Genomic DNA, 113214 nt, shown 5'->3' on the forward strand with positions numbered 1-113214 from the left:
CGTCGGCATCGTGGATGGCGTGAAGGCGCCCTGGAAGGGATTGTCCTCGGATATATTCGACCACGTGGTGTACGTGCCCAAGGTGCCGGTGATCGCCAATTTCGGTATCTACGCGGTGCGCAGCGAGCCCGGCGCCTTTGCCGACCTGCTGCAGAACATCCAGCCGGAGCTGGCGGAGCTCGATACCCAGCGCGTGGTGATGGAGCCCAACGCCTTCCCGGAGATTCGCGAGCGCTTCCTGCGCGGCGACCGCGCCATGGCGGGCATGCTGATCACCGTGGTCGTGCTGTTGCTGCTGGTCAACATACTGGGTATCGTCGGGCTGGTGAGTTTCTGGGTGACGCAGCGCACCCGGCAGATCGGCACGCGCCGCGCCCTGGGCGCCACGCGCGGTAACATCCTGGCCTACTTCCTGGTGGAGAACGCCCTGATCAGCGCCATGGGCGTGGCGGTGGGTATCGTCGCGGCACTGGCGCTGAACAACTGGCTGGTGAGCGCCTTCGGGGTGGACCGCCTGCCCTGGGCGTTCCTGGTCGGCGGCGCCGCGGGTCTGCTGGTGCTGGGCATCGCGGCGGCCTGTGTGCCGGCGCTGCGCGCGGCGGCCATTCCGCCGGCAATCGCCACCCGCAGTGTGTAAGGCAGGTAAGCAGCGAGTATGCGCAAGACCATCCTGGTAATCGACGACAACGAGGCCGTGTGCACGGCGCTCGAGCTGTTGTTCGCGCTGCAGGGCTGGGCCTGTGTGGCGGCGCCGGACCCGGAGGCGGGACTCGCCGCCCTGGCCCGCAAGCCGGTGGACCTGGTCATCCAGGACATGAACTTTCGCGACGACACCACCTCCGGCGAGGAGGGCGTGGCCCTGTTCGGCGCCATCCGCGAACGCTTCCCGGACATCCCGGTGGTGCTGCTGACCGCCTGGACCAGCCTGGAGACCGCCGTGGAACTGGTGCGCGCCGGCGCCGCGGACTACCTGGGCAAGCCCTGGGAGGACGCCAAGCTGGTCACCACCGTGCGCAACCTGCTGGAGCTAGGCGACGCCAACCGCAAGCTGCGCGTACTGCACGACAAACAGCACGCGGCCCAGGCGGCGCTGGCGCAGGAATTCAACCTCGCCGGCATGGTCTTCGCCGACCCGGCTACAGAGCAGGTGGTGCGCCTGGCCTGCCAGGTGGCGCGCGCGGATGTACCGGTGCTGATCACCGGCCCCAACGGCGCCGGCAAGGAGCGCATCGCCGAACTGGTGCACGCCAACTCGCGGGTCGCCGACGGGCCGTTTGTTTCGGTGAACTGTGGCGCGCTGCCCCGCGACCTGATCGAGGCGGAACTGTTCGGCGCCGAGGCCGGCGCCTACACCGGCGCAGCCAAGGCGCGCGAGGGCCGCTTCGAGGCCGCCGACGGCGGTACCCTGTTCCTCGACGAGATCGGCAACCTCTCCCTGGAGGGGCAGATGAAACTGCTGCGCGTGCTGGAGACCGGGCAGTTCGAGCGCCTGGGTTCCAACCGTACGCGCAAGACCAATGTGCGGGTGGTCTCGGCCACCAACGCCGACCTGCCGGCGATGATCGCCGCCGGCGAGTTCCGCGAGGATATCTTCTACCGCCTCAACGTGATCGAACTGGCGCTGCCGCCGCTGGCCGCGCGCGGCGAGGACATCCTGCCCCTGGCGCGGCATTTCCTCGGCGCGGACAAACGCTTCAGCCCCGCCGCCGAGGAGGCACTGCGCACCCACGACTGGCCGGGGAACGTGCGCGAACTGCGCAACGCGGTGACCCGGGCCAAGCTGCTGTGCAGCGGCGCCGTGGTGGACGTCGCCGACCTCGGCCTGCCCGGCGCGAGCGCGGCGACGGTTACCCTGCGCAGCGCGCGCCGCGAGCCCAGCCGTGAGGAGATCGAGCGGGCCCTGCTCAGTGCCGAGGGGGTGGTGTCTGCCGCCGCACAGCAGCTGGGTCTTTCGCGCCAGGCGCTGTACCGGCGCATGGAGCGTTACGGCCTGCACTGAGCAGTGCCGCTGCCGCCTGTCATGCAAGCACTGTCATGAAAGTCCTGTAATGAAAGTCCTGTCGTGAAAAGAGCTGTCATCAGGGGAATCGTGCAGTGGCTGGGCCTGCTGACCTTCGGCGCCGTCGGCTTCGGCGCGCTGTGGTACCTGCTGGAACCGCCCTGGCAGTGGATCCTGTCGCTGGCCTGGCTGGTGCCGGTGGCGGTGCTGGCGCACTGGGCCGAGAGCTCGCCCTACCGGCGCCAGGTGCGCGCGCTGTCCAGCATGATCGCCGGCTGGCGCGACAGCGATTTCGCGCTCTCCATCCGCAGCTCCAATGTGCCCGAATTACAGGCGCTCACCGAGGAGCTGAACTCGGTCGGTGAACTGCTGCGCCGCGAGCGGCATCACCTGGTGCAGCGCGAACTGCTGTTGCAGACGGTGATCCAGGCCAGCCCGATGGCGGTGCTGTTGTGCGACCAGTCCGGCCGGGTGGTGCTCTCCAATGTCATGGCCAACCAGTGGTTCGGCCACGGCGGCCGCCTGGCCGGCCACGCACTGGAGCAGATCGCCGATCAACTGCCGGAATCCCTGCGCGAGGCCCTGCAGCAGGAGGGCGAGACCCTGTGCAGCTTCGGCCCGGAGGCGGCGCCGGAGAGCTACCACGTGTCGCGCACGCGCTTCGACCTCAACGGCCAGATCCACCACCTGGTGCTGGTGCGCGAGATGACCCGCGAACTGAGCCGTCGCGAGGCGGCGGTGTGGAAGAAGGTCATCCGCGTGATGAGCCACGAGATCAACAATTCCCTGGCGCCGATCAGTTCCCTGGCGCACTCCGGGCGGCAGTTCGCCGAGCAGGGGGATACCCAGCCCCTGGCCCGGGTGTTCGACACTATCGAGAACCGCGCGCGGCACCTGGACGATTTCATCGCCGGCTATGCGCGTTTCGCCAAGCTCTCGGCCCCGGCCATCCAGCGCGTGGAGGTCGAACCCTTCCTGGCATCGCTGTGCGCGCCGCTGGACTGCCGCTACGCACTGGAAAACCCCGCCAGCCACGGCAGTTTCGATCCGGCGCAGATCGAGCAGGTGCTGATCAACCTGGTGAAGAATGCGCTGGAGGCCGGTTCCAGCGCCGGCGAGGTCAGCGTGCACTGGGTGGAGGAGGGCGGCTGCCCGGCGCTGCAGGTGCGCGATCGCGGCCAGGGCATGACCGCCGAGTCGATGGAGAAGGCGCTGCTGCCGTTTTACTCCACCAAGCGCAGCGGGACCGGTCTCGGCCTGGCCCTGGCGCGGGAGATTCTCGAGGCGCACGACGGCAGCATTGCGCTGACCCCGCGCGAGGGCGGCGGCACCCAGGTGAGCCTGCGCTTTCCCGCGGTCGCCGCCGGGCAGGCCTGAACCCGACGCTGCCCCGCAGTCTCAGCCCCGCGCAAACACTCGCGCTTTACCCCCGGAGGCCGTGATTCGCGATACTGCTCAGGCGGGGTCGAAGATCTTGCCCGGGTTGAGCAGGCCCTGCGGGTCCAGCGTCTGCTTCAGCGAGCGCATCAGGGCGATTTCCCCCGCCGCGCGGCTCACCGGCAGCCAGGGCTTTTTCTCCAGGCCGATGCCGTGCTCGGCGGAAACCGAGCCGCGGAAGGCGGCCAGCGGGGCGTAGACCTGTTCCTCCGCCAGCGGCCGCAGGCGCTCCGCCGCCTCCACCGGCACCTGTATGGCCAGGTGCAGGTTGCCGTCACCGAGGTGGCCCCACACCCACAGCTTGTGTTCGCCGATGGCCGCGGGCAGGGCGGCGGCCAGGCCGTCGACGTAACCCTCCATCTCGGCGATGGGCAGGGAGATGTCGAACACCAGCGGGAAGCCGCCGTTGAAGACCTGCTCGACGTCGTCGCGCAGCGCCCAGAAATCCGCGCAGTCGGACTCGGAGCGGGCGATTGCCGCGTCCGCCAGCAGGCCGGCCTCGAAGGCGGACTCCAGGGCGCGCTCGAAACGCTGGGCATCCAACTCCGGGTCGGCGCCCTGGGACTCCAGCAGCACGTAGTAGGGATAGTCGCCGGCGATCGGCGGCCGGCCCTGGGCGGGCGCGGTGGTGACCAGCCGGTAGAAATCCCGCCACAGCCCCTCGAAGGCGGAGAGCGTGCCGCCCAGGTTGGCATCCATGTGCTTGAGCAGGGCGGCCACCGCGTCGAAGCTCTCCAGCCCGGCCAGCGCCATGTTGTGGCTGAGCGGCGCCTCCCACAGGCGCAGTACCAGGCGGGTGATCACGCCCAGGGTGCCCTCGGAACCGATGAACAGGTGCTTGAGGTCGTAGCCGGCGTTGTTCTTGATCAGGCAGTTCATATCGGAGAGCACAATGCCGTCGGGCAGCACCACCTCCAGGCCGAGCACCATGTTGCGCATCATGCCGTAGCGGATCACCCGGTTGCCGCCGGCATTGGTCGCCGCGTTGCCGCCGAGGGTCGCGCTGCCGCGGGCGCCGAGGTCCAGGGGGAACATCAGGCCGTGGGGCTCGACGGCTTCCTGCAGGGCCTGCAGGGGCACCCCGGCCTGCGCCGTGGCGCAGCGCTGCCGCGGGTCGATGACCTCGATCTCGCGCATGCGCTCCAGGGAGAGAATCACGTCGCCGGGTTCGGTGTCGGCGCCGTGCACCAGGCCGGTGAGGCCGCCCTGGGTGACCACCCGGGCGCCGTGGGCGTGGCACCAGCGCAACACGCTGGCCACTTCGGCGGTGGTGCGCGGCAGGGCCAGCGCCTCGCCGCGCAGCTTGTCCGGGCGCCAGATGCCGGCGGGGCGTTCGGCCAGTTCGGCGGCGTCGAGCACCGCTTTCTCCCCGATCAGTTCGCGCAGGGCGGTCACGGTATCCATGCTGTACGCTCCTTCGGCATCGGCCGCGTGCGGCGGTGGTTCGCACTCGGCGCTACGGTACACGGCGGCCCGTGAAAGGTCTATGCTGTCGGCGCGCGCGAGCGCGCCACCCGAGGAAAGGAGCGAGTGATGAATGGCGCACAAAGCCTGATCCAGACGCTGGTCGACAGCGGCGTCGATGTCTGTTTTACCAATCCGGGAACCTCCGAGATGCATTTTGTCGCGGCCCTCGACGAGGTGCCCGGCATGCGCTGCGTGCTGTGCCTGTTCGAGGGGGTGGTGAGCGGCGCGGCCCTCGGCTACGCGGCGATGCGCGGCAGCCCCGCGGCCACCCTGTTGCACCTCGGTCCCGGACTCGGCAACGCGGTGGCCAACCTGCACAACGCGAAGAAGGCGCACCTGCCGGTGGTGAACATCGTCGGCGACCACGCCACCTATCACCTTGAGTACGACGCGCCGCTGACCTCGGATATCGCCGGTATCGCAGCGCCGGTATCGCACTGGGTACACCGCTCTGCATCTTCCTCGGCGATCGCCGGGGACGCCGCTGAGGCGGTGCGTGAGGCGGGCAACAGCCGTATCGCCACGCTGATCCTCCCCGCGGACGTGTCCTGGGGCGACAACCCCGATGGCCCCGCGCAGCCGCTCAGTGCAAGCCTGCCGGTCGCGGCCCCCGCCGCGCGTATCGATGCGGCGGCGCGCCTGCTCGGCAACGGCAAACGCACGGTGATTCTCGCCGGCGGCCGCGAGTTATCGGCACAGCAGGGGGAACTGCTCGGGCGTATCGCCGCGGTCAGCGGCGCGCGGTTGATGAGCGAGACCTTCACCGCCCGGGTGCGCCGCGGCGCCGGCAGCGTGCGTATCGACAAGCTGCCCTACCTGGCGGAGTTTGCGATCGAGGAGCTCAAGTCGGTCGAACAGCTGATCCTGGTCGGCTGTCCCGCGCCGGTGTCGTTCTTCGCCTACCCGGGTGTGCCCAGCCTGCTGGCGCCAGACGGTTGCGAAGTATTCAGCCTGGCGGGACCGGAGGAGGACGTAGAGAGCACGCTGCAGGCGCTGGTAATGCAGCTCGGCGCTGCGGATGCGGAACCCGAGCGCTACCCGCTGCAGCGCGGCACGCCGCCCAGCGGTGCACTGGACGCCAACAGCGTGGCCCAGGCCCTGGCCTGCCACCTGCCCGAGGACGCCATCGTGGTGGACGAGGGCATCACCTCGGGCATGGCCTGCTATCCGGCCACCGCCACGGCACCGGCACACGACTGGCTGAGCGAGGCGGGCGGATCCATCGGCTACGGCCTGCCGGTGGCGGTGGGCGCGGCGATCGCCTGTCCGCAGCGCAAGGTGATCTGCCTGGAGGGCGATGGCAGCGCCATGTACACCGTACAGTCGCTATGGACCATGGCCCGCGAGCAGTTGGACATCGTCGTGGTGCTGTTCAACAACCGCAAGTACAGCATCCTCGAGCTCGAGTTTGCGCGCACCGGCGCCCGCGGTGGGCGGCCCGGCCCCAAGGCCGCCAGCGTGCTCGACCTCGGCGCGCCGGACCTGGATTTCACGGCACTGGCGCAGGGCATGGGCGTGCCGGCGAGTGTCGCGGAAACCGCGGAGGCGTTCAGCGAGCAGTTGCGCGATGCGCTGGCGGCGCCGGGGCCGCACCTGATCGACGCGCGCATTCCGGCACTGGAACTGGGTTGAGCCCGGGCAGGCCGGGCAACTACGGCGGCGCCTGAATCAGCCCAGCCGCGGGGCCACCCGCGGCAGGTCGAGGATAGTGCAGATGCCCGGCGCCGCGGCGCACACGGCGCTCACGGCGTTCACCGCACGGTGCGCGGTATAGCCCGCCATCTGTTCGGCGATGGGCTGGCCACTGCGCGGGAAGCCGATGCGCACGTCCAGCGGCGCATCCCCTTCGACCAGCACCCGCCACCCATCCTTCTCCAGTGCCCAGTCGCGGTCGATTTCGGTACTGCAGTACCAGTTGGCGCGAAAGCGCAGCACATCGCGGTTGCCCAGGCGCGCCGCTACGGTGATGCGCTGCGCCGCCACCGTGCCGGGTTCGATCGCTCCGCCCTGGGGCAGGTTCGTCCGCTTGCGCGCCACCGCGGTTTCGCCGCTGGCCACGACGCTCTCGATGGGGATGCCGAGCGCATCCGACACTGTGCCCAGCGACTGCTCGAAGCACTGCGCCATGTGCGCCAGCAGGTGGGGGTCGAATTCGGCAGTCGGTTCGCGCCCGTAGCCCATGACCTCGAGGATCATCTGGGTCGAGCAGGATTCGGGAATGTAGGCGTATTCGTCGATGGTAATGCAGTCGAGCCGGCGCGCCACCGTGGCCAGTGCCAGCGGCAGCGCCTCGGTGATGAACCCGGGGCTGACGCCGGTGGCATACAGGCTGGAACCCCCCGATTGGCAGGCCGCCTCGATGCGCTCGCGCAGTTCGCGGTTCATGCGCACCGGGTTGAAGAACTCGCCGCGGGTGGTGACCACGTTGATGCCGGCCTCGAGCATGCGGCACAGTGCGTCGGCGTCGTAACCCTCCGGCATATACAGCACGCAGTCCGGGCGCAGGGCGATGACCGACTCGAGGTCGCGTGTGGCCAGCACGCCGGTGGGCGCCATGCCGCACAACACGCCGGCGTCGCAGCCTTCCTTGGCTTCGCTGTGCGCGTGCAGGCCGACCAGTTGCAGTGCCGGGTGATCGATCACCGCGCGCAGGCTGCTGGCGCCGACATTGCCACTGGCCCACTGCACGACGCGCAGTTTTTCCAGGTGGTTGCCGAGACAGTCCAGCAGGTAGTCGAGGTTGCCGTTGGCCTTGGCCAGCGCCTTCTCCTCACTGAGTTCGCCCGCGTTGAAGCTGCACCGCCAGTCGACGCGGCAGCCACCCTTGCTGGTTTCCTGGACGTGAATCTCGCCGACAAAATCCTCCAGCGGCATTACCGGCACTGGCGGAATGCGGTAGCGCAGGCTCATGTGTTGCGCGTCTGCGAGCAGCAGTATCTCGTCCAGCGGCGGGGTGCCGATCACGTGGTAGCGCCGGCACAGGCCCTCGTCGGTCTGCTCGAGGTCGACGCCCACGGCGACCGCGATCCAGCGCACGTCGCCCCAGTTCGAGAGCGTTTCCCAGGCGCGCTGTGCGTCTACCGCATAATGTCGCGAGCCAATCACTTCCAGCATGGTGTACTCCTTATTATGGCCGGCCGCATGCGGACAGCGCCGGTTTGCCAATACCCGGCCCTGCCGCTAGCATGTGGCGGCTGTACCAGAATAACAGAAGCATTACCCGCCGGGGATGATCAGATGACCACTAGAGCAGAAGAACTCCAGCAACAGGCCATGGAGGCCGCAGCGCTCGCCGATTTCGGCGACGACAGCTACCGCGATGGACTGGAGCGCCTGGTGTGGGCCGTGGACAACGAGGCGGGCCTCACTGCGATGGGGCGCATGGGTCTGGATATGCAAATTGTTGCGTTGCTGTCCAATCGCCTGCAGGTGGAGGACTGGTATGCGCGCCACCCGGAAATCGACGAGCAGGAAATCGTCGCCCCGCTGATCGGCCTGGGCCTGCCGCGCACCGGTTCCACGGCGCTGTCGTTCCTGCTCGCCGAGGACCCGGCGGTACGCTGCATCCGCAACTGGGAGTCCAACCAGCCCTGTCCGCCGCCGGAGACCGCCACCGAGGCCACGGACCCGCGTATCGCCCAGGCCGAGGCCATGATGGCGCGGCGCGACGAGATGTTCCCGCGCATGAAGACCATGTTGCCGAGCACCGCCACCGGGCCCATGGAGTGCCAGCAGTTCATGGGCTTCGATTTCAAGTCACAGTTGTTCCAGGCCTTCGCGCACATACCGAGCTACGTGCAGTGGCTGAACCACGAGGCGGACCTGGTGCCCACCTACCGCTACGTGAAACGCGTGCTGAAACTGCTGCAGTGGCGCTGTCCGCCGACCCGCTGGCGCCTGAAGAACCCGTCGCACTCGCTGTTTATCGGGGCGCTGGATGAAGTGTTCCCGGATGCGCGCTTCTGGATGACCCACCGCGACGTGGCCAACGTGATTCCCTCGGTGGCGGATGTGTACCTGGAACTGACCCAGGCCGGCAGCGAGAACGTTGACCTGCACGCGATCGGCGCCATGACCGCGGATTTTTGTGAGTTGGGCATGCGCCGCATGATCGACTTCCGCGACGCCGGCAACGAATCGCGCTTTTTCGACATCCACTTCGCACCGTTCCAGGCCGACCCGTTTCCCACCATGGAGAAGCTCTACGCGTTTCTCGGCGAGGAGTTTACCGACGAAACCCGCGAGCGCATGGCCGCCTGGCGGCGGGACAACTCGCTGGGCCGGGCCGCGGTGGAGCGCACCCCGCCCGAGGCCTTCGGATTGGACCTGGACGCCCTGCGCCAGCGCTTTGGCTTCTACAACCAGCGTTTCGACGTGGCCTGAGCATCCGCCGACGCGGGCAGCCCGGCGCGGCTACTTGCCCTCGATGGCGCGCAGGAAGCCGACGCGGCCGGCGTCCGCCTCGCCGCGCAGTACCGTGGTATCGAGCTTGAAGCTGACCCCGGGAATGGTCTCGTTGACCTGCGGGTTGCCCACCCACCACACGATACGACACACCCGGTGGCGGATACGCCAGCCATCGGCGGTGCGCACCAGGGCGTCGTCGTACCAGCCGCTGCCGTCCCACAGGGGGTTGCCGTCGGTGGCCTTGCGCAGCAGGCGCCAGGTGCCGTAGGTGAAGGCGTGGGCGGTGTCGCCGTCGACCTCGACCATGTGGTTCATCATGCAGTGCTGGGTGCTGTCGAAGGGGTCGTGAAAGGCGCCGAAATCGCGCTTGAAGCTCTCCCGGTCATGCCAGTGGGCCGGCTCGCTGAAGTCCGCCTCTACATCCTCGGTGAAGATGCGGTCGAACAGCGACCAGCGCTGGGTGTCCACCGCGAAGCCGTACAGGTTGAGCAACTGGACGATGGCTTCGGTATCTGACTGCGGCATGCAGGTCTCCCCGGGGCTTCACACCCCTGTTGAATTATTCGTCGATTATTGTCGTTGGAGGATCAGGCCGACGCCCGCCGGATCGTCGTCCGGGCCGGTGCGCAACAGCGCCTTGAATACGATGTTGAAACCGCGCGCCTCGAAGGCGGCGCAGCTTCGGGCGATGCGCTCGGGTGTCTGCGCCGCGTCGCACATGGCCTGGAAACGCTCGCGGTAGGGACCCATCTCATCCTGCAGGCGCTGCAGCCAGGCGAGGATGGCGGCGCAGTCCTGGCGCTCCAGGCTGTCGTGCAGGCTGACCACGTCGTCGGCGATGCGGCTGATGGTGAGCGCTGCCGAGCAGCCCTTGATGCGTTCACAGAGCCCGTCGACCTGGGTCAGCACCAGGCTGAGGCCAGCGGCTTTGTGCTGGTAGTCGGCGGTCTCGCCGGTCTGCAGGGCGTGCTGGCCGGCGGCGAACACCGCCGCCGCGGTATCCAGGAAACCCAGTTCCTGGAACGCATTGAGCACGTGGCAACTGGCGTTGCTGTCGGCATGGATGGAACTGCCGGTGCAGTGCAGCGCGAGGCCGATGCAGCCGCCGGGGGCGACCAGCTCGGCGAGGCCGACGATGGCATCGTCCCCCGCGTATTCCACGCCGAACTGGCTGAGCACCGCGTCGAAGGCGCCGGGGGCCAGCGGCGGCCGCGCGGCATCCGCGGCGAACACAGTGGCGCCGGGCACGCGCTGGCGCAGGTGGTCCAGGGCCAGGTTGGAGTAATCCAGGGCGAAATAGTCCAGGGCGTCACCGAAGCGGTCGTACAGGCGGTAGGAGAGATCGCCACTGCCGGCGGCCACTTCCAGCACGCGCTGGCCCGGGGCGAGCAGGCCCTCGTCGAGGAACATCTGCCAGAACCCGCTCACCGCGGGGTGGTTGACGCCACCCTCGGCAAAGGCGTCCGCCGCGGCGCTGCCGCGCCAGTAATTGGCCCAACTCTCGGGTGATAAGGCTTGTGACATGGCTGCTGATCTGGTCAAGGCTGACCTCTGTTGGTTTGTCGATGGATGCTGCGGGCCGGGTTGTTGCCACCCGTCAGGGATGGCCACCTTACCACGGGCGGGGGAGTCGCAACGGCCATTTTTTCCCGTGCGCGCCGCATACGGCTCAGGGCCCACCGATCATCCGCCACATTTCGGGTTCGGCGTAGAGGTATTCCAGGTAGTGGCCGAAGGTCTCGCGGGCGTCGACGTAGACGAACTTGAGTCCCTCCATGTGCCCCTCGAAGGCGATCGGCCAGCCGTTGGCGGCGATGTCCGCCAGGGTGGCGTCCCAGTCGAAGGTACGCATGCACACGTGGTGCAGGCGCAGGGAATTGTCCGGCGGCAGGTAGGCGGAGTAGATGTCGAGTTCGCCGCCCACCGGTTCGATGAGTTCGAAGTTGAAGCCGCCGGACCAGCCCAGGGCGGCCTTGCTGATCGAGCGCCGCGGACCGTCCGGGGTGAGCATGTCCATGTCCACATCGAACTGGATGAAACTGTCGATACCGTAGCGCTGCTGGGCCAGCGCCATGGCCGCCTCGATGTCCCGGGTGACGTAGGCGTTCTGGTAGTGGTTGCGGAAAGTCATCGCGGCTCCGGGTGATTTATGAAATTTATTTTTGGAATTTCAGTATAGGGAAAACCGCCGCCGACTCAAGCGCGTAGGGGCGGCTTGCAGGGGGAGGGCGATTCGCTCACAATACGCGCCCTGCGCCCCCAGGGTGCAGTGCTGTGGTGGCCCAGGCGGTCCCCCCGCAACGCCAGGTAGCGAACCCCGCCAGGCCCGGAAGGGAGCAACGGTAGTTACTGATGCGTGTGCCGGGGTGTGGCTGTCTGGGCCATCTCCATTTTCCACCTCCGATCGCGGCCCGGGACCTGTTTGTCTCGCCGTGGGGGTGGTGTATCCTCTGGCTTTTGCCGGAAAACGACAGATAACGGGGCATGTCCTACCAGGTTCTCGCGCGCAAATGGCGGCCGAAAAGCTTCCGGGAGATGGTCGGCCAGGAGCATGTGCTGCGCGCGCTGATCAATGCCCTGGACCACGACCGGCTGCACCACGCCTACCTGTTCACCGGCACCCGCGGTGTCGGCAAGACCACCATCGCGCGCATCCTCGCCAAGTGCCTGAACTGTGAGCAGGGGGTCTCTTCCGAGCCCTGCGGCGAGTGCGGCTCCTGCCTGGAAATCGCCGAGGGGCGCAGCGTCGACCTGCTCGAAGTGGATGCCGCCTCGCGCACCAAGGTGGAAGACACCCGCGAACTGCTGGAGAACGTGCAGTACGCGCCGACCCGCTCGCGCTACAAGATCTACCTCATCGACGAGGTGCACATGCTCTCCACCAGCAGCTTCAACGCGCTGCTGAAAACGCTGGAAGAGCCGCCGCCCCATGTCAAGTTCCTGCTTGCCACCACCGACCCGCAGAAGCTGCCGGCCACGGTGCTCTCGCGCTGCCTGCAGTTCAACCTCAAGAACATGCCGCCGGAGCAGATCGTCGGCCATCTGGAGTCGATTCTCGGGCAGGAGATGATCAGCTTCGAGACGCCGGCGCTGTGGCTGCTCGGCCGGGCCGCCGCCGGCAGTATGCGCGACGCCCTGAGCCTCACCGACCAGGCCATCGCCTTCGGCTCCGGCAAGCTCACCGAGGCCGAGGTGCGCAGCATGCTGGGCAGCGTCGATCTCGGCTTCATCTACGAATTGCTCGAGGAGGTGGCCGGTGGCGACGCCGCCAGCGTGCTCGCGGTTGTTGCCCGCATGGGCGAGCACGGCGCCGACTTCGATAACAGCGCGGAGGAACTGATCTCCCTGCTGCACCGCATCGCCGTCGCCCAGGTGGTGCCTGACGCGGTCGACAACACCTGGGGCGACGCCGAGCGGGTCGCCGCGCTGGCCGCCGCGATCACCGCAGAAGACGCCCAGCTTTACTACCAGGTGGCGATCAACGGCAAGCGCGACATGGCGCTGGCGCCGGAGCCGCGGGTCGGTTTCGAGATGTCGCTGCTGCGCATGCTCGCCTTCCGCCCGGCACAGGAGACGGCGGCACCCGCGGGCGGCAGCCCCGGGGGCGCCGCAACCCGCGCCGGGGAGGTCGCGGCGGATGCAAAAAAGTCCCCTGAGGCGTCGCGGCTGAATCCGCGACCTGCGCCATCGCCTGCACAGGCGCTGGCCAAGCCAGCCCCGGCTGGGGAGAGGGTAGAGGCGAGGGTGCAGGAGCGGACCGAGGCGAGGGTCGAGGCACCGGCTGCCCAGCGGCGCGAGCCGCCGCCAGCGACTGCGCCGTCAGTGCCGCCCGGGCCCGCGGCGCCGGCACCCGGCGCGGCCAGTGAGCCGGCGCGCGAACAGCCCGCCGCCAGCGGTGCCGCCGCGGCCAAGGCCGATAGCGGCGACTGGATCACCCTGGTCGAGGCGCTGGGCCTGGTCGGGGTGGTGCAGAGCATCGCCCACAACATGGCGCTGGTCAGCGCCGAGCACGACCGCTTCCAGTTCGTGCTGGACGCGGAGAACGCGGCGCTGTTCAACCCCAGCCACGAGGACAAACTGCGCCTGGCCCTGCAGAACTACCTGGAGCGCGAGGTGTCGGTGTCCATCGAGGTGGGTGACCCGCCGGTGGAAACACCCGCCATGCGCCGCGCGCGGCTGAAGCAGGCGCGCCGCCAGCAGGCGGTGACGGAAATTGAAAACGACGAGCGCCTGCGGGCGCTGATGGCGCGCTTCGACGGCAAACTCGACGTCGGCTCGATCGCGCCGCGGGAACCCTGAGGAGGGAGACGCGCATGAAAATTACCGACCTGATGCAACAGGCGCAGAAACTGCAGGAAGACATGCAGAAGACCCAGGAGGCGCTGGCCAGCGCCGAGGTCACCGGCGAGGCCGGGGCCGGGCTGGTGACGGTGACCATGACCGGTCGCCACGACGTCAAGCGCGTGAACATCGACGCCAGCGTGCTGGGCGAGGACAAGGAAGTGCTGGAAGACCTGCTGGCGGCGGCGGTGAACGACGCGGTGCGCAAGGTCGAGGCGCACAACCGCGAGGCCATGTCGGAGATGACCGCGGGCCTGAACCTGCCCGGCGGCATGAAGTTCCCGTTCTGAGAATTCCGCTTCGATGAAATACAGTCCCGCCCTGCAGGGCCTGATCGAGGCCCTGCGCTGCCTGCCCGGGGTCGGCCCCAAGTCGGCCCAGCGCATGGCCCTGCACCTGCTGGAGCGCGACCGCGAGGGCGCGGTGGAGCTGTCGCAGCGGCTGCAGGTCGCGGTCGACCGCATCGGCCACTGCGTGCAGTGTCGCAACCTCACCGAACTGGAGGTGTGCGAGATCTGCGCCGACACGCGCCGCGATGCCGCGACCATCTGCGTGGTAGAGACCCCGGCGGATGTGCTGGCCGTCGAGCAAAGCGGCAGCTATCGCGGCCGCTACTTCGTGCTCATGGGCCACCTGTCGCCGATCGATGGCATCGGCCCGGAAGACCTCGGCCTGGACCGCTTCGAACGCCGCGTGGCCGAGGAGGGCGTCGCCGAGGTGATCCTGGCCACGAATCCCACGGTGGAGGGCGAGGCCACCGCCTACTACCTGTCCGACGCGCTGCGCAGTCGCGGCGTGAAGGTCTCACGCATTGCCCACGGCGTACCGTTGGGCGGTGAACTCGAATATGTCGATGGCTCGACGCTGGCCCACGCGTTCAGCGGCCGTCGCCCGCTGGAGTAAACAGGACGTGGATTGGCAGTTGCTGGAATCGGACCAGGCCCTGGCGCAGTTGCTGGAGGGCGCGAAGGGCTGCACCGCGGTGATGGTGGACACCGAGTTCATGCGCCGCAACACGTTTTACCCGCAGGTTGCCCTGGTGCAGCTGTGTTTCCACGGCGGCGAGGCCGCGGGCACGGCCTGGCTGGTCGACCCGCTGCGCATCGAAGACCCCGCGCCGCTGGCCGCGCTGTTCGCAGACCCGGCGGTGACCAAGGTGCTGCACTCGGCCAGTGAAGACCTCGAGGTCTTCCAGCAGTGGCTGGGCGTGCTGCCACAGCCCCTGTTCGACACGCAGAAGGCCGCCGCCCTGGCCGGCATGGACTTCGGCATGGGTTATCGCAACATTGTACTGGCCCTGTGCGAGGAAGACCTGCCCAAGGGCGAGACGCGCTCCGACTGGCTGCAGCGCCCGCTCACCGAATCCCAGTGCCACTACGCGGCCCAGGACGTGATCTGGCTGCTCGAGGTCTACCGCGAACTGGCCGTGCGCTGCCGCGAATCCGGGCGCTACGACTGGGTGCTGGCGGAGGGGGAGGAGGCCTGCGCCAATCTCGCCTCCGGCGCCGGCGGCTACTACCGCAAGCTGAAGAATGCCTGGAAGCTGCGCCCGCGCGAACTGGCCCGCCTGGCGGCGATCTGCGACTGGCGCGATGAGGTGGCGCGGCGCGAGGACCGCCCGCGCAGCTGGATCATCGACGACCCGACCTGTTTCCAGGCCGCGCGCCTGCGCCCGGAGACCAGCGACGACCTGCGTCGCAAGCTGGAAATGCATCCCTCGGCCCTGCGTCGCTACGGCCAGGGTTTGCTGCAGGTGCTCGACGATTGTGACGGTCTGCCGGACGACGCGCTGCCCGCGCCATTGCCCGCACCGCTGTCCGCCGCCCAGCGCGAGCAGTTGAAGCGGTTGAAGGCGCGCCTCGAGGCGATTGCCGGCGAGATGGGGGTGGCGCCACAGGCGCTGCTGGCCAACCGCGACCTGGAAATCCTGCTGCGCGGCGGCGAGGAACCCGCGGCCTGGTCCGGCTGGCGCCGCGACTGCGTGATCGAGCCCCTGCGCACATGGTTGCAGGGTGCTGGCGCATGAAACGCCTGGTGGAAATCTTCCGCAGCTCGCGCAAGGACGAGATGTACCTCTACGTGGACCGTGCGCGCGGTCTTGCCGACGTGCCGGAACCGCTGCTGCAGCAGTTCGGCGAGCCGACCAGCGTGATGTCGCTGATGCTCGAACCGGCGCGCAAGTTGGCGCGAGCCGACGCCGCAGAAGTGCTGGCGAAGATCGAGGCGCAGGGTTTCTACCTGCAGATGCCGCCCACCGCCGAGGAGCTGTTGCGCCGCGAGCGCGCCGGGGAGACCGGTGAGCGCGACTGAGTGGTGGCACGAACTGCCGCTGCAGGCGCTCGACGCCACGCAGTGGGAGGCGCTGTGCGATGGCTGCGCCCGCTGCTGCCTGCACAAGCTCGAGGACGCCGAGACCGGCGAGCTGCTCTTCACCCGTGTGCACTGTACTTTGCTGGACGCGGACACCTGCCGCTGCAGCGACTACCCACATCGCCAGCAGCGGGTGCCTGGTTGCGCCAGCCTGGCGCCGGACACGGTAGCCGGTTTCGACTGGCTGCCGGCGACCTGCGCCTATCGCCTGCGCGCCGAGGGTCTGCACCTGCCCGAGTGGCATCACCTGGTGTCGGGGTCGCGGGAGACGGTGCACGAGGCCGGTATCTCGGCACGCGGCTGGACGATTTCAGAGGACTATGTCCACCCGGACGGCTACGATGAACACATCGTGCACTGGGTGGAGCAGGAGTAGAGCGTGCTCAGCGAAGAATCCTATCATGTAGCACTCGCCGCCTATCTCGCCGCGGGTGTCCTGGCCATGCTGTTACTCGCCTGGTGGCTGGGCCGGCGCTGGCCCAACGGCTGGACCGCACTGCTGGTCCTGTTGTGTGGTGCGCTGCTGTTGACCCCGGCCTACCCGCGCGAGGGCGTGGAGACTTTCGCCCCCGCGCTGGTGGTCGCCGCCTTCCAGATGCTCACCAGCGGTGTCGAGTCGGCACAGCACGCCCTGCGACCGCTGGCCTTCGCCTGTGGCCTGGCCGTGGTGCTGGCGCTGATCCTGCGCTTTACCTTGCTGCGGCCGCGCCGCCCGGCACCGGCCCCGGCTGCCGGCGCGGAGGGCGGCGACTGAATGCGCCTGCGCCTGGCGCGGCTCGCGCTGGTCTGCCTGTGGTGTAGCCTGGGCCCCTGGCCCGCCGCCGTTTCGGCGCAGCCAGCGCGGGAGCTTTTGCTGCCGGAACCTTCGGTGCCCCAGCACTCGGGGTCCCAGCTTCCGGTGCCCCAGTCTTCCGTGCCACAGCAGTCTTCCGTGCCACAGCAGTCTTCCGTGCCCCAGCAGCCTTCCACGCCCCAGCCTGCAGCGCCAGAGCTGCGCGTGCTGGTCGACACGGGCAGTGGCGGTGGGGCAGGTGACATCGCAGACTTGCGCCGCGAGGCCCTGGACCTGCTGGCGAGCCTGCTGCCCGAGGGTGCCCGGGTCGGTGTCTGGTCGTATGGTGACCAGGTGGCGACGCTGATGCCGCCCGCCGTGGTCGACCGCGCCTGGCGCTCCCGATTGCGCGATCTTATCCCCGCTGTGCAGGCCACCGGGGCGCGCGCCGATCTGCCGGCCGCGCTGTCTGCAGCCCTGGACATTCCGGCGCAGGAAGGGAGCAGGCTTTCCCTGCTGCTTCTCAGCAGCACCCCGGTGGCGGTCGCCGACTCGCCGATGATCAACGCCGGGGCCACCCGCGACCTGCTCGCCGACACGCTGCCAGTGCTGGCCGGGTCCGCAATTGCGCTGCACAGCATCGCCCTGTCCCCGCAGGCGGACCGCGGCCTGCTCGAAGGCCTGGCCTGGGGTAGTGGCGGCCTCGCGCTGCGTGCACAGGCGCCTGAAGAAGTCCCCCTGGCACTGCTCGAGATTCTCGATCGCGCCCTGCCGCTGGCGCAACTGCCCCTGCGCGGCGATGTCTTTCACGTGGACCCGCACGTCGAGGCCTTCACCGCGTTGCTCATCGGCCCCGCCGGCGGGGCGGTGGAGCTGGTGGCGCCGGACGGCACCCGGTTCCTGCCGCAGACAACCACGGCCGAGGTCACCTGGGCGCGCCACGAGTCACTGCTGCTCGCCCGCGTGCCCGGGCCCCTGGCCGGGGACTGGCAGTTGCGCGCATCCGGGGCGCAGGCGCGGCGTATCTCGGTGGAATCCCCGTTGCGGCTGCAGGTGGATGCCTTGCCCGCCACGCTCGCCGCCGGCCAGCAAGGGGAACTGGCACTGCGGGTGGTGCGCCCGGATGCGGCGCCGGGTGACGACACTGAACTGCCCGACTATGCCATCGACCTGGCGCTCAGTGGGCCGCGGGGGTTCAGCGCCAGTGTGGATCTCTCCACCGCGGGTGCGCCGGACCCGGATGGACTGATACGCGTGGCTCTGCCCGTGTTGCCCGAACCCGGTCGCTACCGCCTGCTGCTGCGCCTGGCCGCGGCGGGGGCGGAGCGTGAACTGCCCCTGTCGCTGGAGGTCCGGCCCGCCAGCGACCCGACGCTGGTTACGCGCGCCCTGAGCGCACCGCCGGACAACCTGCGCCTGCCCATGCTCACCCTGGCGGGTGCGGCCGTACTGGCCCTGGGCGCACTGTGGCTGGTGCTGCGCCGGCGCCAGCGGGACAAACTGGACACCTGGCGCCGGCGCGCGCGCCGCCTGCAGGGGGAGAACAGCCGCAGCGCCTGAGCCGCGGCCCGGCCTCCACCGCTTGAATCGCCACCGGGCAGTTTTTAAACTGGGCAGCTTTGTCACTGCACAGTCCATCCAACTTTACTCACAGGTACTGGGAATGAAATTTGAAGGCACCGAGCGATACGTCGCCACCGATGACCTGCGCATGGCGGTCAACGCCGCGGTCGCACTGCAGCGGCCGCTGCTGATCAAGGGCGAGCCGGGCACCGGCAAGACCATGCTGGCCGAAGAGGTCGCCGCCGGGCTCGGCATGCCGCTGATCCAGTGGCACATCAAGTCCACCACCAAGGCGCAGCAGGGCCTATACGAGTACGACGCGGTGTCGCGCCTGCGCGATTCGCAGCTCGGCGATGAAAAAGTCCACGACATCGCCAACTACATCAAGAAGGGCAAGCTGTGGGAGGCGTTCACCGCCGAGGAACAGGTGGTGCTGCTGATCGACGAGATCGATAAGGCCGATATCGAGTTTCCCAACGACCTGCTGGTGGAACTCGACCGCATGGAATTCTTCGTTTACGAGACCGGCGAGACGGTGAAGGCGAAGCATCGGCCGGTCATCATCATCACCAGTAACAACGAGAAGGAACTGCCCGACGCCTTCCTGCGCCGCTGTTTCTTCCACTTCATCAACTTCCCGGACAAGGAGACGATGCGCGAGATCATCGCCGTGCACTACCCGGATATTTCCAAATCCCTGGTGGCCGAGGCGATGGAGGTATTCTTCGACCTGCGCGAGATTCCCGGGCTGAAGAAAAAGCCCTCGACCTCGGAACTGATCGACTGGCTGAAGCTGCTCATGGCGGACGAGATTCCCGACGAGATCCTCAAGGAGCGCGACCCGAGCAAGGCGATCCCGCCGCTGTATGGCGCGCTGATGAAAAACGAGCAGGACGTGCACCTGCTCGAGCGCCTGGCCTTCATGCACCGCCGCGAGATGCGCTGAGTCCGCCGCTGTGCTGGTCAATTTTTTCCACTGCCTGCGCGACGTCGGCATCCCGGTCACCACACGCGAACTGCTGGACCTGCTCGAGGGCCTGCAGCGCCACGTGGTATTCGGTTCGGTCGACGAGTTCTACTATTTCAGCCGCACCTGCATGGTCAAGGACGAGAAGTACTTCGACCGCTTCGACCGCGCCTTCGCCCTGCACTTCGAGGAACTGGAAGCGCTGGACGACATCATCGAGGCGCTGATCCCCGAGGAGTGGCTGCGCGCGGAGTTCCTCAAGCAGCTCAGCGAGGAGGAAAAAGCGAAGATCGAGACCCTGGGCGGCCTGGAAAAACTCATCGAGGAATTCAAGAAACGCCTCGAGGAGCAAAAGGGCCGTCACCAGGGCGGCAACAAGTGGGTGGGCACCGGCGGCACCTCGCCCTTCGGCCAGCAGGGCTATCACCCGGAGGGTATCCGGGTCGGCCCCAATGGCGGCAATAAAAAGGCGGTCAAGGTCTGGGACCGGCGCGAGTACAAGAACCTCGATGACAGCGTGGAACTCGGCACGCGTAATATCAAGGTCGCGCTGCGCCGCCTGCGCCGTTTCGCGCGTACCGGCGCGGCGGACGAACTCGACCTCGACGACACCATCCGTAGCACCGCGCGCAACGCCGGCCTGCTGGATATCAAGATGGTGCCGGAGCGCCACAATGCGGTGAAGGTACTGCTGTTCTTCGACGTGGGCGGCTCAATGGACCCGCATGTGAAGGTCTGCGAGGAACTGTTCTCCGCCGCGCGCACCGAGTTCAAGCACATGGAGTATTTCTACTTCCATAACTTCATTTACGAGAGCGTGTGGAAGAACAACATTCGCCGGCACAACGAGCGCACGCCGCTGCTCGACGTGATGCACAAGTACAGCCATGACTACAAGATCATCTTTATCGGCGACGCCTCGATGTCGCCCTACGAGATCCTGCAGCCGGGCGGTTCGGTGGAGCACTGGAACGAGGAGCCCGGCGCGGCCTGGATGCAGCGCCTGCGCGAGGTCTACGACAAGGTGGTGTGGATCAACCCGGTACCGCGGGAAGACTGGCACTACACCCATTCCGTGGGCGTGGTACGCGAATTGCTCGAGGAGCACATGTATCCCCTGACCCTGAAGGGCCTCGAGGATGCCATGGCCTACCTGACCAAGTAGCTTTCGCGCCGGCTGCGCCTGCGCTTACTGCCCACCCGCCGCGGTCTCCGCGTAGGCGATCAGCGCCGCGGTGACCGCCACGTTGAGCGACTCCACGCCGCGGCCCATGGGAATCGCCAGGCCGGCATCGGCCTGCGCCGCCACCTCCTTGCTCACCCCGCTGGTCTCATTGCCGAGCACGTAGATCGCGTGGGTCGCCGGCCGGTATCCGAACAGGTTGCGCCCGGCGTCGGCGCGCAGGGTGAGTACCTCGATCCCGGCCGCGCGGCACGCCGCCAGCGCCTCGGGCAGGTTCTGGCAGAACACCAGCGGAGCACGGTACAGCGTGCCGCTGCTGGCCTTGATCACCAGCGGGCCGAGGGCGGCGTTGCCGCGGCGCGACCAGAGCACGGCGTCGATTTCACCGGCGGCTGCGCTGCGCAGGATCATGCCCAGGTTCTGCGGGTTGGTGATGCCGTCCAGGGCCAGGATGCGCTGGCGCGGCAGCGAGGGCAGGGCGGCGAGGTAGTCGTCCAACTGGCGGAACGCGGGACACAGGATGTCCAGCGCCACGCCCTGGTCCTGCTTGCCGTTTTTCGAGATGCGCGCCAGTGCCTCGCGCGCATGATAGCTGACCGGCACGCCGCGGGCCTGCGCCGTGGACAGCAGTTGTTCGATGATGCCGCCGCTGCGGTTGCTCTGCGCCAGGTGCAGGCGGTGGCAGTCGAGGCTGTCATCGGACAGCGCCTCGAGCGCGGGTTTGCGACCGTAGACGGTCAGCACCCGCTCGAAAAAGGCTTTTTTATCGGCATAACTGCCGTCGGGCTGGTCGGCATGTCTGCCGTCGGACTTGTTCATCGCCTGGCTGGTACCGGTACAATACGCGCGAATTCGCGGCGCTATGGTAACGTCCGGGCGCGGCGCGACCAAACCCTTTTACGATGGGGACGAACAGCGACGATGGTGATTCTCTACGGCACCAGTGCCTGCCACCTGTGCGAGGAGGCCGAGGCCCTGTTGCTCGACCTGGGCGCAGCCTACCGCAAGGTGGATATCAGCGAAACGGATGAGTTGTTCCAGCGCTACGGCGTGCGCATTCCGGTGGTGCAGCGCGCTGACGGCGAAGAACTGGGCTGGCCGTTCGATGCCGTGCGCCTGGCCTGGTTTGTCGGGCGCTAGCGCACGGCCTGGGTGAGGGCTCAGTCGCCGACGCGCACCGCCAGCACGTCGCAGGTGGCGCCGTGCAGCACACCGTTGGCGGTGGAGCCCATGAGCAGGGCCAGACCGTAGCGGCCGTGGCTGCCGACGACGATCAGGTCGGCGCCAATCTGCTCGGCCATGGCGTGAATTTCCACCTCTGGGCGACCGAGGACGACGTGCTGGTGGGTCGCCGAGATGCCGTTCTGCTCGGCGAAGCGGGTCAGTTGTTGTGTGGCCTGGGTCTGGATTTCCTCCTGCAGGCCGGAAAAATCCATGGGAATGTCGACGCCGTAGGCGAAGCTCAGGGGCTCGATGACGTGGATCACGTCGAGTTGGGCGCTGCCGCCATCGGCGATGGCCTGTGCCTTTTTCGCCACGATTTGCGATTCGTCACTGAGATCGACGGCAACCAGGATTTTCTTGTAATTGGACATTCCTCGGCACTCCCCCTTTGTTGTTCATATGCGATGTTGCGTGTGCGGTGTCGCGTGTATTTGGCCGTGTATTTATAGCATAGTACAGCACCGCGGCAATCCCGCCCACAGCGACCCTTGACCTGGGTCAGGAACAAGTAGCTTGGCATACCTCTTCATCTTCGGCGCACTGGCGCTGGCAATCGCCCCCCTGGTGCATTTTATGCCCAGCAAGCGCCAGCGCCGCCTGGCCCGACTGCGCGAATATGCGGCGGTTCACGGACTTTTCGTCGAATTTCGCAATCTTCCCAGCCGTGGATTGGACAGCCGGCCGGATCAGGTGCTCTACTACGGCCGGCGCCTGAAGGCTTCGCGCGGCGCGCCGCGCAGCCGCCGCAGCTGGCAGCGCGGCGCCGCGGGCTGGGAGCCGCTGGGACACCGGGAAGGCCCCCCCGACGCGGCGACGCAGATGCCCGCGCAGGTACTGGCTATCGGTATCGACGAGGCCAGTTGCGGTGCCTACTGGCGCGAGGATGGCGAGGAGGCCGAGGTCGCCGCCATCGTCGCCGCAGTGGACGCCTGGCAGCGGGAAAAGGACTGAGATCGCCCTGCGGCGAACCCCGCCTGACCTGATTTGCCCTTGACCGGGGCCACATCGGGACTTATATATGCCAACCTTCGAGCCGGTACCCCGACACCGGTCGCCTGAGACCGGCGCATTTCAACCGGTCGCTCGAAGGAAGTAAGTCCGGACACAACGTTACAGCAGGATGCAATGGGTAAATCACTAGTCATCGTCGAGTCGCCCGCCAAGGCCAAGACCATCAACAAATATCTCGGCTCCGCCTTTGTCGTGAAGTCGAGCGTCGGCCATATCCGGGACCTGCCCACCGCAGGCAGTGGCAACAAGACCGTGGACGCCAAGGAGCGTGCCGCGCAGGCCGCCATCACCCGCAAGATGGCCCCGGAAGAAAAGGCCGAGCACAAACGCAAGAAGGCTCGCGAGCAGCTTATCCGGCGCATGGGCATAGACCCCGAGCACGGCTGGGCGGCCAACTACCAGATCCTGCCGGGCAAGGAAAAGGTCGTCGACGAACTGAAGAAGCTGGCGGAGAAGGCCGACGCGGTCTATCTCGCCACCGACCTTGACCGCGAGGGGGAGGCCATCGCCTGGCACCTGCGCGAGGCGATCGGCGGCGACGAGTCGCGCTTCCAGCGCGTGGTGTTCAACGAGATCACCAAGAAGGCCATCACCGAGGCTTTCGACAGCCCCTCGCACCTGGATCACGACCGCGTCAACGCCCAGCAGGCGCGCCGCTTCCTCGACCGCGTGGTGGGTTACATGGTGTCGCCGCTGCTGTGGTCGAAGATCGCCCGCGGCCTATCCGCTGGCCGCGTGCAGTCGGTGGCGGTACGCCTGATCGTCGAGCGCGAGCGCGAGATCCACGCCTTCGTGCCGGAGGAGTACTGGGAGGTGCATGCCGACCTGGTCACCGGCGCCCGCGAGGAGGTGCGCTTCCAGGTGCGCCGCCAGCGCGGCGAGAACTTCCGCCCGGGCAACGAGGCTCAGGCCAGCGCGGCCACTGCGGAACTGGAGAAGCTGCCTTACGCGGTGAGCGCGCGCGAGGACAAGCCGACCCGCTCCAAGCCCCCGGCGCCGTTCATCACCTCGACGCTGCAGCAGGCGGCCAGCACTCGCCTGGGGTTCTCGGTAAAAAAGACCATGACCCTGGCGCAACGCCTGTACGAGGCGGGCTACATCACGTACATGCGTACCGACTCCACCAACCTGAGCGAGGAGGCGGTCGCCGCCTGCCGCGAGTACATCAAGAAGAACTTCCCGGCCAAATACCTGCCTGAAGCGCCCAATCGCTACAGCTCGAAGGAGGGCGCCCAGGAGGCGCACGAGGCGATCCGTCCCTCGGACGTGAACGTGCCGCAGACCTCGCTGTCGGGCATGGAGCGCGACGCCGAGCGCCTCTACGAGCTGATCTGGCGCCAGTTTGTCGCCTGCCAGATGCCTGCCGCGGAATACACCTCGACCACGGTCACCGCCACCGCCGGTGACTACGAACTGCAGGCCAAGGGCCGCATCATCCGCTTCGACGGCTACACCCGGGTGCAGCCGCCAGCGGGGCGCAGCAAGAGCGAGGACACCGTGCTGCCGGATATCAATACCGGCGACGCCCTGAGCCTGAAAAAGCTCGACCCGGTGCAGCATTTCACCAAGCCCTCGCCGCGCTACGGCGAGGCCAGCCTGGTGCGCGAGCTGGAGAAGCGCGGTATCGGCCGCCCGTCGACCTATGCGTCGATCATCTCCACGATCCAGGACCGCGGCTACGTGCGCCTGGAAAACAAGCGTTTCTACGCGGAGAAAATGGGCGAGATCGTCACCGACCGCCTGCAGAAGAGCTTCACCGACCTGCTCGATTACGGCTTTACCGCCTCCATGGAGGAGCGCCTGGACGAGGTGGCCGAGGGCAAGCGTGACTGGCGCGACGTGCTGGACAGTTTCTACGTCGAGTTCAGCGGTTTATTGGAGAAGGCCGAGGAGCCGCAGCCCAACGGCATGCAGCCCAACGAGCCGACCATGACGGACATTCCCTGTGCCCAGTGCGGCCGGCCGATGCAGATTCGCACTGCCAGCACCGGCGTATTCCTGGGCTGCTCCGGCTACGCGCTGCCGCCCAAGGAGCGCTGCAAGCACACGGTCAACCTGACCTCCGGCGACGAAGCGATTCGCGAGGACGCCGACGACGAGGCGGAATCGCGCCAGCTGCTGGAACGCCATCGCTGCCACAAGTGCGGCACGGCGATGGATTCCTACCTGATCGACGAGACGCGCAAGCTGCACGTGTGCGGCAACAACCCGGATTGCGACGGCTTCGAGGTGGAGACCGGTAAATTCAAGATCAAGGGCTACGACGGCCCGGTGATCGAGTGCGACAAGTGCGGCGCCGAGATGCAGCTCAAGAACGGCCGCTTCGGCAAGTACTTCGGCTGCACTTCCGAGACCTGCAAGAACACCCGCAAGCTGCTGCGCAACGGCGAGGCGGCACCGCCCAAGATGGATCCGGTGCCCATGCCGGAGCTGGCCTGCGCCAAGGTCGAGGACCATTACGTGCTGCGCGATGGCGCCGCCGGCCTGTTCCTCGCCGCCAGCCAGTTCCCGCGCAACCGTGAGACCCGCGCGCCGTTCATCGACGAACTGCTGCCGCACAAGGCCGAGATCGACCCCAAGTACACGTTCCTGTTCTCCGCCCCGGTGGAGGACGACGACGGCAACCGCGTGCAGGTGCGCTACAGCCGCAAGACCAAGGAGCAGTACGTGATGACGGAAAAGGACGGCAAGGCCACGGGCTGGAAGGCGCACTACCGCAAGGGCCGCTGGGAGGTCGACCAGCCCGCGGCGAGCAAGAAGAAATAGGATGAGTAGCGCGCGGGCCCGCGCCAACCACCACCTGTACCTTGCGCGCACCCTGCTGCGCGGCTGGCAGCGCGAGGCGGACGAGGAGGCCGTGCCTGGCTCGATCCTCTCCCAGGCCTACCTGCCCGCCGTACGCGAGCACCTGGTGCTGGCCTACGGCTGGTTCCTGCTCGAGATCACCCGCCCGGAACCGATGCCGGCACAGCCGCCGCGCTGTGTCGCGCAACTGCCGGCACTGCCGCAGGGCAAGAGCCTGCCGGGGGAGGCACGCGAGTTCGAGCAGCTGGAGCAGGGCGGCTGGCTCGCGGAACTGCTGGACACCGACGCCGCAACCACCGCGTCCCGAACTCCCGGTAATCTCGCCAGCACGCCGGCGTTCACCACCGCACGCGATGCCGGCGCCTGGGCCGATGCCTTACAGAAGGTGTTCGATCGCATGGGCGACGCCCTGGACGAATACTGACCCGCGCCGATCTGCCCTATCTACACCCGTCCGGGACTGATAGAATGATTTTGCAGTCACAGATATTCGAGGTTTGTTGAGTGTCCGAAGCCTTGTTGGAGATTGTTGACCTGGGTGATGGCGAGATCGTTCTGCAGCGCGCAGATGATGAGTCCGAGCCCCTGGTAACCATCCGGTTTTCCGAGCCGGCACAACACTACACAATGGACAGCTGCCTGGAAATCGCCAAGGTGATGTTCCAGGCTGGACTGGAGGCCGCAGCACTGCTGGCCGAGGAAGAGGAAACCCAGGCCAGTTCGGCCGAGTTCTATTCCGAGGCGCCCCGCACCCTGCATTGAGGGTTTAGGGCCACAGCGTGACAAGCGGTAATTCTGGATGCCCTTCGCAGGGCGTCACGGGCGCGCAGCCGCCACTGTTTTTCCCGCCTTTTATTCAGAGAATCTTTATTAGCGACCTTTTCGGTTGGACAGGCCAGTAATGCAGCCAACGCTGCAATATGGCCTGCAGGGCAGATTCGGCTCGCGCCAGGTGTTGGTGCCTCAACCCGGTCCGCTGCTCCATGGCGTCCACTGCTCGCAGCCTGTACAGACGGGGTCTCGAGTGGCGTGGCTGCCTGCTGTGCCGCTTGTTATACCCCCCGTCGCAAAACCCCCACGCTGAGGCCTTCGATGGCGAAAGCCTGTTCCCTGAGGTCCACGCGGATCGGCTCGTAGTCGGTATTTTCCGGCAGCAGCTCGACGATGTGCTTGCGGTTGCCGCGGTGCAGGCGCTTTACCGTTACCTCGTCTTCGATGCGCGCCACGATTACGTCGCCATCATTGGCCACCGGCGTGCTGTGCACCGCGAGGAGATCGCCGTCGAAAATGCCGATGTCGATCATGCTGTCGCCGGTAACGCGCAGCAGGTAATCCGCCCGCGGCTTGAAGAATTCCGGCGGCAGGTCGCAGTATTCCTCGATGTTTTCCTCGGCCAGCACCGGGTTGCCCGCGGCCACGCGGCCGACAATGGGAATACCCGATACGCTCTCGGGCAGGCGGATGCCGCGCGAAGCGCCGGGAATGATCTCGATGGCGCCCTTGCGCGCCAGGGCCTTGAGGTGCTCCTCCGCCGCATTGGCGGACTTGAACCCCAGTTCACGGGCAATGTCCGCCCGCGTCGGCGGGTAGCCGGTCTGGTCGATGTGCTGCCGGATGAGGTCCAGTACCTGTTGCTGCCGCCCGGTGAGCTTTTCCATGCATCCCCCTGCTGGATATTTATACAGATGCTGTAAGTATATACAGGTAATGCGGGGCAGTACAACGCATCAGAAGTGGTCGCGCCGCAAAGTTTGCGCGGGTTTGGAGTAACCGGAAAGGAAAGAGTGTGTACGGGAACGCGAAGCCAGGAGGGGGAGCGGGCAAAATGCAAAGGCCAGCGGCGCAGCGGGCGCCGCGCCGATAGTCTAGAAGTCGTCGACCCCGTACATCGCGTCCGGCTCGACGAAGTTCAGCGGGTTGCTCCAGTCCTCCGGGTGCATGGGCAGGTCCGGGTCGAGCATGTCCTCGTCGTCCAGCTCGAAGGGTGAGCGCCAGTCTTCGGGGGCGGCGGCCCGCTCCGGCATGAGTTCGCGCCAGGCCTCGAGGTCCAGCTCGGACACCTCACCGTCGAGGTACTGGATTTCGATCGCCAGTGACGTCGGGTCCCAGTCGACCACTTCGAACAGGGCGTCGGTCTGGGTATCCTTGTACCATGCGCCGGTAACCGGGCGGAGCATTTTCATGGGGAACCTCGCTGCGGGTTTTTTGCGGGTCGAACCCCAACATAATCAGCGCGGCTGGCGCTGTCCATTATACGAAATCCGACTAAAACGCCGGCGTTAAATGCGTTTTCCATACGCTCAGTGACTTTGTGAAGCAAGTCAGGCAGTTGCGATGCTCGCCGGCGGTTGACTTGGGGCGCGACGCGCATTTATATATCCGCCCCGCAATAACCCCGCTGCCGGACATGAAAAAATTATCTAAAAAGCACTGCATTCATCACCGGATACCACCCCTCCCGGCATCGCTCGACGGGGCTGCCGATGCCTAGTCTCGCAATTATCGGCGGCACCGGCCTCGACCAGCTGGACGGACTGGAGATTGTCGACCGCCACTGTGTGCAGACCCCCTACGGTGACCCGTCACGGGCGGTAGAGGAGGGCCGCATGGCGGGGCAGCAGGTGTTTTTCCTGCAGCGCCACGGCAGCCCCAGGGCGATTCCCCCGCACCTCATCAACTACCGCGCCAACCTCTGGGCGCTGCGCTCGCTGGGCGCGAGCCAGGTGATCGGCATCAACGCGGTGGGCGGCATCACCCCGGCGATGCTCACCGGTACCCTGGTCATCCCGGATCAGGTCATCGACTACACCTGGGGGCGCGAGCACACGGTGGACGTGGGCGAGGGCGGTAGCCTGCAGCATATCGATTTTACCGAGCCCTACAGCCTCGCCCTGCGCGCCGCCCTGCTGCGCGCGGCGCGCGACGCCGGGCTGGAGCACGAGGCCGGGGGCGTGCACGGGGTGATGCAGGGGCCGCGCCTGGAAAGCGCGGCGGAAGTCCGTCGCCTGGCCCGGGACGGCTGCGACCTGGTGGGGATGACCGGTATGCCCGAGGCTTCCCTGGCGCGGGAGCTGGGCCTGGATTACGCCAGCGTGTGCATGGTGGTAAACCCCGCCGCGGGATTGTCGGATGCGCCGATCACCCTCGACTCGATGCGCGACGCCCTGGCCCGCGGTGCGGGCGCGGTGCGTGCACTGCTGCAGGCCTACATCGCAGCGGAGTCTCCATCCGCGGGTTGATCGCCGCGTAATTCGGCGTCGATCTCCGCGCGCTCGGCGGCCAGCGCCTCCAGCGTCTCCTCGTCCAGCGGGGTCAGCTTGATGACCACGCCGAACAGCGGGTGATCGATGTAGTGCACCTCGTGGCTGCGCATGCGTCGCGACTGCTGCATGAGCACCGCGTGGCGCCAGGGGTAGGTGGGTGTCTCGAGGGCGGGGGCCGGCGTGTTGGGGTCTTCCGCCAGTGGTGTTTCGCGCCAGCCCAGGGTGGCGAAGCCGGGGGCTTCCTCCAGCCCGTATTCCGGATCCAGCACTTCCGGCTCGGGTTCGATCACCTCAATGGAGGCCGGCCCCAGCGGCGGCGCCGGCATCTGCCAGTCACCGGGCAGGTAGTAGCCCTTGGTGTTGAACCACAGGTTGGTGTCCAGGTGCAGGTAGCGCTCGACGAAAATAGTCACGCTGCCTTGCAGCTGCGGCCAGTTGCCCCGATCGCCGGAGAAGTCGAGCACGATGGGCAGGGTCTCGGCCTCGGCCAGCACGGGCTGGACCCAGGCCTGGTGAAACAGGGTGTAGAACTCGCCGCTGCGTTCCATGTAGGCCGCCTTGCCGAGGAACTCGCGCTGCTGCGCCGGGAGCACGACGAAAGGCATCGGCCGCGGCGGGGCCTCCTCCTCTTCGATGACCGGGGCCGGTGTTGCAATCTCCGCCACCGGCGCGGGGATGTCGTTGGGGTCGGTCAGGTAGGGAATGTCCGGGGTGGTGTCCTGTTCGCCCTCCGCCTCGGGTTGCGGCGGTGGAAACAGGGTCAACAGGCCGCGATCATCCAGCTCGCTCGATCCTTCATGGTTCTCGCGCGCTTCCCGCACTTTCTCCGGGTAGACCAGCAGGCGGTGCGCTGCGGGATACTCGAGCGACGGCGTCGCCGGCCACTGCTCGCTGCCCGGCGCGGCCAGGTTGGCGAACACGAACAGTTCCACCTTGTACCAGCGCGGGTTGTCCTGCGCCTGCGAAGAGGCGGGCCAGAGCAGTGCAAAAAGGGCGAGAAGGGAACAGGCTCGGTGCAACTGGGGCATCAGGCGGCGGCTTCCGTGGCTTCGTTGGCGAAGGTGGCGAGCAGGTCCTCGACGAACCGCTGCCGCTGGGTTTTTTCCTCGAGCTCGCAGGTAAAGCGCAGGCGGGTGGCGCCGGCGAGCTTGTAGGCGCGCGGGTCGCCCTGCACCAGGCGCACCAGCGACAGCGGGTTGACCCGGGTGCTCTCCTTGAAATCGATACTACCACCCTGCGGCCCGGCATCAATCGCGCGGATACCGAGGTCCTCGGCCACCTGGCGCAGGCGGGAGAGGGCGAACAGGTTGCCGATCGGCTCCGGCAGCAGGCCGAAGCGGTCGATCATCTCCACCTGCAACTCGCGCAGCTCGTCCTCGCTGGCGGCCGCGGCGATGCGCTTGTACATCACCAGGCGGGTGTTGATGTCCGGCAGGTAGTCCTCGGGGATCAGAGCCGGCAGGTGTAGGTTGACCTCGGTGCCCGAGTCCAGCGGCGCATCGACATCGGGAATCTCGCTGCGGCGTATCGCTTTTACCGCGCGCTCCAGCATGTCCATGTACAGGGTGAAGCCTACGGACTCGATCTGCCCGCTCTGTTCCTCGCCGAGCAGCTCGCCGGCGCCGCGGATCTCGAGGTCGTGGGTGGCCAGCATGTAACCCGCGCCGAGATCGCCGGCGGCCTCGATCGCCTCCAGCCGCTTGCCGGCGTCGGTGGTAATCGCCGAGCGCGGCGGTGTCAGCAGGTAGGCGTAGGCCTGGTGGTGGGAGCGCCCGACGCGCCCGCGCAGCTGGTGCAACTGGGCGAGGCCGAACTTGTCCGCGCGCTCGATGATGATGGTGTTGGCGTTGGGAATATCGATGCCGGTCTCGATGATCGTACTGCACACCAGGATGTGATGGCGCTGGTGGTAGAAGTCCGACATCACCCGCTCCAGCTCGTGCTCGCGCATCTGGCCGTGGGCCACACCGACGCTCAGCTCCGGCAGCAGCTCGCGCAGCTTGCGCGCGCTCTCCTCAATGGACTTCACCTCGTTGTGCAGGTAGTAGACCTGGCCGCCGCGCAAGGTCTCGCGGAGCATCGCTTCCTTGACCAGCGCGATATTGTGCTCGCGCACGAAGGTCTTGATCGACAGCCGGCGCGCCGGCGGTGTGGCGATAATGGACAGGTCGCGCATGCCGCCCAGGGCCATGTTCAGGGTGCGCGGGATCGGCGTGGCGGTGAGGGTGAGGATGTCCACCTCCGAGCGCAGGGCCTTGATCGCCTCTTTCTGTTTGACGCCGAAGCGATGCTCCTCGTCGATGATCAGTAGGCCGAGGTCGCTGAAGGCGAAATCGGTCTGCAGCAATTTATGCGTGCCGACCAGGATGTCGATCTTGCCCGCCGCCACCCGCTCGCTGAGTTTTTTCACTTCGGCGGCGGATTTGAAGCGCGAGATGACCTCCACGTGCACCGGCCAGTCGGCGAAGCGGTCACTGAAGGAATTGAAATGCTGCTGGGCGAGCAGGGTGGTGGGCACCAGCACGGCCACCTGCTTGCGGTTCTGGGTGGCGACGAAGGCTGCGCGCATGGCGACCTCGGTCTTGCCGAAGCCGACATCGCCGCAGACCAGGCGATCCATCACCCGCGGGTTGCACATGTCGTCGAGCACCGCGTGGATGGCCAGTTCCTGGTCCGGGGTCTCCTCGAAGGGGAAGGCGCTGGCGAACTGCTCGTACAGTGCGGTGTCGTTGCTGAAGGCGAAGCCCTTGCGCGCCTCGCGCCGCGCGTACACCTCGAGCAGTTGCGCGGCGACATCGGTGGCGCGCTCGCTGGCCTTGCGCCGGGCCTTTTCCCACTGGTCCGAGCCCAGGCTGTGCAGCGGGGCGTGGTCCGGGTCTGCGCCGGAGTAGCGGCTGATCAGGTGCAGCGAGGCCACCGGCACATAGAGTTTTGAGCCGCGCGCGTATTCCAGGGTCAGGAACTCCGCCTGCTGGCCGTCGACCTCCAGGGTCTGCAGGCCGATATAGCGGCCGACCCCGTGCTCGAGGTGTACCACCGGGACCCCTTCGCGCAATTCGTTGAGATCGCGGAAGACCGTGGCCCCGGCGGCCTCGGCGGAGACCTTGCGGCGCCGACGCTGGGCCACCCGGTTGCCGAACAGCTGGCTCTCGCAGACCAGGGCGGGCTGCTCCGCGCCGAAGTACAGGCCGCGGTCCAGCGGTGCGGTGGCGATGCCGAACGCTGCGCCGCCGTCCAGGAAGGCCTGCCAGCTGCTCGCGGGCACCGGCTCCAGGCCGTGTTCCTGCAGTGATTCCAGCAACAGTTCACGGCGACCGGCGGACTCCGCGCAGAGCAACACCGGGCCGCGGTGCTCTTCGGTGAACGCGGCGAGGCCGGCCACCCCGGACAACGATGGCGTGGGCAGGGCGCCGCTGGCGCGGTGCACCGGGGCGTCCTCGCGCTGGCGCAGCTCGAGCACGGCGAAGGCCTTCAGCCGCTGGTAGAGCTCCTCCACCGGTGTGAAGCAGCGCGCCGGGGGCAACAGGGGCCGGCGCGGGTCGATGCCGTATTCCTCGTGGCGCCGCCCGACCTCCACCCAGAAATGCTCCGCCGCGGCGTGGTGGTCGCCGCAGGTAATGACCGCCGCGCCCGCCGGCAGGTAGTCGAACAGGGTGTCGCAGGCCTCGAAGAACAGTGGCAGGTAGTACTCGCAGCCGCCGGGGCTGCGTCCGGCACTGACCTCGGTGAAGGTCGGGCACTGGTCCGGGTCCACGTCGAAGGCGTCGTACCAGTGCATCTGGAAGCGCTGCACTGCCTGCGGGTCCAGCGGGTACTCGCGAGCGGGGAGCAGGCGGATGTCGGTCACTTTCTCGACAGTGCGCTGGGTCTCCGGGTCGAAGGTGCGCAGGGTGTCGATCTCGTCGTCGAGCAGGTCGATGCGGTAGGGCAGCGCTGACCCCATCGGGTAGATGTCGAACAGCGCGCCGCGCAGGGCGAACTCGCCGTGCTCGTAGACCGTGTCGACGTTGCGGTAGCCATTGCGCTCGAGATTGCGGCGGAAAGTGTCGATATCCAGCTGCTGGCCCTCGGCGAGCACCAGGCTCGAGCCGGCCACGAAATGCGTCGGCGCCAGCCGGTGCATGAGCGTGGGCACCGGCACCAGCAGTACGCCGGAGCGGGTCTGCGGCAGCGCGTGCAGGGTGGCCAGGCGCTCGGAGATAATATCCTGGTGCGGCGAGAAGTTGTCGTAGGGCAGGGTCTCCCAGTCCGGGAAACTGAGCAGTTCCACGTCGCCGTCGAGGAAGAAGGGCAGCTCGCGTTCCAGGGCCTGTGCTGCGTGGGTATCCGGCGTGATCACCACCAGCAGGCGCTCGGCACTTGCCAGCTCGGCGATGCACAGGGCATCCACGGCGCCGTGCACCGGACCCAGGGCGGTGCGGCTGCCGGGTTTGGACGGCCACGGGGTGTCGGAAACCAGGGTACTGAACATGATGAGCGTTGCTGTCGACTTCTGGCGGGCCGGCATTGTACCGCGGCAGGTCCGCGCGTCACCAGCGCGGGCCCGCGCAACTTGCGCCGTCCCGGTCATCCGTCGATAATACGCGGCCGCAACACCACGCTCCCAATCCACCACCGTGCAGGACCCCCGACCGATGGCGAACGATCGCAAGCGCAACCGACCAGATGATTACTTCCAGGACTGGAAACAGCGCGAGGCGCTGGCAGAAGGGATGATTCCCCTGGTGGGCAAGCTGGCCCGCGAAAAGAACGTCAAGTGCTATATCTACGGCAAGAACCTGGTGAACCGCTCGGTACTCGAGCTGATGAAGATCCACCGCTACGTGCGCCAGGTCGAGGGCAACGAGCTCTCCGAGAAGGAAACCTTCCCGGTCCTCGAGGAACTGCTGCAACTGGACCTTGGTCCCGCGCACATCGACATCGGCCGTATCACCGTCGACTACTACGACAAGGGCCTGGGCGAGGGCCTGACCATCCAGGAGTACGTGCGCAAGGTGATGGCCGAGGATATCGGCTCCACCGTGCAGCCCCTGCAAGAGCCCCAGGACGTGGTGCTCTACGGTTTCGGCCGAATCGGCCGCCTGATGGCGCGCATCCTTATCGAGAAAACCGACGGCGGCGACTGCCTGAGACTGCGCGCCATCGTAGTGCGCAAGGGCAAAGCGCCCGATGACCTGGTCAAGCGCGCCAGCCTGCTGCGCCGCGATTCCGTGCACGGCGCCTTCGATGGCACCATCCGCGTGGACGAGGAGCGCCAGTCGTTTGTCGCCAACGGCAACGAGGTGAAGGTGATCTACGCCGACTCACCGGACACCATTGACTACACCAAATACGGCATCAACAACGCCATCGTGGTGGATAACACCGGCGTATGGCGCGACCGCGACGGCCTGTCCCTGCACCTGAAGAGCAAGGGCGTGAGCAAAGTGATCCTCACCGCGCCGGGCAAGGGCGACCTGAAAAACGTGGTGGCCGGCATCAACAACGAGATCATCGGCGACGACGACAGCATCATTTCCGCCGCCTCCTGCACCACCAACGCCATTGCGCCGCCGCTCAAGGCGATGGACGACGAGTTCGGTATTCTCGCTGGCCACGTCGAGACCGTGCACTCGTACACCAACGACCAGAACCTCATCGACAACTACCACAAGGCCTCGCGCCGCGGCCGCAGTGCACCGCTCAACATGGTGATCACCGAGACCGGTGCCGCCAAGGCGGTGGGCAAGGTGCTGCCGCAATTGCTGGGCAAGCTGACCGGCAACGCGATCCGCGTGCCCACGCCCAATGTGTCGATGGCCATCCTCAACCTGACCCTGAAGCGTGAGACCACGGTGGAGGAGATCAACGAGTACATGCGCAATGTCGCCCTGCACTCGCCGCTGCGCAAGCAGATCGACTTCTCCAACTCGCCGGAAGTGGTCTCCACCGATTTCGTCGGCTCGCGCCACGCCTGTATCTTCGACGCCCAGGCGACCATCGCCAACGGCGCCCAGGTAGTGTTGTACCTGTGGTACGACAACGAATTCGGTTACAGCTGCCAGGTGCACCGCATCCTCGAACAGATGGCCGGCATCCACTTCGCGGTTTACCCGAAAGAAGCCTGATACGTCGGGGCCGTGCCCGCGCGCGGCCCCCGCGCTTCGACCATAGTCGAAAGAGCGGTAAAATCACCGCTCAAATGCAGTGCGCCCGGTGGCGTTCTGTAGCGTTTTATAGGCGATTCCCCTATAATGCGCGCGTCTTGGCGTCCGGTTTCGGCGCAAGCCCCCGGACCACGGCAGACTCGACATTCGCGTGCAGGCGAAGGTCCCGGACTCCCAGTCAGTCCCGCCAACCTGCAGTCGTCACTGCCCATCCAGTTTCTAGTTTCGTAGGCAGATCGTATGATCAAGATCAAACGGGGAATGGATATTCCTATCCAGGGAGCGCCCCGGCAATCCATTGAGGAAGCCCCGGCCGCGCGCGCCGTCGCGCTGGTCGGCTTCGATTACATCGGCATGAAGCCCACCATGGAGGTCCGGGAAGGCGATCGCGTCAGCCTGGGCCAGGTCCTGTTCACCGACAAGAAAACCGAGGGCGTGAGCTACACGGCGCCCGCCGCCGGCGTGGTCTCCGCGATTAACCGCGGCGCCAAGCGCGTGCTGCAGTCGGTGGTCATCGATATCGACGGTGACGACGCGGTGGACTTTCCCGCCTACACCGCCGAGGCGGCCGCCGGCCTGGATGCGGACACCGTGCGCGGCCAGTTGCTGTCCAGCGGGCAGTGGACGGCCCTGCGCACGCGGCCCTTCAGCAAGGTGCCGGCGCCGGATTCGACCCCTGCGGCCATTTTCATCACTGCAATCGACACCCATCCGCTGGCCGCGGACCCGGCGGTGATCATTGCCGAGCAGCCCGAAGCCTTCGCCCTGGGCCAGGACCTGCTGGCCAAACTGACGGCGGGCAAGGTGTACGTGTGCGCCGGAGCCGGTGTCGACCTGCCCCAGGGCAAGGCCGGCAATATCCAGGCGGAACAGTTCGCCGGGCCGCACCCCGCGGGCCTGCCCAGCACTCATATTCATTTTCTTGAAGGCGTGCACGCGCACAAGACGGTCTGGCAGGTCGGTTACCAGGATGTCATCGCCATCGGCCGCCTGTTCCTCGATGGCCGCATCTACACCGAGCGGGTCGTCGCACTGTGCGGCCCGCAGGTCGAGAATCCGCGCCTGCTGCGCACCCGCCTGGGTGTCGACCTCAAGGCCCTGTGCGCCGGCGAGACCAAAGCCGGTGAAAACCGCATCGTCTCCGGTTCCGTGCTCGGCGGCCGCGGCGTCAGTTCAGGCACCGCCTACCTCGGCCGATACCACAACCAGGTGTCCGTGCTGCTCGAGGGTCGCCACCGCGAATTCATGGGCTGGCTGTCACCCGGTGCCAACAAGCACTCGGTGCTGGGCATCTACCTCAGCAGCTTCTTCGGTAGCAAGCCGCTGCCGATGACCACCAACACCAACGGTTCCGAGCGCGGCATGGTGCCGACCGGCAACTTCGAGAAGGTGATGCCGCTGGATATTCTTCCCACCCAGTTGCTGCGCTCGCTGATCGTCGGCGACACCGAGACCGCCCAGAACCTGGGCTGCCTCGAACTGGAGGAGGAAGACCTCGCACTGTGTACTTATGTCTGCTCGGGCAAGTACGAATACGGGCCGATATTGCGGGATAACCTTGCCCGCATCGAGAAGGAGGGCTGACCGGTGGGCCTGCGCAAGATGCTTGACGATGTGGAGCACCACTTCCAGGAAGGTGGTCGCCTGCAGAGTCTCTACCCGCTTTACGAAGCGATCGATACTGTCTTTTACTCGCCGTCTTCGGTAACCCGCTCCACCGCCCACGTGCGCGATGGCGTGGACCTGAAGCGCATCATGATCACCGTGTGGTTCGCCGCGTTCCCGGCGATGTTCTACGGCATGTACAACCTCGGCTTCCAGGCCAACTCGGTGATGGAAGCCGGCGCCAGTGTCGCTGGCTGGCACGGCTGGCTGATCGATCTGCTGGGCGGCTACGACGCCGGTAATCTCTGGCACTGCCTGTGGTTTGGCGCAGTGTTTTTCCTGCCGATCTACATCACCACCTTCGTGGTGGGGATTGCCTGGGAAATCCTGTTCGCCTCCAAGCGCGGGCACGAGGTCAACGAGGGCTTCTTCGTTACCTCCATCCTGTTCGCGCTGACCTGCCCGCCGGACATGCCCCTGTGGCAGGTGGCGCTGGGCATCAGCTTCGGTGTGGTGATTGGCAAGGAAGTGTTCGGTGGTACCGGCAAGAACTTCCTCAACCCGGCCCTGACTGGCCGCGCCTTCCTGTACTTCGCCTACCCGGCGGAGATGTCCGGCGACTCCGTGTGGGTGGCGGTGGACGGCTACACCGCCGCAACCCCGCTGTCCATCGTCGCCACCGACGGCATGGCGGCTCTGCAGAGCCAGTTCACCTGGTGGGACGCCTTCGTCGGCGCCATCCCCGGCAGCATCGGCGAGACCTCGACCCTGGCGATCTTCATCGGCGGTGCGCTGCTGCTGATCACCCGGATCGCCGCCTGGCGTATTGTCGGCGGTGTGTTCCTCGGCATGCTGGCCCTGTCCAGCCTGTTCAACTGGATCGGTTCGGACACCAACCCGGCCTTCAACATGCCCTGGTACTGGCACCTGGTCACCGGCGGCTTTGCCTTCGGCATGCTGTTTATGGCCACCGATCCGGTATCGGCGGCGATGACCGACAAGGGCAAATGGTTCTTCGGCATTCTCATCGGGCTGATGACCGTACTGATCCGCGTGGTCAACCCCGCTTTCCCGGAGGGCATCATGCTCGCAATCCTCTTTGCCAACCTGTTCGCGCCGCTGATCGACCACTTCGTGGTGCAGGCGAACGTCAAGAGGAGGCTTGCCCGTGTCCAGTAATGACAGCACTTCCAAGACCCTGATCGTCGCGCTCGCGCTGTGTATCGTGTGCTCGGTGATCGTCTCCACTGCGGCCGTGGTGCTCAAGCCGGTGCAGGAGCAGAACAAGGCCCTGGACCGCAAGCGCAACATTCTCGCCGCGGCGGGTCTGCTGGTACCGGGGCAGAGCGTCGAGGAGCAGTTCTCGCACATCCAGACGCGCATGGTCGACCTGCGCACCGGCAAGTTCACCGACGAACTGGACCCGTCCAGCTACGACCAACTCAAGGCCGCCAAGAACCCGGAGCGTTCCGAGGCACTGGCGCCGGAGAACGACCCGGCGAAGATCTTCCGCCGCGAGGATTACTCCATCGTCTACGTCGCCCGTGACGAAAGCGGTGGCGTCGACAAGATCATCCTGCCGATTCGCGGCTACGGCCTGTGGGGCACCCTGTACGGCTTTATTGCGCTGCAGGGCGATGCCAAGACTATCGCCGGCATCGGCTTCTACGAGCACAAAGAGACCCCCGGACTCGGCGGCGAGGTGGACAACCCGCGCTGGAAGTCGCTGTGGTCTGGCAAGCAGGCCTATGACGATGGCGAGGTCGCCATCCAGGTGATCAAGGGCAGTGTCGACCCCTCGGCGCCGAACGCGGAATACCGCGTCGACGGCCTGGCGGGTGCCACCCTGACCACCCGTGGCGTCGATAACCTGGTGCGTTTCTGGCTCGGCGAAGCCGGCTTCGAGCCTTTCCTCAACAACCTGAAATCCGGGGAGGCCTGATCGTGGACTCTGCCAAACAGACTCTCACAACCCCAATTTTCAAGAACAACCCGATCGCGCTGCAGATCCTCGGGATCTGCTCCGCCCTGGCGGTGACCTCGTCGCTGCAGGTGACACTGGTCATGTGCGTGGCACTGACCTCGGTGACGGCGTTCTCCAACCTCGGCGTATCGCTGATCCGCAAGCACATTCCGGGCAGCATCCGCATCATCGTGCAGATGATCATCATCGCCTCGCTGGTGATCGTGGTGGACCAGATCCTCAAGGCCTACGCGTTTGCCATCAGCAAGCAGCTGTCGGTGTTTGTCGGCCTGATCATCACCAACTGCATCGTGATGGGCCGCGCGGAGGCCTTCGCTATGAAGAACCCGCCGCTGCCCAGCTTTATCGACGGTATCGGCAACGGCCTGGGTTACTCGGTGGTGCTGATCGCGGTGGCAATCGTGCGCGAGCTGTTCGGCGCCGGCAAGCTGTTCGGCTTCGAGATACTGCCCCTGGTCACCGACGGCGGCTGGTACGTGCCCAACGGCCTGTTGCTGCTGCCCCCCAGCGCGTTCTTCCTGATCGGCGGTTTCATCTGGGTGCTGCGCACCTTCCACAAAGAGCAGGTGGAAAAGCCGGACTTCACTATCGCCAAGCACACCGTGCTGAAGGAGGGCGTGTAAATGGAAGCGCTGTTGAGCCTGTTTATCCGCGCCATTTTCATCGAGAACATGGCGCTGGCCTTCTTCCTGGGCATGTGTACCTTCCTCGCCATCTCGAAGAAGATCGACGCGGCGCTGGGCCTGGGGATCGCCGTGGTGGTGGTACTGACCATCACTGTGCCGGTCAACAACCTGATCTACCACTACCTGCTGGCGGACGGCGCCCTGGCCTGGGCCGGCTTCCCGGACCTGGACCTGTCCTTCCTCGGCCTGCTGTCCTACATCGGTGTGATCGCCGCCATCGTGCAGATCATGGAGATGTTCCTCGACAAGTTCGTGCCCGCGCTCTACAACGCGCTCGGTGTGTTCCTGCCGCTGATCACCGTGAACTGCGCCATCATGGGGGCCTCCCTGTTCATGGTTGAGCGCGAGTACGGCTTCGCCGAGAGCGTGGTGTTCGGTGCCGGTTCCGGTGTCGGCTGGGCCCTGGCCATTGTCGCCCTGGCCGGTATTCGCGAAAAGCTCAAGTACTCCGACGTGCCCGCCGGACTGCAGGGCCTCGGTATCACCTTTATTATCGCGGGGCTGATGTCGCTGGGCTTCATGTCCTTCGGCGGCATCGACCTGTAAGCGGGAAGCGTAGTTATGGATTTAACGATTGTATTCGGCGTCGTCATGTTCACCGCGATCGTGCTGGCGCTGGTCGCCATCATCCTGGTCGCGCGCTCATCGCTGGTCAGCAGCGGTGACGTGAACATCGAGATCAACGGCGAGAAGACCATCACGGTGCCCGCGGGTGGCAAACTGCTGCAGACCCTGTCCGAGGCGAACATTTTCCTGGCTTCCGCCTGTGGCGGCGGCGGTACCTGTGCCCAGTGCAAGTGCAAGGTGTTCGAGGGCGGCGGTTCCATGCTGCCTACTGAGGAGTCGCACTTCACCAAGCGCGAGGCCAACGAGGGCTGGCGCCTGTCCTGCCAGACCGCGGTCAAGCAGGACCTGAAAATCGAGGTGCCCGAGGAGGTCTTTGGCGTCAAGCAGTGGGAGTGCACGGTGGAGTCCAACCCCAACGTGGCCACCTTTATCAAGGAACTCACCCTGCGCCTGCCCGAGGGCGAGAACGTGGATTTCCGCGCCGGCGGCTACGTGCAGCTGGAATGCCCGCCGCACCACGTGAAGTTCTCCAACTTCGACATCGGCGAGGAGTACCGCGGCGACTGGGAGCGCTTCGGCTTCTTCAACCTGGAGTCCGTGGTCAAGGACACCACCATCCGCGCCTACTCCATGGCCAACTACCCGGAAGAGAAGGGCCTGGTGAAGTTCAACATTCGTATCGCCACGCCACCCCCCGGCAGCAAGGGCATCCCGCCAGGCATCATGTCCTCCTGGGTGTTCAACCTGAAGCCCGGCGACAAGGTGAAGGTCTACGGTCCCTTCGGCGAGTTCTTCGCCAAGGACACCGACGCCGAGATGGTATTCATCGGCGGCGGCGCGGGCATGGCGCCCATGCGCTCGCATATCTTCGACCAGCTCAAGCGTCTGCACAGCAAGCGCAAGATCTCCTTCTGGTACGGTGCGCGCTCCCTGCGCGAGATGTTCTACGAGGACGAGTACGACATGCTGGCGAAGGAGAACGACAACTTCGAGTGGCATGTCGCGCTGTCCGACCCGCAGCCGGAAGACAACTGGGACGGCCTCACCGGCTTCATCCACAACGTGCTGTACGAACAGTACCTGAAGGACCACCCGGCGCCCGAGGACTGCGAGTACTACATGTGTGGTCCGCCGATGATGAACGCGGCGGTGATCCAGATGCTCACCGACCTCGGCGTGGAGCCGGAGAACATCCTGCTCGACGACTTTGGAGGCTGAGTTCCGCATCGTGCTCCTCGCAGTCAGCGAACGCAAAAGCCACTCCCCGGAGTGGCTTTTTTACCTCTGCGCCCTGGTCGTCCTGCTGTGCCTGGCCGGCTGTGGCGAGCAGCGCCAGGTGCTGCGCCTGGAAGGGCCCACCATGGGCACTACCTGGCACGCCACCGTGGTCGGCGACGCCGGGCAGTCCCTGGACGGCGAAGCGATGCAGGCTGGAATCGCAGCCGCCCTCGAGGCGGTGAACGCCGCCATGTCCACCTACCGCGAGGACTCCGAGATCAGCCGCTTCAACCGCGGCACCACGGGGCAGTGGGTAGCGGTGTCCGATGATTTCCAGCAGGTGCTGGAGGCCGCACTGGCGGTGGGAGAGGGCAGCGAGGGCGCTTACGATGTCACCGTCGGTCCGCTGGTCAATCTCTGGGGCTTCGGCCCGGCGCCGCACACCGATGAGCCGCCCTCGCCGCAGCGCATCGAGGAAGTGCGCCAGCGTGTGGGCCAGGACAAGCTGGAGCTGGACGTGGCCGGCGGCCGCCTGCGCAAACACGCCGATATCTACCTGGATTTTTCCAGCATCGCCAAGGGCTTTGCCGTGGACAAGGTGGTGGCCTGGCTGGAGAGCCAGGGCGTGCACGATTACCTGGTCGAGGTCGGCGGCGAGATGCGCCTGGGCGGGCTCAGCCCGCGTGGCGATGCCTGGCGTGTGGCCATCGAGCAACCGGACAGCGAACATTTCGGCGTGGCGCGCGCGATCAAGCCGGGGGATGCCGGCGTCGCCACCTCTGGCGATTACCGCAATTTCTTTGAAGTGGATGGCGTACGCTATTCCCACAGTATCGATCCGCGCAGCGGCTATCCGGTGGCCCATGAACTGGTCTCGGTGACTGTTGTCCACAGCAACTGCATGCTCGCCGATGCCTGGGCCACGGCGCTCACCGTGCTCGGCCCCGAGGCCGCCTGGTCGGTGGCGCAGGCACAGGGCTTGGCGGTATATTTCATCCAGCGGGACGGGGAGGGGTTTGCGAGCCGGTATACCGATGCTTTCGCTCCCTACCTGGTAACCGACCCGCAGTAGCAATCGTGGGCCATATGCCCACAGCGAGGAGACAATGTCGACATTCCTGATCACCGCACTCGTTTTCGGCCTGGTCATGCTGGGCATGGCCGTGGGCGTGATCTTTGGCCGCGCGCCGATCAAGGGCTCCTGCGGCGGCATCGGTGCCCTGGGCATCGACCAGGCCTGCTCCATCTGCGGCGGCGACCCGCAGCGCTGCGAGGAGGAAACCCGCTCACCCGCGTCCGGCGAGAGCGCCGCGCAGGCGCAATACTACTCCGCCGATCGCGACAACTGAGCGGATCCAGCCCGCCCCATGAGCGCCCCTGCCGCGGCGGGCTTCGCCTGGTTTATCGGCCTGCGCTACAGCTTCAGCCGTAAACGCAACCGCTTCACTTCCCTGATCGCACTGGTCTCCATGCTCGGCATGGTGATCGGTGTGGCCTCGCTGATCACCGTGCTCTCGGTCATGAACGGCTTCGCCGGTGAGTTGCGCGGACGCATCCTGTCACTGGTGCCCCACGGGTTCGTCGAAGCCGGCGGTGAGGGCATGAGCGACTGGCAGCAGCGCGCACGCGAGATCGAGGCTATGCCCGGCATCAATGCCACGGCCCCCTACATCACCGACAAGGTCATCTTCGTCAACGGGCGCAGTCTGCACGGCGGCGTGCTCACGGCGATCGACCCGCAGCAGGAGGCGCGCGTCTCGCGGGTCACCCACGCGCTGCGCGCCGGATCGCTGGCCTCCCTGGAGGAACCCGGCTTCAACCTCGTGCTCGGTTCGGTATTGGCGCGCATGCTCAACGTGGGAATCGGCGACAGTGTCGAGGTCACCGTGCCGCGCCTGACGGTGACGCCGCTCGGGGTATTCCCGCGCAGCAAGCGCCTCACCGTGACCGGTATTTTCGAGGTCGGCGCACCGCCGGACGGCTACCAGGCCTTCATCGGGCTGCCGATCGGCCAGAAACTGCTGGGCCCGCGGCACGCGGTGGACGGCCTGCAGGTGCACACGGACGACCTGTTCGCGGCCCCGGATATCATGCGTGCGCTGGGTCAGAACCTGCCGGCAGACTACCGGGTGCGCGACTGGAGCCAGACCCAGGGCTCCCTGTTCCGCGCGGTGAAAATGGAGAAGATTATGGTCAGCCTGCTGCTGCTCAGCGTGGTTGCGGTGGCGGCGTTCAATATCGTCTCCACCCTGGTCATGTCGGTGGCGGAGAAGCGCGGCGATATCGCGGTGCTGCGCACGATGGGTGCGCGCGCCGGGAGCATCATGCTGATCTTCATCTGGCACGGCCTTGCCCTGGCCCTGGTCGGTGTCGCCAGCGGGGTGGTACTGGGCGTGCTGCTGGCGGAGAATATCTCCACTATTACCCGGTTCGCGGAGAACCTGTTTGGCGTGAAGCTCTTTGATCCCAGCGTGTATTTCATTACCGAATTGCCCTCGGTGCTGCAGTGGGGCGATGTCATCGCCGTGGTGATCGCAGCGTTTTTGCTCAGCCTGCTGGCGACCCTGTACCCGGCATGGCGCGCGGCCCGTGTCGCGCCGGCGGAGGTGCTGCGCTATGAATGATCCCCGTGCTGCGGCCCCCGCTCACGCACAGGGCGATCCGGCACAGGAAGTCGTGCTGCGCTGCGAAGGCCTGGGCCGTGCCTACGAGGACGGCGACCGGCGCGTGCGCGTGCTGGAGGGCGTGGAACTGGCGCTGGCACCGGGCGAGAAAATCGCCGTGGTCGGCGCCTCCGGTTCCGGCAAGTCGACCCTGCTCAACCTGCTCGGCGGGCTGGACCGCCCCAGTGCCGGCCGCGTTCTGCTGTGCGGCGCCGATCTCGCGACCCTGCCCGAGCGCAAGTTGTGCGAGTTGCGCAACCGGCAGTTGGGTTTCGTCTACCAGTTCCACCACTTGCTGCCCGAGTTCGACGCCCGCGAGAACGTGGCCATGCCGCTGCTGATTCGCGGCACGGCGCGGCGCGAGGCGCTGGCGCGGGCCGCGCAGGTGCTGGAGCGCGTCGGCCTGGCGCAGCGCCTGGACCACCGCCCGTCACAGCTCTCCGGCGGCGAGCGCCAGCGCGTGGCCATCGCCCGCGCACTGGTGGGCGAACCGGCCTGCGTGTTGATGGACGAACCCACCGGCAACCTGGATCCGGCCTCCGCGGCCCAGGTGCTGGAGCTGATCGACGAACTCGGTGCCCTGCGCGCCGCCTTCGTGGTGGTCACCCACGACCCGGCCATCGCCGCGCGCATGCACCGCACCCTGGAGTTGCGCGAGGGCCGCCTGGAGCCGCGCGCTTGAACTGGGGCGAACGCGCCCGGGTGGCAGTGCGCTATACCTTCGGCCACGGCCAGGGGCATCTCTCGACCTTCCTCTCCTCGCTGTCCATGCTCGGCCTGGTGCTGGCCATCGCGTTGCTGGTCACCGTGCTCTCGGTGATGAACGGCTTCGACCGGGAGATGCGCGAACGCATCCTCGCGCTGGTTCCCCACGTCACAATTTACGGCTACCAGCCGATGCGCGAGTGGCGCGAACTCGCCGCGGAAGTCGCGGCGAACCCGGAAGTGCGCAGTGTGAGCCCGTTCACCGAGTTCGACGCGCTGTTCATCCGCGGCGAGGCGATCGAGACCGCGCGCGGCATCGGCGTGCCGGTGGCGGACGCGGCCAACCGCGCGCTGCTGGACACCATGGCGCCGGCGCAGCGCGCGGATTTCCTCGCCCGCGATGACGCCATCGCCCTGGGCTCGGGCATCGCCGAACGGCTCGGCGTCAGCCCCGGCGACACCGTCACCCTGGTGGTGCCCGGCGGCGGTATCAGCGGCGCGGTGGACGGCACCCGTTACCGCGCCCTGTACTTGGCGGCGGTTATGCATTCCGGCACGGAGTTGGACGAGGCGGTGGCGCTGCTGCACCTGGACATGGCCTCGCAACTGGCCGGGCTGGAGGGCGCCGTCAGCGGCTTGCGCCTGGCCACTGGCGACCTGTTCGCCGCCCCCGCGATTGCGCGGCAGGTATTGTCGTCCCTGCCGCCGGGGTACTTCGCCACCCACTGGATGATGACCCACGGCAACCTGTACGCGGCGATCCAGCTGTCGCGCCGCTTGGTCAGCCTGCTGCTGTTCTCGATCATCGCCGTGGCCGCGTTCAACGTGGTTTCGTCGCTGGTGCTGGTGGTGTTCGACAAACAGGACAACATTGCCATCCTGCGCACCCTGGGTGCCTCCGGGCGCGACATCGCCTGGATCTTCGTGCTGCAGGGGGCGATGATCGGCGTGGCCGGCGTGTGTGCCGGGAGCCTGGCGGGGGCGGGTTTCAGCCAGCTGGTGCCGGGCCTGGTGCGCGCCCTGGAGCGCCTGACCGGCTTCCATTTCCTGCACACGGATGTCTATCCGGTGTCGTTCATCCCCGTCGACCTGCAGTGGCAGGACCTGCTGGTGGTGGGCGGCGTGGCCTTCGCCATGTGCGTGCTGGCGGCGATCTATCCCGCTAGACGTGCGGCCCGGCTGGCGCCGGCGCTGGTACTCAACCACGAGCGCAGCTGAAAACCCGCCCGCCGCATACGCTTCCCGTTAGCCCACTATTCCATTAATCACTGCGGCCCGGCGCGCCGCGCCCGGTCGCGCTTGCGCTGGCGCCACTTGGTGGCCACGCGAATGCGCCACAGGATGTTGATCATGAAATAGCCCAGCGAGCCGAAGAACAGGCCCAGCAGCAGGCAGCCGAGCAGGAAGGGCTCCCAGATTTCGCTGAGGCGGTGCGTGAGCCAGTGGAAACTGAGCTCGAACTCCATCGCCTGCACCGGGTGGCGCAGGATCAGCGCCCCCAGGCGGTAGGCCAGGTAATAGATTGCCGGCATGGTCACCGGGTTGGTGATCCACACCAGTCCCACCGACAGCGGCAGGTTGCAGCGCAGCAGCACTGCCATTGCCGCCGCGAGCACCATCTGGCCGGGGATCGGCATGAACGCCATGAACAGGCCGACGAAGAAGCCCATGGCCGAGGAGTAGCGGTTGATATGCCAGAGGTTGTTCGCGTAAATCCAGTCGCCGAGGATGTGCAGGGACTTGATCTCCCGCAGGCGCTCCGGTGTCGGCATCATGGATTTCAGCGTTTTTTTCGGCATGTCCTGGCTGCGCGATTTCGATGTCGGCCCGACTGCCGCGACCGTGCTTAGATAGGTCGGCGTCGTCCGCGTGGCGATGGCAAGACGGACGGGCGTGCGGGGGCGCTATTATGCCCTCTCGGACCCGGGTTCTCTACCGGTGTACTCGGCAATGCTTGGCTGGCTGGCGGGCACGGTTCTGCTCGCGCTGCTGCCGCGCCTGCCCGGCGCGGCCACCCAGGTGCTGCTGGTCGCTGCCGGGCTGGTCCTGCTGCTTGCGGGCCGCGCAGGCGCGTCAAGGTATCGGCTTTTGGGCCGTCTCGGATGCGGGCACGCATGGCTCGCGGCGGGCGCCCTGTTGTGCGCCCTGGGCAGCGGCGCCTGGCGAGCGGCGGATTACCTGGCCGGGCAGTTGCCGCCGGCCTGCAATACCGAGGAGATTGTCCTGCGCGGGCGCGTCGCCAGTCTGCCGCGGCGCTCTTCCTTCGCCGATGGCGTAAAGCGCCAGCGATTCGAATTCGACGTGGCGCAGCTGACGCCGGATGAGTGCAGCGGCCCGCGCCGTGTGTTGTTGTCCTACTACGGTACCCACGAGCTCGTCCCCGGGGAGGACTGGCGGTTTACGACGCGCCTGCGGCACCCCTGGGGCCTGGCCAATCCCGGCTCCTTCAACGCCCGCGGCTGGTATGCCGCAAGCGGAGTGCACGCCACCGGCAGCGTGCGCGGGGAGGACGAACGCCTGGCGCCGGCGGGCGCGGGCATTGGTCCGCTGCGTGCGCAGCTCGCCGCAGCGATGGCCGGGGCCGGCCTGACCGCGGCGCCGGCGGCCATGTTGCCCGCACTAACGGTGGGCGACCGCTCAGGGCTGGACCACCACCTGTGGCGCCTGCTGCAGGCCTTCGGCGTAAATCACCTGCTGGTGATTTCCGGCCTTCACGTGGCCATGGTCGCCGGCCTCGGCCTGCTGCTCGGGCGCGCGCTCGCGGCGCTGCTCGCATGCGGCGGCTCCCGGCGCTGGCAACGGGCGGTGCCCGCCTGCTGCGCAATGCTCGGCGCCGTGAGCTACGCGGCACTGGCGGGATTCTCGCTGCCCACCGTGCGCGCCCTGTGTATGGTCGCCTGTCTGTTGTTTGCCACGTTGCTGGCCCGCCGCAGCGGGGCGGGGCACAGCCTGTTGCTGGCGGCCTGCCTGCTGCTGCTCCTGGACCCTCTCGCGCTGCTCGGCTCGGGTTTCTGGCTCTCCTGTGGCGCGGTGGCCGCCCTGCTGTGGCAGGATCGCTGGCGTAGCGCCGGGGCGTCGCCACTGGGGCGCAGTGCGCGGGCGCACCTGTACATGAACCTGGCGGTGCTGCCTACGGGGGCCTGGCTGTTTGGCGGCAGCAGCTGGGTCGCCGCGGCTGCCAACCTGCTGCTGGTGCCGCTGGTGGGTGTCTGGATAGTGCCGCTGGCGCTGGCCGGTTGTGCAGTGTGGTGGGTGGCGCAACCGCTGGCGGCGGCGCTGTGGCGCCTGGCCGGCTGGCCACTGGACCTGCTCACCAGCGCAGCTGCCGGCGTAGATACCTCGCCATTCTTTCTCGACCTGCCCGGCCGCCTGCTGCCGGTCTTTTGCGCCCTCGCTGCGGCAGTGCTCTGGCCATTGCCATGGCGGGCGGTGGCGCGCCTGATGGTGCTCAGCCTGCTGCTGCCCCTGACGATCCCGCCCAGCGTGCCGCCGCAACCGCAGTTGACCCTGCTCGACGTGGGGCAGGGTACCGCCGTCGTGTTCAGCGCCGGCGGCCGGACCCTGCTCTACGACACCGGCGGCGGCAATCCCGCGGGCCCCAGCCTGGCCCACAGCGTGGTATTGCCCTGGCTGCGCCAGCGCGGCGTGCGCGCGCTGGATGAGCTGGTGGTGAGCCACGCGGACCTGGACCACAGCGGCGGCGTGGCCGACATCCTCGCCGCGCTGCCAGTCGCCCGCTTTCGCGCCGGCGTCGGAGTGCGTGCCAACCGCGAACCGGCCCCGTGCCGCGCGGGGCAGGCCTGGGCCTGGCCCGGCGACGTGCAGTTCCAGTTCCTGTGGCCGCCGGCAGGGGCGCGGCGCGGCAACGACAGCTCCTGCGTGCTGGCGATCAACGCCTCCGGCCTGCGCATCCTGCTGGCGGGGGACGTGAGCCAGGCGGCGGAGCGCGAGATGATCCGCTACTGGGGCGATGCACTGGCCGCCGACGTACTGCTGGTCGGTCATCACGGGAGTGCCACCTCCACGTCGCAGGCCTGGCTCAATCACGTGCGGCCGCGTATCGCGCTGGTCGGCGCGGGCTACGCCAGCCGCTTCGGCCACCCGCACCCGGTGGTCATCGGGCGGCTGCAGGGGCAGGGCGTGGAGGTGCGCCAGAGCGCGCAGGAGGGGGCCCTGACGCTGCAGGTGACGCCCGCCGGGACCCTGCGCGTCGAGGGCTTCCGTGCGCGCCTGGAAACCTGGTGGAAGTGAGGATTCCCGGTACCTTCCCCTGTTGCGCTGTGCGTATAATTGGGCACTCTAAGAATCCTGGTGAGTACCTGCCGTGCTGGAATTACTGGTTGCTGGCGGATGGTTGATGGCAGTGTTGGTGCTGTGTTCGGTCGTCGCTCTGGCCATCTGCATCGAACGCTTTTACACCCTGAACCCGAAAAAAATTGCCCCCCCGCACCTGCTGGCCACGGTGTGGAAACAGCTCAAGGCCGGGGAGATGGACGCTGCGCGACTCAAGGCGCTGAAACAGTCCTCGCCGCTGGGCCGCATCCTCGCCGCCGGCCTGTCCAACGCCTACCACGGGCGTGAAGTCATGAAGGAGAGCATTGAGGAGGCGGCCGGGCACGTGGTCCACGACCTCGAGCGCTACCTCAACACCCTGGGCACCATCGCCGCGGTGACCCCGCTGATCGGCCTGCTCGGCACCGTGGTCGGCATGATCCGCGTGTTCGCCGAGATCATGTCCCAGGGCACCGGCAACGCCAGCGTGCTCGCCGGCGGTATTTCCCAGGCCCTGATCACCACCGCCGCGGGGCTGACCATCGCCATCCCCGCCCTGGCCATGCACCGCTACTTCGTCGGCAAGATCGACGCTATCGTCGTTGAACTGGAGCAGGAGACCATCAAGCTGGTTGACGCCCTGCACAGCGAAGAGCACGCGGAAGGCAAATCTTGAAATTCCGCCGCCAGCAGGTCGAGGCCGTCAATATCAACCTGACGCCGCTGATCGATGTGGTCTTCCTGCTGCTGATCTTCTTTATGGTCTCCACCACCTTCACCCGCGAGACCCAGCTCTCCGTCGACCTGCCCGAGGCCCAGGGTGCGCCCTCCGAGCCCAGCGACAACGAGATCGAGATTCTCATCGACGAGCAGGGGCGCTACCGGGTCAATGGCCAGGCGCTGGTCGACGACAGCATGCGCACGCTGCAGGCGGCGATCTACAAGATCTCCGCCGGCGATACCACCATGCCGATGATCATCACCGCCGACGCCCAGGCCGCCCATGAAGACGTGGTGCGCGCCATGGACGCCGCCGGGCAGATGGGTTTCGTGCACCTGTCCATCACCACCCGCCAGCCGCGGGCCGAACCGGGTGGCTAGGGCCAAACCGGACCCGGTGCGGCGCTCCGGCCGCATGAGCGACTGGCAGCTCTACCGGCGGCTGCTCGGTTACATCCTGCCCTACTGGTGGGTATTCGCGCTCAGCGTGTTCGGCTACCTGTTTTACTCCGCCGGCAACGTCCTGCTGGCGGACATGATGCAGTTCCTGCTCGACGGTATCGGCAATGCGGAAAACCCCGATGCCGGCCTGGTCTCGCGCCTCGCCTACGACCTGTTCTACCAGCCCGGTGAAGACCGCCTGGCCTTCACCCGTACCGTGTTCCCCATCGCCATGGTGTTGCTGGCCTTCCTGCGCGCCATGGGCTATTTCATCGGCAACTACTTCATGAGCCGGGTGGCGCGGGACCTCATCCACCGCCTGCGCTGCGAGCTGTTCGACAAGATGCTCTCGGCGCCCAGCGCCTATTACGACGCCCACAGCCAGGGTGCGCTGCTCTCGCGCATCACCTACAACGTGGAGCAGGTCTCCGGGGCGGTGACCAAGTCCCTGCGGGTGATCGTGCAGGAGGGGCTGACGGTGATCGGCCTGCTCGGCTACATGCTCTATCTGAACTGGCGCTTGTGCCTGGTGTTTCTCGCCGTGGCGCCGCTGCTGGCGCTGGTGGTGTCGGTGGTGGGCAAACATTTCCGCCGCTACAGCCGGCGTATTCAGGCGTCGATGGGCGACGTCACCCAGGTCTCCGGCGAGAGCATCGGCAACTACCGCGAGGTGCGCGTCTACGGCGGCCAGGAACAGCAGTCGAGCCGTTTCGCCACCGCCAGCGACTACAACCGCGCGCAGAGCCTGAAACTGGCGCTGCTCGACGGTCTCAGCACGCCGGTGGTGCAGACCCTGCTGGCCGCGACGCTCGCCGTGCTGGTGTGGCTGGCGCTGCGGCCGGACTGGCTGGCGGGCTTCTCCGGCGGCCTGCTGGTGGCGTTTCTCACCGCGGCGGGGCAGTTGAGCAAACCGATCCGCTCCCTGACCGGCGTGCAGGCCGAGATCCAGCGCGGGCTGGCGGCGGCGGAGGACATCTTCACCCAACTGGACATGGAGTCCGAGCGCGACACCGGCAGCTACAGCGTCGAGCGGGCCGCGGGCCGTATCGCCCTGAACGAGGTCGGGTTTGCCTATCCCGGCAACGACAGCGCGGTGCTGCACGACATCAACCTTGATATCGCCGCTGGCGAGACCGTCGCCCTGGTCGGCCGTTCGGGCAGCGGCAAGAGCACCCTGGTGCAGCTGATCATGCGTTTCTACGCGCCCAGCGCCGGCCGCATCGCACTGGACGGCGTACCCATCGAGGACTACCGCCTCGCCAACCTGCGCCAGCAGGTGGCCATGGTCTCGCAGCAGGTGAGCCTGTTCCACGACACGGTGTACAACAACATCGCCTACGGCAGCCTCGCCGAACGTCCCGCCGAGGCGGTGGAGCGCGCCGCCGAGGGCGCCTACGCCGCCGGGTTTATCGCCGAACTGCCGCAGGGTATGCAGACCAGGCTGGGCGATGACGGCGGCGGCCTGTCCGGCGGGCAGCGCCAGCGTATCGCCATTGCCCGGGCGCTGCTCAAGGATGCGCCGGTGATCATCTTCGACGAGGCGACCTCGGCGCTGGACAACGAGTCCGAGTACCGCATCCAGCAGTCGCTGGAGCAGATGGCCCGCGGCCGCACCACGATCATCATCGCCCACCGCCTGTCCACGGTGGAGCGCGCCGATCGCATCGTGGTCATGGATGCCGGGCGTATCGTCGCCATCGGTTCCCACGCGGAATTGCTGGCCCAGGGCGGGCTCTACGCCCAGTTGTACCAGCAGGAATTCGCCCCGGCATGAGCCGCCTGTCCGCTGCGCTGGAGCGGGCCTGGTACCGCGGCGCCGCGTGGTTGTGGCTGTTGCGGCCGCTGGAGGCCGTCTTCCGCCTGTTGGCGGCGCTACGTCGCCATCCCTACCGCGCGGGCTGGGCCAACGTGTACCGCGCCCCGTGCCCGGTGGTGGTGGTCGGCAATATCACGGTCGGCGGTACTGGCAAGACGCCGGTGGTGATCGCGCTGGTCGAGGCGTTGCAGGCGCGTGGCCTGCGGCCGGGCGTGGTGAGCCGCGGTTACGGCGTGCATGTGAAGGGCGCGCCCTTCGGGGTGGATGCCGGTACTGACGCGGCGTCCTGTGGTGACGAGGCCCTGCTCATTGCGCGCCGCAGCGGCGCGCCGATGGTGGTCCACCCTGACCGATCCGCCGCAGTGCGTGCCCTGTTGGCCCAGCACCCGGTGGATGTGATCGTGGCCGACGACGGCCTGCAGCACTACGCGCTGGGCCGGGATTTTGAGATTGTCCTCATCGATGCCGTGCGCGGCCTGGGTAACGGTTTCTGCCTGCCCGCCGGCCCCCTGCGCGAACCTCCCGCGCGTCTGCGCAGCGTCGACCGTGTGTTGTACCGCGGCAGCGATGACAGCGAATCCGGCGTGCGCTACCAACCGCGGTCATGGGTCAACCTGCACACGCAGGAGTGCTTGCCACCGGACGCCTTTGCCGCTGGGGAGCCCGTGCTCGCCATCGCCGGCATCGGCCAGCCGGCGCAGTTCTTCGCCACCCTGGACACGTTGGGCGTGTGTTACACGCCGCAGGTGTTCCCGGATCACCATGCCTACACCGCGGCGGATTTCACCGCGCTGCCCGACAAGCCGATTCTCATGACGGAAAAAGACGCGGTAAAATGCGCCGCGTTTGCCGGCGCGCAGGCCTGGTACCTGCAGATCGACGCCCGGCTGCCGGAATCGCTGGTCGCGGAGGTCGCCGCGCTGGTGAGCAAGCCCACCTGACAGGAACTGCGCATGTCCTTCGCCGTTGTCATACCCGCCCGTTACGCCTCCACCCGCCTGCCGGGCAAGCCGCTGCTGGACATCGCCGGCAAGCCGATGATCCAGCGCGTGTGGGAGCAGGCCCGCGCCACCGGCGCCGAGCAGGTGATCGTCGCCACCGACGATGCGCGCATCGAGGAGGCCTGTCGCACCTTCGGCGCCGCGGTCTGCATGACCGACCCGGCCCACCCCTCGGGCACCGACCGGCTGCAGGAAGTGGCTGCGAAACAGGGCTGGGGCGATGACCAGATCGTGGTCAACGTGCAGGGCGACGAACCTTTGCTGCCGCCGGCACTCGTCGCGCAAGTGGCGGGCAATCTCGCTGCGCACCCGGCGGCGGCCATCGCCACCCTGTGCGAGCCGATTGCCGGCCGCGAGGAACTGGTCAACCCGAACGCGGTGAAAGTGGTGTTCGACGTCAACGGTATGGCGCTGTACTTCAGCCGCGCCACCGTGCCCTGGCCGCGCGACGCCTTCGCCGCGGGCGGGGAGGGTATGCCGGCGGGACAGTGGTTCCGCCACATCGGCATCTACGCGTATCGCGTGGGCTTTCTGCACCGCTTCGTCGGCTGGTCGCCGGCGCCGCTGGAGCAACTCGAACAACTGGAGCAGCTACGGGCGCTGTACCGTGGTGAGCGCATCCACGTCGCGCCCGCCTGTGAGCATGTGCCGCCCGGGGTGGACACGCAGGCGGACCTCGATGCGGTGCGCGCGCGCCTGCTCGCCGGTTGAGCGCTTTACTGCTCGCTTTCGCGCGGTGGCCTGACGTAGTTGTCCGGCAGTGAGTCTACCCATGCCTGGAGCCTGACGCCCATCGCCTCGACCACTTCGGGGTGTTGTTCCGCCAGGTTCTCGGTCTCGCCGGGATCGGCTTCCAGGTCGTACAGGCGCGGCGGCCGATTGCGCCGGGTGTGGTAGTGCAGCTTCCAGCGCCCTTCGCGCATCGCCGCCAGCGAGGCGTTGCGGTTGACCCGCCAGAACAGCGGTTTACTGCGTTCCCGGCTCTCGCCACGCCAGATATCGGACACATCCTCGCCATCCAGCGGCTGCGGCAGCGCTTCCATGCCGGTGATCGCCGCCAGTGTCGGCATCCAGTCGATGAAGGAGGTGACGTCGTCGCTGACCCGGCCTGCGGGCACGTGCCCCGGCCAGCGGATGATGAAGGGGACACGCACGCCGCCCTCGTAGTAGTCGTGCTTGCCGCCGCGCAATACGCCGGCGTAGCCGAGGGTATTCGAGGTGGGCCACTCGCCGTATTTATTGCCTTCCACCGGGGCTGGTCCGTTGTCGCTGGAATAGACGACGATGCTGTGCTCCGCCAGCCCCAGTTCATCGAGCACCGCGAGCAGGCGGCCGACGTTGAGATCCAGGGAGTACACGTCCGCGAGGTAGGTGCGCATGGTGGCGTCGAGGTCGCAGCCGAAGCGCAGGCAGCGATCAAAGTTTTTCTGCATCGGTGCGGCGAACTGTTCGCGGTCGACTTTCAGATCGCTGAACTCGTCGATCAGCCGCTGCGGTGCGCGCACCTGGCGGTGGGTGCTGCGACCCCAGATGTTGACGTAGAAGGGGCGCTCGGCGTTTTCGCGAATGAAGTCGATAGCGGCGTCGAACAGGTCGTCGTCGCGCCCGTGTTCCCCGGCCTTGATGCCGGGTATTTCCTTCACGCGGTGGATACCGTAGGTGCCATCCACCTGGGTGGCGCTCGGGCCGAGGTTCCACTTGCCGAAGTGGCCGTTGGTATAGCCCCGTTCGGCCAGCAGATCGGTAATGGTGGTCTGGCCACTGAAACCCAGGCGAGCCACGCTCTGCGAGATTCGCGCGGGGAACAGGCCGCCCATCAGGCCTGCCCGACTCGGGCCGCAGGTCACCCCGGTGACGTAGTGCTGGGTGAAGCGTGTGCCCTGGGCGGCGAGGGCGTCCAGGGACGGGGTTTTCGCGTAGGGGTGGCCGTAGCTGTGCAGGTCTGCGTAGCCGATGTCGTCGGACAGTATGAGGATGATGTTGGGTAGTCGGTCTGCGCTGTCGGCCGCTTTGGCGGCCTGCGCGGCGGTAGTCCCGAGCATAAAGACCAGGGAAAGCAACAGCGATACGCGCTGGAGGTTCAATTCCATTGGGTTTGACGTTCCAGTCGTTGAGTTGCTGCCGAATTATGCAGTACTCGACCCTGGTGTGCATCCCGCGATGCGGGTATTGCCCCGGCCGCTGGCCAGTGTGAGGGCGATTGACAGAAGCGCCCCATTTGCAGCACCGACCGGCGGCGTGGACAATACCCGGTCGCCATCATTCAAGGATCTGCGCCCACATGCCATCTGAACCCACCCGCGTCCTGTTCGTCTGCCTGGGCAATATCTGCCGCTCTCCCACCGCGCACGGCGTCTTCGAGACCCTGGTGAAGTCACGCGGGCTGGAACAGCGCATCACGGTAGATTCCTGCGGTACCGGCGGCTGGCACGTGGGCCAGCCGCCGGACAAACGCGCCGCCAGCGCCGCGGCACAGCGCGGCTACGCCCTGGAGCACCTGCGCGCACGGCGCTTCGCCGCCGAGGACTTCGACAGCTTCGACTACATCCTGGCCATGGACTGGCAGAACCTGAGCGACCTGCAGAACATGTGTCCCAAGGATTTCCCCGGCCATCTGGGCCTGTTCCTGCAGTTCGCGCCCGAGCTCAAGCGCGATGAAGTGCCGGACCCGTTCTACGGCGGCGAGGACGGCTTCACCGCGGTACTGGACCTGGTGGAAGCGGCCAGCGAGGGCCTGCTGCGGGAGATCGCGGGTGCAGATACGACGCGCTGAGTCCCTGCGCAGCCGCAATACCCTGGGGATCGACGCCAGCGCCGCGGCCTATGCCGAGGTGGCGACATCCCAGGAACTGGGCAGCGCGCTGGATGTTGCACGCGCCGAGGGGCTGTCGGTGTTGCCGCTGGGGGAGGGCAGCAACATCGTGCTCGCGGGACCTGTCCCGGCGCTCGTGCTGCGCCAACTGAGGGCGGACACCGAGGTTATCGCCACCGCGGACGACGATGTAGTGCTGCGCGTCAGCGCCGGCCACGACTGGCACGCCCTGGTGGCCTCCTCCCTGGAGCGCGGCCTCTACGGCCTGGAGAACCTGGCCCTGATTCCCGGCACCGTCGGCGCGGCGCCGATCCAGAATATCGGCGCTTATGGGGTCGAGTTCGCCCAGTTCGCCGTCGCCGTGCACGCGGTGGAGGCCGCCACCGGCACGCCCCTGGAACTCTCCGCCCAGGAGTGCCAGTTCGCCTATCGCGACAGCATCTTCAAGGGTGAACTGTGCGACCGCGTGGTGATCACCGCGGTGGACCTGCGTTTGTCCACGCGCCCGCACCCGGAGTACAGCTACCCGGCGCTGGCGGTGGAGTTCAGCGCCCGCGGCGTGCCGCCGCCGCAGCCGCGCAACATCTTCGACGCGGTGGTCAACCTGCGCCGGCACAAGCTGCCGGACCCGGCGGAAGAACCCAACTGCGGCAGCTTCTTCAAGAACCCCATCGTCGCCCCGGAAAAGGCCGCGGAGCTGGTGGGCGAGTACCCGGGCCTGCCCCAGTACCTGCAGGCGGACGGCCGCATCAAGCTGGCCGCGGCCTGGCTGATCGAGCGCGCGGGCTGGAAGGGCGAGCGACGCGGGCCGGTGGGCATCCACCCCGGGCACGCTCTGGTGCTGGTCAACTACGGCGGCGGCAGCGGGGCCGACGTGTTGCACCTGGCCGATGCCGTGGTGGAATCCGTTCACGCAAAATTCGGCGTCACCCTGGAGATGGAACCGCGCGTGTATGGCGGTGCGGCATGAGCGCGATGGAAGCGGGCTTCGACCACAAGGCCTTTCTCAAGAACCTGACCACGCGCCCCGGCGTGTACCAGATGTACGACGCCGAGGGCAAACTGCTCTACGTGGGCAAGGCGCGCAACCTGAAGAACCGCGTGGGCAGTTACTTCCGCGCCAGCGGCCTGGCGGAGAAGACCATGGCCCTCGTCGCACGCATCGCCGACATCCAGGTCACCGTGACCACCACGGAAGTGGACGCGCTGCTGCTCGAGCACAACCTGATCAAGAGCCACAAGCCGCCTTACAACATCCTGCTCAAGGACGACAAGTCCTACCCGTACATCTACGTCTCCGCCGACGAGTACCCGCGCATCTCCCTGCACCGCGGCGCCCAGCGTGGCAAGGGGCGTTACTTCGGTCCCTACCCGAGCGCCGGCGCCGTGCGTGAATCCCTGCACTTCCTGCAGAAGGTGTTCAAGGTGCGCCAGTGCGAGAACAGCTATTTCAACAACCGCTCGCGGCCCTGCCTGCAGCACCAGATCGAGCGCTGCACCGCGCCCTGCGTCGGCCTGGTAAGCGACGTGGAATACGCGGAACAGGTGGAGAACACGCGGCTGTTCCTGGCCGGCAAGTCGCAGGAACTGCTGGTGCGGCTGGCCGACGACATGGAGGCCGCCGCAGCGGAACTGGAGTTCGAGAAAGCGGCGCACTATCGCGACCAGATCAGCCAGCTGCAGCAGGTGCAGGCCAGCCAGGGGATCGAGGGCGTGCAGGGTGACCTGGACATCCTCGCAGCCGCGGTGGACGCCGGGCGCGCCTGCGTGCAGGTGCTGTTCGTGCGCGCCGCCCGGGTGCTGGGCAGCAAGACCTACTACCCGCCGCTGAAACTGGCGGAGAGCCCGGCGGAAGTGCTGGCGGCGTTCATCCCGCAGTTCTACCTGGGCGGCGCGCGCCCGGTGCCGGCGGAGGTGATCGTCAACGAGGCGCCGGAGGATGCCGACACCCTGGCCGAAGCGCTCGGCGTGCACGCCGGGCGCAAGGTGCGCCTGGGCAGCCGGGTGCGCGACGCCCGCGCGCGCTGGTTGCGCCTGGCGCTGCAGACCGCGCAGACCAACCTGCAGGCGCATCTGGCCGGGCGCGAGACGGTGGCGGGGCGGTTGGAAGCCCTGCGCGACGTCCTGCGCCTGCCGGAAACCCCCGCGCGGCTGGAGTGTTTCGATATCAGCCACAGCAGCGGCGAGGCCACCGTCGCCTCCTGCGTGGTGTTCGACGAGAACGGCCCGCGCAAGGCCGACTACCGCAAGTTCAATATCGAGGGGATTACGCCGGGCGACGACTACGCCGCCATGCAGCAGGCTTTGTCTCGACGCTTCCGCCGGCTGAAGTCCGGAGAGGGGCAGCAGCCCGATATCCTGCTGATCGACGGCGGCAAGGGCCAGGTGGCGCAGGCCATGGGTGTGCTCGAGGAACTGGATATTCCCGGCATCCTGGTCATCGGCGTGGCCAAGGGCGTGACCCGCAAGGCCGGCTTCGAGACCCTGGTCGACGGTGCCAGCGGCCGCGAAAGCCAGCTGCCCGGCGACAGCCCGGCCCTGCACCTGATCCAGCAGGTGCGCGACGAGGCCCACCGCTTCGCCATTACCGGCCACCGCGCGCGCCGCGCCAAGGCGCGCCAGCGCTCGCTGCTGGAAGACATTCCCGGGGTGGGCGCCAAGCGCCGCCGTGAACTGCTGCGCCACTTCGGCTCGGCGGACCGGGTGATGAACGCCAGCGTGGAAGAACTGAAGAAAATTTCCGGCATCAGTGCCACAATGGCAGGGCAGATATACGACTATCTGCACGCCACGGGAGAAGCGGGAGACAAGACGTAGTGAGGCTGAATATCCCCAATGCGCTGACCATGATGCGCATCTTCCTCATTCCGGTGCTGGTGCTGGTGTTCTACCTGCCATTCCACAAGCACTTGATGGTCGCCGCCGTGATCTTCGCCGTTGCCGCCATCACCGACTGGCTGGACGGCTACCTGGCGCGCCGCTTGGGCCAGACCAGCGCCTTCGGCGCCTTCCTCGACCCGGTGGCGGACAAGCTCATGGTCGCCGTCGCCCTGGTGTTGCTGGTGGAGCGCCACAATACACCGCTGTTCAGCCTGGCCGCCTGCGTGATCATCGGCCGCGAGATCGTTATTTCCGCCCTGCGCGAGTGGATGGCGGAACTGGGCGAGCGTACCTCGGTGGCCGTCTCGTACATCGGCAAGGTGAAAACCGCCTTCCAGATGGTCGCTATCACCGGCCTGCTGGCCATCGACCCGCGCATCCACGAGAGCTGGCTGCTGGCCCTGTGTTACGTGGTGCTGTACATCGCGGCGGCGCTCACCCTGTGGTCCATGGTGATCTACCTGAAAGCCGCCTGGGCGGTCATCCGCGAACGGGATAAACCTTTTTGATTCAGCCGCTTGGGGAAATATTTTGCGATAGCTGTTGACAGCGATAGCCGGGTGAATACAATAGCCACCTCTCGAGCTTGCACCAACCTCTCGAGGCGATAAGAAAGACGTTTCAAACTCCCAAGCGGGAATAGCTCAGTTGGTAGAGCGCAACCTTGCCAAGGTTGAGGTCGCCGGTTCGAACCCGGTTTCCCGCTCCAATTTCCAGGACTGATTTCCAGTCATTCCCCGGCTCGGTGGCAGAGTGGTCATGCAGCGGACTGCAACTCCGTGTACGCCGGTTCGATTCCGACCCGAGCCTCCATCTTCCCCCGATCACCGCATAACCCCCAGGCGTGTCGGCTGACGGCAACCCGGATTTTACTACGCACATTTTCTACGTCGCGAACGAGCTAGTTCTCGTTATTTTTCTGCCCCTACGTCCACCACCCATCCGAGTCATTGCAAGGTTTTGCACGTCAGGTAAATTGCTTTGAACCAGCCATCTGACACGTTCAGACGCGGCCCCGTGGCGGCCAGCGTCGCGGTTGGTCCTTGTCGATTGTCGGTAGTAACAGGAGCAGTAAGCATGAAGGACCGAAGGAACGGTGACCGACGTGTGAAGCAGCGGCGCAAGGAGCCCCGCTGGCAGGAGAAGGAACGCCGCCGCGGCGATCGCCGCAACGCCCGGTTTACCCGTCTGTATTCCTGAATCTCGACGGCTGGCGCCTCCCAGCGCGCCGGGGCGGGAGATATGCGCCGAAAAAAAGCGCGATTAGCCCACCTGGATCACCCCAAAACTGTGACCCGCTTGGCAAAAACCGGCATGCGGTACCGCGGTGATCTATTTGCTAAAAATCATACTGTTAGACTGAATTCTCCGGCAACCGGCCCGCAGAGCCCGGTGCTCGCAGTGGTATTGCTTGTCCTTGCCCCAAACCTGATCGAGAGACTATGAGCGACAAGAGCGCGTTGGACCTGCTCTGGGTGCTGCTGGCGGCAGTGCTCGTCCTGCTGATGCAGGGCGGCTTCCTGTGCCTGGAGTCCGGGGTTACCCGCACCAAGAACGCCATCAACGTCGCGTTGAAAAACGCGGTGGACCTGGCACTGGTGTGGGCGGTGTTCTGGTTGTTCAGCTTTGGCCTGATGTTTGGCGCCACCCGCTCGGGCCTGCTTGGCGGCAGTTACTTTGCGCCGGACATCGGCCACGGTGATGCCTGGCTCTCCACCTTTTTCCTCTTCCAGGTCATGTTCTGCGCCACGGCGGCGACCATCGTCTCCGGTGCCGTGGCCGAGCGCATGCGCTTCCAGGCGTACATCGTCATCACTGTGCTGGTCGCTGGCCTGCTCTACCCAGTGTTCGGTCACTGGGCCTGGGGCGGCGCACTGGGAGACGGCGTGGGCTGGCTGGCGGACCTGGGTTTTGTGGATTTTGCCGGTTCCACGGTCGTGCACAGCGTCGGCGGTTGGGTAGCCCTGGCCGCCGTAATATTGCTCGGCCCGCGCCTGGGGCGCTTTGCCCCGGGCAGTGGCGGTATCCCACCCTCGAACATGCCGCTGGCGATGTTTGGTGTGGTGCTGTTTTTCGTCGGCTGGGTGGGGTTCAACGGCGGCAGTACTTTGGCCTTCGATGGCCGTGTCCCCGGCATCATCGCCAATACGTTGTTGTCCGGCGCGGTGGGCATGATTGCGGCGCACCTGCTGCGCCCGCTGATCTCTCCGGACATGACGCCGATCAGTGCGCCGCTCAACGGGGCGCTGGCCGGGCTGGTCTCGATCACCGCCAACTGCCACGTGGTGAGCAGCGGCAGTGCCGCACTGATCGGCGCTATCGGTGCTGCGGTCATGCTCGCCACGGACCGCGCGCTGCTGCGCCTGAAACTGGACGACGCGGTGGGTGCGATACCGGTGCACCTTGGTGCCGGTATCTGGGGCACGCTGGCGGTGGCGGTGTTCGGCGACCTCACGGCGATAGGCAACGGCCTGTCGCGGGGCGAGCAGTTGCTGGCACAGCTGCAGGGCGTGGCGGCCTGTGGCGTCTGGAGTTTTGCGGTGGGCTACCTGCTGTTGCGCCTGGTGGCGGCGTGGATACCGCTGCGGGTTTCGGTGGAAGAGGAGGAACAGGGCCTCAACGTCTCCGAGCACGGTGCGCGCAATTACCTCTCCGAATTGCTCGGCGCCATCGACCGGCAGGAGCGCAGTGCGGACCTCACCCTGCGCGCACCGGTGGAACCGTTTACCGAGATGGGGCAGGTGGCCCAGAGCTACAACCGCCTGATCGACGCGCTGCAGGGCGAAACGGAAAAGACCGCGGATATCCTGCGCCAGGTGCGCGACGGCATCATTACCTTCGACGCCTCCGGGCGCCTGACCAGCCTCAACCCCGGCGCCGAGCAACTCTTGGGGGTAAGGACTGCGGCGGTCGTCGGCACGTCCGCCCTGCAGGTGATCAACGATGCCGGCTTTGTTATGTACAACGAGGGCGGGCGACCGGTGCCGGTGTCGCGGGACCTGCAATCGACGCTGCGCTGCGAGTTCCAGCGCGCGGAGGACGGCGGCGCCAAGACCGTGCTGGAATTCAAGGCCAGCCGTGCCAATGGTATCGAGGGCACCGTGTACACCGCGACCCTGCGCGACATCTCGCGGCAGCGGCGCGTCGAGGAACAGCTGTTCGAGGAAAAGGAGCAGGCACAGGTCACCCTGAAATCCCTCGGCGAGGCGGTGATCACCGCCGACGCGGACGACCGCATCCTGTATATGAACCCGGTGGCCGCGGAGTTTATCGGCATCGGCGAATCCGAGGCCATCGGGCAGAATCTTGCCGAGGCCTTCAGCGTCACTGGCGAGGCGGACGGCTGCGCTATCCAGCTGGGCCTGGCGGCGCTCGGCCAGGGCGGCACCGGGATTCGCCGCCACGACCCGCTCATCCTGCACCGCCGCGACGGCACCGAGGTCACCATCAAGCTCACCGCGGCGCCGATTCGCGACCGCAACGGCGGTATGATCGGCACCGTGCTGGTGTTCCAGGATATCTCCAGCGCCCGCGAACTGGAGCGCACGCTGTCCTACCAGGCGTCCCACGATGCGGTGACCGGGCTGTACAATCGCCGCAAATTCGAGGACTGCCTGCTGGAGTTGATCGAGTCCGCGCGCGAGTCCGAGCAGGAACACGTGATCTGTTTCGCCGACCTCGACCAGTTCAAGGTAGTCAACGACACCTGCGGTCACCATGCCGGCGACGAACTGCTGCGCCAACTCGCCAATCTTTTGGCCGACAGCGTACGTGCCAGCGATACCCTGGCGCGCCTGGGCGGCGACGAGTTCGGCATCCTGCTGCACGAGTGCGATATGGAACGCGGCCGGCAGATCGCCGACGAGGTGCGCCGGCGGGTGGAGGAATACCGCTTCAGCTGGCAGGGGCGCACCTTCGCCGTTGGCGTCAGCATCGGTCTGGTGGGTTTCAACCAGCACGACGGCAATGCCGTGGAACTGATGAGCATGGCGGACACCGCCTGCTACGCGGCCAAGGAGGGCGGCCGTAACCGCGTGCACGTGCACAGCCGCGACGACGAGCAGGTGGACGACCGCCGCGGCCAGATGGTCTGGGCCACGCGCATCCGCGAGGCCATCGACCAGGACCGCCTGCGCCTGTTCTACCAGCCGATCGTCTACACCGACGACACCACGCGCATAGACCACTACGAGGTGTTTGTGCGCATGCTGACCGACGACGGCGATACCGTGCCACCCGGCGCGTTCATCCCGGCGGCGGAGCGCTACGGCCACATGAGCGGGGTGGACCTGTGGGTAGTGCGCAACATGCTGGCCTGGATGGGGGCGAGCGCCCAGCGCGATACCTCGTTCTCCATCAACCTGTCCGGGGCGTCGCTGGACAATGCGGAAATGCTGCGCACCATCAAGTCCGGCTTCACGCGTTTCGGAGTGAACCCGGAGCAGGTGTGTTTCGAAGTGACCGAGACCGCGGCGATCGCCGATTTTTCCCGCGCCGTGCAGTTCATCGACGAACTCAAGCGCCTGGGCTGTCGCTTCTCGCTGGACGACTTCGGCAGCGGCCTGTCCTCGTTCGGCTACCTCAAGTCACTGCCGGTGGATTTCATCAAGATCGACGGCATGTTCGTGCGCGATATCCTCACCGACCCCTTCGACGAGGCCATGGTGCAGTCGATCAACCGCATCGGCCAGCTCATGGGCCTGATCACCATCGCGGAGTTTGTCGAGAGCGAGGATATCCTGCGCCGCCTGCAGCAGATCGGTGTGGACCTGTGCCAGGGGTATCACATCGCCGCGCCGGCGCCGCTGGAGGAGCACGCGCTGGCGCTGATGTGGCCGCGTTGAGGCTGCTTTAGCTGTGTTGGCGCCAGGGTATTCGTGCTGACGCCGGATCGCTAGCAGTCGGCGGCGCGCACGGTCTTGTGGCGGATCGGGCAGCGCTTTTTCTCTTCCTGTTTTTCTTCTTCGATTTCTTCCTGCGCAGCTGGAGCAGCGGTCGATGCGGCGGCCGCCGGTGCGACGGCGGTAGCGGCCGGCATCTGCGTTTCGCCGCTGCGGATGCTGTCTACGACGCTGTCGACCAGCGCATTGGGAACCGGCACGCTCAGGTTGTACTGCGCAATCTTCCAACCAGAGGCAGTGTTGACCAGCACCCCGGAGCCGCGGCATTCGCCGAGGCTGTCGTTGTCCAGCATCTCGTCGAACCATGCTATATCGCCATCGGCGGCGACACTTACCCGGCGCTCGCGCGGACGGTAGGTCCAGCCGCGTCCGCGGGAGAAGTTGTCGTGGACAAAGCTGCGAAACGCTTCGCCCTGCCAGCGCTCGCTGCCGTCGGTGCCGAGAAATACCGCTTGTTCCGTCATCAGCCCCAGATAGCGTTCTTCGTCTGCCTCGGCGGCGGCGCCGTGGAAGGCGTCCAGCGTGGCGGCCACCGCCTGTTCCGGGTCGGCGCTGGCGGGTAGGGCCAGCAGCAGGGCGAGCAGCAGGGAGGCGAGGGGGGCAAGGTAGTTTTTCACGAGTCGGTCCGCTGGTGGATGTCGGCGACTATGGTAGACCGCGGGAGGGGCGCTACGCTACCGGGGCGTAGCGCGCTGGCCTCGCCCGGCGAACCACAGGGCCGCCAGCAGGGGCAGGCCGAAGGCGGCAAAACTCCAGGCGACGATATCCGCACCCAGCGCCGCGCTCATCTGCGGGTGCTGGGCGAGCATGTAGGCGGGCAGGGCGTTGCCCAGCATGCAGCCCACCATGCGATAGGTATTGAAGATTCCCATGGCCAGCGCCTGCACCTCGCGCGGAGCCGCCAGCAGGCTGGCGCGCTGGGAGATTACCTGGGCGGCGGCGCTGGCGGCGCCGATGCACAACATGGCCAGCACGAAGCCCGGCCGGTTGCTCAGGCCGAGCAGCGCGGCGTAGCCGAATACCACCAGCAGGCCGGTCAGCGCTCGCGGCAGGCGGTCGCCGCGGCCGTCGATGTAATTGCCGGACAGCGGGCTCGCCAGCATCATCGCGAAAGTGTAGCTGGCGAGGTAGACGCCCAGTTCCGTGGGCGTCAGTCCCAAGGAGATCGTCACCCAGGCGGGCAGCATGAACATCAGGGAGAAAGTGATCGCCGCCGCGAACAGCGCCACCAGGGTGCCCATGTTGAAGGCGAAGTTGTTGATGCGCGCGAACTGCCCGCGCGATTCAGGCGAACGCAGTACCGCGGTGACGACCAGTGCGCTGGTGATTACCCAGGCCAGCGTCGGCCACAGCAGTGACTGCTCGAGAACGAATGCCTGCAACATCACGGCGAAGGGCACGAAGGGCAGGCCCAGGGTACTGAGGCTGGAAACCCGCACCCGGCTTTCGTCGTCCCTGGGTACGTAAAAGAACACCAGCAGCAGCGCCACCAGCCCCAGCGGCACGCTGCACCAGAACAACGCCGGCCATTCCAGGTAGTGGATCACCAGCCCGCCCAGCGGAAACGCCAGTGCGCTGCTGCCGAGCATGGCAGAACCCAGCAGGCCCAGGTAGGCGCCGATCTTCGCCTCGGGGACGATGCGGTGGACCAGGGTTGCCGCGTTGGCGGTGATGGTGCCGGAGAACAGTGCCTGGATCACGCGCCAGAACACCAGGTGGTCGAAGTCCTCGACGAAGCCCGCGGCAATACTCGCCGCGCAAAACCCGAGGATGGCCAGCAGGAACACCCGGCGCCGGCCGAGCAAGTCGCCGAGTGCACCGGCCAGTGGTTGCGCAGCGGCGGTCGCGGCGAGGTAGTACATCACCAGCACGGACACCAGCGCGTAGGGCATGTCGAAGGCGCGCGCCAGCTCCGGGTAGGCGGTGACGATCAGGGTGCTGTTGATCGCGTTCAGGCAGGCGCCGGTGGCCACCGCGGCGAAAGCCATCAACACGGTGCGCCGGGTTTTGCTGCCGAGGGGAGTGTCGATTTCGTCGCGCTCGCTTGTTTGCTCGCGAGCGCCTGGGCTATCCTGCATATATAAAATACGGTTTCATAATAAGGGTGGCGTTGCTATACTGCGGCGCTCTCCGGTTGGGTGCGAACACCGGCCGAGCCACGTTGATCTGCGGCACCGGTCACGCGGGACTTGCCGTCCCAGGAGCCTTTTACACGGGCCTGTTGCGGAGACCTGTCAGGACGGGCCATCACGACGGGCCATCATAACGGGCCATCACGAGGACCTATAATAATGAAAATTGGTATCACATGTGGCGGTATCGGCGCCTACGCCAGCGGCGAGTTCCTGCACCTGTCGGCGCGCGCGGCGGAGGAGGTCGGTTTCAACGCCTACTGGATGCCCGATCACGTGGTGCTGTTCGCCGACTACCCGGAATCGCGCTACGCCTACGCCAACGGCTCCGGGCAGGCCAAACCACAGCAGGACGAAGCCGCAGCCCTGAAGTTCGGCGAGGAAAACCCGATCCCCGACCCGCACTCGGAGTTCGTCGACCCGGTCGCCGCCATGGCCTGGGTGGCGGCGGCCACGCAGCGCATCGAGGTGGGCAGCAATGTGCTGATCCTGCCCCAGCGCAACCCGGTGGTGCTGGCCAAGTCCCTGGCCAGCATCGACAGCTTCAGTGGCGGGCGCGTTGTGCTCGGCGCGGGTATCGGCTGGGCGCGGGAGGAATACGCCGCGGTGGGTGCCCCGTGGCAGCAGCGCGGCAGGCGCGCGGACGAATACATCGGCGCCCTGCGTGCCCTGTGGGGCGAGGGCGGCGCCGACTTCGAGGGCGAGACCGTGCAGCTGCGCGGCGCCTACGCCTACCCCAAGCCGGCGCGTCCTGGCGGTATCCCCATTCTTATCGGCGGCGAAAGTGAAGCGGCCCTGCGCCGTGTGGCGCGCGCCGGCGATGGCTGGCTGCCTTTCAACTTGCCGGTGGAAGAAGCGGCGCAGACCATCGACCACCTCAAAGCCATGACCCGCGAACAGGGGCGCGACCCGGAGCAACTGCGCATCGTGAAGATCATCTTCAGCAACGCGGAACTGGATGACCTCAAGCGCTACCGCGAGGCCGGTGTCACCGAGTTCAACCTCGCCAGCAACGGCGAGTTGCCGCTGGAAAAAGCCGGTATCGAGGAAGTGATGGCGGAATTCGCCGAACGATTTGTCGAACCGCTGCGCCGCCTGTGAGGGTAGACTCACCCGACGGCCGTTAACCATTCAACGATAACAGGAGCGACCGAGAATGAGCCAGCTTGAGGGGAAAGTCGCGCTGGTGACCGGCGCCGGCACCGGCATCGGTCGCGGCATCGCCGAGGCGTTCGCCGCCGCGGGTGCGCAGGTGGTGATTGCCGCGCGGCGCGAGGGGCCGCTGCGTGAGGTAAGCGAGGCCAGCGGCGGGCGTATCGGCTATGTGCTGATGGACCTGGTCGACGCGCAACAACGGCAGCGGGCGCTGGAGATGGTACAGGAGCGGCACGGACGCATGGATATCCTGGTGAACAACGCCGCGTACCAGTTGTGGCAGCCCTTCGCAGACACCAGTGAGCAGCAGATCGAGGACCTGTTCTACACCAACGTCACCTCGACCACGCGCTTTATTCGCGAGGCACTGCCGTACCTCGAAGCCAGCGGCGGCAACATCGTAAACATCTCGTCGACTGCCAGCCGCTACATCGGTGTGCCCTCGGAGATGCTCTCGGTGTACAGCGCCTCCAAGGCGGCGCTCAACCAGCTCACCCGGGCGCTGGCCCCGGAGTTCGGTCCGCGTGGCGTGCGTATCAACGCAGTGGCGCCGGGCCTGACCGTGGGTGAGTATTCGATGGATGCGCTGACCGCGGTGCCCGGCAGGCTCGAGGCGCTGGTCGAACGTACCTCGCTGGGCCGTGTCGGCCAGCCCGCCGATATCGCCCGGGTGGTGTTGTTCCTAGCCAGCGAGCAGGCGGGCTGGGTCACGGGGCAAGTGCTGGATGCGAGCGGCGGCTGGCAGATTGCCGCGGGGTGAGTGACGCTCGCTTTTATTCGCAGCGACCGCCGCCAGCGTTATGACGGTCTTGAAAACGCGGTGTTTGCGCGCGACGAGGGGGAGAGGGCATGGGCAATACACTGAGCTTTGGTGACGCGGAAATCTTCCAGGTCCCCGAGACTTCCTGGAAAATGCCGGTGGCCATGTTCGGCGCCAGCGACGCCCAGCTTGAGCGGCACCGGCACTGGCTGCAGCCCACCTACCTCGATGCGCACGGTGAGTGGGACAACATCGTGCAGAGCTGGGTCCTGGTAGTGGATGGTAGGGTGATTGTCGTCGACCCCTGCACCGGCAACGGCCGCCACTTCCCCGATTACCCGCCGGCGCACATGCTCGATACACCTTATATCGAGCGCTTTGCCGCCACCGGCATCCGCCCGGAGCAGGTGGATTACGTGTTCTGCACCCACCTGCACATGGACCACTGCGGCTGGAACACGCAACTGGTCGATGGCCGCTACGTGCCGACCTTTCCCAACGCGAAATACGTGATGGTGCAGCGCGAGTTCGAGCGCTGGGACCCGCGTCGCGCCGGCCACGTGGCGGTGAGCGCCAACGCTGGGACTTTCGAGAACAGCGTGTTGCCGGTGCTCGAGGCCGGCCTGGCGCAGATTGTGCCTGATACGTTTCGCATCAGCGCCAGCCTGGATGTCGCCCCGGCCTGGGGTCATACCGCCGGCCACTCGCTGCTGCACCTGGACAGTGCCGCGCACGAAGCCTACTTCGTCGGCGATGCCTTCCACCATCCGCTTGAGTTGCTCTACCCGGAACTGGACGCCGGCACCTGCGAGGATTTCAGCGCAACTCTCGCCACCCGGCGCCGCTTGATCGAGACCTGCCTGGCCAGCGACGCGCTACTGGTGCCGGCGCACTTTCCCTGCCCGTTCGGCGTGACCCTGCAGCGCGATGCTCAGGGCGAGCTGTCTTTCACGCCCTGTGCCGCGGACCAGTCTGGGTAGGGCCCCAGCCCCACCAGCAGGAAACCGCCGAGCAGCGCGCCGGGAATGCCCGCCAGCAGGAACGGCGCGTAACCACCGTAGGCGTCGTGCACCGCGCCCACCAGCAGCGGGCCGAGACCGGCGCCGAGGGCGATCAGGCTGGACATCACGCCGAAGATCTTGCCGAAGTGGCGCATACCCGCGTAGCGACTGGTGAGGTAGGCGCAGATCTGGATCTTGCAGCCGCTGGCGTAGCCGATAAGCGCGATGGCGAACAACAGCAGCGCGCTGTCGGCGCTGGCGCGCAGCAGCGCGAACAGGGCAACAGCCAGCGCCGACATGGTCGCCGCCGCCACCCAGCCGGCGTCGACGCGATCCATCAAATAGCCGGTGAGCAGTTTGCCGACGATGCCCGCGACTCCGGCCAGGCTGGCGAGGTAAGCGGCCTTTTCGCGGTCCACCCCGCGCTCGGCCAGTATCGGCACCTGGTGCACGATGACGCCGATGGTCAGAATCAGTATCACTAAAGTGGCGATGCCGATGCGGATCAACGCCGTACTGCGCAGCGCCTCGCGCGGCGTCAGCCCGCGCAGGTCCAGAGAGGGTGCGCTGGTGTCGCCCGGTGCGCGGGCGCGCCGCTCGCGGTCGCGCGCGTCGTACAGGCACAGGATGGCCAGCAGCAGGGCAGGGAATCCCCAGCCGAGTCCGAGTGCGACCCAGGCGGTGCGCCAGCCGAACTCGGCGATGAGCCACTGGGTCAGCGGCGGCGCCAGGATCTGCGCCACTGCGGTACCGGAGAGCGTCACCGCCAGCGCCAGGCCGCGGCCGGCGGAGAACACGCTGGAAATCGCCGCGGTCCACACCGTGGCTTTCACACCCAGCGCGACCAGTGCATAGAAAGTCCACAGCGCGTACCACTGCGCCTCGCTGCCATCGGCGAAGGCGAATACGCACAGGGACAGCGCTTTCAGAATCAGCCCGGGAATTGCCAGCCGCCGCGTACCCCAGCGGTCGATCATGGCACCGACAATCGGCGCCAGCGGCACGGTGAGCAGTGCGGAAATTGTCAGCCCCGCGGTGATCACGGCGCGGCCCCAGCCGAACTCCGCCTGCAGCGGTTCGATGAATAGGCCGATGGAATAGGTCGCCACGGAGTGAAAGGAAAAGCCGACCGCGGTGGTGAGTGCGAGGGCCCAGTAAAGCCGCCACTCGTGGGCGGCGGTGTGTTGCGCGGTCATCATGCGGCGGCTCTGTTCCTTGGCTTTATTGTGTTATTTGCCATGTGCACCCATATCGTTCCACGAGACAAGCCACTCGTTCGGGCCGGGTTGGTCTCGTTGAATAATGTGTAGTCGGGAGAATTGGATGTCCCACAATTGTAATTGCGACTCCTTTATCTGCAAAATGCGATAAATGTGTTCGATGAAATGATCCCACTCAAACCTGCCAGAGAGTCGGTTTCGGATCGAGCCACCTGTTTTTGCCAGGGAGGAATGAAAATGAAATGGATGTCCAAGGTATTGAGATGCGCTGTCGCTGCTGCGCTCCCCGTGGTTATGTCCGCATGTAGAATCCAGATAGATGTTCCTGCCGGAGGTCGGATAGAGGCAGAGTCCGGGGAACTGGCTGTTTCTTGTCCGGAGGGGGGCCGTTGTTTGTTAAATGTAAACGCCCCTGACTTCAATCAGACCCTGATTGCAGTTCCCAACGAGGGTTATGAGTTTGTCGGGTGGGCCAAAGGGGAAAAGCATTTGTTCGGCGGAAGCACGGGGCCTGCGACACTTGATGCCTCTCTTGCGACAGGCAATGCATTGCTCGAAGGAATTGTCGGCTCGGATGAAGTGTATTATCTGCGCCCAGTATTTGCGCTGGAAGACTTTAACGTGAGTCCAGATGGACTTCCGATAATTTACCAAATCGATTGTTCAGACTGCGTTGGCCCAGAACTTCTCGACTGGCCAGTGTCCTTGGAAATTGCTCGTGATTACAACGTGTGGTTTGACGTCTACCAGTACCCCGGGGTGTTCACTCTTGCCACCTTTGTGATGTACGCAACCGAGTCCGACTATCAAATCGTAAATATCAAAGCGTACGCCGAAAACGACGAAGAAATCGCAGAATTTTCTGGTTTGGTCGATGGCCAGGTTATTCGTCAGAATGAACCAGTTATTTTTGCGCTCCGGTCAAAAGCACCTTCGGTAACATTAAGTTCACTCAACGTGTACTTCGAATTCGGAGTGGCGGGCACTGGCGCAACCTTCAGAGTGACAGTTCCGGTTGGGGTGGGGGACCGATGCCCTGTTTGTTAGTGTAAACATAGCGATGAACTACGGAACGCCGTAGGCGTTGCCTGCACGTAGAGCGTGGACGTGTTACAGGGTCGCGAAGCGAGCCAACAGCGCCGTCGCCGGGCCAATAATTTTCAGGTCGGCGATGTCGTCAGCGCGGGTTTTGCCGGGGTTGAGCAGGGCGATGGGCTTGTTCCACTCCCGCGCCTTGCGACAGAAACGGTAACCGGAATAGACCTGGAGTGAACTGCCGATCACCAGCAGCGCATCCGCGCGCTGCAGGGCGGCCAGGCTGGAATCCACACGCGCCCGCGGCACGTTGCCGCCGAAAAACACCACGTCGGGCATCAGCGTGCCGGCGCAGCGCGCGCAGTCCGGCACCTTGAACAGCGCCAGTGCGGTGTCGTCATCGGGCAACTCGCTGTCACCGTCCGGGCGCGCTGCAGCGCGGGCCGGGGCGGGCGCGTTGTTCGCTTCCAGCCAGCCCTGCAGGGCGTCGCGTTCATCCAGTGCGCCGCAGCCCAGGCAGCGCACGCGGTCGACCCGGCCGTGCAGGTCGATCACACGCCGGCTGCCTGCGCGCTGGTGCAGACGGTCGACGTTCTGGGTGATCAGCAGTTCAATGCGGCCGTCGTGTTCCAGCGCGGCCAGGGCGCGGTGTGCCGCGTTTGGCTGCGCATCGCGCACGGCGGGCCAGCCGCCCAGCGAGCGGGACCAGTAGCGCTTGCGCGTCAGTTCGCTGTCGATGAACGCCTGGTGCTGGATGGGCGTGCGGTACAGCCAGCGCCCCTGGTCGTCGCGGTAGGTGGGAATGCCCGACTCCGCGCTGATACCGGCGCCGGTGAGGACCACCAGGCGCGGGTGGCGCTGGAGGAAACCGGTGAGCGTCTGTTCTGGCGAGTTCATCAGGCGAGTATACGCAAGGCCGCGCGTGGCGGCTCTCTTCGGCGGCGCTCTCTGGACGCGCTTTCCGGCAGGGCTCTGCAGCGGCGCGAATCGGCAGGTGCTGGAGTTGGCTCTCCGTGAGTCGGGGGCGCTCCTGCCTCTACACTTAATACCGGCCGTCCCCGGGTTTTGATCCGCGTCGCTGGCACTGCGTATAGTGGTACAGGCGCCGTTCGTAAGTTGCCGCGGGCACGTTTTCGGAATGTACCGCAGGCGCGACTGAATTTTGTGCCACCCAGATAAGGAGAAACGTCATGCGAATCCTGGTTACCGGCGGCACCGGCTTCATCGGCCAGTCCCTGCTCCCCGCCCTGCGCGAGCGCGCCGGCGAACTGGTCCTCCTGAGCCGCCGGTCGCGTCCCGATGAACCGGGCCTGCGCTTCGTGCGCCGGCTCGACGATATTGACGACGCCACCCATTTCGATGCGGTCATCAACCTCGCCGGCGCGTCGCTGGCAGGAAGGCGCTGGAGCCAGGGCTACAAGCGCGAGATGGTCGCCAGCCGGGTGGGCACGACCCGCGAGTTGGTGGCGCTGTTCAAGCGCCTGCCGCAACCGCCGGCGGTGCTGCTCTCCGGTAGTGCGGTGGGATATTACGGCCACCGTGGTGACGAGATCCTGGACGAGAGCTCGCCCCCCGGCGAGGATGGATTCGCCCGCGACCTGTGCATGGACTGGGAGGGGGCGGCCGTGGAGGCGCAGGCACTGGGCACGCGGGTCTGCCTGATGCGCCTGGGTGTGGTGCTGGACAACGGCGGCGGCGCTTTCGAGCAGATGGCGCGCTCCTTCAACTTCGGCTTCGGCTCCTGGATCGGCAGCGGCGAGCAATGGTTGAGCTGGATACACCGCGCCGACGCTGTGGCGGCCATGCTCTGGCTACTGGACCACCCGGAACTGGACGGCCCGTTCAATCTCACCGCCCCGCAACCGGTGACCAGCCGCGAGTTCTGCCGGGTGCTCTCGGACTACAAGCGCACCTTGTTGGACATGCCCCTGCCGGCGCCGGTAGCGCGCCTGCTGCTGGGCGAGATGGCCGACGAGCTGCTGATTCACGGCCAGCGCGTTGTGCCATCGGCACTCGAGGCCAGCGGGTTTGCCTTTTCCCTGCCCGACCTGCCCACGGCGCTGGCGTCGATCTGCGCGGACTAGACCACGTTGCGCAACTGCAGCTCGTCCGGGTAGGGCTCCAGGAACGCCTGCTGTGCGATATAGGCGTTGGGGTTGTTGGCGAAGTGGTGTTGCAGCATGGTGATCGGCACTATCAAGGGCACCAGCCCGGTGCGGTAGTTGTCGATCAGTGCTTTCAGGCGCTGGCGCTCCTCGCTGCTGATCTGCTTCTTCAGGTAGCCCGAGAGGTGGTAGAGCACATTGCTGTGGCTGCGCCGGGTGGCGCGGTGACGCAGCGCGTCCATCAGGGTGGCGATGAATTCCTCACCCAGTTCGTCCGCGTCGCGCTTGCCGGCGCCCGCCAGCATCGGCCCAAGTGTTTTGTACGCGGGTACGTGGTGGGCCATGACTAGGTATTTGTAACGGCTGTAGAAGTCCACCAGCCGGCCCGCGGTCAGGCCCTGCGCCTTTAACTGCTTCCACTCGTGGTAGGTGCAGGCGCGGGTGACGAAACTCTCGCGCAGGCCGGGGTCATTCAGGCGGCCGTCGTCCTCCAGCGGGAGCAGTGGGTCCGCCTGCGCCAGCGCCGCGGCAAAGATGCCCTGGGCGTCGTAGGCGACGAGGTTGCCCTTGTCGTTGAAGCGCTTGACGCGCTCAAAGCCGCAACTGGGGCTGCCCTTCACCAGGATATAGCCACAGGCGTCCGGGGTGCTGTCCAGGAAGCGGCGCGCGCAGTCGGCGATGGCGGCGGTGTGGTCGTGCTCGTGGGTATCCACATCGAGTACGCGCAGCGCGTCCACGTCGCCCACCAGGTGGATCGGCGGGCGCGGCACGCCCAGCCCGGCACCCATCTCCGGGCAGAACGGGCGCACCTCGAACTGCTCGCCAAGCTGGCGAACGTAGGGGTTGGGGGCCTTGCTCTGCCCGTTGTAGCGCACCTCGTTGCCGGCCAGGCAGGAGCCTATGCCGAGCAGGGGTTTAGTGGCGGTTTGCGGATTCGACATGGGTACAAGCTACCTTCGCGGCTGGGTTGAGGCAAGTCTGGATACGCTGGCCTTCGGCAGGGGGATCACGCCTGTGCGGCGCCGCGACGCCATCACCGCGAGCAGCTAGAATAGGGGCGACCCGCGAGGGGCGTTCCTTCAGACCCGCAACCCTGGAACCCAGCCATGCCAGCCATCTTCCGCCTCTTCCTGTTGACCTGCCTCGTGTACCTGGCCGGTTGCTCCACCCTGATGTCCGAGGTGGACCCGCCCAAAGTGAGCCTGGAGAGTTTCCGCGCCCTGCCGGCGGACGGTGGTGCGCCGCGCTTCGAGATTCGCCTGCGCATTGCCAACCCGAACAAGGAGGCGCTGGATATCGCCGGCATCGCCTATGCGGTGAAAGTGCTGGATCGCGAGTTGATTGCCGGGGTGACCAACCAGGTCCCGCGCATCGAGGGCTATACCGAGGAGACGGTCACCATTGAGGCGGGCCTGCAGTTGATCGAAATGCTGCGCCTGCTCGCGGGCCTCGGCATGGAGGCCAGCGACACCCTCGACTACAGCCTGTCCGCGAAAATCGACTTCAAGGGCTTTGTGCCCACCCAGCGCATCGAGGAAACCGGCAGCCTGACCCTGCGCTGAGCGGGCGAACGCGGCGCGCCGCGTTCAGCCCAGCACCGACTGGGCAAAGATGGCCAGGATGACCGCGGGACAGACCACGCGCACGTACCAGGGCCAGATCTTCCAGAACAGGCCGTGCTCGGCACCCGGATGGCCGCGCTGTAGTTCCATCAGCAGGCTGTTGCGGTTCAGGACCCAGCCTGCGTACAGGCACAGCACGATGCCGAGCAGCGGCTGGGCGTAGCGTGTGGTGACGGTGATGACCAGGCCGAACAACTGGCCGAAGTCCAGCAGGATCACCGTGCTTATCGCGGCGATGGCACCGCCGATCAATACCACCCCCTTGCGTCGCGACAGGCCGTGTTCCTCGATGGCATAGGCCACCGGCACCTCGAGCATGGAGATCGAGGAGGTGAGGGCGGCGATGCTCATCAGGAAGAAGAACACCACGCTCACTACCATGCCGGGCAGACCCATGGTGGCGAACAGTTCGGGCAGCACGGTGAAGATCAGCGTGTCCTCGGACAACAGGGCCCCGTTGGCGGCGAAGATTTCCACGCCGTTGTGCAGCGCGACGTACATGGCCGGTAGCACCAGGAAACCGGCGAGCACTGCGATGCCAATATCCACCAGCGTCACCAGGCCGCCGAGTACCGGCAGGTTCTCCTTGTCGGACACATAGGAGCCGTAGATGAGCATGGTGCCGACGCCCAGGGACAGCGAGAAGAAGGCCGCGCCCAGTGCGGCGATGATCAGCCCGGGGGTCAGGGCGGCGGAGAAGTCCGGCAGCAGGTAGACCTTGAGGCCCTCCAGCGCGCCGTCCAGGGTGAGCACGTAGATGGCCAGCACCACCAGGGTAAACAGCAACGAGGGCATGAGCCGCGCCGACCAGCGCTCGATGCCCTCGCGCACGCCCTCCGAGATGATGCCGATGGTCAGGGCCATGAACAGCAACATGAAGACCAGGTTGCGCGCCAGGCCGAAGCCGGTCAACCAGTCGGCCACGGCATCGAGCCCAAGCAGTTCGGCGATGGCCGCGAGGCAGAAGGCGATCATCCAGCCGGCGACGATTGCATAGAAGCTGAGAATGAGACTGGCCACCACCAGTCCGATGATGCCGGTGCCGCGGCCCAGCCCGGACAACAGCCGGTTGGGGGAGAGTCCACCGAGGGCGCGCGCGGCGTTGGCGTGGGCGTGGCGGCCGATGATCAGCTCCGCCATCAGCGCCGGGTAGGCGAGGCCGAAGGCCAGCACCAGGTATACCAGCAGGAAGGCGGCGCCGCCGTTACTCGCGGCCTGGGTCGGAAACCCCCAGATATTACCCAGGCCGACCGCGGAACCGGCCGCGGCCATGACGAATCCGAAACGTGAAGAGAATTCTCCGCGTGCACCGGCCATGTGTTTCCCCCAACCCTGCGAATGGCCCGCAGTGTAGCATGCGTGCCGGCGGCGGAGGCGGAATTACTGGCCGGTCACGCAGGGACGTGTGGCGCTGGTGTTGGACTCCGCGCCGAACAGTTTGCGCGCCATGCGCGGCACCAGGGTGAGGAATTCGGCGGTGGCATCGAAGGCCGCGGCGATCGGCGAGACGGTGACCTGGGGTTTGGCGAAGTCGCCGCGCAGGCGCACCGCGGAGGGAATCTGCAGGGATCGCGACTTGGACAGCGGGGTAAATTTCACGTCCATTTTTTCCTGCGGGAAGTCCAGTTTTGCAGTGCCCGTGGCGACCATCTTGGTGGTCTCGATGTACAGGTCGTCCGCCGTCGCCACGCCCTTTGCCAGCTTGAACTGGGCCAGGGTGCAGTCGATGTGGGTGGCATTCTCCAGCGCCGCGCCGGAGTAGAACCAGGCCAGCAGGTCGGTGGCAAGTACGTCATAGGCGGCGCCCTCGATCTCCGCATCCTCCAGGGCGAGGGCCAGACTGCCGTCCATGTTGCGCAACAGCGATTCGACATTCATCCCCTGTGCGCTGAGACCGCCGCGCAGGTTGGCGCGGCCGGTGACCTGAAAATCGATACCCAGGTCGCGGGTCAGCGTGCTCAGCGGTATAGACAGCGCCTCCACGGCGAGACTGGCAAAGGGTGGGCTGCTGTTGAGGTCGATAATCCCGCGCACCTCGGCGGGCGACTCGTCGTAGGCGATGGACAGCCGGCGCAGGGTATAGCGGGCCTGCTCGCCGGTGAGTTGCAGGTGCAGGCTCTGGATATTGGTGTTCTCGCCGACGATGCCATCGATATCGACGCTGATATCGGTGGCGTAGCGTGGCGGGTTTTGCAGGTGATGCTCCAGGCGCTCGGCGAAGCTCGGCCCCTCGAACTGTTCCGCCGGTCGATAGCCGTCTGTCGCCTGCACTTCTGCCTGCAGGCCGAGGTCCTTCAGCCGCACCCTCGGACTGCGCAGCGCCAGGGTGAGTGATTGCAGTTTGTCCTGCTCGAACGTGAGTTTGCCCTGGGCATTGATGTGGGTCTGGCCCACGCGGACGTCGCCCGCCAGCGCCAGCGCGTCGGCCGCGCTGCTCAGGTGCAACTGCCCGTCGCCGGCCTGCAGACGCATGCCGGTTGCAGCCTCGACCCGCTGCGGATCGTGCAGCTTGATATCCAGGTCCATGCTGAGCGTGGCCGGCGTCGCGAGGTCCGGCACGCGGCCCTCGGCGCGGGCGTTGAGGCCGGCGCCGGCCAGCGCCAGTGCCAGGTCGTCGAGGCGGAAACGCTGCTTTTCCTGTACCAACTGTGCTGAGCCGGTGAGCTTGCCCAGGGCGGGGAACTGCTGACCTACCAGCGGCGACAGGCCGGCGACATCTTCGGCGAGCAATTGCAGTTGCGCACGCAGGCCCTGCAGGGGTTGATCCTGCCGCGGGTAGACCGTGCCCGCCTGCGGCGTGGCGCGCAGCACGAGGCCCGGCGCGCTGGCGCTGAACTGGCCCTGGCCTACCTGCAGGGCTCGATCGTCGCCGCTGAGCCTGACCCGCCCGCTGAGCGCAAATCCGGCGGGAACATCCTCCGCACCGAAACGCGCCAGGTGGGCGGTGTCCGGTGTTTGCAGTTGCACCAGCAGGTCGATGCCCTGCAGGCGTGTGGGAGTCTCTTCTGCGAACCCGGTGATGGCCGCCACATTGCCGGACAGACGCATGGATACGTCGTCCGGCCGGCCCAGTTCCACCACCAGGTTGCCCAGGCTGATATCGCCCCCGGCCACCGGCCTCGCCAGCTTGCCGCGGGCGCGGAACGGCCCGGCTTCGAAGGGCAGTTCGCCGGTCCAGGGCGCGAGTACCGCGAGGTTCGGTCCCGCGATATTCACCGCGACCTGGTTGTGTGCTGCGCTGGTCTCGTCGGCCCTCAGGCGGCCGCTGACATTCACGCTGAGCCCGCTGTCACTGCGCGTACGCAACAGGAAGTGGTCGATCACCGGTTGGCGCAGGGAGCCGCTGATGCGCGCACTGGCGTCGGCGCTACCCAGCGGTGAGAGGTCCATGTCAATCCAGTCGACCAACATGGCCATGGATTCGACGGAGCCCTCGGCGTCCAGAGATAGCTTGCTGCCACTACCGCGATGGAACTCCAGTTCGCCGCTGGCGTGCACCCGGTAGCGGGGCCGATTGTCCAGGGTGAAGTTCGCGTCGGAGAGCTGGAACCCCTGGGTGTCGCCGCGCATCCGCGCCGCCACCACGAGGTGTCCGCGCAGGGCCTGGTGGACGCCAAAGCCGCGCAGGAAATCGGAGACCTCGGTGTAGTCGCCCTGCAATTCCATGTCGTAGGTGAAATCATCCTCGCCGCCGCGCAATTCTCCGGCGAGGTGAACGCGGCTGTCGCTGGCCGGGGCGCTCGCCGTGACATCGATATCCAGACCGGTGAACTGCCGTCCGCTGCGTACCGCGGCGATGTTCGCGGCCAGGGCCAGCGGCTCGCCGTCATATTGTGCGGATGCGCCGAGGCGGTAGTGATCGTGATCGCTGCGCGATCCGGCAATCCCCTGCAGCGGAAACACCAGGGTTTCCTCCGCGGTGGTGACGACGTGTAACTGCCCGACCTCCAGCGTGCGCGGCAGCCAGCCGGCATAGCCCAGCCACTCCCGCGGTTGCGGGTTGCTGGTGCTGTCGCGGTCGGAGACGTAGACGATGACCTGCTCTGCGCGCAGTGCCGTGTTGTCGAGATCGCCCAGGTACAGGTCCGTGGCGTCGATATCGCCACTGAACCCGAGCACGCTCAGGAACGGCGGGCCGTCCTCCGCTTTGGGGTAGAGGTGGATTTCACGCGCGGAGACCTCCCCCTCGAGCGGACGCAGCACCGGGTCTACCAGTACCAGGCGCAGGTCGGTGAAGGTGTCCACCGCCCAGTCGGCCAGCCACAGCAGCGTGCGCTCCGAGCGCATCGCCAGCAGCGGCGCCAGCAGCAGGCACAGCAGCAGTAGCAGCACGATGACCAGCTTGCGCATTCGGTGGTTTCCGGGGGATCGACCCGCCCGAGTGTAGCACGGGGCAGGGCGGCTGCCGTGGCCCCGGGGGGCGAATCGATGTGGTATGATGCCGCCGCTTCGCCGACCTTGTTGCGGCGCTCACCGCGCCTGCCCGGACGGTGAAACTGGCAGCCACAGGAGACTGAAACGCTCCTTCGACGCGACGGTGGTGAAATCGGTAAACACAGGGGACTTAAACTCCCCCGGCTGTAATGGCCTTGCGGGTTCAAGTCCCGCCCGTCGCACCAGCTTCGAGAGCGTGGCCGGGGGAGGGCGTCCCTGGGTTAGCGAGTGCCCCGGTACTGCCCACTGGTTACCCGGCGACCACCCAGCCAGAGCAGCAGCCCGGCCAGGGCGAGAAAGTTCCAGGGGCCGAAGATCGGCACAGCCTGAAATGGTTGGGGTGTCACGAAACCGCTTGCAAACACGCGAATCCGGAACTCGTCAGAACAGGGATAGTCCAGCGGTGGCGGGCACGAGAACTCGCCGGCATAGCCACTCGGCACGGGTGGCCCATTGGTAGTGGCCAGTTGCACCCGTCCACCGGCATTGGTCAACGGTGACCGAAAACTCAATTCAACGATTCCAACGCCCTGCCCGATAGCGTCCTGGGCAGCGTCGTCGATGTAGACAATTTCGGGGTCAGGTGCGAGCACAATACGGGTCGAAACCCGATCGTAGAGGAAACCGGACACTGTCGTTTCGACGCCGCCCACAATTTCTGCCACACCGGGGCTGGTAGTCACATCGATATCGCTGTAGGTGTTGGTATCGGCGTCGAACACGAAAGAGCCCTCCACCCGGGCACCATCTTCGAACGTCACGTCCTGAAGGTACCATTTGACGGGTGCAGCCTCAGCAGCCACTGACAACATCGCGGTCAGGAGCGCGAGGGCAAAACTGGACGGGTTCTTCATGGTTGGGGGCTCTTCGGAGTGGCTTGTTGTGGCTGTATCATCGCCTATCGACGGCTTTCGTAAAAGAACCTGGCGGCGGTTTGGACCGCATACTTGCCGATGTCGAGGAAGTAGCTGGCAATCTGCGAGATTGATTGCAGGGTGGTTGCCTGTTTGCGTGATGGCGAGCAACTTTCCGGTAAAGTAGGTGGGTACCGGATTCTTGCGTCTGGATCTGCAGTGATTCGGGGGGTCGGTTAACTTAAAATCTCCCGGCTTTACGGCTGTGCCGGTTCGATTCCGGCTCCGGGCACCACCTGACAATCCAGCCCCAACCAGCCGCCTGATCCTTTAGCTCAAAGCGCCCCCTGCAGCGCCGGATGATCCGGATACACCTTGGCCAGGCTGTAGCAATTCCTGCCGTTCTGCTTGGCCTCGTACAGCGCCGCGTCTGCACGATTGACCAGGCTCTCCGAGGTATCCCCCGGCACCTGGCAGGCCACGCCGATGCTCACCGTCACCTTGGGCATCGCGCTTTCAATGGTTGCACCCCTGGAAATTTTTTCCGGCGCAGAGAAGCGCATGTTGATCTTGCGCGCAATCAGCTCGCCGCCCTCGAGGTCGGTCTCCGGCAGGATCAGCGCGAACTCCTCGCCGCCGTAGCGGCAGACCAGGTCGGTGGGGCGCCGGGCGGTCAGCTGCAGGGTGCGCGCGACAATCGCCAGGCAATCGTCGCCGACACCGTGGCCGTAGTCGTCATTGATACGCTTGAAATGGTCGATATCCAGCATCAGCAGGGTGAGGGTGTGCTTGTGGCGCACGTGGTGCTTTATCTGCGCGCGCAGCTGCTCCTCGAAATGCCGCCGGTTGTAGAGTCCGGTCAGCGCGTCCTTGTAGGCGAGGCTGGTGAGGTATTCCTGTTGCAGGCTGAGGGTCAGCTGGTGCTTGATCCGGTTGAGCAAGGTAGTGTCGCAAAACGGCTTCTGGATGAAATCGTTGCAGCCCGCGTCCCAGCATTCCTGCTGCGTCTCGGGGTCGTCCGATGAGGTCATGAAGATGATCGGGATGGGCAGCCCGAATTTCTCCGAGCGCAGCAGTTCACATAGTTGTACGCCGGAGAGTCCGTGGGGGCCGAGCCCGATATCCAGGAGGATGAGGTCCGGCGCCTCCTGTTCAATCGCGCGCATGGCTTCCAGCGAATCACTGGCCAGCAGCACCTGGTAGTGCTTTTCCAGCAGCATCGCAAGCATGGTCTGGGTGGGGAGGGTGTCCTCCACGACCAGTATTTTCGCCCTGCGGCGCTCTTCCCTGTGAATGAAAGGGGATAGCATCCGGCTCCTCCTGCTGGTGTCGCGCTGAGCTCTTTATAGTCTTCAACTGAAGCGACTATCGACTCGTCGGCAGAAATCTTTAGCTGTTCCAGCGCTAAAAAAGTGCAGCTTTGTGATGTGCCGCGATTGGCGTGGCTTCGCGCCCGGCGCGGCTCAGCCGGGGTATTCACTTTGACGAATCGGCAGTCACGGCTTGTTGCGGCCAGAGCAAGGCGTATGCTCGGCTCAAGCTTTCTCGCGGTCGGCCGATAGCCACTGGGTACCCCTGGAGACATCGCGCATGGACGGATTGAGAGCGTCATCGGAATCCTCCGGCCAGAATCGCGTGTTGCTGGCTGCGGTGTTCCTGTTGTTCGTCTGTTTTGGCGCGGTCTACCTGATCGAGCGCCACGTGGTGAGCAACGCCCTGCAGGAAGCCACCCGCGAGCGCATTGACCTGCTGCGCCAGCGCCTGCTCACCCGCCTGGAGGTGGAGCGCAGCGCCGTGCAGTTCCTGTCGCGGGTGCCGCCGGTGTCCGGAATCTACCGCGCCACCCAGTCCGGTGGTGTCGACCCGCTGGATGGCACCACGACGCAACAGTGGAAGCAGCGCCTGGAAAAAATCTTCACCGCCTATATCGGTGAGCATCCGGAAATCGCCCAGATTCGCTATATCGGCGTCGCCGACGGCGGGCGCGAGCTGGTGCGTGTAGACCGCAAACAGGGTCTCCTGGGGGCGGTGGGCCAGGCCCGGTTACAGCGCAAGGGCGAGACCAAGTATTTTCGTGAAATCGTCAGCCTCAATCCCAGCGAGACCTACGTCAGCCACATCGAACTGAACCGGGAATACGGCAAGCTCGACTACCCCGAGTGGCCGACCTACCGGGTCGCCAGGGGCTACTACGACGAGAGCGACCAACTGTTCGGGTTCATTATCGTCAACTACCGGGCCGCTGAATTGTTCAAGCTGTTGCAGACCGGCCAGGAGGGCGAGGTGAACCTGCTGCTCAACGACCGGGGCGACTTCCTGCTGCATCCGGATCCTGTCGTGGCCTTCGCCTTCGAGCGCGGTGAGGCGCTGCCCTGGGATGCCTACTATCGCGCGCCGGTGCCCGCCGCCGGGCGTGGCTGGCAGTCGGTCACCGGCCCGACCGGGCGTGTGGATAATGTCCTCGCCGCCAGCATTCCGCTGATGGGCGGCAGTGTCCCGAATGCCATACGCCTGGTGCTGGGTGTCGACGATACCTTCCTGCAGCAGCGCATCATGCGCGGTACCGCCAAGATGGGCACACTGCTCGCCGTGGTTATCGGCGTTCTGATGTCGGTTATCTATTCCCAGCGCCGTGCCCACCAGGCGCTGGTGCAGACCGGCCGCGCGGAACGCCGCTACGAGTCGACGCTGGATTACACGCCGGTAGCCCTGGTCTGGCTGGACCAATATCTCGATGTGCAGTTCGCCAACCGCACCGCGCGGCAATTGTTTGTCGGCGTTACCCCTGGCGAGAAGCTCTCACTCAAGCTGTTTCCCGAAGCGACCCGCCGGTGGGGCGCGCAGGCCTGCCAGGGCACGCTGGAGGACGGCAGGACGCGCCAGCAGGACTCGTGGTATCACGCCAGTGACGGCGAGGAGTGCTTCGGCCGGATTGTGGTCGCCCCCATCTGGGAAGTGGGTGCAGAGCCCGCCGGCGTGATCGTGATCGTCGAGGACCAGACTGGCTTGAAGCACGCGGAGCAGCGCCTGTCCGAGGTCAACCAGGGCCTGGAACAGGAGGTGGAAACCCGTACGCGGGCGCTGCTGGAGGCGGTCGAGGACGCCCAGGCAGCCACCCGCGCCAAGGGGCGCTTCCTGGCGACCATGAGCCACGAGATCCGCACTCCCCTGCACGCGGTGTTCGGGATGCTCGGGTTGATGCGCCGCGAGTCCCTGAGCAGTTCCCAGGCGGAACACCTGGATATCGCGGAGAACAGCCTGCGCGGGCTGTCCGGCCTGCTCAACGATATCCTGGATTTTTCCCGGCTGGAGGAGGGCAAGCTGGACGTCGCGGCGATCGAATACGAGGTCGAGAGGGTGTTTCACGCCTGCGTGCAGGCCCAGGCCGTGGCAGCACGCGCCAGGGGCCTGGAGCTGTTGGTCGACCTGGTGGCGCTGGGCCAGACGCAACTGGTCGGCGACCCGAATCGCATTCGCCAGATACTCAATAATCTGCTCAGCAACGCGATCAAATTCACCCATTCGGGCAGGGTGGTGGTGGCCGCGAGCATCGAGCCCGGCGAGGCGGCGGGGACCTGCGAGCTGTATTTCAGCGTGCGCGATACCGGTATCGGCATCGGTAGCGACAAGCTCGAAGCGATCTTCGGCCAGTTCACCCAGGCCGACGAGGGCACTGCGCGCGAATTCGGCGGCACGGGGCTTGGGCTTTCGATCTGCCGGCAACTGTGCGAGCTCATGCACGGGGAGATCCTGGTGAACAGCAAGGAGGGCGAGGGCAGTACCTTCACGGTGCGCCTGCCGCAGGTGTTGGCGGAGCATGCGCAGGACAGCCTTGCGGCCCCCGATCTGGGCGGCAGGCAGGCACTGGTCGCTCTCGATAACCTCGAACTGACACACATTTTCAGCAAGACGCTCAAGGCCTGGGGCGCGAGCTGCCTTGCCATCGAGGACGACGTTCTCGGTGGCCAGTTGGCTGTGGGCTCAGGCAGCCAGCCCTTCGACCTGCTCGTGGTCCCGGAGTCCGCCTGGCGGCGGGATCGCCTGCTGCTGGATGACTACCGCGCTCACTGGGATGCGGTGCGGCGTCCTGTCCTGCTGGTGGTGGAAGACCCGCTCGGCGGGGCGCAAGCGGATGACACCGCGTTTGACGAGCGCACAGCGCTGCTGGCGATGCCGGCGTCCTCGCGTTCGATCAAGGTCGCGCTCGGCCTCATGCAGCGCGAAGGGCGTGGCACCGCGGCGCGCGTCGATCCGGCTTCTGATGCCGGCCACGGGCTGCAGCTGGAGGGGGCCAATATCCTGGTAGTAGACGACCACTATGCCAATCGCGAGGTGCTGCGCTGCATCATTGTGAGCAGCGGGGCGAGGATTATAGAGGCCAAGAACGGGCTGGATGCCATCTCGGCCATGCAGCAGGCGCCCCTCGATGCACCGATACACCTGGTACTCATGGATTGCCACATGCCGGTGATGGACGGGTACCAGGCCACCGAACGCATTCGCTCGGGTGCGGCGGGCCACCGCTACCTCAAAGTCCCGATCATTGCGCTGACGGCGGCGGCGATGAAAGGCGAGCGCGAGCGCTGCCTGGCACTGGGCATGAGCGATTACCTGAGCAAGCCGTTCGAGATATCCCAACTCGAGGCGCTGGTGCGCGACTGGCTGGCGGATTTCGTCGCCGCAGCCGACCTCGAGCCGATCGAAGGGGAGCAGTCGGCCCGGCAAGACTCCCGTGTCGACCTACCCCGCGACACGGCCGGGCCGACCCCCCACCTCACCCCGTCCGAACAGGTCTGGGATCGCGAGGGCGCACTGCGGCGTATGGGCAACCGGGAGGACGTGCTGCAGCAGGTGCTGCGTACCTTTGCCCGCACGGCCCCGGACATGTGGTCCCAGCTGCGCGCGCACCTGGCAATTGGCGACCGCACACAGTTCCGCGAGGTTGCCCATGGCTTCAAGGGCATTGCGTTGAATGTGGGGGCGACGGATATCGCTGAAATCGCCCGTCACCTGGAGCGCAATGCCGACAAGGCCGAGGACCACGAACTCGCCGCCGTGGTCACCGACCTCGAGGTCGCGGTGGAACGCTTCCTGGATATTGCCTGCACGCCCGATTCGAACACGGGCTGAGGCCGCCGTACACTGCGACGGCAGTCAGCCTGTGGCAGGCGGCTGGCGGTGGTAGGTCTCGTGGGTCGCGAGTATCACATGCCGCTCCAGTCCGTTGAGGCGATGATGGTTGCCCTGTGCGTATTCGCTGGAATCCACCATGTCGAGGAAGGCGGTCGGCGAGGGGTAGCGCACCAGCACGGCGTAGTCCCATTCGCCGTCGGCGCAGCAGCCGAACGCAGTACCGCGTACCTTGCCGGCCCATATCACGGTTCCCCCGCGGGACTTGATCAGCGGCATGGTGAGGGCGCTGTAGCGCACATAGGCATCCCAGCCGGTGCCATTGCCGTCGATGGAAGCGGCGCGAAAGCGCAGCAGGTTGAGCATGGTGACGGGGGCTTCGGGATCGAGGTGCTCCACCGCGTCCCGTTGTAACCTGTCTTCGTTGGGCTGCATGCGATCTCCCTTCTGCCTGCTGTCCAGCCAAGTAATTCCAGTATAGAAGATACGCGCCCTGCGGCTAGCCGGCTCAATCGAATGCGGTTTGCGGCGTGGTAGCGCGCTTCCTTTGTCCGCCGGGCGGCTGCTATCCTTCGCTCTTTGCCCCCAACACGAGAAGCGAGGCTCCCTTGAAGCAGGCCCTGGTCAACATGTTAACAATGCAGGACCGGATGAATTCCCGGGTCCACCCCCAGTGGATAGAGCAGCACTTTGCCTGGTATCGCGCCGCCTGGATCGAATGCGGGGAGCTTATCGACCACTACGGCTTCAAGTGGTGGAAGAAGCAGGCACCGGACATGGAGCAGGTGCGCCTGGAGGTCATCGATATCTGGCACTTCGGCCTGTCGGCGCTGTTCGTCGAGGGCAAGTCGATCGACGCCATCGCCGAGGAAATCGTCGCGCAACTGGAGGCGCACCAGCCGTCGGGGCTCGACGTGCGCGAGGCCACCGAGGCGCTCGCCCTGCACGCCCTGCAGACCCGCGGTTTCAGCCCGGCGCTGTTCCACGACCTGATGCTCGCCGCGGAGCTGGACTTCGACGGCCTGTACCGCGCCTACGTGGGCAAGAACGTGCTGAACTTCTTCCGCCAGGACCACGGCTACAAGGAAGGCACTTACATCAAGAACTGGGCCGGGCGCGAGGACAACGAGCACCTGGTGGAATTGCAGGCCACTCTCGACGCCACGGCACCGGACTTCGCCGACAACGTCTATGCAGCCCTGGCGCAGCGCTACGGCGAGGCGCTCGCGGGCTGACGCATGAGTGAGGAAACCGCCGCCGGCAAGCTCTCGACCACCGCGCTGGCGCGCAAGCTGAACATTCCCGCGCAGCAGCTGTTTGCCACGTTGCGCGACTACGGCTGGATCCAGCGTTCGGGCGAGACCTGGGTGCTGTTGCCCAAGGGAGAGTTCGAGGGCGGCTCCTACCAGAACAGCCGCCGTTTCGGGCGTTACATTGTCTGGCCGCAGACTATCGACCACCATCCGCTACTGAGTGCTATCGAATCCAACCAGCGCATCACCGCCGCGACCATGCGCCGCTACTACCCGCGCCTGGAGACCCGGCAGATCAACCGCGCGCTGGCGGAAATCGGCCTGCAGCACCACAGCATCCTCGGCTGGGAACTGACCGCGCTGGGCTGCACCATGGGCGGCCAGCAGGCCGAGAGCGAGGCCTCGGGTGCGTTCTATGTCACCTGGCCCCACGAGATCATCGACAACCCGGTGGTGCACCGCGAGCTGAGCCGCCAGTCGGACCAGATTCCGGCGCCGCCGGCCGCAGGCGGCGCGGAGCCGGACCTGTTCGCGGGGGAGGGCGAGGCCCCGGGCTGCGAGGGCATCGATGGCCACAGCGTGAAGACGCCGCTGCAGATGCGTGTCTGCAACTGGCTGTACCTGGCGCAACTGGCCCACGCCTACCGCCGCGCGCTGCCGGTGGAGGAACTGGTCCACGCGGATTTTTACCTGCCGGCTGGCAATGTCTACATCGACTGCTGGGACGATGCCATCGATGCCACCGAGATGCGCGCGCGGCTGAAAAAGCGCGAGATCTACGCGGCGATGGACCTGCGCGCCATCGAGGTCAATGCCGACGACGCCAACCGCCTCGACGAGGTGCTCGGGCGCGGGCTGTTGGCCTTCGGTATTCGCTGCTAGGTCGTCTCAGCGGCGTGCGAGCAGCACGCCGCACTCCATGTGATCCGTGTACGGGAACTGGTCGAACAGCGCGAAGCGCTGCACGGCGTGGGTAGCTGTGAGCTGCGCCAGGTTGGCGGCGAGTGTCTCGGGGTTGCAGGAGATGTACAGGATGTTGTCGAAACCGGCGACCATGGCCAGGGTTTGCGCATCCAGCCCGGCGCGCGGCGGGTCGACGAACACACTGCGCAGGTCGTACTGCGCCAGCGGCTGCGGCAGCTTGGCCAGGCGCCGGAATTCGCGCTCGCCGCGCATCGCCTGGGTGACTTCCTCCGCCGCCAGCCGGATCACCTGCACGTTCTCCACGGCGTTGGCGAGGATGTTGTCCTGGGCAGCGCGCACGCTGGCCTTGGCCAGCTCCGTCGCCACCACCTGGTCGAACCGGCGCGACAGGGGCAGGGTGAAGTTGCCGTTGCCGCAGTAGAGTTCCAGCAGGTCGCCGTCCAGTTGCTCCGCCCGCTGGCAGGCCCAGTCGATCATGCTGATATTGACCCGCGCATTGGGCTGGGTGAAGGCCTGCTCGTATTGCCGGTATCGCCATTCGCGCCCGTCCACCGGTAGGACTTCCTCTACCCAGTCCTGTCCCAGCACGATTTTCTGGCGCCGGCTGCGGCCGATCAGCGACAGCCGTGGCAGCTTGACCTGCAACTGCGAGCGCAGTTTTTCGGCGACAGCTTCCCATTCCTCGTCCAGTCGCCGGTGGTAGATGAGCGTGACCAGGGTGTCGCCGGCGAGGGTGGACAGGAACTCCACCTGGAACAGTTTGCGGCGCAGTACCGGGTCTGCACTCAGGGCCGTGCGCAACGCCGGCATCAAGCGCTGGATGGTCTCGCAGGCGATCGGGAACTCGCGGATGGGCACTGGCGTTTTCGGGTCGTCCGCGCGGAACATCACGTAGTCGAGGGCGTCGCCGTCGTGCCACATGCGAAATTCCGCGCGCATGCGAAAGCCGGTGGGCGGCGAGGGAAACACTTCGGGCTCCGGCAGCGCCAGTTCGCTGAACAGTTGCCGGGTGGTGGCGACCTTGGCCTGCAGCAGTGCCTCGTAGTCCCGGGGCTGGACGCGCGACAGTGGCATCAGCCGAGTGCCTCGCGCTCGCGCGTTTGCCACAGCGCCAGGCTGCGCTCGCGGCACTGTGCCAGGTCGGCGTCCGGCGCGAGGCTGAACAGGGCTGCCGCGGCGGTGGCCAGCACCGCGTCGCGACCGTAGGGGTCGTCAGTCTCGCCGCGCCACAGGGCGCGCAGGGGCGCAACGGAGGGTTGTTCGACATCCGCCACCCGGCCGTCCATGCTGCGCGGCAGGCGCAGTTCGGTCTCCAGCCCGTCGCGCAGGCACTGCAGACGGGTGTCGGCATTGGGCTTGATTTCCACCTCGCCGCTCTCGCCCTTGAATACCAGCGAGACCGGCTGGCCGAGCAGGCGGTCGGCGTCCTGGTGCAGGGTGCCATAGGCGGGGTGGAACACGCTCTGGATACTGGCGCGGGCGCGCAGTGGGTTGAGCATGCGGGTCAGCGTGTTTACCGGCGAGCGCAGTCCAAGCAGCGGGCGCAGCTGTACCAGCTGGTGCAGCGGCTGGCAGAAGGCGCGCAGCGGCAGGTAGCTCAGCCCGCTGGTGTCCAGTTGCGCGGCGCACTCATGCCAGTCGGCGGCAACCGGCAGACCCAGTTCGCCCATCGCCTGTTCGGTGTACAGACGCCCGGCGGTGTGGCCGTCGCAGCCGTGCACGAGCACGCGATAGCCGGCGTCGCGCAGCAGCAGCATGGCCAGGATGTACCAGGGGTGGTGGTGTTTCTTGCCGGCGTAGCTGGACCAGTCCAGGTCGACTTGCAGCCCCTCAGGCGGTTGCAGCATGTGCTCGCGGCAGGCATCGACAAACCCGGCGAGTTCCTCGCCGGTCTCTTCCTTGACGCGCAGCAGCATGAGGAAGGCGCCGAGTTGGAGTTCCTCGATTTCACCGCGCAGGATCATGCCGAACGCGGCGGCCGCCTCCTCGCGACTGAGCGAGCGACTGCCGGTGCGTCCCTTGCCGAGGATGCGCACATACGGGGCGAAGGGGTGTTCCTGCGCCGGAATTTCAAATGTCAGGTGATTGTCCACGTCGCCGCTTACAGGTCTGTTGGCCGTGCTCGCGCATTCGCAGTGGCGATTGCGTTACAGGCAGTTATCGGGTTTGGGCAGGCCGGCGATCTTGCTGCCGATCTTGGCCGGTGAGCCCGGAAACAGGCGCAGGAGGTAGATGCTCTTGCCCTTGTCCGGTCCCAGCTGTTGTGCGCAGTATTTTACCAGAGGCCGCATCGCAGGTGAGCTGTCGAAGCGCGCGTAGTAGTCGCGCAGCAGTTCGATAATCTCCCAGTGGGCCTGTTCCAGCTCAATCCCTTCTGCCGCCGCGATCTGCTGCGCGACTTCGGGACTCCAGTCCTGCAGGTTGCGCAGGAAGCCCTCGCGGTCGAATGCCCCGGGCGGCAGCACCGCTCAGTACCAGGCCATCTGCCGGGGGCAGGTCTCGCTGAGCGTAACCAGGCCATCCATGTCCAGCAGGCAGTCCGGTGGCAGGCGGTCATTGATGCCGGCAGCTGCGGCGTCGCTGGCCAGTACATACACCTGCAGCGGGCGGGCGGCGATGGCTTGCGCACCTTCGCTGCCGGGAACGGCCGCGTAGACGGCGTCCCCGAGCAGGACCAGCACGTCGTCGTCGCCGGCCACGCGCAGGCAGTCGGCGAAGGCGGCATTGCGCGGGCTGGCGCTGAGCATGTGCAGGATCATCTCAGCAACTCACCAGCTGGTCGCAGGCGTTCATCAGGGCATGGATCTCCGCCTCCGCCAGCGGCTCCACCGGCAGCACCAGCGCGTCCGCCGCGATGGCGAAGCGGGCGAGGGCGGCGGCATCCACGTAGACGCGCTCGATATCGTACAGGGGCAGCGAGGACAGGATCCTGCCCAGGCTCTTGCGCCCCAGGGCGTCCGCCGCCTGGTCCTTGAGCAATTGCAGCACGCCGTCGCCCAGGAACAGCAGTTCCACGTCCTGTTCGAAGGCGGCCATGGCCAGCGCCAGGTCCACGGCGGCGCGGGCCGCGGCGCCGTGGTAAGGCGCGTGGCGCAGCACCAGGAGTTGGCGCTTGCGTGTGGAGGTGCCCACGTCAGCCACCGAAGGTCATCAGGCGGTCGGCCCCGGCCGCCGCTTCGATCAGCTGCCCGAGGCCGCCGATGCTGAAGGCGGGGTGCACCGTCGCCGCGGGCTTGTCGTAGCGCTGGGCTTCGCTGCTGTCGAGCAGGCCGCGCTTGAGTGCGGAGGAAATACACAGCACCAGCTCCACCGCGTGCTCTTCAGCCAGCGCAGCCCAGTTGTCCAGCGGGGTGGACTCGTCCTGCGGGTAGACCACCGCGGCACAGCCGGCATCGACGCCCTCGTCGAGGAAGAATACGCGGTTGATAGTGTGCCCGCGTCCGATCGCGGTGAGGGCGAAGTCAGCGGCGGTACGCGCGCCGTGGCCTGCGCCTGGCGAGGACAGTACCAGCAGTGTGTAAATCATGGGGGCGAGGACCGGGCAATAAAAAACCCCGGCACTGGCCGGGGTTTGTTGCAGGCCGTTAGGCTCAGTCGTCCCCGCTCAGGGCGGTGAGCAGGTGCAGCAGGTGGATGAACAGGTTGTAGATGTCCAGGTACAGGGCCACGGTCGCGCGAATGTAGTTGGTCTCGCCGCCGTGGATGATCCTGCTGGTGTCATAAAGGATGAAACCGGACATAAGCAGCACCACCGCCGAGGAGATGGCCAGGGACATCGCCGGAATATGCAGGAACAGATTGGCGATAACGGCTACCAGCACCACCAGCATACCGACAAACAGGAAGCCGGCCATGTAGGAAAAATCCTTGCGGGTGGTCAGCGCGTAGGCGGACAGCCCGAAGAACACGATGGCGGTACCGCCCAGCGCCTGCAGCACCAGCTGCGAGCCGCCGGGGATGGATGCGTAATAAGTCAGCATCGGTCCGAGCATGGCGCCCATGAAACCGGTGAACAGGAACACGCTGAGCAGGCCCCAGGGGCTGTTGGCGGTGGCGTGAACCAGGAACAGCAGGCCCAGCATCACGGCCAGCGACAGGAACCAGGGCAGGGGCGGGAAGCCCACGGCCATGGAGATGCCGGCGCAGACGGCGCTGAACGCCAGTGTCATGCCCAGCAGCAGGTAGGTATTTTTAAGGACCTTGTTGGACGCCAGTACGTTGTCCATGCTCTGGGTGTGCATGTTGTACAGACTTCTCTCTTGCATCGATTTCTCCGTCACTTCAGTGCGTTGTGGTACTCGGGGTACTTGGAGTGATGATAAGGGTGTGGGGTTCAATTTCAAGCATATTCGGTATTCCACATCGCCCTCCAAGATATTACCTCTAATCATGTCTCTGTATACCTAAATTTCATTGGGTTATTTCTACCCGGTGGCCGATAGTGTTTGCAAGCGACGGGATACACCGTTGCCAAGACCATTTAGGTACCAGGCCGCAGGACTGCGGCACAGTGAAACAGACGGAGACTGAACGTGTTTGACGCGATTCCTTTGGATGACATGAGCCTTGGCTACGAGCAGCGGGGCGAGATCGTATACCAGGTAGAGACTATCGAGAATTCTCATTGGGCCAGGGTGCCGATTACGGTGCTGCACCCGGACGATGGCGGACGCCACCCGGTGATATTCTTCGCTCACGGGTATGGCGGCCACAACTGGAAGACGGCCTACTTCGACCTGATCGATGACCTGGCCAGCCACGGCTATGTCGTGGTGTTCGTACCCTTCCAGACGGCGAGCACTTCTCGCCTGATGTACGCGACCCTGTGGGACGGCTTCACCGACGCGGTGGACGCATTTGGCGCGGTCATGGACCTTGACCGGGTCGGTTTCGTCGGTCACTCCTTTGGCGGCGGGGCGACGCCCTACATGGCCTACAAGGGCCTGGTTGAGCAGGGTTGGGGCGGGGTGGCCTCCTATGTGTACACGTCCGCTCCCTGGTACAGCTGGGACACCCCGGATGACAAACTCGAGAGCCTGCCGCCGGAGACCGTGTTCGTCGCGTCTATCTATGAGGACGACACGATCAACGATCACCGTATGGCGATCGACCTCTACGAGAATACGACCCTGCCGGAGGAGAACAAATTGTTCCTCGAGGTAAATTCTGTACAGGTGGGCCGGCGCACCGCGCGCGCCACGCATTTCACCCCGGGCCTCAGCCCGGACCTGACCCTGAAGGCGTCGGGCGTGTTTGCGCCGCTCAATGCGATCAACCAGGCCGTATTCGAGGATAACTACCAGGCGCGGGATTTCCTGTTCAACGAATACTACGACTCCGACGTGCTCGACCGCGTACCGTCGCCGGTTGTCGAAGTGCCGGAGTCGCGCTTCCGCTTCAAGTGGAGCAACCAGCGGTTGAACGACCGGCTGTAACGATTAAGGTCGGGGGACGACCAGGGGCCCGCGAGGGCCCCTTTTTTATGTCCGGGTTTTCCGTAAAGCAGACCGCCGTTTCGGGAAGTAGGGGTCAGAGTCGAGACTCTGACTCCGGTCCCGCGGGTAAGCAGAGAGGTGTTGGGGAAGTAGGGGTCAGAGTCGAGACTCTGACCCCGGACCCAAGGACGGTACCTCTATCTCCTGTTCATTTCGAGAATAAAAAACCTGGCCGTTTAGGCACTCCAGCTATTTAACGCCCATGCCGGCGCTCCTCCCCCGCCAATCTGGAGCATCGGGACATATAAAGTTGGGCAAACCCACAGGTATTGATCTAACTTTCTGCGGGCGCTGGCGGGATACATGAGATTTCTAATAGCTCCCGTTGTCGCCTCCCCGGATGTTGCACGGAGAATGTTCAGCGGATGAACATGGTAGTCCTGCAATTTATAGAGCGTATTCTCACCACGTCTGGTGTGATCGGGCTTCTCTGTGTCGCCGCTGCGTGGACAGATGGCCTCGTACATTCCCGTGCCGCGATCAACAGTTTTAACGCCGCCTATGCCGCGCAGGCGGACGGTCTTGCGGTGCCCCCTCCCGACCAGCGACTGTGGTCGGCCAGTCGGGTGCGGGATTACATCCCTGCGGACACTGCGGACACTGCGGACGCCAATGCTGAGGACGCGCCGCTCGCCCTGCTGGAAATCGGCCGCCTGGGTATGCAGGTGCCAGTGTTTGCCGGTACCGACCCGGTTACCCTGAATCGGGGCGCAGGCGTGGTAGGCGGTACGGCATTTCCGGGAGAGAAGGGAAACATCGCCGTTTCCGCGCATCGGGATGGGTATTTCCGCGCCTTGAAGGACATTCGTGTCGGCGACCAGATCACGCTGCGCACGCTCGATGGGGAGCAGCGCTTCGAGGTCGCCTCCCTGCACGTGACCGACCCCCTCGATGTGTCCGTGCTCGCCGATACCGGCGACACAGTACTCACCCTGATCACCTGTTATCCCTTTTATTACGTCGGCTTCGCCCCCGAGCGGTTGATCGTGACCGCTACGCTCCTGGATGACCCAGGCACGGCGATCCACGCCCCGGTTTCTGTACCGTCGTCGACATCAACCGAGACGTCGGCGGTGCGGGAAATTACCACCGGCCAAACAGCGGAGACTTCGCCCTAGCGCCGGCTTTTTCCTCTACCGACCTGGAGATTCAACCCATGAAAGATCTTTTGAGAAGTCTGGTAGTTAGCGCGTCCATCCTGGGCAGCGCCAGCGCTCTGGCAGCGGACCCACAGCGGTTGGGCGATTGTGCGGACTATGCGGACCGGTACCAGGCCACCGCAGAGACCAGGGAGCGTTTCGGTATGCTCAAGGGCAGCTGCGAGGGCGTCTACGATATCGACGGAGCCCTTTACGCGCGGGCGGAGATGGTGGTGCGCAGCGTGCATGGCAATCGCGTCCGCCTCTACCTGCCGGCTACCGACCAGACCATCGAAGTGCGTCCCGACATGAACCACAGCGTGTACATCAATGGTCTCAAGCGCCGCGTTCGCAACCTCTCGGGCGGCGACGAGATCCAGTTGTACCTCGCCCTGGATAAGTTCTTCGAGGAGCGCGTGACCGAGGTCGCCTTCGCCGCGGACGACACGAGCGAGGACCTGGCCCACGTGACGCCGGCGGCGGAAGTGGCGGCACTGCCGACCACCGCCAGCCAACTGCCGGCCATTGCCCTGGCCAGCGGTGCGATGCTGGCGGGCGGTCTGCTGCTCGGCATGCGTCGACGTTCGCGCGTGGTGTAAGCCGGAACAGGCGACTTCGAGGTTTGTCCCCGAAGTCGCCTGGGCAGGTTACCGGTCGCCGGACTGTCGGCACTTGTGCAGTCCTGCAAAAATACTGAAGGCCACTGATACGTGGCCTTTTTCGTGCTGCCGCCGATTTGCAGCGGGCTATAACGACCTTCGCAGCAGCGATATTCAGTAGATCAGCTTGATAAAGAGCTTGATCACGCCGGCATTCAGCAGGTCGATGAGGAACGCGCCGACCAGCGGAATGACCAGAAAGGACTTCGGCGAGGGGCCGTAGTGTTCCGTCACCGCCTCGATGTTGGCGATGGCGACCGGCGTCGCACCGAGCCCCAGGCCGGTAAAACCGGCGGCCAGCACCGCGGCGTCGTAGTCGGCACCCATGACCCTGAATACCACGTAGGTGGCAAATAGCGTCATCACCAGTACCTGCAGGGCGAGTAACAACACAACGGGCACGAACAAACTGCTCAGGTGCCACAGTTGCATGGTCATCATGCTCATGGTGAGGAACAGGTGCAGGCTGACACCGCCGAATCCGCCGATGGTGCGCAGGTCGCTGGGATGTCCGAACGCTTCGCCCAGATTGGTCAGGGCGATGGCGACAAACATCGAGGTGAGAAAACCGGGGAGTTTCAGTCCGCTGTCGGCAAGTGCGCGATTGACCATGTCGCCGAGACTGACACACAGCGCCAGGATCAGGAGTGCCCTCAGCACAGGGAACAACGGGTAGTCGGCAAATACGCCGGCTCTCACCGGGCCGTCGGCCACTTCTGGCGCGGTGTCTCGAGACTCTTTGCCGGGCGTTGGCAGATCGTTGCGGCCGATCAACAAACGCGCGATAGGCCCTCCCAGTAATCCGCCGCTGACCAGGCCGAAGGTGGCGAACACCAGGCCGATCTCGCCAGCCCTTACCAGCCCCACAGACTCCGCCTCGACCGCCCAGGCGGCCGCCGTACCGTGTCCCCCTGCCAGCGAGATGCTGCCCGCCATCAGGCCGTAACCCAGCGGAGCATCCATCACGTAGGCAAAGCCGACGCCTACGATGTTCTGGATGATGAGAAATGCCGCTGCGACAGCAACCATGTACAACAGCGCTCGGCCGCCGTTGGTCAGTTGTGAAATTCTCGCAGAAAGCCCGACAGTACTGAAAAACACGAGCAATAGCAGGTCGCGAAAGCGCATGTCGAAATCGAACTCGACCTGCCAGGTGAGGAACAGCAAGGTGGAGATGACACTGAATACCAACCCGCCGGTAACCGCCGGTGGAATGTAGTTGCGCTTCAGGAAACCGAACCGACTGTTGAGGTACATGCCGATGAACAGGACACCGATACTCATGGACAGCATGTCCATGGCATTTACATGCAGCACATGAATGGTCGGATCAGCCATGTCTCGAACCCGGTGGGCGCGCCAGTCGCTCTATTTGGCGATAACGCTTTTCAGTATATCAGCCGGTCGCGTGTTGGCCGGGATAGTTGGTTGCGAGAGTTGGCCGGGATATCTGGTGGGCGGGACTGGTGTTGGGTCCCGAGGTTGAGGGACCGCTAGTGCGGTCATACTCCTGGTGTGCCAGTTTGCGGTGCCAATAACGCGTACGGAGGCTACTGGCGCGTCGCAGTATGAGGCCTGGTGCTGGGGGGAGGGCGGTCGCTTCCGGGTGGGAGTCACCCTGGAAACAACCTGGAGAAAAATGGCGGTGGGCCAGGGATTCGAACCCCAGGAGGCTCTCGCCTCAACGGTTTTCAAGACCGCCGCTTTCGACCGCTCAGCCAGCCCACCGGAAACTTTTCACTGAATTTTGGCTCGCGCCAGAGCGCGAGGAAGGCGGCATTATACCTGTAACTTTCGGTGAGACAAGCTCACCTCGATGCAATGCCACTGTAAGCGCGATGCCGCGGGCAACCCATCGGGATTGCCCGCGGAAACGAGGTCAGGAGTGAGCGGCCTCGGCCATCGGAGCCGGCGCCGACAGGGGGCCGCGAGGGTCGTTGGCAGCGCGCGGTGCCACGCGACCGCTGTGCGCGGCGGGCGGTGCCACGCTGTCGCTGAACAGCTGGATCTGGCGGGTAGTGATCTCCACCTTCTCCACCGGCTTCGGTTCGACACGCGGGTCGTTGACCGCACGGCCATCGGCGGTGAGGCCGTCGCGGCTTGCGACGGCTTCAGGTGCTGCGGTTGCTTGCGGCTTCGGTGCCGGGGCAGGTGCGGCAGCAGCCGGAGCGGGGGCTTCGGCGACCGGTTCCGGCTCCTGCGCAACCTCGGGCTCCTCGGCGCTTGCCTGGGGCTCGGCGTTTGCCTGAGCCTCGGCCGCCAAGGGCTCGGCGCTGACTTCCGACTGGCTTGCTGCAGGCTGCTCCGCTACTTCGGGCTGCGACTGCGCTTGTGCCGCGGGCGTTGCATCGGCGTTCACACGGGCTTCTGCAACGGCCGGAGCGGGCGCCTCAGCGATTGCTGCTGCGCTCTCGGTGGTAGCGGTTACCGCCTCCTCGCTGACCTCGGCCACTGCCTGCTGGGTCGCCTGGCTGTCGTTGGCTGCGGCGTCACTACCGCCTTCGCTGCGACGACCGCGGTTGCGGCGACGGCGCGGCGGCTGCTCGCGCTTCATGTCCGATGGGCGCTTGCGCGGTTGGTTGTCGCGGTCCTGCTCCTGGCGCGCCTGGGGTTCTTCCCTGGTGCGAGTCTGGGACTCTTCGTTGGCGGACGGGACAGCGTTCGCCTGATCGCGATCGTTGGCGGCCTCGGCGTTAACCTCCTGCCGGCGCTTCTGGCCTCCGCGACGGCCGCGGCTGCGACCGCCACCTTCACGGCGGCCCTCGCCGCCACCCTCACGACGGCCCTCGCGCCGGGCCTGGTCGCCGCCATTGCGGCGTTCGCCGCGCTCGGTGTTGCGCTTGTCGTCGGACTTGCCTTCGGATTTGCCCTCGGACCTGCCGTCGGTGCGGCCTTCAGACCTGTTGTCGCGACCCTCTTCGCTGCGCGGCTTGCGCCGGCCGCGGTTGTCGCCACCATCGCGGCGCTTGTCACCGGACTTCTGGCCGCCGCGCTGTTGCGGGCGCTCGGACTGGGGCTTGGCCTTGCGTTGCGGCTCGGCCGGTGCTTCCTCCGGCACTTCGCCGCGCAGCGCGGTCCACAGGCGCGAGAACAGGCCCGGCTGTTCGGCGGGCGCCAGCGGGGCGGGCGCTGCAGGAGCCTGGCGAGCTGCGTCGGCCTGCGGCTCGACACGCGCCGGGCGCTCCTGGGTTTCCGGCGCAGGGCCCTGCGGGGTTACGCCCTGCACGATGGCCTGGGGCTGTACGACGGATTGGTGGGTATCGGTAATCGCCTCGACGTCGGGCGCGGCGATTTCCACTTTGTAGCTGGTTTCGTGGTTGCCCTCGACCTCGTCGTCGCGCAGGCGCTGCACGTCGAAGTGGGGGGTTTCCAGGTTCGGGTTGGGGATGACCAGCACCCGCACCCGGGTTTCGCGCTCGATGTCGCTCAGGGCGACGCGCTTTTCGTTGAGCAGGTAGGCTGCCACGTCCACCGGGACGATGGCGCGGACCTCGGCGCTGCGCTCCTTGATCGCCTCTTCCTCGAGCAGGCGCAGGATGGACAGGGCCAGCGACTTGGTGTCGCGGATGGTGCCCTGGCCGGTACAGCGCGGGCAGACGATGTTGCTGGTCTCACCCAAGGAGGGGCGCAGGCGCTGGCGCGACATCTCGAGCAGGCCGAAGCGGGAAATGCGGCCGACCTGTACGCGGGCGCGGTCGATGCTCAGGGCATCGCGCATACGGTTTTCCACGGCGCGCTGGTTGCGCGCGGCGAGCATGTCGATGAAATCGATGACCACCAGGCCGCCCATGTCGCGCAGGCGCAGCTGGCGGGCGATTTCGTCCGCTGCCTCGAGGTTGGTCTGCAGGGCAGTCTCCTCGATGTCGCTGCCCTTGGTGGCGCGCGAGGAGTTGATGTCGATGGAGACCAAAGCCTCGGTCGGGTCGATGACGATGGAGCCCCCGGAGGGCAGGCGCACTTCACGCTGGAAGGCGGTCTCGATCTGGCTCTCGATCTGGAAGCGGTTGAACAGGGGGATGCCGTCCTCGTACATGCGCAGGCGGTTCTTGAACTGCGGCATGACCATGGAGACGAAGTCCTGGGCCTGCTTGAAGGCCTCGGGCTGGTCGATCACCACCTGGTCGATGTCCTCGCGCAGGTAGTCGCGGATGGCGCGGATAATGACGTTGCTTTCCTGGAACAGCAGCACCGGCGCCTTCACGTCCTGGCCGGCGGTGGTGATTTTCTCCCACAGCTGCAGCAGGTAGTTGAGGTCCCACTGCAGTTCCTCGGCGGAGCGGCCGACGCCGGCGGTGCGGATGATTACGCCCATGCCGTTGGGGATTTCCAGCGCGGAGAGCGCCTCGCGCAGCTCGGAGCGGTCGTCGCCCTCGATGCGACGGGAGATGCCGCCGGCGCGCGGGTTGTTGGGCATCAGCACCATGTAGCGGCCGGCCAGGGAGATAAACGTGGTGAGGGCTGCGCCCTTGTTGCCACGCTCTTCCTTGTCCACCTGGACGATGACTTCGGTGCCTTCCTTGACCAGTTCCTTGATCTTGGCGCGGCCTTCGCCGTCGCCCTTGCCCTTGAAGTACTCGCGGGAAATTTCCTTGAGCGGCAGGAAGCCGTGACGCTCGGCGCCGAAGTCGACGAAGGCGGCTTCGAGGCTGGGTTCGACCCGGGTGATCTTGCCCTTGTAGACGTTGGATTTTTTCTGGATGCGGGTGCGGTTTTCGATATCGAGGTCGTAAAGTCGCTGGCCGTCGACCAGCGCTACGCGCAACTCTTCGGGTTGAGTTGCGTTGATCAGCATTTTCTTCATAGGTTTGCCATTAGCCTGTGAACGGCAGGCCTGGCGGGGCAGGAATCAGTCTATGCGGGCCCGGGGGGCCTTCGGGAGGGCGGGGCAGGCAGATGCGGTTGAGGTGTTATCTGCCCGCCTGCGCCGGTTCGGGGCCGGCACCTACAGGTGCGCGGCAGCAGCCGTTGTCTCCCGGCATCCAGGTGCGTTCTCGTCGGTGACCGCTGCGGCCAATGCCAGTCGGGCAGGGCGTTCGGGTCAGGGGAATGGCAGCCACTCCGCCTTTTTGGTAGTGTCGCTGCACCTGGGTCGGTCGACACTACAGATATCACTGTCTGATTCGGTGTCCCGGCAGACGCTGCTGCTCGGTTCGATATAACGTCGTCGCGGTTTGTTCGTGGCGGAAACCCTTGTTTCCGTGGGAGAAATCTCGCTTCGACTCCTTCGTGTGCTGCCCTGGCGGTACCTTGCAATTTCGTCGGCAGGCCCAATCTTCACCAGCGGCTGTACATGCACGCCACCGGAAACCTTCACGGTGCGTGCGACACACCCGGCGATAGTAACAGCATGTTTAGGAAAGTTAAACGATTTCCGTAGCTTATGTCAGACAGTGAAAGCGGGCGGCCAGGCGTACGCCACCTGACGGTGGACGCCAACTCCGAGGGCCAGCGATTGGACAACTACCTCACCCGGGAGCTCAAGGGCGTCCCGCGCACGCGCCTGTACAAGGCTCTGCGCAAGGGTGAGATCCGCGTGAATAAAGGGCGCGCCAAGGCGGACTATCGCCTGGGCGAGGGCGACATCGTGCGTATCCCGCCGCTGCGCACTGCGGCGCCCGGCGAGCCGGCCAGCGTGCCGCGCTTCTGGACCGAGCGGGTGCTCGACAGCATCATCTATGAAGATGACGGCATGCTGGTGGTGAACAAGCCCTCGGGGCTGGCCGTGCACGGCGGCAGCGGTCTCAACTACGGGCTCATCGAGTGCCTGCGCCAGGCGCGCAGCGAGGATCGCTACCTGGAACTGGTGCACCGCCTGGATCGCGACACCTCGGGACTGATCATGATCGCGCGCAAGGCGAAGGTCCTGCGTGAACTGCACCGCCAGTTGCGCGGTGACGAGGTCGACAAGCGCTACTTCGCGCTGGTCGCGGGCAAGTGGCCGCGCAGCCTAGCGCGGGTGGAGGCGCCCCTGCTGAAGAACGTGCTGCGTTCGGGTGAGCGCATGGTGAAGGTCGATCGCGAGGGAAAGCCCTCGCTCACCGAATTCAGTGTGGTGGAGCGTTTTCCCGGCGCAACCCTGGTGCAGGCGAAACCGGTCACTGGCCGCACCCACCAGATTCGCGTGCACGCACGGCACGCGGGCTTCCCGCTGCTGGGCGACGACAAGTATGGCGATGAGGCGGGGGCGGCGCTGTGCGCGCAACTCGGTCTCAAGCGGTTGTTCCTGCACGCCAGCGAGCTCTCCTGCAAAGTGCCGGACAGCGGGCGCATGCGCTGGTCCGCTCCGCTCGACGAAGATCTTGAAAACACATTAGATAAACTTCGTAACTAACTGCATTTATGATTATATTCGATTGGGATGGAACCTTGTGTGACTCCGTGTCACAGATTGTCACCAGCATTCAGTCCGCGGCGTCGGAGCTCGGGGTCGAGGTGCCCAGCGATGAGGCCGCGGCCAATATCATCGGCCTCGGCCTGCCGCAGGCGGTCGCGGTGCTGTTCCCCGACGCCCCTGAAACCCTGCTCGAGGACATCGCCCGGGTCTATTCCCGGCATTACGTGAACAGCGAACAGGGGCCGCCGCGGTTGTTCCCGGGCGCCCTGGAGACCCTGCAGGCACTCAAGGATCGCGGTCTCGAGATTGCCGTGGCCACCGGCAAGAGCCGCCGCGGCCTGGATCGCGTGCTCGGGGTGCTGGGCCTCGAGGACTTCTTCCACACCAGTCGCTGCGCGGATGAGACCCGGTCCAAGCCGGACCCGTTGATGCTGGTGGAAATCATGCAGGAGCGCGGCGTCGCACCGGCGGAGGTGGTCATGATCGGTGACACCGAGTACGACCTGGCGATGGCCGCCCACGCCGGGGTTCCCTCCGTGGGCGTCAGCTATGGGGTGCATTCCCCTGAGCGGCTGTCCGGGCACGCGCCGGTGGCCATTGTCGACAGTTTGCCCGAATTGCTGGACCTGCCGGCCCTGGCGGCGCGGCGGAGCTGATTCTAGTGGCGCGGCTGGTTCTGGCGCCGTGATGCGCTAATTCTGCCTGCGCGCACGGCCAACTCTGGCGGCGCGATGCGCATAGTTAAGGCAGCGTGAATCCCGCTGCCCGCAGTAAGCGGCAGGTGGTTATCAGAGGCAGCCCCTCCAGTGCGGTGGGGTCGTCGCTCTCGATGCGCTCGAACAGGGCGATGCCCAGTCCCTCACATTTGAAACTGCCCGCGCAGTCATAGGGTGTTTCCGCCGCCAGGTAGCGCTCGATCTCCGCGTCTTCCAGCGTCCGGAACGTGACCCGGGTGCTGTGCACCTCGCACCGGGCGTGGGCCGGTTCGCCCCGCACCAGCGCCACGGCGGTGAAAAATTCGACCGTTTTTCCTGAGCTGGCCTGCAGCTGTGCCGCGGCTGCCGCGTGTACGCCGGGTTTGCCCATGCACTGGCCGTCGAGGGCCGCGACCTGGTCACTGCCCAGTACCCAGGCATCCGGCGCGGTGGCGCCAACAGCCCGCGCCTTGGCCATGGCCAGGCGTGCCGCCAAGTCCTGCGGGCTCTCCCCGTGGAGGGGGTGCTCGTCCACCCCGGGGTCCCGGCACGCGAAGGGCAGGCACAGCCGTTCCAGGAGCTTTTTCCGGTAGCGCGAGGTCGAGGCGAGCAGCAGATTCATGGGGCCCTCTGGCCGAGTGTGAATAGTGGTGAGAACTGCTTGTATTCTATAGAATTTTTTTTGACAAAGGGGGGGCGCGTCACTATGATGCGCGCCTATGTTGAGCGACCCCCTCCCGACACTGCTAGACGCCCGCAAGGCGGCAGCGCGGGGCGCGGCCGTCAGCGGTGTGCTGCAACCCTCGAATTTGCCGCGTTTTCAAGCGCTTTTAGCAGGCGATGAAGGCAGGATCGAGGCGCAACTGGCGTTCAACCGGGACGAGGAAAACCGCCCGGTGGTCAGCGTTGAGGTAAGTGCACAGGTCCAGGTGACCTGCCAGCGCTGCCTGCAGCCGATGCCGCTGGCTCTAAACGGCGCGGCCCGGTTGGGCATTGTCTGGACCGATGAGCAGGCCAGGCACCTGCCACGCGACCTCGATCCACTGGTCGTGGGCGAGGAGGGGTGTAACCTGTGGGATATCGTCGAGGAGGAACTGATTCTCCTGATGCCGCCCTACAGTTATCACGAGACACAGGATTGTAAACAGATACTGTCCGAGTACAGCGCGGACGTCGAGCCCCCGATGGAGCCGGCCCCGGAAAAACCCAACCCGTTCGCGGTGCTGGCCCAGCTGAAGCAGGACGAAGAGCCCAGGAGTTAGCCATGGCAGTTCAGCAAAACAGGAAGACCCGTTCGCGGCGCGGCATGCGTCGTTCCCACGACGCCCTCGGCGGCGTGACCACCAGCGTCGACCAGACCTCCGGTGAAACCCACCGTCGTCACCACGTCAGCGCTGATGGTTTCTACCGCGGCAAGAAAGTCGTGGACACCGGCGCTGACGACTGAGCACTGACGCCGCCGGAAGCAATCCCGGTAGCGGCTATTGTCAGCAGCGCAGCGAACAAACACGGGGGAGTTCCTTCCCCGCGCCAACAGCGCCACCCCCGGTGGCGCTGTGCGCATTCCCCACCCCGATTTTTACCCAACACAGGCTCCCGACGCAGGGGCCGGTGTGCGCATGTCCGGCCTTCGTGGCCCTTGGACAGGCGCGCGCTCAATAAACGTCGAGATGACAGGAAGTTGCCATGTCCCAGAACAAGACCGCTTTTGTATTCCCAGGCCAGGGTTCCCAGAAGATCGGCATGCTCTTAGCAGCCCATGCCGCCTATCCGGAAGTCCGCGACACCTTCGCCGAAGCCGCTGAAGTCCTCGGCTACGATGTCTGGGCCCTCGTGCAGGGCGATGACCAGGACGCCCTCAACCTCACCGAAACCACCCAGCCAGTCCTGCTGACTTCTTCTGTCGCGCTGTGGCGCGCCTGGAACGCGCAGGGCGGTGCGACGCCGGATATTATGGCCGGCCACAGTCTCGGTGAGTTTTCTGCGCTGGTGTGTGCCGGCGCGCTGTCGTTCACCGATGCAGTGGATCTCGTGCGCCAGCGCGGGCGCTTCATGCAAACCGCCGTGCCGGTGGGAGAGGGCGCCATGGCCGCGGTTATCGGCCTGGACGACGACACGATCAATAAACTGTGTGCCGAGACCGACGGCGTGGTCGCCGCGGTTAATTTCAATTCCCCGGGCCAGGTGGTTATCGCCGGACACAGTGCGGCGGTCGATGCCGCCGGTGAGGCGCTCAAGACCGCCGGGGCGAGAAAGGTCATGCCGCTGGCAGTGAGCGCACCTTTCCATACCGAACTGATGAAGCCGGCCGGCGAACGCCTGGCCGAGGCCATTGCCGGCGTTGCTATCAACACGCCTGCGGTGCCCGTGGTACACAACGTGCACGCGCGCACTGAAAGCGACCCCGAGAAGATCCGCGCGCTGCTCGTCGAACAGATCTACAGCCCGGTGCAGTGGACGCGCTGTGTGCAGACGATGCTCGATGCGGGTGTCGGCGCCGCCGTCGAGTGTGGTCCCGGCAAGGTGCTGACCGGCCTCGCCCGGCGTATCGACAAGTCGCTGCTATGCTATGCCATCGAGGAGCCGGCGGATCTCGCCGAAGCTGTCGAGGCACTGGGCGAACACCAATGTGAGGGAGCTTGAAACAACCGATGAGTGACGCGAATAAGGTAGCCCTGGTCACCGGGGCGAGCAGGGGTATTGGCCGGGCTATCGCCGAGCAACTGGCGGCCAGCGGTTTGACGGTAGTGGGCACTGCGACCAGCGAATCCGGAGCGGAAGCGATCACCGCCTACCTGCAGGCGGCGGGCAATCCCGGCTGCGGCATGCGCCTGGATGTCGCCGATGATGACAGTGTCAACTCGGTCATTGCCGCAATTAACGAGCGTTTCGGTGCGCCGCTGGTGCTGGTCAATAACGCCGGTATCACCCGCGACAACATCCTCATGCGCATGAAGCCCGATGAGTGGAGCGACGTCATCGATACCAACCTCAACGCGCTGTACCGCGTGAGCAAGGCCTGCCTGCGCGGCATGACCAAGGCGCGCTGGGGACGCATCGTCAACATTACCTCGGTGGTCGGCTCCATGGGCAACATGGGACAGAGCAATTACGCCGCTACCAAGGCAGGTGCCGAGGGCTTTGCACGGGCGCTGGCCCGGGAGCTGGGCTCGCGCGCAGTCACCGTCAATTGCGTGGCCCCGGGCTTCATCGATACCGACATGACCCGTGAACTTCCGGAGGCGAACCGCGAGTTGCTGTTGCAGCAGATTCCCCTCGGCCGACTCGGTGAGGCGGCGGAAATCGGCGCCCTGGTGACATTTCTTTGCAGTGACGCTGCCGCGTACATCACCGGTGAAACAATCCACATTAACGGCGGCATGTACATGGGGTAAGCTGGTCAACAGAAAACTGGCCGGATAGGCTGGAACAGCGGGAAAAAAAGTTTATAACTATCAAACAAAACAGAGTAAAATGCGCGCGCAGGCCGTAAATTCTGGTTTGATATAGCACTAAACTCAGGAGTGACAAAACATCATGAGCAGCATCGAAGAACGCGTTAAGAAAATCGTCGCGGAACAGCTTGGTGTAAAAGAAGAAGAAGTGTCTACCGAGGCGTCCTTCGTCGAGGACCTTGGCGCTGATTCTCTGGACACTGTGGAGCTGGTGATGGCCCTCGAAGAAGAATTCGAGACCGAGATTCCCGATGAGGAAGCCGAAAAAATCACCACTGTTCAGTTGGCTATCAACTATATCAACGAAAACCTCGCCTGATACAAGAACGCCCCCGAGAAGCCGTTTCTATTTTAAGATAGAGCGGCTTTTCTACGTTATGTAGTCCTGAAAGCCCAAAATCAAAGGAGTAAGCGTTGATAGGCAGAAGAGTCGCCGTGACAGGGCTGGGCATGATCAGCCCGGTCGGTCTCACCGTCGCCGAGACCTGGGAGAATATTCTCGCAGGGAAAAGCGGTGTCTCGCCAATCGATACCTTCGACGCCTCCGCCTACACCACGCGCTTCAGCGCCAGCGTGCGCGGCTTCGATATCGGGCCGTATCTCGAGCCCAAGGAAGCCCGCAAGATGGACACCTTTGTCCAGTACGGTATGGCGGCGGGTATCCAGGCCTTTGAGGACAGCGGGCTGGAGATCACCGAGGAACTGGCGCCGTATGTTGGCTGTGCCATCGGCTCAGGGATCGGCGGTATCGGCCAGATCGAAAAGAACTCCGAGATCCTGAAAACCTCCGGGCCACGGCGCATCTCCCCGTTCTTTGTGCCGGGTTCGATCATCAACATGATCTCCGGTAACCTCTCGGTGCGCTACAACATGCAGGGTCCGAACCTCGCCCTGGTTACTGCCTGCACCAGTGGCACGCACAACATCGGCATCGGCGCCCGGTTGATCGCCCAGGGCGATGCCCAGGCCATGCTGGTCGGTGGTGCCGAGATGGCGACCACGCCGGTGGGCCTCGGGGGGTTCGCCGCTGCGCGCGCGCTGTCTACCCGTAACGACGATCCCGAAGCGGCGTCGCGTCCCTGGGACCGCGACCGCGACGGCTTCGTGCTGGGGGAGGGGGCCGGTGTGCTGATGCTCGAGGAACTCGAGTCCGCCCGTGCGCGCGGTGCCCGCATCTACGCGGAAGTCACCGGCTTCGGTATGAGTGGCGACGCCTACCACATGACCCTGCCGCCGGCGGATGGTCGCGGCGCGGCGTTGTCCATGTCTAACGCGGTGCGTGATTCCGCTGTACCTCTGGACCAGATCGATTACATCAATGCCCACGGCACGTCGACCAATGCCGGCGATGTCGCCGAGAGCCTCGCGGTTGCGCGGGTCATGGGCAGCGCCGCTGAACAGGTGGCGGTAAGTTCCACCAAGTCCATGATCGGTCACCTGCTCGGTGCTGCCGGCGCAGTCGAGGCCATCTTTTCGGTGCTGGCGATACGCGACCAGGTCTGCCCGCCAACCATCAATCTGGACAACCTGGACGAGGGCGCGGCGCCACTCAATTTCGTGCCGCATACTGCCCAGCAGCGCACTATCCGCAACGTGCTCTCCAACTCCTTCGGCTTTGGCGGCACCAACGGGTCCCTGGTGTTCAGCAGGCTAGACTGACCGCCCGGCCAATGCAGCCGCCCGTACCCTCGATCTGGGTGGATGGCGAGCCGGCGACGGCGCTGCCGCTGCCGGACCGCGGTCTCGACTTCGGCGATGGCCTGTTCGAGACCCTGTTGCTGCAGCTCGGCCACGCCCACTTTCTCGACTACCACCTGCAACGCCTGTCCAGCGGACTGCAGCGCCTGGCGTTCCCCGACTGCCTGGCGCGCTGCGAATCTGCGCTGCGCACCGCGGCGCAAGGTCTGGCCGAGCTGCCCTGGGCCGCACTGCGCATCACGGTATCGCGCGGCGCGGGTCCGCGCGGCTATGCGCCGCCGCCGGATGCGACACCGCGCATCGTGGTCACCGCGGCCCCCTTGCAACAGGATCACCGGGACCCGCCTGCGCCGCTTGACGTAGCGGTGGCGCAGATTCGCTGGTCTGCACAGCCCGCGCTGGCGGGACTCAAGCACCTCAACCGTCTCGAGCAGGTTATCGCGGCGCGCCAGGCGACGGCGGCCGGCGCCGATGACGCGTTGATGCTCGATGCCGCCGGCAATGTTTGCTCCCTGGCTGCGGCCAACCTGTTTATCGTCGAGTCCGGCTGTTTGTACACGCCGCCGCTCGCCGACTGCGGCATTCTGGGTACGCGGCGGCGACTGGTGATCGAGCGCCTGGCCCCGGCGTGTGGTCTTTCGGTGCTGGAGCAGTCGCTCTCACTGCAGCGTGTCCAGGACGCCGAGGAAGTGTTCTGCAGCAACAGCCTGCGCGGCCTGCAGCCCGTGGGCAGTTGTGATACCCGGCGTTGGCAGGATCATCCTGTCGCCAGGCGCCTGCACCAGGCCTATGTCGACGTCCTGGCGCGCGATTTTGACGGGGGCACTGCGTGAAGCGTTGGCTGGGTATTGCACTGGTGCTCATGCTCCTGCTCGGCGGCCTGTTGGCCGCGCTGTTGCAGCAGCGCTGGGAGCGCGCGCTGGCCATCGACGAGAACGGCCTGTTCCTGATGGTCGAGCCGGGCGAGACTCTCGCCGCCGTCGCTGCGCGCCTGCAGGCCGAGGGTGTCTACCCGGACCCGTGGCTGTTGCGCCTTTACGGGCGCGCTACCGGCCTCGACCAGCGCATGCGTCACGGGGAGTACCTGGTAAGGCCGGGCACGACACCCGCGGCCCTGCTCGAATTGCTCAGCTCCGGACTCGTGATCAGCTACCAGGTCACCCTGCCGGAGGGAATCACCCTGGCGCGTGCGATTACTCTCCTGCAACAGGAGAAGCAGTTGGAGAGGTTGCTCACCGGCCCATCGGATCCGCTACTGCTCACGCTGGTCGCGCCGTTCGAGAATCCCGAGGGCTGGTTCTTCCCCGACAGCTACCGCTATGAGCGCGGCGCGACCGACTTCGATATCCTGCAGCGGGCCAACCGCGCCATGCGTTCGGTGCTGGAAGAGGAGTGGGCGCAACGGGCACCCAATCTGCCCTACGAAACGCCCTACGAAGCCCTGATCATGGCGAGCATCGTCGAACGCGAGACCGGCATGCCCTCGGAGCGTGCCGAGATTGCAGGCGTCTTCGTGCGCCGCCTGTGCAAGAACATGCTGCTGCAGACCGATCCCACGATCATCTACGGCCTGGGCGACGACTACAGCGGCGACCTGCGTCGCAGTCACCTCAGGGATGCGGGCAATCGCTACAACACCTATCGCCACCGCGGGCTGCCGCCATCGCCCATTGCGCTGCCCGGGCGCGCGGCAATCCACGCTGCACTGAACCCGGCGCCCGGCGACACACTGTTTTTCGTCGCCCGCGGCGATGGCGGACACCAGTTCAGCGTGACCCTTGCCGAGCACGAACGCGCCGTGCGTAAATACCAGCTAAAGCGGCGCGAGGATTACCGTTCCAGCCCGCCACCCGAAGCAGAAGCCGAATGACAGCCCGAGGACTCTTCATCACCGTCGAAGGCGGGGAGGGCGTTGGTAAATCAACCAACATGGCCTTTCTCGAGGAACGCCTGCGTGGCCTCGGCGTCGATCTCGTGGTGACCCGCGAACCCGGTGGCACGGCACTCGGCGAGGAGCTGCGTGCGCTGCTGTTGCAACCGCGTGAGGAACCCATGGCCGCGGCGGCGGAGTTGCTGCTGATCTTCGCGGCCCGCGCCCAGCATATCGAGCAGGTCATCGAGCCGGCCCTCGCCGCGGGCCACTGGGTCTTGTGCGACCGCTTCACCGATGCCACCTATGCCTACCAAGCCGGCGGGCGCCAGCTGCCGGTCAGTCTGGTGCGCGAGCTGGAACAACTGGTGCAGGGCGAGCTGCGCCCGGACTACACCCTGCTGCTCGATGCCCCGGTCGATGTCGGCCTGTCCCGCGCCGGTGAACGCGGCGAACTGGACCGCATCGAGCGCGAACAGGCCGAATTTTTCGAGCGCGTGCGCGCGACCTACCTGCAACTGGCCGAAGAGAGCAGCGGACGCTATCGCTGTATCGATGCGTCCCGGCCGCTTGACGCCGTGCAGTCGGATCTGCAGGGTTTCTGCGCCGAACTCGGCCAGTGCTGGAATGCGAGGCTCGGCTGATGGAACTCGCCGGACTTCCCGCCTGCAGCGCGCCCCTGCCATGGCAACAGCCGGCCTGGGAGCGCCTGGGCCGCCAGCGCGAGGAGGGCAGATTACCGCACGCCCTGCTTCTGGCGGGCGCCGCGCATATTGGCAAGGAGCGGCTGGCGCTGGCCTTGTCCCGCCTGCTGCTGTGCCACCAGCCCACGGGCGGTATCAACTGCGGCAAGTGCCATGCCTGCGAGTTGAGTGCTGCCGGTACCCATGGCGACTTCCGCTGGGTAGCGCCGCAGGAGAAGAGCCGGGTGATCAAGGTCGACCAGGTGCGCCAGGCCATCGACTTCGCCAGTCGCACCGCGGGGCAGGGCGCCGCCAAGGTGGTGGTGATATCGCCCGCCGAGGCAATGAACACCAACGCGGCGAATGCGCTGCTGAAGTGCCTGGAAGAACCGGCCGCGGATACTTTCCTGCTGTTGGTCAGTGCACGTGTGCAACGCATTCCCGCCACCGTGCGTTCGCGCTGCCAGATGCAGCGACTGGTCACGCCCTCGGCGGAGCAGTCGCTGGCCTGGCTGGACCAGGTAACCGGCGAGCGCGGGGAGAGCGAGCGCTGGCTGGATTTTGCCGGCGGGCTGCCGCTGCTCGCGGAATCACTCTACGGCAGTGCAGACGCTGAGAAACAGGTGGCATCCCGCATTGCCTGCCGCGCGCTGCTCGCCGGGCAGGTGGGGGTCGGCGAAGCAATCAATATGCTCGAGGACGTCGACCTGGAGCAGGTGCTCGAGCAGGTCGCGGATACCGTGCGCCGGGAGTTGCGCGGTGCCGCCGCGGGGCAGCTCCAGGGCGAGCCAGCCCGGCGCCTGTTCGCGCTGCTCGACGAAATCGGGGGCCTGCAGCGCGCGGTTGCCGCGGGCGCCAACCCCAATCGTCAGCTGTTGTGCGAAGTAGTGCTCGAAAAACTGCATTTTCTATTGGGAGGCCCCCGGGCCGGTGGTAGTATCCTGCGGTGATGGCTAGAGGTCGACACGATGAATGACAACAGACAGAACAGCCGCAACGGCATCCTGTCGTTGACGATCAAGGACAAGGCGGTGCTGTATTCCGCCTACATGCCGTTCCTGGCCGACGGCGGCCTGTTCGTGCCGACCAACAAGCCCTATTCGCTGGGCGATGAAGTGTTCATGCTGCTTACCCTGATGGAAGAGCCGGAGAAGATCCCGATTGCCGGCAAGGTCGTGTGGGTCACTCCGCGCGGTGCCCAGGGGAACCGCACCGCCGGCATCGGCGTGCAGTTCAGCGAGCAGGACGCAGCTGCCAACGCCAAGATCGAAAACCACCTCGCTGGCTCCCTGAATTCGGAGCGCCCCACGCACACCATGTAGTCCGACTTAAAGTCGAATCTCCATATATCAGCTAACGTGTTGAATAATATAGATATAGCCCAAAAAAATGGGTCCCAAAGGGGACCCAAGAAGACCATTAGGAGTGAAACATAAAGGAATTGCTTCCCTTAGAGAGCATTGGGTTTGCTCCCGCGACCACCCGAATAAACTAGGGGATAGGTAGCCACACTCGTAGTATCGCGCCATTCTGGGTAATTTTCCACACTCTGCATTGTGGTTTTTTTAGGCTATTTAGGAATATAAAAAATAACCATAATGAATAATAGTGTTAAAAATTTTCCCGATCCTGGCCTAAAGATCGATCCGCGGCGGCCGATAATCTGACCTTGGCGCCCGCCATCCACCGCGTATTTTCCGCAGTTGAACAGCCCCCCGGTTTGTGGCAGAATCTGCGCCCTTGCGCCGCTTCCAACTGTGAATTTCTGGTGTTGAATATCTCCTATAATTCAAAGAGTTGAGCAGAGATAGCTCGAGTCATTTCTAGGAATTTTCCGGGAACGGCAGCGCGGAAGTGGCGAAATTGGTAGACGCGCTGGATTTAGGTTCCAGTGCCGCAAGGCGTGAGAGTTCGAGTCTCTCCTTCCGCACCAGATTCCGATTAGCAAGACGGCGCTGACTCATAGCAAGTAGGCAGCCCAGTACAACCTGGATATTGATGAGGACATACCATGCAGGTATCGATTGAGACCACTTCCGGCCTGGAGCGCCGGCTGACCGTCGGTGTCCCCGCCGCGCGGGTCGACAGCGAAGTGGATGAGCGACTGAAGAAGGCGGCCAAGAACGTGCGCCTGCCTGGCTTCCGTCCGGGCAAGGTGCCGATGAAGGTGATGCGTCAGCGCTACGGCGAAGGCGTGCGCCAGGAAGTGCTCGGCGAAGTGATGAGCCAGTCCTTCCAAGAGGCGGTGGTGCAGGAAAAGCTGCGTCCCGCGGGCCAGCCCAGCATCGAACCGCGCTCACTGGATGCCGGCAAGGACCTCGAGTACATCGCCACCTTTGAAGTGCTGCCCGAAGTGGAAGTGGTCGATATGCAGGGCATGCAGGTCGAGAAGCCCGTTGCGGAAGTCACCGATGCGGACATCGACAACATCATCGAGGTGTTCTGCAAGCAGCAGGGCACATGGGAAGAGGTGGAGCGCGCAGCCGCCGAGGGCGACAAGGTCAATATCGATTACGCGGGCACCCGCGACGGCGAAGCCTTTGATGGCGGCAGCGCCGAGGGCGCCGACCTCGAACTGGGCTCTGGCCGCATGATCCCGGGCTTCGAGGATGGCATCGTCGGCATGCAGGTCGGCGAGGAAAAAGTGCTCGAGCTTACCTTCCCGGAGGAGTACCACGCCGAGGAACTGCGCGGCGCGGCCGTCGAGTTCAAGGTAAAACTGAACAGCGTCCAGGCGCTGGTGCCGGCACCGGTCGACGAGGCGCTGTTTGCCCAGTACGGCGTGGAAGAGGGTGGCGAAGAGCAGTTCCGCAAGGAAGTCAGCGAAAACATGTCGCGCGAGCTGAAAAATGCCGTCGAGGGCAAAATCAAGCAGCAGGTCATGGACGCAGTGCTCGAGGCGCACGGCGGTGTGGAGCTTCCCCGCGCCCTGGTCGCCCAGGAAGTCGACGCCCTGCGACGCCAGATGTTCCAGCAATTCGGCGGCGGTGTTGGCCAGAATCTCGATCTGAAATCCCTGCTTCCGGACGATATGTTCGCCGAAAACGCGGAAAAGCGTGTGCGTCTGGGCCTGGTCCTGTCAGAGCTGGTCAGCAAGAACGGTATCCGCGCCACCGCCGACCGCGTGCGTGCAGCGGTGGAAGATCTGGCCTCTACCTACGAGGACCCGGAAGAGGTCATCAACTGGTATTACTCCAACCGTGAGCAACTCGCCGCGGTGGAATCGAAGGTATTGGAAGATCTGGTAGTTGAAAAACTGCTGGAGGGTGCGAATATTGTGGAGAAGGAGTGCAGCTATCAGGAGGCGATTACCCCCGCCGGCCAGGAAGACGCCTGATTCCTCCCCTCCGGGCCGGCCTTCGCGCCGGCCTCCATCCAGCTATGCGATAAGGAACGGTATATATGTCATTTCAGACGGACGGGCGTAACGCAAACACCATCAACAACCTCGGGCTGATCCCGATGGTCGTGGAGCAGACCTCACGCGGGGAGCGCTCCTACGACATTTACTCCCGCCTGCTGAAGGAGCGCGTCATTTTCTGTGTTGGCCCGGTCGAGGACCACATGGCCAACCTGATCGTCGCCCAGCTGTTGTTCCTGGAGTCCGAGAATCCGGACAAGGACATCCACCTGTATATCAACTCACCGGGCGGCAGTGTCACCGCGGGACTGTCCATCTACGACACTATGGAATTCATCAAGCCCGACGTCAGCACCATGTGTGTCGGACAGGCCGCTTCCATGGGTGCGTTCCTGCTCTCCGGCGGCGCCAAGGGCAAGCGCTTCTGCCTGCCCAATGCGCGCACGATGATCCACCAACCCTCCGGCGGTGCCCAGGGCCAGGCCACGGACATCGAGATTCACGCCCGCGAAATCCTCATCATCCGCAAGAAGCTCAACGAGCTGATGGCCGAGCACACCGGCCAACCGCTCGAGGTTATCGAGCGCGACACCGAGCGCGACCGCTTCATGAATGCCGAGGAAAGCAAGGCCTACGGGCTGGTCGACGAGGTCGTGAACAAAAGGGGACACGCCGCACAGTAACGTTACATATCCGGTGTTTGATGGTCCGTAGGACTTGCAAAACACCGGAAAAAACATCATCTTTGAGCTTATGGCGAAGATGATTCAGATATTTTCTTTCAGGGCGGTCTAATGAGCGACGAAACCACCAAGTCTGGCGACGACGGCGGCAAGCTGTTGTATTGCTCCTTCTGTGGCAAGAGCCAGCATGAAGTGCGCAAATTGATCGCCGGCCCTTCGGTGTTTATTTGCGATGAATGTGTCGATCTTTGCAACGATATCATTCGCGAAGAGGTGCAGGAGAGCGGTGGT

At 65.7% G+C, this 113214-nt stretch carries 106 protein-coding genes, 5 tRNA genes and 1 other RNA gene (2 of these 112 running past the window's edge); 78 read left to right on the plus strand and 34 right to left on the minus strand.

The window, feature by feature from the left end:
- The 3 genes from E4634_RS11060 to E4634_RS11070 form a co-directional block, all read left to right on the plus strand.
- On the plus strand, positions 1–637 hold the 3' portion of the coding sequence (locus E4634_RS11060; RefSeq protein ID WP_135443830.1) for an FtsX-like permease family protein. It extends 602 nt beyond the left edge of the window; 637 of the gene's 1239 nt are visible here — the last part of the coding sequence; its start codon lies off the left edge, out of view; it ends in the stop codon at positions 635–637.
- 18 nt (positions 638–655) lie between these two features.
- The gene (locus E4634_RS11065) at positions 656–1999 is read left to right on the plus strand and encodes a sigma-54-dependent transcriptional regulator (RefSeq protein WP_135443832.1); all 1344 of its coding nucleotides are present in this window, start codon (positions 656–658) and stop codon (positions 1997–1999) included.
- 63 nt (positions 2000–2062) lie between these two features.
- Positions 2063–3376: an ATP-binding protein gene (locus E4634_RS11070; RefSeq protein WP_135443834.1), complete on the plus strand. Its 1314-nt coding sequence runs from the start codon at positions 2063–2065 to the stop codon at positions 3374–3376.
- Between the two features lie 78 nt (positions 3377–3454).
- Here the strand turns inward: E4634_RS11070 and E4634_RS11075 are convergent, their stop codons facing one another.
- The gene (locus E4634_RS11075; protein ID WP_135443836.1) at positions 3455–4840 is read right to left on the minus strand and encodes an FAD-binding oxidoreductase; all 1386 of its coding nucleotides are present in this window, start codon (positions 4838–4840) and stop codon (positions 3455–3457) included.
- 129 nt (positions 4841–4969) lie between these two features.
- Between E4634_RS11075 and E4634_RS11080 the strand changes: the two genes are divergently transcribed.
- Positions 4970–6535, plus strand: coding sequence for an acetolactate synthase large subunit (locus E4634_RS11080; protein WP_135443838.1), 1566 nt, complete (start codon positions 4970–4972; stop codon positions 6533–6535).
- Between the two features lie 36 nt (positions 6536–6571).
- On the opposite strand, the gene E4634_RS11085 is transcribed toward E4634_RS11080, so the two are convergent.
- The gene (locus tag E4634_RS11085) at positions 6572–8017 is read right to left on the minus strand and encodes an SRPBCC family protein (RefSeq protein WP_135443840.1); all 1446 of its coding nucleotides are present in this window, start codon (positions 8015–8017) and stop codon (positions 6572–6574) included.
- Between the two features lie 123 nt (positions 8018–8140).
- Between E4634_RS11085 and E4634_RS11090 the strand changes: the two genes are divergently transcribed.
- Entirely contained in the window at positions 8141–9286 is a 1146-nt protein-coding gene (locus E4634_RS11090) for a sulfotransferase family protein (RefSeq protein WP_135443842.1), read from the plus strand.
- Positions 9287–9316: 30 nt separating this feature from the next.
- Here E4634_RS11090 and E4634_RS11095 read toward each other — a convergent pair whose 3' ends face one another.
- The 3 genes from E4634_RS11095 to E4634_RS11105 form a co-directional block, all read right to left on the minus strand.
- A complete protein-coding gene (locus E4634_RS11095; protein WP_135443844.1) occupies positions 9317–9835 on the minus strand; it encodes a nuclear transport factor 2 family protein in 519 nt (172 codons plus the stop codon).
- Positions 9836–9880: 45 nt separating this feature from the next.
- Entirely contained in the window at positions 9881–10834 is a 954-nt protein-coding gene (locus E4634_RS11100) for a class I SAM-dependent methyltransferase (protein ID WP_135443846.1), read from the minus strand.
- Positions 10835–10979: 145 nt separating this feature from the next.
- Positions 10980–11441 carry a VOC family protein gene (locus E4634_RS11105; RefSeq protein ID WP_135443848.1) on the minus strand — a complete coding sequence of 154 codons (462 nt, stop codon included), beginning with the start codon at positions 11439–11441 and terminating at the stop codon, positions 10980–10982.
- 153 nt (positions 11442–11594) lie between these two features.
- Here E4634_RS11105 and ffs point away from each other — a divergent pair.
- From ffs to E4634_RS11160, 11 genes are all read left to right on the plus strand, one after another.
- Positions 11595–11691, plus strand: an RNA gene (ffs, locus tag E4634_RS11110) — signal recognition particle sRNA small type.
- Between the two features lie 103 nt (positions 11692–11794).
- A complete protein-coding gene (gene dnaX, locus E4634_RS11115) occupies positions 11795–13609 on the plus strand; it encodes a DNA polymerase III subunit gamma/tau (protein ID WP_135443850.1) in 1815 nt (604 codons plus the stop codon).
- Positions 13610–13623: 14 nt separating this feature from the next.
- Positions 13624–13941 carry a YbaB/EbfC family nucleoid-associated protein gene (locus E4634_RS11120; protein ID WP_135443852.1) on the plus strand — a complete coding sequence of 106 codons (318 nt, stop codon included), beginning with the start codon at positions 13624–13626 and terminating at the stop codon, positions 13939–13941.
- Positions 13942–13954: 13 nt separating this feature from the next.
- Complete coding sequence (gene recR, locus E4634_RS11125) at positions 13955–14554, plus strand: recombination mediator RecR (RefSeq protein WP_135443854.1); 600 nt, start codon at positions 13955–13957, stop codon at positions 14552–14554.
- A 7-nt stretch (positions 14555–14561) separates the two neighbouring features.
- Positions 14562–15677, plus strand: a complete 1116-nt coding sequence (gene rnd / locus E4634_RS11130; protein ID WP_167854863.1) for a ribonuclease D — start codon at positions 14562–14564, stop codon at positions 15675–15677.
- Positions 15674–15961, plus strand: a complete 288-nt coding sequence (locus E4634_RS11135) for a YcgL domain-containing protein (RefSeq protein ID WP_135443858.1) — start codon at positions 15674–15676, stop codon at positions 15959–15961. Before rnd ends, E4634_RS11135 begins: the two co-directional genes overlap by 4 nt.
- Positions 15948–16397, plus strand: coding sequence for a YcgN family cysteine cluster protein (locus E4634_RS11140; RefSeq protein WP_135443860.1), 450 nt, complete (start codon positions 15948–15950; stop codon positions 16395–16397). The genes E4634_RS11135 and E4634_RS11140 overlap by 14 nt, the downstream gene beginning before the upstream one ends.
- A gap of 3 nt (positions 16398–16400) precedes the next feature.
- Complete coding sequence (locus E4634_RS11145; protein WP_135443862.1) at positions 16401–16775, plus strand: hypothetical protein; 375 nt, start codon at positions 16401–16403, stop codon at positions 16773–16775.
- Positions 16776–16970: 195 nt separating this feature from the next.
- Entirely contained in the window at positions 16971–18353 is a 1383-nt protein-coding gene (locus tag E4634_RS11150) for a vWA domain-containing protein (protein WP_135443864.1), read from the plus strand.
- A 103-nt stretch (positions 18354–18456) separates the two neighbouring features.
- Entirely contained in the window at positions 18457–19302 is an 846-nt protein-coding gene (locus E4634_RS11155; RefSeq protein ID WP_135443865.1) for an AAA family ATPase, read from the plus strand.
- A gap of 10 nt (positions 19303–19312) precedes the next feature.
- A complete protein-coding gene (locus tag E4634_RS11160) occupies positions 19313–20488 on the plus strand; it encodes a vWA domain-containing protein (RefSeq protein ID WP_135443867.1) in 1176 nt (391 codons plus the stop codon).
- Positions 20489–20512: 24 nt separating this feature from the next.
- Here the strand turns inward: E4634_RS11160 and E4634_RS11165 are convergent, their stop codons facing one another.
- Complete coding sequence (locus E4634_RS11165) at positions 20513–21325, minus strand: TrmH family RNA methyltransferase (protein ID WP_135443869.1); 813 nt, start codon at positions 21323–21325, stop codon at positions 20513–20515.
- A gap of 102 nt (positions 21326–21427) precedes the next feature.
- On the opposite strand from E4634_RS11165, the gene E4634_RS11170 reads away from it, so the two are divergent.
- Positions 21428–21646 (plus strand): glutaredoxin family protein, encoded by a 219-nt coding sequence (locus tag E4634_RS11170; RefSeq protein ID WP_135443871.1) that lies wholly within the window; start codon positions 21428–21430, stop codon positions 21644–21646.
- A gap of 20 nt (positions 21647–21666) precedes the next feature.
- On the opposite strand, the gene E4634_RS11175 is transcribed toward E4634_RS11170, so the two are convergent.
- A complete protein-coding gene (locus tag E4634_RS11175; RefSeq protein ID WP_135443873.1) occupies positions 21667–22101 on the minus strand; it encodes a universal stress protein in 435 nt (144 codons plus the stop codon).
- 142 nt (positions 22102–22243) lie between these two features.
- Here E4634_RS11175 and E4634_RS11180 point away from each other — a divergent pair, with 142 nt between their 5' ends.
- The 4 genes from E4634_RS11180 to E4634_RS11195 all read left to right on the plus strand — a co-directional run bounded on the left by E4634_RS11180 (position 22244) and on the right by E4634_RS11195 (position 26308).
- Positions 22244–22681, plus strand: coding sequence for a hypothetical protein (locus E4634_RS11180; protein WP_135443875.1), 438 nt, complete (start codon positions 22244–22246; stop codon positions 22679–22681).
- 174 nt (positions 22682–22855) lie between these two features.
- Positions 22856–25507 carry a type I DNA topoisomerase gene (topA, locus tag E4634_RS11185; RefSeq protein WP_135443877.1) on the plus strand — a complete coding sequence of 884 codons (2652 nt, stop codon included), beginning with the start codon at positions 22856–22858 and terminating at the stop codon, positions 25505–25507.
- A 1-nt stretch (position 25508) separates the two neighbouring features.
- Positions 25509–25970, plus strand: a complete 462-nt coding sequence (locus E4634_RS11190) for a DUF6586 family protein (protein ID WP_135443879.1) — start codon at positions 25509–25511, stop codon at positions 25968–25970.
- A gap of 80 nt (positions 25971–26050) precedes the next feature.
- Positions 26051–26308: a hypothetical protein gene (locus E4634_RS11195; protein ID WP_135443881.1), complete on the plus strand. Its 258-nt coding sequence runs from the start codon at positions 26051–26053 to the stop codon at positions 26306–26308.
- Positions 26309–26598: 290 nt separating this feature from the next.
- Here E4634_RS11195 and lexA read toward each other — a convergent pair whose 3' ends face one another.
- On the minus strand, positions 26599–27204 hold the full coding sequence (lexA, locus tag E4634_RS11200; RefSeq protein WP_135443883.1) for a transcriptional repressor LexA: 606 nt from the start codon (positions 27202–27204) through the stop codon (positions 26599–26601).
- Between the two features lie 207 nt (positions 27205–27411).
- Complete coding sequence (locus E4634_RS11205; protein WP_135443885.1) at positions 27412–27729, minus strand: DUF6763 family protein; 318 nt, start codon at positions 27727–27729, stop codon at positions 27412–27414.
- 300 nt (positions 27730–28029) lie between these two features.
- On the opposite strand from E4634_RS11205, the gene E4634_RS11210 reads away from it, so the two are divergent.
- Complete coding sequence (locus E4634_RS11210; protein ID WP_135443887.1) at positions 28030–28785, plus strand: S-methyl-5'-thioinosine phosphorylase; 756 nt, start codon at positions 28030–28032, stop codon at positions 28783–28785.
- Here E4634_RS11210 and E4634_RS11215 read toward each other — a convergent pair.
- Positions 28752–29837 carry a CsiV family protein gene (locus E4634_RS11215; protein WP_135443889.1) on the minus strand — a complete coding sequence of 362 codons (1086 nt, stop codon included), beginning with the start codon at positions 29835–29837 and terminating at the stop codon, positions 28752–28754. The two genes, E4634_RS11210 and E4634_RS11215, sit on opposite strands and share 34 nt — an antisense overlap.
- Entirely contained in the window at positions 29837–33280 is a 3444-nt protein-coding gene (gene mfd / locus E4634_RS11220; RefSeq protein WP_135443891.1) for a transcription-repair coupling factor, read from the minus strand. Before mfd ends, E4634_RS11215 begins: the two co-directional genes overlap by 1 nt.
- Before the next feature lie 163 nt (positions 33281–33443).
- Between mfd and E4634_RS11225 the strand changes: the two genes are divergently transcribed.
- The 12 genes from E4634_RS11225 to E4634_RS11280 all read left to right on the plus strand — a co-directional run bounded on the left by E4634_RS11225 (position 33444) and on the right by E4634_RS11280 (position 45601).
- Positions 33444–34916 carry a glyceraldehyde-3-phosphate dehydrogenase gene (locus E4634_RS11225; RefSeq protein ID WP_135443893.1) on the plus strand — a complete coding sequence of 491 codons (1473 nt, stop codon included), beginning with the start codon at positions 33444–33446 and terminating at the stop codon, positions 34914–34916.
- Between the two features lie 279 nt (positions 34917–35195).
- Complete coding sequence (locus tag E4634_RS11230; protein WP_135443895.1) at positions 35196–36539, plus strand: Na(+)-translocating NADH-quinone reductase subunit A; 1344 nt, start codon at positions 35196–35198, stop codon at positions 36537–36539.
- 3 nt (positions 36540–36542) lie between these two features.
- Positions 36543–37739, plus strand: coding sequence for an NADH:ubiquinone reductase (Na(+)-transporting) subunit B (locus E4634_RS11235; protein WP_135443897.1), 1197 nt, complete (start codon positions 36543–36545; stop codon positions 37737–37739).
- Positions 37729–38502, plus strand: coding sequence for a Na(+)-translocating NADH-quinone reductase subunit C (locus E4634_RS11240; protein WP_135443899.1), 774 nt, complete (start codon positions 37729–37731; stop codon positions 38500–38502). The genes E4634_RS11235 and E4634_RS11240 overlap by 11 nt, the downstream gene beginning before the upstream one ends.
- Before the next feature lie 2 nt (positions 38503–38504).
- The gene (locus E4634_RS11245; RefSeq protein ID WP_135443901.1) at positions 38505–39167 is read left to right on the plus strand and encodes an NADH:ubiquinone reductase (Na(+)-transporting) subunit D; all 663 of its coding nucleotides are present in this window, start codon (positions 38505–38507) and stop codon (positions 39165–39167) included.
- Entirely contained in the window at positions 39168–39776 is a 609-nt protein-coding gene (gene nqrE, locus E4634_RS11250; protein ID WP_135443903.1) for an NADH:ubiquinone reductase (Na(+)-transporting) subunit E, read from the plus strand.
- A gap of 15 nt (positions 39777–39791) precedes the next feature.
- Positions 39792–41015, plus strand: coding sequence for an NADH:ubiquinone reductase (Na(+)-transporting) subunit F (nqrF, locus tag E4634_RS11255; RefSeq protein WP_135443905.1), 1224 nt, complete (start codon positions 39792–39794; stop codon positions 41013–41015).
- A gap of 10 nt (positions 41016–41025) precedes the next feature.
- Complete coding sequence (locus E4634_RS11260; RefSeq protein WP_206046860.1) at positions 41026–42087, plus strand: FAD:protein FMN transferase; 1062 nt, start codon at positions 41026–41028, stop codon at positions 42085–42087.
- 34 nt (positions 42088–42121) lie between these two features.
- A complete protein-coding gene (gene nqrM, locus E4634_RS11265) occupies positions 42122–42364 on the plus strand; it encodes a (Na+)-NQR maturation NqrM (protein ID WP_135443907.1) in 243 nt (80 codons plus the stop codon).
- Between the two features lie 18 nt (positions 42365–42382).
- A complete protein-coding gene (locus E4634_RS11270; protein WP_135443909.1) occupies positions 42383–43639 on the plus strand; it encodes a lipoprotein-releasing ABC transporter permease subunit in 1257 nt (418 codons plus the stop codon).
- Positions 43632–44360: an ABC transporter ATP-binding protein gene (locus tag E4634_RS11275; RefSeq protein ID WP_135443911.1), complete on the plus strand. Its 729-nt coding sequence runs from the start codon at positions 43632–43634 to the stop codon at positions 44358–44360. Before E4634_RS11270 ends, E4634_RS11275 begins: the two co-directional genes overlap by 8 nt.
- Positions 44357–45601, plus strand: a complete 1245-nt coding sequence (locus tag E4634_RS11280) for an FtsX-like permease family protein (protein WP_135443913.1) — start codon at positions 44357–44359, stop codon at positions 45599–45601. Before E4634_RS11275 ends, E4634_RS11280 begins: the two co-directional genes overlap by 4 nt.
- Before the next feature lie 47 nt (positions 45602–45648).
- Here the strand turns inward: E4634_RS11280 and E4634_RS11285 are convergent, their stop codons facing one another.
- The gene (locus E4634_RS11285; protein ID WP_135443915.1) at positions 45649–46182 is read right to left on the minus strand and encodes a DUF2062 domain-containing protein; all 534 of its coding nucleotides are present in this window, start codon (positions 46180–46182) and stop codon (positions 45649–45651) included.
- 151 nt (positions 46183–46333) lie between these two features.
- Between E4634_RS11285 and E4634_RS11290 the strand changes: the two genes are divergently transcribed.
- From E4634_RS11290 to kdsB, 6 genes are all read left to right on the plus strand, one after another.
- A complete protein-coding gene (locus tag E4634_RS11290) occupies positions 46334–48634 on the plus strand; it encodes a DNA internalization-related competence protein ComEC/Rec2 (RefSeq protein WP_167854864.1) in 2301 nt (766 codons plus the stop codon).
- A gap of 73 nt (positions 48635–48707) precedes the next feature.
- Positions 48708–49331, plus strand: coding sequence for a MotA/TolQ/ExbB proton channel family protein (locus E4634_RS11295; protein WP_135443919.1), 624 nt, complete (start codon positions 48708–48710; stop codon positions 49329–49331).
- Positions 49328–49756, plus strand: a complete 429-nt coding sequence (locus E4634_RS11300) for an ExbD/TolR family protein (RefSeq protein WP_135443921.1) — start codon at positions 49328–49330, stop codon at positions 49754–49756. The genes E4634_RS11295 and E4634_RS11300 overlap by 4 nt, the downstream gene beginning before the upstream one ends.
- Before the next feature lie 34 nt (positions 49757–49790).
- Positions 49791–51590 carry a lipid A export permease/ATP-binding protein MsbA gene (gene msbA / locus E4634_RS11305; protein ID WP_135443923.1) on the plus strand — a complete coding sequence of 600 codons (1800 nt, stop codon included), beginning with the start codon at positions 49791–49793 and terminating at the stop codon, positions 51588–51590.
- Positions 51587–52573: a tetraacyldisaccharide 4'-kinase gene (gene lpxK / locus E4634_RS11310; protein WP_135443924.1), complete on the plus strand. Its 987-nt coding sequence runs from the start codon at positions 51587–51589 to the stop codon at positions 52571–52573. The genes msbA and lpxK overlap by 4 nt, the downstream gene beginning before the upstream one ends.
- 12 nt (positions 52574–52585) lie before the next feature.
- Positions 52586–53344: a 3-deoxy-manno-octulosonate cytidylyltransferase gene (gene kdsB, locus E4634_RS11315; protein ID WP_206046861.1), complete on the plus strand. Its 759-nt coding sequence runs from the start codon at positions 52586–52588 to the stop codon at positions 53342–53344.
- Between the two features lie 5 nt (positions 53345–53349).
- Here the strand turns inward: kdsB and E4634_RS11320 are convergent, their stop codons facing one another.
- The gene (locus tag E4634_RS11320; protein WP_206046862.1) at positions 53350–54723 is read right to left on the minus strand and encodes a sulfatase family protein; all 1374 of its coding nucleotides are present in this window, start codon (positions 54721–54723) and stop codon (positions 53350–53352) included.
- A gap of 191 nt (positions 54724–54914) precedes the next feature.
- On the opposite strand from E4634_RS11320, the gene E4634_RS11325 reads away from it, so the two are divergent.
- The 8 genes from E4634_RS11325 to amt all read left to right on the plus strand — a co-directional run bounded on the left by E4634_RS11325 (position 54915) and on the right by amt (position 63169).
- Positions 54915–55406 carry a low molecular weight protein-tyrosine-phosphatase gene (locus E4634_RS11325; RefSeq protein ID WP_135443928.1) on the plus strand — a complete coding sequence of 164 codons (492 nt, stop codon included), beginning with the start codon at positions 54915–54917 and terminating at the stop codon, positions 55404–55406.
- Positions 55387–56415 carry a UDP-N-acetylmuramate dehydrogenase gene (gene murB, locus E4634_RS11330; protein WP_167854865.1) on the plus strand — a complete coding sequence of 343 codons (1029 nt, stop codon included), beginning with the start codon at positions 55387–55389 and terminating at the stop codon, positions 56413–56415. The genes E4634_RS11325 and murB overlap by 20 nt, the downstream gene beginning before the upstream one ends.
- Positions 56412–58262 (plus strand): excinuclease ABC subunit UvrC, encoded by a 1851-nt coding sequence (gene uvrC / locus E4634_RS11335; RefSeq protein ID WP_167854866.1) that lies wholly within the window; start codon positions 56412–56414, stop codon positions 58260–58262. The genes murB and uvrC overlap by 4 nt, the downstream gene beginning before the upstream one ends.
- A gap of 5 nt (positions 58263–58267) precedes the next feature.
- Positions 58268–58834, plus strand: a complete 567-nt coding sequence (pgsA, locus tag E4634_RS11340) for a CDP-diacylglycerol--glycerol-3-phosphate 3-phosphatidyltransferase (RefSeq protein ID WP_135444066.1) — start codon at positions 58268–58270, stop codon at positions 58832–58834.
- Positions 58835–58958: 124 nt separating this feature from the next.
- Positions 58959–59034, plus strand: a tRNA-Gly gene (locus E4634_RS11345).
- Positions 59035–59064: 30 nt separating this feature from the next.
- Positions 59065–59138, plus strand: a tRNA-Cys gene (locus tag E4634_RS11350).
- A 264-nt stretch (positions 59139–59402) separates the two neighbouring features.
- On the plus strand, positions 59403–59525 hold the full coding sequence (locus tag E4634_RS21980; protein ID WP_276606624.1) for a hypothetical protein: 123 nt from the start codon (positions 59403–59405) through the stop codon (positions 59523–59525).
- Positions 59526–59767: 242 nt separating this feature from the next.
- Positions 59768–63169 carry an ammonium transporter gene (gene amt / locus E4634_RS11355; protein ID WP_135443932.1) on the plus strand — a complete coding sequence of 1134 codons (3402 nt, stop codon included), beginning with the start codon at positions 59768–59770 and terminating at the stop codon, positions 63167–63169.
- A 50-nt stretch (positions 63170–63219) separates the two neighbouring features.
- Here the strand turns inward: amt and E4634_RS11360 are convergent, their stop codons facing one another.
- Positions 63220–63843, minus strand: a complete 624-nt coding sequence (locus tag E4634_RS11360; protein WP_135443934.1) for a nuclear transport factor 2 family protein — start codon at positions 63841–63843, stop codon at positions 63220–63222.
- A gap of 57 nt (positions 63844–63900) precedes the next feature.
- Positions 63901–65304: an MFS transporter gene (locus tag E4634_RS11365; RefSeq protein WP_135443935.1), complete on the minus strand. Its 1404-nt coding sequence runs from the start codon at positions 65302–65304 to the stop codon at positions 63901–63903.
- A 213-nt stretch (positions 65305–65517) separates the two neighbouring features.
- Between E4634_RS11365 and E4634_RS11370 the strand changes: the two genes are divergently transcribed.
- The 3 genes from E4634_RS11370 (at position 65518) to E4634_RS11380 (ending at position 68253) form a co-directional block, all read left to right on the plus strand.
- A complete protein-coding gene (locus E4634_RS11370; RefSeq protein ID WP_135443937.1) occupies positions 65518–66459 on the plus strand; it encodes an LLM class F420-dependent oxidoreductase in 942 nt (313 codons plus the stop codon).
- 55 nt (positions 66460–66514) lie between these two features.
- A complete protein-coding gene (locus E4634_RS11375) occupies positions 66515–67273 on the plus strand; it encodes an SDR family NAD(P)-dependent oxidoreductase (protein ID WP_135443939.1) in 759 nt (252 codons plus the stop codon).
- Between the two features lie 89 nt (positions 67274–67362).
- Complete coding sequence (locus E4634_RS11380) at positions 67363–68253, plus strand: MBL fold metallo-hydrolase (protein ID WP_135443941.1); 891 nt, start codon at positions 67363–67365, stop codon at positions 68251–68253.
- Here E4634_RS11380 and E4634_RS11385 read toward each other — a convergent pair.
- Positions 68205–69473, minus strand: coding sequence for an MFS transporter (locus E4634_RS11385; RefSeq protein ID WP_206046863.1), 1269 nt, complete (start codon positions 69471–69473; stop codon positions 68205–68207). The genes E4634_RS11380 and E4634_RS11385 overlap by 49 nt on opposite strands.
- A 258-nt stretch (positions 69474–69731) precedes the next feature.
- On the opposite strand from E4634_RS11385, the gene E4634_RS11390 reads away from it, so the two are divergent.
- Complete coding sequence (locus E4634_RS11390) at positions 69732–70541, plus strand: hypothetical protein (protein WP_135443943.1); 810 nt, start codon at positions 69732–69734, stop codon at positions 70539–70541.
- A gap of 63 nt (positions 70542–70604) precedes the next feature.
- Here E4634_RS11390 and E4634_RS11395 read toward each other — a convergent pair whose 3' ends face one another.
- Complete coding sequence (locus E4634_RS11395; RefSeq protein WP_135443944.1) at positions 70605–71426, minus strand: NAD-dependent protein deacetylase; 822 nt, start codon at positions 71424–71426, stop codon at positions 70605–70607.
- A gap of 293 nt (positions 71427–71719) precedes the next feature.
- Here E4634_RS11395 and E4634_RS11400 point away from each other — a divergent pair, with 293 nt between their 5' ends.
- Positions 71720–72613 (plus strand): TIGR01777 family oxidoreductase, encoded by an 894-nt coding sequence (locus E4634_RS11400; protein WP_135443946.1) that lies wholly within the window; start codon positions 71720–71722, stop codon positions 72611–72613.
- On the opposite strand, the gene E4634_RS11405 is transcribed toward E4634_RS11400, so the two are convergent.
- Entirely contained in the window at positions 72610–73575 is a 966-nt protein-coding gene (locus E4634_RS11405) for a YbgA family protein (RefSeq protein WP_135443948.1), read from the minus strand. The genes E4634_RS11400 and E4634_RS11405 overlap by 4 nt on opposite strands.
- A 165-nt stretch (positions 73576–73740) precedes the next feature.
- On the opposite strand from E4634_RS11405, the gene E4634_RS11410 reads away from it, so the two are divergent.
- Positions 73741–74196: an LEA/WHy family protein gene (locus E4634_RS11410; RefSeq protein WP_135443950.1), complete on the plus strand. Its 456-nt coding sequence runs from the start codon at positions 73741–73743 to the stop codon at positions 74194–74196.
- Between the two features lie 24 nt (positions 74197–74220).
- Here the strand turns inward: E4634_RS11410 and E4634_RS11415 are convergent, their stop codons facing one another.
- The gene (locus E4634_RS11415; RefSeq protein ID WP_135443952.1) at positions 74221–75573 is read right to left on the minus strand and encodes a sodium-dependent transporter; all 1353 of its coding nucleotides are present in this window, start codon (positions 75571–75573) and stop codon (positions 74221–74223) included.
- Positions 75574–75636: 63 nt separating this feature from the next.
- The gene (locus tag E4634_RS11420) at positions 75637–78606 is read right to left on the minus strand and encodes an AsmA family protein (protein ID WP_135443954.1); all 2970 of its coding nucleotides are present in this window, start codon (positions 78604–78606) and stop codon (positions 75637–75639) included.
- Positions 78607–78787: 181 nt separating this feature from the next.
- Between E4634_RS11420 and E4634_RS11425 the strand changes: the two genes are divergently transcribed.
- Positions 78788–78875 (plus strand) — tRNA-Leu (locus E4634_RS11425).
- Between the two features lie 36 nt (positions 78876–78911).
- Here the strand turns inward: E4634_RS11425 and E4634_RS11430 are convergent.
- Both E4634_RS11430 and E4634_RS11435 read right to left on the minus strand, forming a co-directional pair.
- Positions 78912–79544: a hypothetical protein gene (locus tag E4634_RS11430; protein WP_135443956.1), complete on the minus strand. Its 633-nt coding sequence runs from the start codon at positions 79542–79544 to the stop codon at positions 78912–78914.
- Between the two features lie 335 nt (positions 79545–79879).
- Entirely contained in the window at positions 79880–80854 is a 975-nt protein-coding gene (locus E4634_RS11435; protein ID WP_135443957.1) for a diguanylate cyclase, read from the minus strand.
- 280 nt (positions 80855–81134) lie between these two features.
- Between E4634_RS11435 and E4634_RS11440 the strand changes: the two genes are divergently transcribed.
- Positions 81135–84674, plus strand: a complete 3540-nt coding sequence (locus E4634_RS11440) for a hybrid sensor histidine kinase/response regulator (RefSeq protein ID WP_135443959.1) — start codon at positions 81135–81137, stop codon at positions 84672–84674.
- Between the two features lie 24 nt (positions 84675–84698).
- On the opposite strand, the gene E4634_RS11445 is transcribed toward E4634_RS11440, so the two are convergent.
- Positions 84699–85109 carry a DUF1330 domain-containing protein gene (locus tag E4634_RS11445; protein ID WP_135443960.1) on the minus strand — a complete coding sequence of 137 codons (411 nt, stop codon included), beginning with the start codon at positions 85107–85109 and terminating at the stop codon, positions 84699–84701.
- Positions 85110–85324: 215 nt separating this feature from the next.
- On the opposite strand from E4634_RS11445, the gene E4634_RS11450 reads away from it, so the two are divergent.
- Both E4634_RS11450 and E4634_RS11455 read left to right on the plus strand, forming a co-directional pair.
- A complete protein-coding gene (locus tag E4634_RS11450; RefSeq protein ID WP_240725156.1) occupies positions 85325–85909 on the plus strand; it encodes a dUTP diphosphatase in 585 nt (194 codons plus the stop codon).
- 3 nt (positions 85910–85912) lie between these two features.
- Positions 85913–86809 carry a hypothetical protein gene (locus tag E4634_RS11455; RefSeq protein ID WP_135443963.1) on the plus strand — a complete coding sequence of 299 codons (897 nt, stop codon included), beginning with the start codon at positions 85913–85915 and terminating at the stop codon, positions 86807–86809.
- Positions 86810–86815: 6 nt separating this feature from the next.
- Here the strand turns inward: E4634_RS11455 and trmA are convergent, their stop codons facing one another.
- From trmA to E4634_RS11490, 7 genes are all read right to left on the minus strand, one after another.
- Positions 86816–87925, minus strand: a complete 1110-nt coding sequence (trmA, locus tag E4634_RS11460; protein WP_135443965.1) for a tRNA (uridine(54)-C5)-methyltransferase TrmA — start codon at positions 87923–87925, stop codon at positions 86816–86818.
- Entirely contained in the window at positions 87925–88944 is a 1020-nt protein-coding gene (locus tag E4634_RS11465; RefSeq protein WP_206046864.1) for a glycosyl transferase family protein, read from the minus strand. The genes trmA and E4634_RS11465 overlap by 1 nt, the downstream gene beginning before the upstream one ends.
- A gap of 54 nt (positions 88945–88998) precedes the next feature.
- On the minus strand, positions 88999–89316 hold the full coding sequence (locus E4634_RS11470) for a TusE/DsrC/DsvC family sulfur relay protein (RefSeq protein WP_135443967.1): 318 nt from the start codon (positions 89314–89316) through the stop codon (positions 88999–89001).
- A 3-nt stretch (positions 89317–89319) separates the two neighbouring features.
- Positions 89320–89610 carry a sulfurtransferase complex subunit TusB gene (gene tusB / locus E4634_RS11475; protein WP_135443969.1) on the minus strand — a complete coding sequence of 97 codons (291 nt, stop codon included), beginning with the start codon at positions 89608–89610 and terminating at the stop codon, positions 89320–89322.
- Between the two features lies 1 nt (position 89611).
- Positions 89612–89983, minus strand: coding sequence for a sulfurtransferase complex subunit TusC (gene tusC, locus E4634_RS11480; RefSeq protein ID WP_167854867.1), 372 nt, complete (start codon positions 89981–89983; stop codon positions 89612–89614).
- Position 89984: 1 nt separating this feature from the next.
- Positions 89985–90377, minus strand: a complete 393-nt coding sequence (tusD, locus tag E4634_RS11485) for a sulfurtransferase complex subunit TusD (protein ID WP_135443972.1) — start codon at positions 90375–90377, stop codon at positions 89985–89987.
- Positions 90378–90441: 64 nt separating this feature from the next.
- Positions 90442–91116, minus strand: a complete 675-nt coding sequence (locus tag E4634_RS11490) for a Bax inhibitor-1/YccA family protein (protein ID WP_206046865.1) — start codon at positions 91114–91116, stop codon at positions 90442–90444.
- Between the two features lie 267 nt (positions 91117–91383).
- Here E4634_RS11490 and E4634_RS11495 point away from each other — a divergent pair, with 267 nt between their 5' ends.
- The 3 genes from E4634_RS11495 to E4634_RS11505 all read left to right on the plus strand — a co-directional run bounded on the left by E4634_RS11495 (position 91384) and on the right by E4634_RS11505 (position 94084).
- Complete coding sequence (locus E4634_RS11495) at positions 91384–92286, plus strand: alpha/beta fold hydrolase (RefSeq protein WP_135443974.1); 903 nt, start codon at positions 91384–91386, stop codon at positions 92284–92286.
- A gap of 425 nt (positions 92287–92711) precedes the next feature.
- Entirely contained in the window at positions 92712–93464 is a 753-nt protein-coding gene (locus tag E4634_RS11500; protein WP_135443976.1) for a class D sortase, read from the plus strand.
- A 38-nt stretch (positions 93465–93502) separates the two neighbouring features.
- On the plus strand, positions 93503–94084 hold the full coding sequence (locus E4634_RS11505) for a hypothetical protein (protein WP_135443978.1): 582 nt from the start codon (positions 93503–93505) through the stop codon (positions 94082–94084).
- A gap of 174 nt (positions 94085–94258) precedes the next feature.
- Here E4634_RS11505 and gltS read toward each other — a convergent pair whose 3' ends face one another.
- From gltS to rne, 3 genes are all read right to left on the minus strand, one after another.
- The gene (gltS, locus tag E4634_RS11510) at positions 94259–95482 is read right to left on the minus strand and encodes a sodium/glutamate symporter (RefSeq protein ID WP_240725157.1); all 1224 of its coding nucleotides are present in this window, start codon (positions 95480–95482) and stop codon (positions 94259–94261) included.
- A gap of 302 nt (positions 95483–95784) precedes the next feature.
- Positions 95785–95872: transfer RNA gene (locus E4634_RS11515), tRNA-Ser, on the minus strand.
- A 151-nt stretch (positions 95873–96023) separates the two neighbouring features.
- Positions 96024–98945, minus strand: a complete 2922-nt coding sequence (rne, locus tag E4634_RS11520; RefSeq protein ID WP_135443979.1) for a ribonuclease E — start codon at positions 98943–98945, stop codon at positions 96024–96026.
- Positions 98946–99524: 579 nt separating this feature from the next.
- Between rne and rluC the strand changes: the two genes are divergently transcribed.
- Positions 99525–100475 carry a 23S rRNA pseudouridine(955/2504/2580) synthase RluC gene (gene rluC / locus E4634_RS11525; RefSeq protein ID WP_135443981.1) on the plus strand — a complete coding sequence of 317 codons (951 nt, stop codon included), beginning with the start codon at positions 99525–99527 and terminating at the stop codon, positions 100473–100475.
- An 8-nt stretch (positions 100476–100483) separates the two neighbouring features.
- Positions 100484–101134, plus strand: coding sequence for an HAD family hydrolase (locus E4634_RS11530; RefSeq protein WP_135443983.1), 651 nt, complete (start codon positions 100484–100486; stop codon positions 101132–101134).
- Positions 101135–101219: 85 nt separating this feature from the next.
- On the opposite strand, the gene E4634_RS11535 is transcribed toward E4634_RS11530, so the two are convergent.
- Positions 101220–101795: a Maf family protein gene (locus E4634_RS11535; RefSeq protein WP_135443985.1), complete on the minus strand. Its 576-nt coding sequence runs from the start codon at positions 101793–101795 to the stop codon at positions 101220–101222.
- A gap of 187 nt (positions 101796–101982) precedes the next feature.
- On the opposite strand from E4634_RS11535, the gene E4634_RS11540 reads away from it, so the two are divergent.
- The 15 genes from E4634_RS11540 to clpX form a co-directional block, all read left to right on the plus strand.
- Positions 101983–102435: a YceD family protein gene (locus tag E4634_RS11540; RefSeq protein ID WP_167854868.1), complete on the plus strand. Its 453-nt coding sequence runs from the start codon at positions 101983–101985 to the stop codon at positions 102433–102435.
- Positions 102436–102437: 2 nt separating this feature from the next.
- Positions 102438–102620 carry a 50S ribosomal protein L32 gene (gene rpmF / locus E4634_RS11545; protein WP_135443989.1) on the plus strand — a complete coding sequence of 61 codons (183 nt, stop codon included), beginning with the start codon at positions 102438–102440 and terminating at the stop codon, positions 102618–102620.
- Positions 102621–102859: 239 nt separating this feature from the next.
- On the plus strand, positions 102860–103816 hold the full coding sequence (fabD, locus tag E4634_RS11550) for an ACP S-malonyltransferase (RefSeq protein WP_135443991.1): 957 nt from the start codon (positions 102860–102862) through the stop codon (positions 103814–103816).
- An 8-nt stretch (positions 103817–103824) separates the two neighbouring features.
- Positions 103825–104568: a 3-oxoacyl-ACP reductase FabG gene (fabG, locus tag E4634_RS11555; protein ID WP_135443993.1), complete on the plus strand. Its 744-nt coding sequence runs from the start codon at positions 103825–103827 to the stop codon at positions 104566–104568.
- Between the two features lie 142 nt (positions 104569–104710).
- On the plus strand, positions 104711–104947 hold the full coding sequence (gene acpP, locus E4634_RS11560; protein WP_135443995.1) for an acyl carrier protein: 237 nt from the start codon (positions 104711–104713) through the stop codon (positions 104945–104947).
- A 95-nt stretch (positions 104948–105042) separates the two neighbouring features.
- On the plus strand, positions 105043–106287 hold the full coding sequence (gene fabF, locus E4634_RS11565; protein WP_135443997.1) for a beta-ketoacyl-ACP synthase II: 1245 nt from the start codon (positions 105043–105045) through the stop codon (positions 106285–106287).
- An 11-nt stretch (positions 106288–106298) separates the two neighbouring features.
- The gene (gene pabC / locus E4634_RS11570; RefSeq protein ID WP_135443999.1) at positions 106299–107159 is read left to right on the plus strand and encodes an aminodeoxychorismate lyase; all 861 of its coding nucleotides are present in this window, start codon (positions 106299–106301) and stop codon (positions 107157–107159) included.
- Positions 107156–108196: an endolytic transglycosylase MltG gene (mltG, locus tag E4634_RS11575; protein WP_135444001.1), complete on the plus strand. Its 1041-nt coding sequence runs from the start codon at positions 107156–107158 to the stop codon at positions 108194–108196. Before pabC ends, mltG begins: the two co-directional genes overlap by 4 nt.
- Positions 108193–108840, plus strand: coding sequence for a dTMP kinase (tmk, locus tag E4634_RS11580; protein ID WP_135444003.1), 648 nt, complete (start codon positions 108193–108195; stop codon positions 108838–108840). Before mltG ends, tmk begins: the two co-directional genes overlap by 4 nt.
- Entirely contained in the window at positions 108840–109829 is a 990-nt protein-coding gene (holB, locus tag E4634_RS11585) for a DNA polymerase III subunit delta' (protein WP_135444005.1), read from the plus strand. Before tmk ends, holB begins: the two co-directional genes overlap by 1 nt.
- An 18-nt stretch (positions 109830–109847) precedes the next feature.
- Complete coding sequence (locus E4634_RS11590; protein WP_135444007.1) at positions 109848–110201, plus strand: PilZ domain-containing protein; 354 nt, start codon at positions 109848–109850, stop codon at positions 110199–110201.
- Between the two features lie 526 nt (positions 110202–110727).
- A tRNA-Leu gene (locus E4634_RS11595) sits at positions 110728–110812 on the plus strand.
- A 78-nt stretch (positions 110813–110890) separates the two neighbouring features.
- Positions 110891–112216 carry a trigger factor gene (gene tig, locus E4634_RS11600; RefSeq protein WP_135444009.1) on the plus strand — a complete coding sequence of 442 codons (1326 nt, stop codon included), beginning with the start codon at positions 110891–110893 and terminating at the stop codon, positions 112214–112216.
- Between the two features lie 65 nt (positions 112217–112281).
- On the plus strand, positions 112282–112923 hold the full coding sequence (gene clpP / locus E4634_RS11605) for an ATP-dependent Clp endopeptidase proteolytic subunit ClpP (RefSeq protein ID WP_135444011.1): 642 nt from the start codon (positions 112282–112284) through the stop codon (positions 112921–112923).
- A gap of 111 nt (positions 112924–113034) precedes the next feature.
- A protein-coding gene (gene clpX, locus E4634_RS11610; RefSeq protein ID WP_135444013.1) for an ATP-dependent Clp protease ATP-binding subunit ClpX crosses the window boundary here: on the plus strand, positions 113035–113214 show its 5' end (the start). 1116 nt of this gene lie beyond the right edge of the window; only the first 180 of its 1296 coding nucleotides appear in the window; its start codon is at positions 113035–113037; its stop codon lies off the right edge, out of view.

It is taken from the genome of Mangrovimicrobium sediminis, from assembly GCF_004745945.1.
Lineage (GTDB): Bacteria > Pseudomonadota > Gammaproteobacteria > Pseudomonadales > Halieaceae > Mangrovimicrobium > Mangrovimicrobium sediminis.

Excerpts from the sequence above, each read along its gene's own strand:
- E4634_RS11065 (WP_135443832.1), top strand. The coding sequence starts at position 656 with ATGCGCAAGACCATCCTGGTAATCGACGACAACGAGGCCGTGTGCACG.
- E4634_RS11075 (WP_135443836.1), bottom strand. The coding sequence starts at position 4,840 with ATGGATACCGTGACCGCCCTGCGCGAACTGATCGGGGAGAAAGCGGTG.
- E4634_RS11080 (WP_135443838.1), top strand. The coding sequence starts at position 4,970 with ATGAATGGCGCACAAAGCCTGATCCAGACGCTGGTCGACAGCGGCGTC.
- E4634_RS11085 (WP_135443840.1), bottom strand. The coding sequence starts at position 8,017 with ATGCTGGAAGTGATTGGCTCGCGACATTATGCGGTAGACGCACAGCGC.
- E4634_RS11090 (WP_135443842.1), top strand. The coding sequence starts at position 8,141 with ATGACCACTAGAGCAGAAGAACTCCAGCAACAGGCCATGGAGGCCGCA.
- E4634_RS11095 (WP_135443844.1), bottom strand. The coding sequence starts at position 9,835 with ATGCCGCAGTCAGATACCGAAGCCATCGTCCAGTTGCTCAACCTGTAC.
- E4634_RS11100 (WP_135443846.1), bottom strand. The coding sequence starts at position 10,834 with ATGTCACAAGCCTTATCACCCGAGAGTTGGGCCAATTACTGGCGCGGC.
- E4634_RS11105 (WP_135443848.1), bottom strand. The coding sequence starts at position 11,441 with ATGACTTTCCGCAACCACTACCAGAACGCCTACGTCACCCGGGACATC.
- dnaX (WP_135443850.1), top strand. The coding sequence starts at position 11,795 with ATGTCCTACCAGGTTCTCGCGCGCAAATGGCGGCCGAAAAGCTTCCGG.
- E4634_RS11120 (WP_135443852.1), top strand. The coding sequence starts at position 13,624 with ATGAAAATTACCGACCTGATGCAACAGGCGCAGAAACTGCAGGAAGAC.
- recR (WP_135443854.1), top strand. The coding sequence starts at position 13,955 with ATGAAATACAGTCCCGCCCTGCAGGGCCTGATCGAGGCCCTGCGCTGC.
- E4634_RS11135 (WP_135443858.1), top strand. The coding sequence starts at position 15,674 with ATGAAACGCCTGGTGGAAATCTTCCGCAGCTCGCGCAAGGACGAGATG.
- E4634_RS11155 (WP_135443865.1), top strand. The coding sequence starts at position 18,457 with ATGAAATTTGAAGGCACCGAGCGATACGTCGCCACCGATGACCTGCGC.
- E4634_RS11165 (WP_135443869.1), bottom strand. The coding sequence starts at position 21,325 with ATGAACAAGTCCGACGGCAGACATGCCGACCAGCCCGACGGCAGTTAT.
- E4634_RS11170 (WP_135443871.1), top strand. The coding sequence starts at position 21,428 with ATGGTGATTCTCTACGGCACCAGTGCCTGCCACCTGTGCGAGGAGGCC.
- E4634_RS11175 (WP_135443873.1), bottom strand. The coding sequence starts at position 22,101 with ATGTCCAATTACAAGAAAATCCTGGTTGCCGTCGATCTCAGTGACGAA.
- topA (WP_135443877.1), top strand. The coding sequence starts at position 22,856 with ATGGGTAAATCACTAGTCATCGTCGAGTCGCCCGCCAAGGCCAAGACC.
- E4634_RS11190 (WP_135443879.1), top strand. The coding sequence starts at position 25,509 with ATGAGTAGCGCGCGGGCCCGCGCCAACCACCACCTGTACCTTGCGCGC.
- lexA (WP_135443883.1), bottom strand. The coding sequence starts at position 27,204 with ATGGAAAAGCTCACCGGGCGGCAGCAACAGGTACTGGACCTCATCCGG.
- E4634_RS11205 (WP_135443885.1), bottom strand. The coding sequence starts at position 27,729 with ATGAAAATGCTCCGCCCGGTTACCGGCGCATGGTACAAGGATACCCAG.
- E4634_RS11210 (WP_135443887.1), top strand. The coding sequence starts at position 28,030 with ATGCCTAGTCTCGCAATTATCGGCGGCACCGGCCTCGACCAGCTGGAC.
- E4634_RS11215 (WP_135443889.1), bottom strand. The coding sequence starts at position 29,837 with ATGCCCCAGTTGCACCGAGCCTGTTCCCTTCTCGCCCTTTTTGCACTG.
- mfd (WP_135443891.1), bottom strand. The coding sequence starts at position 33,280 with ATGTTCAGTACCCTGGTTTCCGACACCCCGTGGCCGTCCAAACCCGGC.
- E4634_RS11225 (WP_135443893.1), top strand. The coding sequence starts at position 33,444 with ATGGCGAACGATCGCAAGCGCAACCGACCAGATGATTACTTCCAGGAC.
- E4634_RS11230 (WP_135443895.1), top strand. The coding sequence starts at position 35,196 with ATGATCAAGATCAAACGGGGAATGGATATTCCTATCCAGGGAGCGCCC.
- nqrE (WP_135443903.1), top strand. The coding sequence starts at position 39,168 with ATGGAAGCGCTGTTGAGCCTGTTTATCCGCGCCATTTTCATCGAGAAC.
- nqrF (WP_135443905.1), top strand. The coding sequence starts at position 39,792 with ATGGATTTAACGATTGTATTCGGCGTCGTCATGTTCACCGCGATCGTG.
- nqrM (WP_135443907.1), top strand. The coding sequence starts at position 42,122 with ATGTCGACATTCCTGATCACCGCACTCGTTTTCGGCCTGGTCATGCTG.
- E4634_RS11270 (WP_135443909.1), top strand. The coding sequence starts at position 42,383 with ATGAGCGCCCCTGCCGCGGCGGGCTTCGCCTGGTTTATCGGCCTGCGC.
- E4634_RS11275 (WP_135443911.1), top strand. The coding sequence starts at position 43,632 with ATGAATGATCCCCGTGCTGCGGCCCCCGCTCACGCACAGGGCGATCCG.
- E4634_RS11285 (WP_135443915.1), bottom strand. The coding sequence starts at position 46,182 with ATGCCGAAAAAAACGCTGAAATCCATGATGCCGACACCGGAGCGCCTG.
- E4634_RS11290 (WP_167854864.1), top strand. The coding sequence starts at position 46,334 with ATGCTTGGCTGGCTGGCGGGCACGGTTCTGCTCGCGCTGCTGCCGCGC.
- msbA (WP_135443923.1), top strand. The coding sequence starts at position 49,791 with ATGAGCGACTGGCAGCTCTACCGGCGGCTGCTCGGTTACATCCTGCCC.
- lpxK (WP_135443924.1), top strand. The coding sequence starts at position 51,587 with ATGAGCCGCCTGTCCGCTGCGCTGGAGCGGGCCTGGTACCGCGGCGCC.
- kdsB (WP_206046861.1), top strand. The coding sequence starts at position 52,586 with ATGTCCTTCGCCGTTGTCATACCCGCCCGTTACGCCTCCACCCGCCTG.
- E4634_RS11320 (WP_206046862.1), bottom strand. The coding sequence starts at position 54,723 with ATGGAATTGAACCTCCAGCGCGTATCGCTGTTGCTTTCCCTGGTCTTT.
- E4634_RS11325 (WP_135443928.1), top strand. The coding sequence starts at position 54,915 with ATGCCATCTGAACCCACCCGCGTCCTGTTCGTCTGCCTGGGCAATATC.
- uvrC (WP_167854866.1), top strand. The coding sequence starts at position 56,412 with ATGAGCGCGATGGAAGCGGGCTTCGACCACAAGGCCTTTCTCAAGAAC.
- E4634_RS21980 (WP_276606624.1), top strand. The coding sequence starts at position 59,403 with ATGAAGGACCGAAGGAACGGTGACCGACGTGTGAAGCAGCGGCGCAAG.
- amt (WP_135443932.1), top strand. The coding sequence starts at position 59,768 with ATGAGCGACAAGAGCGCGTTGGACCTGCTCTGGGTGCTGCTGGCGGCA.
- E4634_RS11365 (WP_135443935.1), bottom strand. The coding sequence starts at position 65,304 with ATGCAGGATAGCCCAGGCGCTCGCGAGCAAACAAGCGAGCGCGACGAA.
- E4634_RS11370 (WP_135443937.1), top strand. The coding sequence starts at position 65,518 with ATGAAAATTGGTATCACATGTGGCGGTATCGGCGCCTACGCCAGCGGC.
- E4634_RS11375 (WP_135443939.1), top strand. The coding sequence starts at position 66,515 with ATGAGCCAGCTTGAGGGGAAAGTCGCGCTGGTGACCGGCGCCGGCACC.
- E4634_RS11380 (WP_135443941.1), top strand. The coding sequence starts at position 67,363 with ATGGGCAATACACTGAGCTTTGGTGACGCGGAAATCTTCCAGGTCCCC.
- E4634_RS11385 (WP_206046863.1), bottom strand. The coding sequence starts at position 69,473 with ATGATGACCGCGCAACACACCGCCGCCCACGAGTGGCGGCTTTACTGG.
- E4634_RS11390 (WP_135443943.1), top strand. The coding sequence starts at position 69,732 with ATGAAATGGATGTCCAAGGTATTGAGATGCGCTGTCGCTGCTGCGCTC.
- E4634_RS11395 (WP_135443944.1), bottom strand. The coding sequence starts at position 71,426 with ATGAACTCGCCAGAACAGACGCTCACCGGTTTCCTCCAGCGCCACCCG.
- E4634_RS11400 (WP_135443946.1), top strand. The coding sequence starts at position 71,720 with ATGCGAATCCTGGTTACCGGCGGCACCGGCTTCATCGGCCAGTCCCTG.
- E4634_RS11405 (WP_135443948.1), bottom strand. The coding sequence starts at position 73,575 with ATGTCGAATCCGCAAACCGCCACTAAACCCCTGCTCGGCATAGGCTCC.
- E4634_RS11410 (WP_135443950.1), top strand. The coding sequence starts at position 73,741 with ATGCCAGCCATCTTCCGCCTCTTCCTGTTGACCTGCCTCGTGTACCTG.
- E4634_RS11415 (WP_135443952.1), bottom strand. The coding sequence starts at position 75,573 with ATGGCCGGTGCACGCGGAGAATTCTCTTCACGTTTCGGATTCGTCATG.
- E4634_RS11420 (WP_135443954.1), bottom strand. The coding sequence starts at position 78,606 with ATGCGCAAGCTGGTCATCGTGCTGCTACTGCTGCTGTGCCTGCTGCTG.
- E4634_RS11430 (WP_135443956.1), bottom strand. The coding sequence starts at position 79,544 with ATGAAGAACCCGTCCAGTTTTGCCCTCGCGCTCCTGACCGCGATGTTG.
- E4634_RS11435 (WP_135443957.1), bottom strand. The coding sequence starts at position 80,854 with ATGCTATCCCCTTTCATTCACAGGGAAGAGCGCCGCAGGGCGAAAATA.
- E4634_RS11440 (WP_135443959.1), top strand. The coding sequence starts at position 81,135 with ATGGACGGATTGAGAGCGTCATCGGAATCCTCCGGCCAGAATCGCGTG.
- E4634_RS11445 (WP_135443960.1), bottom strand. The coding sequence starts at position 85,109 with ATGCAGCCCAACGAAGACAGGTTACAACGGGACGCGGTGGAGCACCTC.
- E4634_RS11450 (WP_240725156.1), top strand. The coding sequence starts at position 85,325 with ATGAATTCCCGGGTCCACCCCCAGTGGATAGAGCAGCACTTTGCCTGG.
- E4634_RS11455 (WP_135443963.1), top strand. The coding sequence starts at position 85,913 with ATGAGTGAGGAAACCGCCGCCGGCAAGCTCTCGACCACCGCGCTGGCG.
- trmA (WP_135443965.1), bottom strand. The coding sequence starts at position 87,925 with ATGCCACTGTCGCGCGTCCAGCCCCGGGACTACGAGGCACTGCTGCAG.
- tusB (WP_135443969.1), bottom strand. The coding sequence starts at position 89,610 with ATGATCCTGCACATGCTCAGCGCCAGCCCGCGCAATGCCGCCTTCGCC.
- tusD (WP_135443972.1), bottom strand. The coding sequence starts at position 90,377 with ATGATTTACACACTGCTGGTACTGTCCTCGCCAGGCGCAGGCCACGGC.
- E4634_RS11490 (WP_206046865.1), bottom strand. The coding sequence starts at position 91,116 with ATGCAAGAGAGAAGTCTGTACAACATGCACACCCAGAGCATGGACAAC.
- E4634_RS11500 (WP_135443976.1), top strand. The coding sequence starts at position 92,712 with ATGAACATGGTAGTCCTGCAATTTATAGAGCGTATTCTCACCACGTCT.
- E4634_RS11505 (WP_135443978.1), top strand. The coding sequence starts at position 93,503 with ATGAAAGATCTTTTGAGAAGTCTGGTAGTTAGCGCGTCCATCCTGGGC.
- gltS (WP_240725157.1), bottom strand. The coding sequence starts at position 95,482 with ATGGCTGATCCGACCATTCATGTGCTGCATGTAAATGCCATGGACATG.
- rne (WP_135443979.1), bottom strand. The coding sequence starts at position 98,945 with ATGAAGAAAATGCTGATCAACGCAACTCAACCCGAAGAGTTGCGCGTA.
- rluC (WP_135443981.1), top strand. The coding sequence starts at position 99,525 with ATGTCAGACAGTGAAAGCGGGCGGCCAGGCGTACGCCACCTGACGGTG.
- E4634_RS11530 (WP_135443983.1), top strand. The coding sequence starts at position 100,484 with ATGATTATATTCGATTGGGATGGAACCTTGTGTGACTCCGTGTCACAG.
- E4634_RS11535 (WP_135443985.1), bottom strand. The coding sequence starts at position 101,795 with ATGAATCTGCTGCTCGCCTCGACCTCGCGCTACCGGAAAAAGCTCCTG.
- rpmF (WP_135443989.1), top strand. The coding sequence starts at position 102,438 with ATGGCAGTTCAGCAAAACAGGAAGACCCGTTCGCGGCGCGGCATGCGT.
- fabD (WP_135443991.1), top strand. The coding sequence starts at position 102,860 with ATGTCCCAGAACAAGACCGCTTTTGTATTCCCAGGCCAGGGTTCCCAG.
- fabG (WP_135443993.1), top strand. The coding sequence starts at position 103,825 with ATGAGTGACGCGAATAAGGTAGCCCTGGTCACCGGGGCGAGCAGGGGT.
- acpP (WP_135443995.1), top strand. The coding sequence starts at position 104,711 with ATGAGCAGCATCGAAGAACGCGTTAAGAAAATCGTCGCGGAACAGCTT.
- pabC (WP_135443999.1), top strand. The coding sequence starts at position 106,299 with ATGCAGCCGCCCGTACCCTCGATCTGGGTGGATGGCGAGCCGGCGACG.
- tmk (WP_135444003.1), top strand. The coding sequence starts at position 108,193 with ATGACAGCCCGAGGACTCTTCATCACCGTCGAAGGCGGGGAGGGCGTT.
- holB (WP_135444005.1), top strand. The coding sequence starts at position 108,840 with ATGGAACTCGCCGGACTTCCCGCCTGCAGCGCGCCCCTGCCATGGCAA.
- E4634_RS11590 (WP_135444007.1), top strand. The coding sequence starts at position 109,848 with ATGAATGACAACAGACAGAACAGCCGCAACGGCATCCTGTCGTTGACG.
- tig (WP_135444009.1), top strand. The coding sequence starts at position 110,891 with ATGCAGGTATCGATTGAGACCACTTCCGGCCTGGAGCGCCGGCTGACC.
- clpP (WP_135444011.1), top strand. The coding sequence starts at position 112,282 with ATGTCATTTCAGACGGACGGGCGTAACGCAAACACCATCAACAACCTC.